Origin of the sequence: Paeniglutamicibacter cryotolerans (assembly GCF_014190875.1) — a bacterium.
GTDB lineage: Bacteria > Actinomycetota > Actinomycetes > Actinomycetales > Micrococcaceae > Paeniglutamicibacter > Paeniglutamicibacter cryotolerans.
The window spans coordinates 1,259,801-1,371,728 of the sequence record NZ_JACHVS010000001.1; the positions used below are offsets into that span (position 1 = coordinate 1,259,801).

General features: G+C 65.9%; 111 protein-coding genes, 4 tRNA genes and 1 riboswitch (2 of these 116 cut by a window edge). Of the genes, 70 read left to right on the top strand and 45 right to left on the bottom strand.

Annotated features, from left to right (window positions below; translation table 11 throughout):
• From pstS to pstB, 4 genes are all read left to right on the top strand, one after another.
• Positions 1–389 carry the final stretch of a phosphate ABC transporter substrate-binding protein PstS gene (pstS, locus tag E9229_RS05975; protein ID WP_183510357.1) on the top strand. Its footprint begins 727 nt before the window's first position, so only the last 389 of its 1,116 coding nucleotides appear in the window; the start codon falls outside the window, past its left edge; the stop codon is at positions 387–389.
• 127 nt (positions 390–516) lie between these two features.
• Positions 517–1,452, top strand: a complete 936-nt coding sequence (pstC, locus tag E9229_RS05980) for a phosphate ABC transporter permease subunit PstC (RefSeq protein WP_183510358.1) — start codon at positions 517–519, stop codon at positions 1,450–1,452.
• Between the two features lie 95 nt (positions 1,453–1,547).
• Positions 1,548–2,600 carry a phosphate ABC transporter permease PstA gene (gene pstA, locus E9229_RS05985; protein WP_246380594.1) on the top strand — a complete coding sequence of 351 codons (1,053 nt, stop codon included), beginning with the start codon at positions 1,548–1,550 and terminating at the stop codon, positions 2,598–2,600.
• Positions 2,601–2,650: 50 nt separating this feature from the next.
• Positions 2,651–3,430, top strand: coding sequence for a phosphate ABC transporter ATP-binding protein PstB (gene pstB / locus E9229_RS05990; protein ID WP_183510360.1), 780 nt, complete (start codon positions 2,651–2,653; stop codon positions 3,428–3,430).
• A 541-nt stretch (positions 3,431–3,971) separates the two neighbouring features.
• On the opposite strand, the gene E9229_RS05995 is transcribed toward pstB, so the two are convergent.
• Both E9229_RS05995 and E9229_RS06000 read right to left on the bottom strand, forming a co-directional pair.
• The gene (locus E9229_RS05995) at positions 3,972–5,000 is read right to left on the bottom strand and encodes an inorganic phosphate transporter (protein ID WP_183510361.1); all 1,029 of its coding nucleotides are present in this window, start codon (positions 4,998–5,000) and stop codon (positions 3,972–3,974) included.
• Between the two features lie 7 nt (positions 5,001–5,007).
• Positions 5,008–5,625, bottom strand: a complete 618-nt coding sequence (locus E9229_RS06000) for a DUF47 domain-containing protein (RefSeq protein WP_183510362.1) — start codon at positions 5,623–5,625, stop codon at positions 5,008–5,010.
• Between the two features lie 429 nt (positions 5,626–6,054).
• On the opposite strand from E9229_RS06000, the gene E9229_RS18975 reads away from it, so the two are divergent.
• Together E9229_RS18975 and E9229_RS06005 are read left to right on the top strand one after the other, a co-directional pair.
• The gene (locus E9229_RS18975; RefSeq protein ID WP_221184387.1) at positions 6,055–6,273 is read left to right on the top strand and encodes a hypothetical protein; all 219 of its coding nucleotides are present in this window, start codon (positions 6,055–6,057) and stop codon (positions 6,271–6,273) included.
• A complete protein-coding gene (locus tag E9229_RS06005) occupies positions 6,267–8,114 on the top strand; it encodes a TIGR04028 family ABC transporter substrate-binding protein (RefSeq protein WP_221184388.1) in 1,848 nt (615 codons plus the stop codon). The genes E9229_RS18975 and E9229_RS06005 overlap by 7 nt, the downstream gene beginning before the upstream one ends.
• Positions 8,115–8,121: 7 nt before the next feature.
• Here E9229_RS06005 and E9229_RS06010 read toward each other — a convergent pair whose 3' ends face one another.
• Entirely contained in the window at positions 8,122–8,784 is a 663-nt protein-coding gene (locus E9229_RS06010; protein WP_183510363.1) for a hypothetical protein, read from the bottom strand.
• Positions 8,785–8,812: 28 nt separating this feature from the next.
• Positions 8,813–9,553, bottom strand: coding sequence for an ABC transporter permease (locus tag E9229_RS06015; RefSeq protein ID WP_183511905.1), 741 nt, complete (start codon positions 9,551–9,553; stop codon positions 8,813–8,815).
• 78 nt (positions 9,554–9,631) lie between these two features.
• On the opposite strand from E9229_RS06015, the gene E9229_RS06020 reads away from it, so the two are divergent.
• The 3 genes from E9229_RS06020 (at position 9,632) to E9229_RS06030 (ending at position 13,119) form a co-directional block, all read left to right on the top strand.
• A tRNA-Lys gene (locus E9229_RS06020) sits at positions 9,632–9,704 on the top strand.
• 242 nt (positions 9,705–9,946) lie between these two features.
• Positions 9,947–11,608, top strand: coding sequence for a thiamine pyrophosphate-binding protein (locus E9229_RS06025; protein ID WP_183510364.1), 1,662 nt, complete (start codon positions 9,947–9,949; stop codon positions 11,606–11,608).
• A gap of 257 nt (positions 11,609–11,865) precedes the next feature.
• Positions 11,866–13,119 (top strand): endonuclease/exonuclease/phosphatase family protein, encoded by a 1,254-nt coding sequence (locus E9229_RS06030; RefSeq protein WP_312855612.1) that lies wholly within the window; start codon positions 11,866–11,868, stop codon positions 13,117–13,119.
• Between the two features lie 75 nt (positions 13,120–13,194).
• On the opposite strand, the gene hisC is transcribed toward E9229_RS06030, so the two are convergent.
• The 3 genes from hisC to E9229_RS19795 all read right to left on the bottom strand — a co-directional run bounded on the left by hisC (position 13,195) and on the right by E9229_RS19795 (position 15,584).
• Entirely contained in the window at positions 13,195–14,280 is a 1,086-nt protein-coding gene (gene hisC / locus E9229_RS06035) for a histidinol-phosphate transaminase (RefSeq protein ID WP_183510365.1), read from the bottom strand.
• Between the two features lie 180 nt (positions 14,281–14,460).
• Positions 14,461–14,931 carry an Lrp/AsnC family transcriptional regulator gene (locus E9229_RS06040; RefSeq protein ID WP_183510366.1) on the bottom strand — a complete coding sequence of 157 codons (471 nt, stop codon included), beginning with the start codon at positions 14,929–14,931 and terminating at the stop codon, positions 14,461–14,463.
• A 50-nt stretch (positions 14,932–14,981) separates the two neighbouring features.
• Positions 14,982–15,584 carry a D-arabinono-1,4-lactone oxidase gene (locus E9229_RS19795; RefSeq protein WP_312855613.1) on the bottom strand — a complete coding sequence of 201 codons (603 nt, stop codon included), beginning with the start codon at positions 15,582–15,584 and terminating at the stop codon, positions 14,982–14,984.
• Between E9229_RS19795 and E9229_RS06050 the strand changes: the two genes are divergently transcribed.
• From E9229_RS06050 to E9229_RS06060, 3 genes are all read left to right on the top strand, one after another.
• Positions 15,492–16,118, top strand: a complete 627-nt coding sequence (locus E9229_RS06050; protein WP_183510370.1) for an alpha/beta hydrolase — start codon at positions 15,492–15,494, stop codon at positions 16,116–16,118. The genes E9229_RS19795 and E9229_RS06050 overlap by 93 nt on opposite strands.
• Before the next feature lie 144 nt (positions 16,119–16,262).
• The gene (locus E9229_RS06055) at positions 16,263–16,706 is read left to right on the top strand and encodes a DUF2871 domain-containing protein (protein WP_183510371.1); all 444 of its coding nucleotides are present in this window, start codon (positions 16,263–16,265) and stop codon (positions 16,704–16,706) included.
• A gap of 84 nt (positions 16,707–16,790) precedes the next feature.
• Complete coding sequence (locus tag E9229_RS06060) at positions 16,791–17,642, top strand: hypothetical protein (RefSeq protein ID WP_183510372.1); 852 nt, start codon at positions 16,791–16,793, stop codon at positions 17,640–17,642.
• Here E9229_RS06060 and E9229_RS06065 read toward each other — a convergent pair.
• Positions 17,639–18,910: a DUF445 domain-containing protein gene (locus tag E9229_RS06065; protein WP_183510373.1), complete on the bottom strand. Its 1,272-nt coding sequence runs from the start codon at positions 18,908–18,910 to the stop codon at positions 17,639–17,641. The genes E9229_RS06060 and E9229_RS06065 overlap by 4 nt on opposite strands.
• 108 nt (positions 18,911–19,018) lie before the next feature.
• On the opposite strand from E9229_RS06065, the gene E9229_RS06070 reads away from it, so the two are divergent.
• From E9229_RS06070 to E9229_RS06095, 6 genes are all read left to right on the top strand, one after another.
• Positions 19,019–19,891: a glycerophosphodiester phosphodiesterase gene (locus E9229_RS06070; protein WP_183510374.1), complete on the top strand. Its 873-nt coding sequence runs from the start codon at positions 19,019–19,021 to the stop codon at positions 19,889–19,891.
• 80 nt (positions 19,892–19,971) lie between these two features.
• Positions 19,972–20,715, top strand: a complete 744-nt coding sequence (locus E9229_RS06075; RefSeq protein WP_312855614.1) for an AzlC family ABC transporter permease — start codon at positions 19,972–19,974, stop codon at positions 20,713–20,715.
• Entirely contained in the window at positions 20,712–21,023 is a 312-nt protein-coding gene (locus E9229_RS06080; RefSeq protein WP_183510376.1) for an AzlD domain-containing protein, read from the top strand. Before E9229_RS06075 ends, E9229_RS06080 begins: the two co-directional genes overlap by 4 nt.
• Positions 21,024–21,239: 216 nt before the next feature.
• Positions 21,240–22,949 (top strand): ABC transporter substrate-binding protein, encoded by a 1,710-nt coding sequence (locus E9229_RS06085; protein WP_183510377.1) that lies wholly within the window; start codon positions 21,240–21,242, stop codon positions 22,947–22,949.
• Positions 22,950–23,020: 71 nt separating this feature from the next.
• Entirely contained in the window at positions 23,021–24,025 is a 1,005-nt protein-coding gene (locus tag E9229_RS06090) for an ABC transporter permease (RefSeq protein WP_183510378.1), read from the top strand.
• Positions 24,022–24,954, top strand: coding sequence for an ABC transporter permease (locus E9229_RS06095; protein ID WP_183510379.1), 933 nt, complete (start codon positions 24,022–24,024; stop codon positions 24,952–24,954). The genes E9229_RS06090 and E9229_RS06095 overlap by 4 nt, the downstream gene beginning before the upstream one ends.
• A gap of 57 nt (positions 24,955–25,011) precedes the next feature.
• Here the strand turns inward: E9229_RS06095 and E9229_RS06100 are convergent, their stop codons facing one another.
• The 3 genes from E9229_RS06100 to E9229_RS06110 form a co-directional block, all read right to left on the bottom strand.
• Entirely contained in the window at positions 25,012–25,299 is a 288-nt protein-coding gene (locus tag E9229_RS06100; protein ID WP_183510380.1) for a hypothetical protein, read from the bottom strand.
• Entirely contained in the window at positions 25,296–27,029 is a 1,734-nt protein-coding gene (locus E9229_RS06105; protein WP_183510381.1) for a dipeptide ABC transporter ATP-binding protein, read from the bottom strand. Before E9229_RS06105 ends, E9229_RS06100 begins: the two co-directional genes overlap by 4 nt.
• Before the next feature lie 623 nt (positions 27,030–27,652).
• On the bottom strand, positions 27,653–28,213 hold the full coding sequence (locus E9229_RS06110) for an HdeD family acid-resistance protein (RefSeq protein ID WP_183510382.1): 561 nt from the start codon (positions 28,211–28,213) through the stop codon (positions 27,653–27,655).
• Positions 28,214–28,591: 378 nt separating this feature from the next.
• On the opposite strand from E9229_RS06110, the gene E9229_RS06115 reads away from it, so the two are divergent.
• On the top strand, positions 28,592–29,302 hold the full coding sequence (locus E9229_RS06115; RefSeq protein ID WP_183510383.1) for a phosphonatase-like hydrolase: 711 nt from the start codon (positions 28,592–28,594) through the stop codon (positions 29,300–29,302).
• 186 nt (positions 29,303–29,488) lie between these two features.
• Here the strand turns inward: E9229_RS06115 and E9229_RS06120 are convergent, their stop codons facing one another.
• Both E9229_RS06120 and E9229_RS06125 read right to left on the bottom strand, forming a co-directional pair.
• Positions 29,489–29,836, bottom strand: a complete 348-nt coding sequence (locus E9229_RS06120; RefSeq protein WP_183510384.1) for a hypothetical protein — start codon at positions 29,834–29,836, stop codon at positions 29,489–29,491.
• 21 nt (positions 29,837–29,857) lie between these two features.
• Positions 29,858–30,079 (bottom strand): hypothetical protein, encoded by a 222-nt coding sequence (locus tag E9229_RS06125; protein ID WP_183510385.1) that lies wholly within the window; start codon positions 30,077–30,079, stop codon positions 29,858–29,860.
• Between the two features lie 270 nt (positions 30,080–30,349).
• On the opposite strand from E9229_RS06125, the gene E9229_RS06130 reads away from it, so the two are divergent.
• Positions 30,350–31,333, top strand: a complete 984-nt coding sequence (locus E9229_RS06130; protein ID WP_183510386.1) for an endonuclease/exonuclease/phosphatase family protein — start codon at positions 30,350–30,352, stop codon at positions 31,331–31,333.
• A gap of 136 nt (positions 31,334–31,469) precedes the next feature.
• Here the strand turns inward: E9229_RS06130 and E9229_RS06135 are convergent, their stop codons facing one another.
• On the bottom strand, positions 31,470–32,927 hold the full coding sequence (locus E9229_RS06135; RefSeq protein WP_183510387.1) for an amino acid permease: 1,458 nt from the start codon (positions 32,925–32,927) through the stop codon (positions 31,470–31,472).
• A 159-nt stretch (positions 32,928–33,086) separates the two neighbouring features.
• On the opposite strand from E9229_RS06135, the gene E9229_RS06140 reads away from it, so the two are divergent.
• The 4 genes from E9229_RS06140 to E9229_RS06155 are packed head-to-tail and all read left to right on the top strand — an operon-like array spanning position 33,087 to position 35,554.
• Positions 33,087–33,395, top strand: a complete 309-nt coding sequence (locus E9229_RS06140) for a thiamine-binding protein (RefSeq protein ID WP_183510388.1) — start codon at positions 33,087–33,089, stop codon at positions 33,393–33,395.
• A gap of 21 nt (positions 33,396–33,416) precedes the next feature.
• Positions 33,417–34,100, top strand: coding sequence for an O-methyltransferase (locus E9229_RS06145; RefSeq protein WP_183510390.1), 684 nt, complete (start codon positions 33,417–33,419; stop codon positions 34,098–34,100).
• A 52-nt stretch (positions 34,101–34,152) separates the two neighbouring features.
• Entirely contained in the window at positions 34,153–34,671 is a 519-nt protein-coding gene (locus E9229_RS06150; RefSeq protein WP_183510391.1) for a GNAT family N-acetyltransferase, read from the top strand.
• Positions 34,664–35,554, top strand: a complete 891-nt coding sequence (locus E9229_RS06155) for a spermidine synthase (RefSeq protein ID WP_312855615.1) — start codon at positions 34,664–34,666, stop codon at positions 35,552–35,554. The genes E9229_RS06150 and E9229_RS06155 overlap by 8 nt, the downstream gene beginning before the upstream one ends.
• An 87-nt stretch (positions 35,555–35,641) precedes the next feature.
• On the opposite strand, the gene E9229_RS06160 is transcribed toward E9229_RS06155, so the two are convergent.
• The gene (locus E9229_RS06160; protein WP_246380378.1) at positions 35,642–37,108 is read right to left on the bottom strand and encodes an NCS2 family permease; all 1,467 of its coding nucleotides are present in this window, start codon (positions 37,106–37,108) and stop codon (positions 35,642–35,644) included.
• 156 nt (positions 37,109–37,264) lie between these two features.
• Here E9229_RS06160 and E9229_RS06165 point away from each other — a divergent pair, with 156 nt between their 5' ends.
• Positions 37,265–38,236: a universal stress protein gene (locus tag E9229_RS06165; protein ID WP_183510392.1), complete on the top strand. Its 972-nt coding sequence runs from the start codon at positions 37,265–37,267 to the stop codon at positions 38,234–38,236.
• Between the two features lie 83 nt (positions 38,237–38,319).
• On the opposite strand, the gene E9229_RS06170 is transcribed toward E9229_RS06165, so the two are convergent.
• From E9229_RS06170 to E9229_RS06180, 3 genes are all read right to left on the bottom strand, one after another.
• Positions 38,320–40,029 carry an NlpC/P60 family protein gene (locus tag E9229_RS06170; RefSeq protein WP_183510393.1) on the bottom strand — a complete coding sequence of 570 codons (1,710 nt, stop codon included), beginning with the start codon at positions 40,027–40,029 and terminating at the stop codon, positions 38,320–38,322.
• 268 nt (positions 40,030–40,297) lie between these two features.
• Positions 40,298–41,440: a C40 family peptidase gene (locus E9229_RS06175; RefSeq protein ID WP_183510395.1), complete on the bottom strand. Its 1,143-nt coding sequence runs from the start codon at positions 41,438–41,440 to the stop codon at positions 40,298–40,300.
• A 377-nt stretch (positions 41,441–41,817) separates the two neighbouring features.
• Positions 41,818–42,177, bottom strand: coding sequence for a metallopeptidase family protein (locus E9229_RS06180; protein WP_246380380.1), 360 nt, complete (start codon positions 42,175–42,177; stop codon positions 41,818–41,820).
• Positions 42,178–42,309: 132 nt separating this feature from the next.
• Between E9229_RS06180 and E9229_RS06185 the strand changes: the two genes are divergently transcribed.
• From E9229_RS06185 to E9229_RS06220, 8 genes are all read left to right on the top strand, one after another.
• A tRNA-Glu gene (locus tag E9229_RS06185) sits at positions 42,310–42,382 on the top strand.
• 83 nt (positions 42,383–42,465) lie between these two features.
• Positions 42,466–42,539 (top strand) — tRNA-Asp (locus E9229_RS06190).
• Positions 42,540–42,595: 56 nt separating this feature from the next.
• Positions 42,596–42,671, top strand: a tRNA-Phe gene (locus tag E9229_RS06195).
• A gap of 159 nt (positions 42,672–42,830) precedes the next feature.
• Positions 42,831–43,277: an Asp23/Gls24 family envelope stress response protein gene (locus tag E9229_RS06200; RefSeq protein WP_183511911.1), complete on the top strand. Its 447-nt coding sequence runs from the start codon at positions 42,831–42,833 to the stop codon at positions 43,275–43,277.
• Positions 43,274–43,465 (top strand): DUF2273 domain-containing protein, encoded by a 192-nt coding sequence (locus E9229_RS06205; protein WP_183510397.1) that lies wholly within the window; start codon positions 43,274–43,276, stop codon positions 43,463–43,465. Before E9229_RS06200 ends, E9229_RS06205 begins: the two co-directional genes overlap by 4 nt.
• Before the next feature lie 128 nt (positions 43,466–43,593).
• Positions 43,594–43,845 (top strand): hypothetical protein, encoded by a 252-nt coding sequence (locus E9229_RS06210; protein ID WP_183510398.1) that lies wholly within the window; start codon positions 43,594–43,596, stop codon positions 43,843–43,845.
• Positions 43,842–44,420, top strand: coding sequence for a hypothetical protein (locus E9229_RS06215; protein WP_221184391.1), 579 nt, complete (start codon positions 43,842–43,844; stop codon positions 44,418–44,420). The genes E9229_RS06210 and E9229_RS06215 overlap by 4 nt, the downstream gene beginning before the upstream one ends.
• A complete protein-coding gene (locus E9229_RS06220) occupies positions 44,417–45,028 on the top strand; it encodes a hypothetical protein (RefSeq protein ID WP_183510399.1) in 612 nt (203 codons plus the stop codon). The genes E9229_RS06215 and E9229_RS06220 overlap by 4 nt, the downstream gene beginning before the upstream one ends.
• A gap of 154 nt (positions 45,029–45,182) precedes the next feature.
• Here E9229_RS06220 and E9229_RS06225 read toward each other — a convergent pair whose 3' ends face one another.
• From E9229_RS06225 to E9229_RS06235, 3 genes are all read right to left on the bottom strand, one after another.
• Positions 45,183–46,877 (bottom strand): glycoside hydrolase family 13 protein, encoded by a 1,695-nt coding sequence (locus E9229_RS06225; RefSeq protein WP_183510400.1) that lies wholly within the window; start codon positions 46,875–46,877, stop codon positions 45,183–45,185.
• Between the two features lie 114 nt (positions 46,878–46,991).
• Positions 46,992–47,843 (bottom strand): hypothetical protein, encoded by an 852-nt coding sequence (locus E9229_RS06230; RefSeq protein WP_183510401.1) that lies wholly within the window; start codon positions 47,841–47,843, stop codon positions 46,992–46,994.
• Between the two features lie 7 nt (positions 47,844–47,850).
• Positions 47,851–48,654 carry an exodeoxyribonuclease III gene (locus E9229_RS06235; protein WP_183510402.1) on the bottom strand — a complete coding sequence of 268 codons (804 nt, stop codon included), beginning with the start codon at positions 48,652–48,654 and terminating at the stop codon, positions 47,851–47,853.
• Positions 48,655–48,849: 195 nt separating this feature from the next.
• On the opposite strand from E9229_RS06235, the gene E9229_RS06240 reads away from it, so the two are divergent.
• The 6 genes from E9229_RS06240 (at position 48,850) to E9229_RS06265 (ending at position 55,716) form a co-directional block, all read left to right on the top strand.
• Entirely contained in the window at positions 48,850–50,349 is a 1,500-nt protein-coding gene (locus E9229_RS06240; protein ID WP_183510403.1) for a CoA-acylating methylmalonate-semialdehyde dehydrogenase, read from the top strand.
• Positions 50,350–51,420, top strand: a complete 1,071-nt coding sequence (locus tag E9229_RS06245; protein ID WP_183510404.1) for an enoyl-CoA hydratase/isomerase family protein — start codon at positions 50,350–50,352, stop codon at positions 51,418–51,420.
• A gap of 16 nt (positions 51,421–51,436) precedes the next feature.
• Complete coding sequence (gene mmsB, locus E9229_RS06250; protein WP_183510405.1) at positions 51,437–52,354, top strand: 3-hydroxyisobutyrate dehydrogenase; 918 nt, start codon at positions 51,437–51,439, stop codon at positions 52,352–52,354.
• A gap of 74 nt (positions 52,355–52,428) precedes the next feature.
• Complete coding sequence (locus tag E9229_RS06255) at positions 52,429–53,619, top strand: FAD-dependent oxidoreductase (RefSeq protein ID WP_183510406.1); 1,191 nt, start codon at positions 52,429–52,431, stop codon at positions 53,617–53,619.
• 176 nt (positions 53,620–53,795) lie between these two features.
• Positions 53,796–54,920, top strand: coding sequence for an ABC transporter permease (locus E9229_RS06260; RefSeq protein WP_183510408.1), 1,125 nt, complete (start codon positions 53,796–53,798; stop codon positions 54,918–54,920).
• 70 nt (positions 54,921–54,990) lie between these two features.
• A complete protein-coding gene (locus E9229_RS06265; protein WP_246380382.1) occupies positions 54,991–55,716 on the top strand; it encodes an ABC transporter ATP-binding protein in 726 nt (241 codons plus the stop codon).
• Positions 55,717–55,734: 18 nt separating this feature from the next.
• Here E9229_RS06265 and E9229_RS06270 read toward each other — a convergent pair whose 3' ends face one another.
• Positions 55,735–56,241, bottom strand: coding sequence for a MarR family winged helix-turn-helix transcriptional regulator (locus E9229_RS06270; protein ID WP_183510409.1), 507 nt, complete (start codon positions 56,239–56,241; stop codon positions 55,735–55,737).
• A 261-nt stretch (positions 56,242–56,502) separates the two neighbouring features.
• Between E9229_RS06270 and E9229_RS06275 the strand changes: the two genes are divergently transcribed.
• Positions 56,503–57,666 carry a GmrSD restriction endonuclease domain-containing protein gene (locus E9229_RS06275; RefSeq protein WP_183510410.1) on the top strand — a complete coding sequence of 388 codons (1,164 nt, stop codon included), beginning with the start codon at positions 56,503–56,505 and terminating at the stop codon, positions 57,664–57,666.
• A gap of 19 nt (positions 57,667–57,685) precedes the next feature.
• On the opposite strand, the gene nadE is transcribed toward E9229_RS06275, so the two are convergent.
• Positions 57,686–58,507, bottom strand: coding sequence for an ammonia-dependent NAD(+) synthetase (nadE, locus tag E9229_RS06280; RefSeq protein WP_183510411.1), 822 nt, complete (start codon positions 58,505–58,507; stop codon positions 57,686–57,688).
• A gap of 56 nt (positions 58,508–58,563) precedes the next feature.
• Positions 58,564–59,007 (bottom strand): MarR family winged helix-turn-helix transcriptional regulator, encoded by a 444-nt coding sequence (locus tag E9229_RS06285; protein ID WP_183510412.1) that lies wholly within the window; start codon positions 59,005–59,007, stop codon positions 58,564–58,566.
• A 149-nt stretch (positions 59,008–59,156) separates the two neighbouring features.
• On the opposite strand from E9229_RS06285, the gene pyrE reads away from it, so the two are divergent.
• The gene (gene pyrE, locus E9229_RS06290) at positions 59,157–59,717 is read left to right on the top strand and encodes an orotate phosphoribosyltransferase (RefSeq protein ID WP_183510413.1); all 561 of its coding nucleotides are present in this window, start codon (positions 59,157–59,159) and stop codon (positions 59,715–59,717) included.
• A 487-nt stretch (positions 59,718–60,204) separates the two neighbouring features.
• On the opposite strand, the gene E9229_RS06295 is transcribed toward pyrE, so the two are convergent.
• Positions 60,205–61,410, bottom strand: a complete 1,206-nt coding sequence (locus tag E9229_RS06295; protein ID WP_312855616.1) for an IS110 family RNA-guided transposase — start codon at positions 61,408–61,410, stop codon at positions 60,205–60,207.
• Positions 61,411–61,813: 403 nt separating this feature from the next.
• Here E9229_RS06295 and E9229_RS06300 point away from each other — a divergent pair, with 403 nt between their 5' ends.
• Both E9229_RS06300 and E9229_RS06305 read left to right on the top strand, forming a co-directional pair.
• Positions 61,814–62,152 carry a hypothetical protein gene (locus E9229_RS06300; protein WP_183510415.1) on the top strand — a complete coding sequence of 113 codons (339 nt, stop codon included), beginning with the start codon at positions 61,814–61,816 and terminating at the stop codon, positions 62,150–62,152.
• Positions 62,153–62,157: 5 nt separating this feature from the next.
• The gene (locus tag E9229_RS06305; RefSeq protein WP_183510416.1) at positions 62,158–63,408 is read left to right on the top strand and encodes an MFS transporter; all 1,251 of its coding nucleotides are present in this window, start codon (positions 62,158–62,160) and stop codon (positions 63,406–63,408) included.
• A 724-nt stretch (positions 63,409–64,132) separates the two neighbouring features.
• Here the strand turns inward: E9229_RS06305 and E9229_RS06310 are convergent.
• A complete protein-coding gene (locus E9229_RS06310; RefSeq protein WP_183510417.1) occupies positions 64,133–65,611 on the bottom strand; it encodes a chlorohydrolase family protein in 1,479 nt (492 codons plus the stop codon).
• 263 nt (positions 65,612–65,874) lie between these two features.
• Here E9229_RS06310 and E9229_RS06315 point away from each other — a divergent pair, with 263 nt between their 5' ends.
• Positions 65,875–67,269: a DUF3100 domain-containing protein gene (locus E9229_RS06315; RefSeq protein WP_183510418.1), complete on the top strand. Its 1,395-nt coding sequence runs from the start codon at positions 65,875–65,877 to the stop codon at positions 67,267–67,269.
• Positions 67,270–67,324: 55 nt separating this feature from the next.
• On the opposite strand, the gene E9229_RS06320 is transcribed toward E9229_RS06315, so the two are convergent.
• Complete coding sequence (locus tag E9229_RS06320) at positions 67,325–68,029, bottom strand: GntR family transcriptional regulator (protein WP_183510419.1); 705 nt, start codon at positions 68,027–68,029, stop codon at positions 67,325–67,327.
• A 229-nt stretch (positions 68,030–68,258) separates the two neighbouring features.
• Between E9229_RS06320 and E9229_RS06325 the strand changes: the two genes are divergently transcribed.
• On the top strand, positions 68,259–69,467 hold the full coding sequence (locus tag E9229_RS06325) for an amidohydrolase family protein (protein WP_183510420.1): 1,209 nt from the start codon (positions 68,259–68,261) through the stop codon (positions 69,465–69,467).
• Positions 69,460–70,758: an MFS transporter gene (locus tag E9229_RS06330; protein ID WP_183510421.1), complete on the top strand. Its 1,299-nt coding sequence runs from the start codon at positions 69,460–69,462 to the stop codon at positions 70,756–70,758. The genes E9229_RS06325 and E9229_RS06330 overlap by 8 nt, the downstream gene beginning before the upstream one ends.
• Before the next feature lie 49 nt (positions 70,759–70,807).
• Here E9229_RS06330 and E9229_RS06335 read toward each other — a convergent pair whose 3' ends face one another.
• Both E9229_RS06335 and E9229_RS06340 read right to left on the bottom strand, forming a co-directional pair.
• A complete protein-coding gene (locus E9229_RS06335) occupies positions 70,808–71,593 on the bottom strand; it encodes an HAD-IIA family hydrolase (RefSeq protein ID WP_183511915.1) in 786 nt (261 codons plus the stop codon).
• Positions 71,594–71,721: 128 nt separating this feature from the next.
• Positions 71,722–72,729, bottom strand: a complete 1,008-nt coding sequence (locus tag E9229_RS06340) for a magnesium and cobalt transport protein CorA (protein WP_183510422.1) — start codon at positions 72,727–72,729, stop codon at positions 71,722–71,724.
• Positions 72,730–72,974: 245 nt separating this feature from the next.
• Between E9229_RS06340 and E9229_RS06345 the strand changes: the two genes are divergently transcribed.
• From E9229_RS06345 to E9229_RS06360, 4 genes are all read left to right on the top strand, one after another.
• Entirely contained in the window at positions 72,975–73,556 is a 582-nt protein-coding gene (locus E9229_RS06345) for a TrmH family RNA methyltransferase (RefSeq protein ID WP_183511916.1), read from the top strand.
• 238 nt (positions 73,557–73,794) lie between these two features.
• Positions 73,795–75,411, top strand: coding sequence for a M23 family metallopeptidase (locus tag E9229_RS06350; RefSeq protein WP_183510423.1), 1,617 nt, complete (start codon positions 73,795–73,797; stop codon positions 75,409–75,411).
• A gap of 143 nt (positions 75,412–75,554) precedes the next feature.
• A complete protein-coding gene (gene fbaA / locus E9229_RS06355) occupies positions 75,555–76,577 on the top strand; it encodes a class II fructose-bisphosphate aldolase (protein WP_183510424.1) in 1,023 nt (340 codons plus the stop codon).
• A gap of 2 nt (positions 76,578–76,579) precedes the next feature.
• On the top strand, positions 76,580–77,005 hold the full coding sequence (locus tag E9229_RS06360; protein ID WP_183510425.1) for a DUF3151 domain-containing protein: 426 nt from the start codon (positions 76,580–76,582) through the stop codon (positions 77,003–77,005).
• A gap of 270 nt (positions 77,006–77,275) precedes the next feature.
• Here E9229_RS06360 and E9229_RS06365 read toward each other — a convergent pair whose 3' ends face one another.
• Positions 77,276–77,515 carry a hypothetical protein gene (locus tag E9229_RS06365; protein WP_183510426.1) on the bottom strand — a complete coding sequence of 80 codons (240 nt, stop codon included), beginning with the start codon at positions 77,513–77,515 and terminating at the stop codon, positions 77,276–77,278.
• Positions 77,516–77,637: 122 nt separating this feature from the next.
• Here E9229_RS06365 and E9229_RS06370 point away from each other — a divergent pair, with 122 nt between their 5' ends.
• The 6 genes from E9229_RS06370 (at position 77,638) to E9229_RS06395 (ending at position 82,445) form a co-directional block, all read left to right on the top strand.
• Positions 77,638–77,991, top strand: coding sequence for a DUF6507 family protein (locus tag E9229_RS06370; RefSeq protein WP_183510427.1), 354 nt, complete (start codon positions 77,638–77,640; stop codon positions 77,989–77,991).
• Positions 77,992–78,002: 11 nt separating this feature from the next.
• Positions 78,003–79,403, top strand: coding sequence for a hypothetical protein (locus E9229_RS06375; RefSeq protein WP_183510428.1), 1,401 nt, complete (start codon positions 78,003–78,005; stop codon positions 79,401–79,403).
• A 15-nt stretch (positions 79,404–79,418) separates the two neighbouring features.
• Entirely contained in the window at positions 79,419–79,844 is a 426-nt protein-coding gene (locus E9229_RS06380; protein WP_183510429.1) for a hypothetical protein, read from the top strand.
• On the top strand, positions 79,844–81,244 hold the full coding sequence (locus E9229_RS06385) for a hypothetical protein (protein ID WP_183510430.1): 1,401 nt from the start codon (positions 79,844–79,846) through the stop codon (positions 81,242–81,244). Before E9229_RS06380 ends, E9229_RS06385 begins: the two co-directional genes overlap by 1 nt.
• A gap of 104 nt (positions 81,245–81,348) precedes the next feature.
• Positions 81,349–81,774, top strand: a complete 426-nt coding sequence (locus E9229_RS06390) for an SRPBCC family protein (RefSeq protein WP_183510431.1) — start codon at positions 81,349–81,351, stop codon at positions 81,772–81,774.
• 44 nt (positions 81,775–81,818) lie between these two features.
• The gene (locus tag E9229_RS06395) at positions 81,819–82,445 is read left to right on the top strand and encodes a thymidine kinase (RefSeq protein ID WP_183510432.1); all 627 of its coding nucleotides are present in this window, start codon (positions 81,819–81,821) and stop codon (positions 82,443–82,445) included.
• Between the two features lie 34 nt (positions 82,446–82,479).
• On the opposite strand, the gene E9229_RS06400 is transcribed toward E9229_RS06395, so the two are convergent.
• Entirely contained in the window at positions 82,480–83,376 is an 897-nt protein-coding gene (locus tag E9229_RS06400; RefSeq protein WP_183510433.1) for a LysR family transcriptional regulator, read from the bottom strand.
• A 127-nt stretch (positions 83,377–83,503) separates the two neighbouring features.
• Between E9229_RS06400 and E9229_RS06405 the strand changes: the two genes are divergently transcribed.
• Genes E9229_RS06405 through E9229_RS06420 form a run of 4 tightly spaced genes read left to right on the top strand, consistent with a single transcriptional unit; the run spans position 83,504 to position 87,944 of the window.
• Positions 83,504–85,123: an amidohydrolase gene (locus E9229_RS06405; RefSeq protein ID WP_183510435.1), complete on the top strand. Its 1,620-nt coding sequence runs from the start codon at positions 83,504–83,506 to the stop codon at positions 85,121–85,123.
• 53 nt (positions 85,124–85,176) lie between these two features.
• Positions 85,177–86,151, top strand: a complete 975-nt coding sequence (locus E9229_RS06410; protein ID WP_246380384.1) for an ABC transporter substrate-binding protein — start codon at positions 85,177–85,179, stop codon at positions 86,149–86,151.
• A 9-nt stretch (positions 86,152–86,160) separates the two neighbouring features.
• The gene (locus E9229_RS06415) at positions 86,161–87,171 is read left to right on the top strand and encodes an amino acid ABC transporter permease (RefSeq protein ID WP_183510436.1); all 1,011 of its coding nucleotides are present in this window, start codon (positions 86,161–86,163) and stop codon (positions 87,169–87,171) included.
• Positions 87,168–87,944, top strand: a complete 777-nt coding sequence (locus E9229_RS06420) for an amino acid ABC transporter ATP-binding protein (RefSeq protein WP_183510437.1) — start codon at positions 87,168–87,170, stop codon at positions 87,942–87,944. Before E9229_RS06415 ends, E9229_RS06420 begins: the two co-directional genes overlap by 4 nt.
• On the opposite strand, the gene E9229_RS06425 is transcribed toward E9229_RS06420, so the two are convergent.
• On the bottom strand, positions 87,941–88,546 hold the full coding sequence (locus tag E9229_RS06425) for a TetR/AcrR family transcriptional regulator (RefSeq protein ID WP_183510438.1): 606 nt from the start codon (positions 88,544–88,546) through the stop codon (positions 87,941–87,943). The genes E9229_RS06420 and E9229_RS06425 overlap by 4 nt on opposite strands.
• Before the next feature lie 68 nt (positions 88,547–88,614).
• On the opposite strand from E9229_RS06425, the gene E9229_RS06430 reads away from it, so the two are divergent.
• The gene (locus E9229_RS06430) at positions 88,615–88,947 is read left to right on the top strand and encodes a hypothetical protein (protein ID WP_221184392.1); all 333 of its coding nucleotides are present in this window, start codon (positions 88,615–88,617) and stop codon (positions 88,945–88,947) included.
• A 197-nt stretch (positions 88,948–89,144) separates the two neighbouring features.
• A complete protein-coding gene (locus tag E9229_RS06435; RefSeq protein ID WP_183510439.1) occupies positions 89,145–90,434 on the top strand; it encodes an adenylosuccinate synthase in 1,290 nt (429 codons plus the stop codon).
• Positions 90,435–90,566: 132 nt separating this feature from the next.
• Here E9229_RS06435 and E9229_RS06440 read toward each other — a convergent pair whose 3' ends face one another.
• Positions 90,567–92,222, bottom strand: coding sequence for a DHA2 family efflux MFS transporter permease subunit (locus E9229_RS06440; RefSeq protein WP_183510440.1), 1,656 nt, complete (start codon positions 92,220–92,222; stop codon positions 90,567–90,569).
• Between the two features lie 99 nt (positions 92,223–92,321).
• Here E9229_RS06440 and E9229_RS06445 point away from each other — a divergent pair, with 99 nt between their 5' ends.
• Entirely contained in the window at positions 92,322–93,101 is a 780-nt protein-coding gene (locus E9229_RS06445; protein WP_183510441.1) for a carbon-nitrogen hydrolase family protein, read from the top strand.
• On the opposite strand, the gene E9229_RS20015 is transcribed toward E9229_RS06445, so the two are convergent.
• From E9229_RS20015 to E9229_RS06460, 3 genes are all read right to left on the bottom strand, one after another.
• Positions 93,025–93,429 carry a DUF2804 family protein gene (locus E9229_RS20015; protein ID WP_407671354.1) on the bottom strand — a complete coding sequence of 135 codons (405 nt, stop codon included), beginning with the start codon at positions 93,427–93,429 and terminating at the stop codon, positions 93,025–93,027. The genes E9229_RS06445 and E9229_RS20015 overlap by 77 nt on opposite strands.
• 33 nt (positions 93,430–93,462) lie before the next feature.
• Positions 93,463–94,392, bottom strand: a complete 930-nt coding sequence (locus E9229_RS06455) for an IS982 family transposase (protein WP_183509723.1) — start codon at positions 94,390–94,392, stop codon at positions 93,463–93,465.
• Positions 94,393–94,694: 302 nt separating this feature from the next.
• Positions 94,695–96,047, bottom strand: coding sequence for an MFS transporter (locus E9229_RS06460; RefSeq protein WP_183510443.1), 1,353 nt, complete (start codon positions 96,045–96,047; stop codon positions 94,695–94,697).
• A 79-nt stretch (positions 96,048–96,126) separates the two neighbouring features.
• Between E9229_RS06460 and E9229_RS06465 the strand changes: the two genes are divergently transcribed.
• Together E9229_RS06465 and E9229_RS06470 are read left to right on the top strand one after the other, a co-directional pair.
• Complete coding sequence (locus tag E9229_RS06465; protein WP_183510444.1) at positions 96,127–96,813, top strand: ArsR/SmtB family transcription factor; 687 nt, start codon at positions 96,127–96,129, stop codon at positions 96,811–96,813.
• 172 nt (positions 96,814–96,985) lie between these two features.
• Positions 96,986–97,504 (top strand): GNAT family N-acetyltransferase, encoded by a 519-nt coding sequence (locus tag E9229_RS06470; protein WP_183510445.1) that lies wholly within the window; start codon positions 96,986–96,988, stop codon positions 97,502–97,504.
• Between the two features lie 153 nt (positions 97,505–97,657).
• Here the strand turns inward: E9229_RS06470 and E9229_RS06475 are convergent, their stop codons facing one another.
• The 5 genes from E9229_RS06475 to E9229_RS06495 all read right to left on the bottom strand — a co-directional run bounded on the left by E9229_RS06475 (position 97,658) and on the right by E9229_RS06495 (position 102,210).
• Positions 97,658–98,314 carry a nucleoside/nucleotide kinase family protein gene (locus E9229_RS06475; protein WP_183510446.1) on the bottom strand — a complete coding sequence of 219 codons (657 nt, stop codon included), beginning with the start codon at positions 98,312–98,314 and terminating at the stop codon, positions 97,658–97,660.
• 19 nt (positions 98,315–98,333) lie between these two features.
• Entirely contained in the window at positions 98,334–99,293 is a 960-nt protein-coding gene (locus E9229_RS06480; protein WP_183510447.1) for a PfkB family carbohydrate kinase, read from the bottom strand.
• Positions 99,290–100,090 (bottom strand): ATP-binding cassette domain-containing protein, encoded by an 801-nt coding sequence (locus E9229_RS06485; protein ID WP_183510448.1) that lies wholly within the window; start codon positions 100,088–100,090, stop codon positions 99,290–99,292. The genes E9229_RS06480 and E9229_RS06485 overlap by 4 nt, the downstream gene beginning before the upstream one ends.
• Positions 100,087–101,082 carry an ABC transporter permease gene (locus E9229_RS06490; RefSeq protein WP_183510449.1) on the bottom strand — a complete coding sequence of 332 codons (996 nt, stop codon included), beginning with the start codon at positions 101,080–101,082 and terminating at the stop codon, positions 100,087–100,089. Before E9229_RS06490 ends, E9229_RS06485 begins: the two co-directional genes overlap by 4 nt.
• Before the next feature lie 72 nt (positions 101,083–101,154).
• Positions 101,155–102,210 (bottom strand): substrate-binding domain-containing protein, encoded by a 1,056-nt coding sequence (locus E9229_RS06495; protein ID WP_183510450.1) that lies wholly within the window; start codon positions 102,208–102,210, stop codon positions 101,155–101,157.
• A 183-nt stretch (positions 102,211–102,393) separates the two neighbouring features.
• Between E9229_RS06495 and E9229_RS06500 the strand changes: the two genes are divergently transcribed.
• The 3 genes from E9229_RS06500 to E9229_RS06510 all read left to right on the top strand — a co-directional run bounded on the left by E9229_RS06500 (position 102,394) and on the right by E9229_RS06510 (position 105,097).
• Positions 102,394–103,392 carry a LacI family DNA-binding transcriptional regulator gene (locus E9229_RS06500; RefSeq protein ID WP_246380608.1) on the top strand — a complete coding sequence of 333 codons (999 nt, stop codon included), beginning with the start codon at positions 102,394–102,396 and terminating at the stop codon, positions 103,390–103,392.
• A gap of 33 nt (positions 103,393–103,425) precedes the next feature.
• Positions 103,426–104,448, top strand: a complete 1,023-nt coding sequence (gene fbaA, locus E9229_RS06505; protein WP_183510452.1) for a class II fructose-bisphosphate aldolase — start codon at positions 103,426–103,428, stop codon at positions 104,446–104,448.
• 337 nt (positions 104,449–104,785) lie between these two features.
• A complete protein-coding gene (locus E9229_RS06510) occupies positions 104,786–105,097 on the top strand; it encodes a VOC family protein (RefSeq protein WP_183510453.1) in 312 nt (103 codons plus the stop codon).
• Between the two features lie 615 nt (positions 105,098–105,712).
• On the opposite strand, the gene E9229_RS06515 is transcribed toward E9229_RS06510, so the two are convergent.
• From E9229_RS06515 to sfnG, 3 genes are read right to left on the bottom strand one after another with little or no spacing between them, the layout of a single operon-like run.
• A complete protein-coding gene (locus E9229_RS06515; protein ID WP_183510454.1) occupies positions 105,713–106,213 on the bottom strand; it encodes a CoA-binding protein in 501 nt (166 codons plus the stop codon).
• Positions 106,214–107,548 (bottom strand): O-acetylhomoserine aminocarboxypropyltransferase/cysteine synthase family protein, encoded by a 1,335-nt coding sequence (locus E9229_RS06520; protein ID WP_183510455.1) that lies wholly within the window; start codon positions 107,546–107,548, stop codon positions 106,214–106,216.
• Positions 107,548–108,741: a dimethylsulfone monooxygenase SfnG gene (gene sfnG / locus E9229_RS06525; protein WP_183510456.1), complete on the bottom strand. Its 1,194-nt coding sequence runs from the start codon at positions 108,739–108,741 to the stop codon at positions 107,548–107,550. Before sfnG ends, E9229_RS06520 begins: the two co-directional genes overlap by 1 nt.
• A 119-nt stretch (positions 108,742–108,860) precedes the next feature.
• A riboswitch (SAM riboswitch) is annotated at positions 108,861–108,956 on the bottom strand.
• Positions 108,957–109,071: 115 nt separating this feature from the next.
• Between sfnG and E9229_RS06530 the strand changes: the two genes are divergently transcribed.
• Positions 109,072–109,611, top strand: a complete 540-nt coding sequence (locus tag E9229_RS06530) for a histidine phosphatase family protein (protein WP_183510457.1) — start codon at positions 109,072–109,074, stop codon at positions 109,609–109,611.
• Positions 109,612–109,804: 193 nt separating this feature from the next.
• On the opposite strand, the gene E9229_RS06535 is transcribed toward E9229_RS06530, so the two are convergent.
• Entirely contained in the window at positions 109,805–111,154 is a 1,350-nt protein-coding gene (locus E9229_RS06535) for an integrase core domain-containing protein (protein WP_183510458.1), read from the bottom strand.
• A gap of 203 nt (positions 111,155–111,357) precedes the next feature.
• Here E9229_RS06535 and E9229_RS06540 point away from each other — a divergent pair, with 203 nt between their 5' ends.
• Positions 111,358–111,928 carry the 5' portion of an IS5 family transposase gene (locus E9229_RS06540; RefSeq protein ID WP_183510459.1) on the top strand. It continues 269 nt past the right edge of the window, so 571 of the gene's 840 nt are visible here — the first part of the coding sequence; it begins with the start codon at positions 111,358–111,360; its stop codon lies off the right edge, out of view.

Sequence of the window (111,928 nt, forward strand, 5' to 3'; positions counted from 1 at the left end):
CCTACGCCGACCACTCGGCCGTCGGCGCCCTGGGCGTAGCGAACGTGAAGGTCGGCTCCGAGTACACGAAGATCACCTCCGAGGCGGCTGCCAAGGCCGTCGAGGCGGCCACCCCGGTGACCGGCCGCGGCCCGCTGGACATGTCCCTGGACCTGAAGCGCGATTCGACCGAATCCGGAACCTACCCGATCATCTTGGTGTCGTACCACGTGTACTGCGCCTCCTATAAGGACCAGGCGACGGTCGACCTGGTGAAATCGTTCGGCGAGTACGTGGTCAGCGCCGCCGGCCAGGCAGAGGCGGCCAAATCGGCCGGCAACGCCCCGCTCTCGCAGAAGCTGACCGAGGCGGCCACCAAATCCATCGAGTCGATCAAGGTCGGCTCCTAACCAACCACCGGCCGGGCACCGGATCCCTCGCAGGGGCTCCGGTGCCCGGCACGCCCGTTCCCCTCCATGCCACGCGCGCGCCGACCCGATCCCCGTACGGCGCACGCACCCAGACCAAAGGGTCACCATGACAACCAGTGCGCTCACACGACAAGGATCCAAGGGAAAAAACGGAGACAAGATCTTCTCCGGCACCGCGCTCGCCGCGGGCGTCCTGATCCTCGTGACGCTTTTCGCCGTCGCTGCGTTCCTGTTCATCCAGGCGCTGCCGACGTTCCGGGCCGATCCGGCCCAACTCTCCGGCGGTGAGGGGTTCCTCCCCTACATCTTCCCCATCGTCATCGGCACCGTCATCGCGGCCGGCATAGCCCTGCTGCTCGCCACCCCGGTGGGCATCGCCGTGGCGCTGTTCATCTCGCATTTCGCCCCGCGCCGCTTCGCCTCCGCACTGGGCTACCTGATCGACCTGCTCGCCGCCATCCCGTCGGTCATCTACGGCGCCTGGGGCTACCTGGTGCTGGCCCCGGCCCTGGTGCCGGGATACGACTGGCTGGCAGCGCACCTGGGCTTCATTCCGATCTTCGCAGGCCCGGCCTCGCAGACCGGCAAGACCATGCTGACCGCCGGCATCGTGCTGGCCGTCATGGTGCTGCCGATCATCACCTCACTGAGCCGGGAGATCTTCCTGCAGACGCCTAAGCTGCATGAGGAGGCCTCGCTGGCCCTCGGCGCGACCCGCTGGGAAATGATCCGGATGTCGGTGCTGCCCTTCGCCCGCGCAGGTATCATCTCCGCGGTGATGCTCGGCCTGGGCCGCGCGCTGGGCGAGACGATGGCAGTGGCGCTGGTGCTCTCCACCGGCAACCTGATCCCGTCGCTCATCAAATCCGGGAACCAGACCATCGCCGCCGAGATAGCACTGAACTTCCCGGAGGCCTACGGGCTGCGCCTCTCCGAGCTGATAGCCGCCGGCCTGGTGCTCTTCCTGATCACCCTGATCGTGAACATGATCGCCCGCTGGATCATTTCCAGGCACAAGGAATTCTCGGGAGCCAACGCATGAGCAACCTGACCGCGGTCGGCAAGGACAAGAACCACGGCAACGACCAACTCCCCGCAAAGGGCGCCCGCCGGCGCAATACGCTCTCCCGCGGCCGGATGCCGCGCTGGGCCGTCCCGGCCACGGCCGCCGGTTCGCTGGTGCTCGGCGCCGCGGGCTCAACACTGGGCGGCTTCTCCGCCGCCACGCTGGCGATCTACACCGCCGTGATCTTCGTGGTGGCCGCGACCCTGGCCACCCGCTTTGTCGAGGGTGCGCGCAAGGCCGCCAATGCGCTGGCCACCTACCTGGTCTACGGCGCATTCATCCTTGCCCTGATCCCGCTGGCATCGGTCATCTACACGGTGCTGGAAAAGGGCCTGCCGGGCATGAGCATGCACTTCCTGTTCAACTCGATGAACGGGATCACTGGCGCGGTCGACAACGCGTCGGTTCAAAACGGTACGCCGGTGCTCGGCGGTGCCTACCACGCGGTGCTCGGCACCCTGCTGATTACGCTGTGGGCCACCGTCATCTCGGTGCCCGTGGGCATGCTGACGGCCGTCTACCTGGTCGAATATGGCAAGGACGGGCCGCTGGCCAAGGCCATCACGTTCTTCGTGGACGTCATGACAGGCATCCCCTCGATCGTCGCCGGCCTGTTCGCCGCCGCGCTCTTCGGGGTCCTGTTCGGGCCCAGCACCCGCATGGGCATCGTCGCGGCGGTTGCGCTGAGCGTGCTGATGATCCCCACGGTGGTCCGCTCCACCGAGGAAATGCTCAAGATCGTGCCGAACGAGCTTCGCGAGGCCGCCTACGCCCTGGGCGTGCGCAAATGGCGCACCATCACCAAGGTGGTCATCCCCACGGCGATCTCCGGGATCGCCTCCGGCGTCACTCTGGCGATCGCCCGGGTCATCGGCGAGACGGCCCCGATCCTGGTGACCGCAGGACTGGCCAGCAACATCAACGCGAACGTGTTCGCGAACTGGATGGCCTCGCTGCCGACCTTCATCTACTATCAGATCCTCACCCCGACCTCCCCGACGAACACCGACCCCTCGGTGCAGCGTGCGTGGGCTGCGGCGCTGCTGCTGATCATCATGGTGATGGTGCTGAACCTCGGCGCACGCCTGATCGCCAGCCTGTTCGCCCCCAAGAAGGGCCGTTGAGCCTCGAGCTCCGGACCCGCTCCCAGCTACTTCCCAAGGAACCAGAAACCATGTCAAAGCGCATCGACGTCAAAGACCTCAACGTCTACTACTCCAGCTTCCTCGCGGTCGAGGACATATCCATCAACATCGAAGCCAAGTCGGTCACCGCGTTCATCGGCCCCTCGGGTTGCGGCAAGTCCACCTTCCTGCGCACGCTGAACCGCATGCACGAGGTCATCCCCGGCGGACGCGTCGAGGGCGAGGTCCTGCTCGACGGGGACAACCTCTACGAGGCCGGGGTCGACCCGGTGAACGTGCGCAGCCAGATCGGCATGGTCTTCCAGCGCCCGAACCCGTTCCCGACGATGTCGATCAAGGACAACGTGCTGGCCGGGGTGAAGCTGAACAACAGACGGATCCCGCGCTCGGACGCCGAGGAGCTGGTGGAGAAGTCGCTGCGCGGCGCCAACCTCTGGAACGAGGTCAAGGACCGCCTGGACAAGCCCGGGTCCGGGCTCTCCGGCGGGCAGCAGCAGCGCCTGTGCATCGCGAGAACCATCGCCGTGAAGCCCGATGTGATCCTCATGGACGAGCCCTGCTCGGCGTTGGACCCGATCTCCACGCTGGCCATCGAGGACCTGATCAACGAGCTGAAGAGCGACTACACGGTGGTCATCGTGACTCACAACATGCAGCAGGCCGCCCGCGTCTCGGACAAGACGGCGTTTTTCAACATCGCCGGCACCGGCAAGCCGGGCAAGCTCATCGAATATGCGGAGACGGCGACGATCTTCTCCAACCCGTCGGTCAAGGCCACCGAGGACTACGTCTCGGGCCGCTTCGGATAATGCTGCACTAGTTTTCGCCCCCTCGCGTCCGCGCGGGGGAGGCGGTCCCGGAGGGGGATCTCCGGGGATCCTGGAGGGGATCATGGCGGCGGGGCCGACACCATCATGGTGTCGGCCCCGCCGTCCTTAAGCGCTCGGCGGCGGCACTGCACGCTACCGTTCTCGGCACACTATTGCGCAGAACATCGCGGTGTGCGGTGTGGAGCAGGGAGAGCAGGTGGACATCGCTCAATTGCTCATGGACGTGCTGGACGTGGCGGTACTGGCCGCGGGCGGTGACGCGCCTGTTTACGGCACGCTGCGCCGGCTCCATGCGCCCGGTGTGCTGTCCGCCTACGTGGTGCCCTGGGACGGCGGACCGAATCGCAAGTGCTACGCCATCAATCCCGAGAGCCGAGCCATGCTTGATGTCCAGTGGGGGATCCGGAACGGCTTCGCCCAGGCCTTTTGCGAACTCATCAACCAAGACTCCGCAGCCGCAGCCGCAGCCGCAGCCGGCCCCGAGCCGGGTGCCTCTGCTCGTACACCGCGAAGCAGTGACTCAGGCCAGGTTCAGCAGCGGGTAGAAGGCAAGGTAGAACACCCCGGCGAGCAGTGCGCAGACGGCCGGGGCGGCGATCCAGTGCGTGATGACCCGGTAGACGTGGCCCCACATCACCGATTCGAACCGCTGGTTCGCGCCGGCTCCCACGATGGCGCTGGTTGCCGCCTGCGTCGTCGAAAGTGGCAGGTGCAGCGCCTGGGCGCCGACGAACAGCAAGGTGGCCGAAACGCCCTGGGCGATCATGCCGCGCAACGGATCGATGCTGACCATGCGGTATGCGATGGTGTGGGAGATCCTCCAGCCTCCGAACAGGACGCCGACAGCCAGGAACAGGGCACCGGTGAGCTGCGCGCCAAAGGGGATGGAGCCGGGTTCGGTCAGGTGGCCGGCCACGAGGACCAGGGTCAGCATCGCCCCGGTGCGCTGTCCGTCCTGCAGCCCGTGGCCCAGCGACACGGCGCAGGATGCCACCGCCTGACCGGCCCGGGAGAACCCGTTGACATCGGAGGCGCTGGAATAGCGCACCAGCCAGGTCGCCGGGGCGACCATGAAGAAGGAGACTCCGAAGGCCACCAGCGGCGTCACCAACAGTGGCAGCAGCACCCCGCCGAGCAGCATCTGGAAGGCCTGGTGCACACCGTCGCCGCCGAGCAGTGCACTGGCTCCGCTTGCCCCGGCCAAGCCGGAGATCAACGCGTGGGTGGAGGAGACCGGAACTCCGCGCCACCAGCACAGCAGGCCCCAGCCTCCGGCGGCGAGCAAGGCCGCCAGCAGCAGGGTGAGTCCCGGGGCCCCCTCCGGGACGGTGAGTTCGACGGCCGAGATCAGGTACACGCCCAGCGTGGTGCTGAGCATGGTTCCGGCAAAGGCGAATAGGGAGGCGGTCAGCACGGCGATCGTCGGGGTCAGCGCCCGGGTCCGGACCGCGGCCGCCACCGAGTTCGACGCATCCCTGAACCCGTTGAGGAATGCGAAAGCGCAGGTGACGGCAAAGACAAGGATGGTCAGCAGGACTTCGGCGCCCATGCCCCGCTCAGGATTCCTTCACCAGGACGCGGCCCAGATGGTCGGCGACGGCGCGCAGCGACTGCACCGAGGCCAGGAACTGCTCGGCCACCGAACGGTGCTTGATGATGGTGGAGGTCTTATGCAATTCGCCGAGCTCCCCGATCCAGGCGCGGTGCGTGCGGTGGGCGCGTTTGGAAATGCGCACCAGTTCCAGCCAGTTGTCCTCCAAGTCATCGAGCCGCTGCAGCTGGGACAGTGCTTCGGCCGTGAGCTCCGCCTGGCGGCCAATCAGTTCAAGCTGTTCGGCGGCGCGCGGCGACAGCGGGGCTGAACCGGTGTGGCCGATCAGGTCCCCGGCGCCGTTGAGCTGTTCCACCGCCTCGTGCAGCAGGCGGGAGAAGGTGTAGATGTCCTCGCGCGGGAGCGGGTTCACGTAGCTGGTGCGCAGGTGGGTGAGCACCGCGTAGTGCAGGTCGGTGGCGCGAACCTCGGCCTCGGCCAGATCCTCGATCAGCGGAGGGCGGTCGTTTGCCGTGGCGCCGAGCATCTGCGCGAGCAGGTGAACCGCCGCCTGGACCTCGGCTGCCAGCTCGCGCAGCAGCTCGAGGCCGCGCGTTTCCGAGGGGAAGAAACTGAATTTCACGCAAATACCGCCGGTGGAGGGTGGAGAGGGATGGATCAGGTCGGAACCCAGTCTAGCGAGCCGAGGTTAACTGGCATCGGGCGGGTCCGAAGACCCGCCCGAAGCCGAAAACGATGGTGCCGAACCGGGAGCGCCTCTCGGCGGAAGGCCGCTCGAAGCGGCTGAAAGTTGGAGCCCGGGGCTGCCGCAATCCGGCACCACCTACAGTTTTTCGCGCTTGGGTGTCCGCTGTCAACACGAGGTGCGTGTCGCCGGATGAAACCCGTCAGATGGAGTGATGGAGGCACGGGTCCGTTTGTTACCCGGCATGGCGCCATGTTTCCCAGCGTGGCCTGTGGTGACTCAGGGTGAAGGGGCGTTGGCGGGTGCTGGTGGCCAGTTGGAAGCATTGGTGCATCAACCAGTTGGCCTTTTCGGAAGGACATAGCCGTGTCTCCATCATCCAAGAGCCTGCGCGCCATCGGTGCGCTCGCCTCGGCAGCAACCCTGCTCCTGCTTACCGCCTGCTCTCCGGGTGCCCAGGCCAACCCGGGAGCCGTCGCCGATTACGGAACACCGGTCTCCGGCGGGACCCTGACCTACCTGGAATACCAGGCGCCCACCTGCCTCTACCTGCCGGCGGCTTCTACCCCAACAGCGGCGTGCTGAACCAGATCACCGACAAGCTCACGTACCAGAACCCGAAAACGCTGAAAATCGAACCGTGGATCGCCTCCTCGTGGAAGGTCAACAAGGAAGCGAGCAAGTACGTGTTCACGCTGCGCGAGGGCGTCACCTTCTCCGACGGGACACCACTGGACGCGGCCGCAGTGGCGAAGAACTTCGACGCCTACGGGTTGGGCAGCGAGAAGCTGAAGCTCACCGTCGCCGAGGCCATCAACAACTACCAGGCCTCCAAGGTCATCGACAAGAACACCGTCGAATTCACCTTCTCCAAGCCATCGCCCGGGTTCCTGCAGGCCACCTCCGTGATCGGCTCCGGCCTGGTCTCGCCCAAGACCCTGGTGCTGCCTTACGAGGAGCAATGCCAGCTGAAGAACCTCGTCGGCTCGGGCCCGTTCACCGTCGCCAACCAGGTCATCGACAAGGAAATCGACCTCAAGGCCCGCGAGGACTACGCCTGGGGCCCGGCCTCCGCCGCCCACACCGGACGCGCCTACCTCGATGGCATCAAGATCATCGTCACCCCGGAGGATTCGGTGCGCATCGGCTCGCTGACCAGCGGGCAGGCGGACGCGGTGCGCTACGTGCAGGCATTCGACGAGAACGCCGTCGAAGCGGCCAGCTACCAGCTCTACGCCCCGGCCACCCGCGGGGTGAACAACTCGCTCTCGCTGCACCCGGACAACCCGCTGCTGACGGACATCGACGTCCGCCGCGCGCTGCTGCACGGAGTGGACACCCAAGAGCTGGTGGACACCGTCTTCAGCGCCAACTATCCCCAAGCCACGGCGGTGCTTTCCTCCCAGGCGCTGGGCTACCAGGACCAGAGCGCCAAGCTGGCCTACGACCCGGAGCTCTCCAACAAGCTGCTCGACGGGGCCGGATGGGTAACGGGAGCCGATGGCATCCGCACCAAGGACGCTAAGGCGCTGGCGCTGGACGTATACGTCTCGAACGCGCAGCCGCAGTCCAAGGAAACCCTGGAGCTGATCTCGCAGCAGCTGGGAAGGATCGGCGCGAAGTTGAACATCAAGCCGCAGGATGCCGGTAGCTACGCCACCGATATCAAGGACGCGGACAAGACGGCGATCTTCCACTCGATGGTGGGCCGGGCTGACCAGGACGTGATCAAGAGCCAACACCACACGAAGAACCGCAACACGCTGGTCTCCAGCGACAAGAAGCTCGACGGGCTGCTCGAGGCCATCGCCTCCGAACCGGATGCGGCCAAGCGCAACGCGGCGGTCGCCACGGCACGGGACTACCTGATCGATAACGCCTACGTCATACCGCTCTTCGAGGAGCCGCAGGTCTTCGGTACGGCCGACTACGTGCGCGGGTTCGGCTTCGAGGCTGTGGGCCGCCCGAGCTTCTATGACACCTGGCTGCTGGCCCGGGACCCGGAGATCCTGCGCACCCGCACGCTGAGGGACAAGGACATCATCCACAACACGCGTGAGGGCATGCCGCGTGCCGAGCGTGAATTGGCGGCCACCGCCACGTCGCGCTCCAACGGGTGCATCTTCTGCGCCTCGGTGCACTCGCGCTTCGCCTCGCACCAGGCCAAGGCCCCGGCGCATGTGCAGCGGCTGTTGGACGCCGGAACGGATGCCGACCAGGGACCGCGCTGGCGCGCGATCATCGACGCCTCCGTCGCGTTGACGGCCACGCCGAGCCGGCTCGATGCCGGGCATGTCGACGCACTGCGCGAAGCGGGGCTGGATGAGCTGGAAATCAGCGACGTGGTGCACGGTGCCGCGTTCTTCAACTGGGCCAACCGGCTGATGCTCTCCCTGGGGGAGCCGACCCCGCCCGCGGCGGGTTAGCGGAAGGCTAGTCGAGTTCGCTGCGGCGCCATGCGCCAGCGGCGAACTCCAGGTCCTCGGCCGTCTTGATCAGGTTCGCCGCATTGCGGGTCATTTTCGCCGCGCGGTTTTCGTGGGCCAGTGCCGCCGCATCGGCGTGCTCGGCCTGGCCCAAGGCCACCACGCGGCAGTAGGCGGCTGTACGGTTCAGGGCCACGTCGAATTCGCCGTCGAAGGCACCGGAGAGGATTGAATCGGCCATGTCGAGCAGCTCCGCGGCGCCCGGAGGCTCGGCGGCGCCGGCCACCACGCGTTCAACCTGGGCGCGTACCTGGCCGGCGGCAAACCAGACGGCCATGGCCTCGGCATTGGCGACGGTGGCGGCACGGATTGCGTAGAGCCTCCACAGGGCGCCCGGCAGCGAGTGCGCCGGGCTCTTGGCCCACAGCTCGGCGAGGGCCTCGAGGCCTTCCTCATCGGCCAACTTCACCAGCCGCGCCGTGACCCGCGGATCGTCCGATTCCCGGCCGCTGCGCACCAGCGCCTGGGCCGAGAGGTGTGCGGCTTCCGCAATGCGCGCAGGATCGGCGCCTCCCTGGAAAGGATCGAAATCAAGGGGGGCGAAGGGCTTGGGCTTGTGGTGCCGCCTTGGTGCGGAGGACGCGGAACCGGTGGAAAGATGGCCGTTCATGGCCTCGACGATACTCTGATTGGCCGGCTCATGCCGGGTCGGCGGGCAGCACGGACGAGCGTGAGGCGATCCGTGTGGTCAGCAGCGCGGTGATGGTTCCTCCGAATGCAAGCCCGGCCAGGACGATGAGTTGGAACTGTGCCGCCTCAAGCGCGGTGGCACCGCCGAACAGTGCCCCGACGAAGGCCCCGGGCAATGTCACCAGGCCGGTGGACTTGGTCTGGTCAAGGTTCGGAATCAACGCCTCGCGCACGGCCTCGCGCCGCGGAAGATCCACTGCTTCCCAGGGGTGGGCTCCGAGCGAAAGCCAGGCCTCTACCTCGTCGCGGCGGGCCCGCACCCCGGCCAGGTAGTGCCGGGAGGAGAGGGTGGCAACGGTCATGCAGCCGCCGATGACTATCCCTGCCACGGCGATCACCGATTGCGGGATAAGCCCGACCAAGCCGGTACCGAGGATCACCGTGATCGCCGTCCCGGCTCCGACGATCGTTCCGGCCACCGTGGCGAGCCTGCCGCGCGGTAGTTCGCGGGCTCGTCGGGCCGTGGTCAGCGAGGCCGTGGAGAACATCAACACCACAAACAGCACTGCCGTCCAGGGCGCAGTGGCGACGCCGCCCAGCAGCAAGGAGACGGCTCCGAGCTGGACCGCGGCACGAAGCAGCGCGACCAGCGGGAGCCAGCCCATCCCTATGGAGGAGCTGCGCAGCAGCACCGAGGCGGCGATGATCATCGCCGAAACGACTATCGCAAACCTGATCCATTCGAGCATAGGCACGAATCTAGCAATGAAGTGTGCAAAATCAGCACCCGGAATCGGTTAGCATGGTTGTTGGCAATCTAATTGCTCGGGCCTTTAGCTCAGCTGGTAGAGCACTGGACTTTTAATCCATTGGTCACGGGTTCGATCCCCGTAGGGCCCACAGTGCGATCCCCGTCCTCCTTGTGAGGGCGGGGATTTCCTGTTTGCCGGACCGCGTGGGCTGCTTGATGGGAGGCGGTGGAGGAGCCGGCTTCGGTGTCCGTGTTGCGTGCGACACGTCGTTCGACCTATCGTTGTATAGTCAGGCGTTTCTTCGCCGTCGCTCTAAAAATGGGCGAACCCGGGCACTCCACCCGCAGACGAATATGGCCACAACTTTGTTCGCTACACCGGAGCTATCTCATGTCTTCAGTTTCATCCGCGGTTTCCCGCGCCCTTTTAAACAACAACGTCACCGAAATCTTCGGCGTCATGGGCAACGGAAACGCCCACTTCCTTGATGCCGTCGTCCGTGACGGGCTGAACTTCACCGCGGTGCGCCATGAGGGCGCCTCCGTCGCCGCGGCCGACGCCTACTTCCGGATCACCGGCAAGCTGGCCGTCGCCACCACGACCTATGGTGCCGGCTTCACCAATGCCATCACCGGACTGGCCGAATCCGTCATGGCGCAGATTCCCACGTTGCTGGTCGTCGGCGAGGCCCCTTCCACCGGCATGCGCCCTTGGGACATCGACCAGAGCGCTATCAATGCCGCGCTCGGCGCCACCACGTTCGTGCTCGACGCCGAACGGCCGGCCGCCATCACCGGCGAGGCCATGGCCTACGCGCTGCGCGAGCGCACGGCCGTGGTGCTGGCCATTCCGTACGACATCGCGGCGGCCGAGGCGCCCGAGGAGCCGGCGGTCGTGCTGGCCGATCTCCAGACCTCCACCCAGCACCCCGCTCCGGCGCCCGAGCTGCTGACCCAGTACGCGAATGCACTGTCCGCCGCTCGGCGTCCGGTCATCCTCTATGGCCGCGGCGCCCGCCTCTCCGGCGCGGCCGAGGCCATTACGCTGCTGGCCGACAAGCTCGGTGCGTTGAGCGCCAGCACGGTGCTGGCCCCCAACCTGCTCGGTTCGCGAGCGGGAGACCTGGGCATTGCTGGGGGTTTCTCCACCGAAGAGACGGCCGAATTGATTGCCCAGGCGGATGTCGTACTCGTGGTCGGCGCGCGGTTGAACCAGTTCACGATGCGCTTCGGTGACTTGATTGCCTCAGGTGCTCAGGTGCTGCAGGTCGACATCGCCGAAACTGCAACCCATGCCCGGGTCGACGCCTTCCTGCGGGGGGACGCAGCCGGTGCCTTGATCGCGCTGGAGGCATTGGTTTCCGAACGCCCCGAGGCGCAGAAGTGGTCCAGTGCCGCGGCCGATCGCCTGGTCCGGATCAAGGACCGCGACAACGGCTCCGGCCAGGCGCCCGACGGGCTGCTGGACCCGCGCTCCGTCGCTTCCGCGCTGAACACGATCCTGCCCAAGGACCGGATCGTGGTCCAGGACGGCGGGCACTTCATCGGCTGGGGCCCGATGTACTGGGACGTTACCGGGCCGCACGCGCTGACGCTGGTCGGCACCGCCTATCAGACCATCGGCCTGGGCCTTGCCTCGGCCGTGGGCGCCGGCGCTGCGGCGGGGGACTCGACGGTGGTGCTGGCCACCGGCGACGGCGGCCTGCTGATGGGTCTGGCCGACATGGAATCAGTCATCCGCTCCGTGAAGAGCGGCGTCATCGTGGTCTACAACGACGCCGCCTACGGCGCCGAGGTGCACCAGTATGGATCCATCGGCCTGCACGAGGGCCCGATGCTGATCCCCGAGGTCGATTTCGCCGCCATCGCGCGCGGCTTGGGGGCCCGGGCCACCAAGGTCCTCACCCTGGATGACCTCGCAGAGTTGAGCGAATGGGTCGCCGCCGGAGCCCAGGGCGTCTTCGTCGTCGACTGCCGGATCTCCCCGGACGTCCGAGCTCCCTACATGGAGGAAGTGCTGGAGGCCAACCGCAAGGCCAGCCTCGCCCGCTAGTCGCGGCGGTGCGGGGAACCGGCTGTGAGGTCCCGTCCGGACGATGCCCGTTTGGGGGCGCCCGGATGGTGCCTGCCGCCGGTTTTCCGTTTTAACACCGGGGTTGGAAGCGCCGACCCCAGTGTTTTCTTCTTTCGAATGACGAAAGACGGACCGGGAAACTGCGAAGCACGTGCTTCCGTCCGCTGCGCGGGAAAATGACAAAAGCGGTGTTGACAAGCCTGTTGTCCGAGGCGGATTGGGCCTAGGCTGGCCAAGTGCGTGTGATTATCCGTGCGGTCCTTACCGCCTCAGTAGCCGCCATTCTGGCGGGCTCCTCCATCGCGCCCGCCTCCGCCTTCACCCGACTCACCGAGGGGCAGTCGCACCTGCGCACGGATATGACATCGACATCGAACCCCGCTGGAACCCCGGCTTTTGCCGCCGCATCGAAACTGCGCATCGCCACGTTCAACACCTCGCTGAACCGTGAATACGCCGGGGCTCTGGCGAGCGACCTGTCGACCCCCCAGAACGCCCAGGGGCGTGCGGTGGCGGAAATCGTCCAGCGCTCGGCGCCGGACATCCTGCTGGTCAACGAATTCGACTACGACGCCAAGGGTGAGTCGGCGGGCTACTTCAGGACCAACTACCTGGCCGTCGGACAGAACGGGCAGGACGGAATCGACTACCCCTACGTCTATGCTGCGCCGTCAAACACCGGGGTGCCCAGCGGGGCGGATCTCGACCGGGACGGAACAGTCGGCGGACCGGCAGACGCGCTGGGCTATGGGGACTTCGAGGGCCAGTACGGCATGGTCCTGTACTCCCGCTATCCGATCCTGACCGGGCAGGTCCGCACGCTGCAGAACTTCCTCTGGGCAGACATGCCTGATTCGCGGCTCCCCACAGATTTCTACAGCCCGCTCAAACGCAAGGTCCTGCGCCTGCCGAGCAAGTCGCAATGGGACGTCCCGGTGCAGGTCGGTGACGCAGTCATCCACGTAATAGCCGCCCACCCGACGCCACCGGTGTTCGACGGTCCGGAAAAGCGGAACCAGCGCCGCAACCACGACGAGATCCGGCTGATCAACGACTACGTCACCGGCGGCAAGGCCGCCAAATACATCTACGACGACGCCGGCAAGCGCGGCGGGCTGGCCAAGGGCGAGAAGTTCGTGGTCCTCGGAGACCTGAACTCCGATCCGGCCCGGGGCGACTCCGATCCGGTGGCGATCACCTCGCTTCTGGGCAACAAGCTGCTGCGCGACGTGAAGCCCGCATCGCCGTCGGTTACCGGGGATCCCATACCGGGCCAACCGGTCACCGAAAACGTGAACACCGCGGACTTCGGCCGCGGGGCCTTGGGCATGCTGCGCGTCGACTACGTCCTGCCCTCCAGGAACCTGCTCCCGGAGGCGGCTGGTGTCTTCTGGCCCGGCCCCGGCAGCCCCGGAAACCTGCTCGTCAGCGGTTGGCCGTCTGCCAGCAGCGACCACAGGCTGGTCTGGGTGGACGTGAAGGCGCCGTAAGGAAGCGGCCTGGAAAACAGTGGCGGTCCACCGGGAATCCGGTGGACCGCCACTGGCGTGTGCGCGAAGCGGAGGCTAGCCGAGTTGGACGCGCACGCCCGGTACTGCGGCCGTCACGGCCGCCAGGATCGCTTCGTTGGCTTCCGGGTTGCCGATGGAGATGCGGATGCCCTCGCCGGCGAAGGCGCGGCCCCAGATTCCGCGCTCCCGCAGGATTGCATCCACGGCGCCGGTGTCCTCGCCGGTGGGCAGCCAAATGAAGTTGGCATAGGAGGGTGGGAACTCGATTCCAGCCGCCGTGAATCGGGCGCTGAGCTCGGCGCGGGCCTGGATCAGGGCGTCGATGCGGACCTGCAGTTCATCCTCGGCATCCAGCGACGCGACGGCGGCATGTTGGGCCAGCGTGGTCACGGCGAAGGGAATGGCCGTCTTGCGGAGGTTCGCCGCCACCTCGGCGGGGGCGATCGCGTAGCCGACCCGCAGCCCGGCCAAGCCGTAGGCCTTGGAAAAGGTATGCAGCACGGCGACGTTGGGGTAGCTGCGGAAGAATTCGATGCCCTGAGCCGAGCCGGGCTCCCGGTTGAAATGCAGGTATGCCTCGTCGATGACCACCAGCACGGTGGACGGTACCTCCCGCATGAAGGCCTCCACCTCGGCGGTGGTCACGATGGTGCCGGTGGGATTGTTGGGGTTGCAGATGAAGACCAGCCGGGTGCGGTCGGTGATCGCCGCTGCCATGGCGGGAAGGTCGTGGCGGCCCTCGGCATCGAGCGGGACCTCGAGGGGGACGGCCCCGGCCACGCGGGCCAGCATCGGGTAGGCCTCGAAGGAGCGCCAGGCGAACATGACCTCGTCGCCGGGATCGGTGGTGGCGTGGATCAGCTGTGCGGCAACCTCGACCGACCCGGCACCCAGGCAGATGTTTTCGGCTGACACGGAGAACTGCTCGGCCAGTCGGGCCGTGAGTTCCGGTGCCCCGCCGTTGGGGTATTCGTTGATGCCGCCGAGGCATTCCGCGACGGCCGCGGTGACCGAGGCCAGCGGAGGGTAGGGGTTTTCGTTGGAAGAGAGCTTGTGGGAGGCGGCAGCGCCGGCAGCGGGGCCCTGGCCCTGCTTGTAGGGCGGGATGTGGTCAAGCGAGGAACGGTGCGGCAGCGTCATGCGGGATCCTTCGGAGGCTTTCGTGACAACGTGTTTCGTCAACGATGGTGCAACTCACAGTAAGTTACGTAGCTCCGGCTGCATGGTCAAACGGACGCCAAAGGTGCGTACAACATGTACAGGAAGAGTGGTGTTCAGGTGGTTTTGCCGGACAAGTTGTCCACCTATGATCCGGGTGGGCTACTCTCTGCCGGCGTCGCGGACAAGCGGCAGGGTCCGGTTTTCGAAGTGGGTGACCAGCACGATCGAGCTGGAGGTCCGGTCCACCCCCGCGGTCTGCGAAACGGCGTCCAGAACCCGCTGCAGATCCACGGTGGACCGGGCCACGATCTTCACAAGCATGTCGCTGGAGCCCGAAACGGTGTGCATTTCCAGGATTTCGGGGATCCTGGCCAGCAGCGGTGCCACCTCTTCGTGGCCGTGTTCCTGGTGGATCTCCAGGGAGCAATACGTGATGATCGGGTAGCCCATGGCGCCCGGGTTGATCTGCAGAGCGATGCGCGCAACCACCCCGGCCTCCTGCAGCCGGTTTAGCCTGTTCTGCACCGTTCCACGGGCCACTCCCAGGCGCCTGGAGGATTCGAGCACACCGATGCCGGGCTCGTCGGTCATCAGCTCGATGATCGAGGCGTCCAGCGGATCAAGTTTCATCTGCCCATCATCGTGCCTGGGACCGGGCCCACGCCAATCCGCATCGTGGCCTAGAGCCCCAGCATCTCGCGCAGGTGCCCGTAGAGGAGGATGCCGTCCGGGTCGACCGCCTTGCGCTGGGCCAGGAAGCCGCCGAAATGCGGGTACTGCTCCCGCAGGTAGGAAGCGTCGCGGGTAGGCATCTTGCCCCAGTGCGGGCACCCGCCATGGGCGATGAAGACCTCTTCCACTTGCCCGAAGAACTCCCCGGCGGCTTCCCCCGCATAGCGGTGGACGGCGATGTAGAAGCTTTCGTGCCCAGCCGATCCAGATCCAGCAGGCCGACGGGGCGGGAGGCGAGGCCGGCCGCGTCCAGCGCCGCAAGGTAGCTGGGGAAGTCGTCGACGGCGGGCATCGTCTGCTGAAAATACGTGTCGGAATGTCTCACGTGAACTGCTCCAAGCGCCGGTGAGCGGAGGGGGCCGTGGTGCCGGCGCCGGGCACCGGTTCGGGAGTGCGCCCGATCTACAACATCGGGTGACCCGGGCACCTGAGCACCGGCGTGTGGTTTGATGGGGCGCATGCTCCACGCCATCTATTCGCGCCCGGAGGCCGAGCGGACTGGAACGCACCTGGTGATCCTGTTCCACGGCTACGGTTCCCGCGAGGAACACATGATCCCGTGGTTCTCCGCGTTGCCCGGGGATGCCACCGGGGTCGCCCTGCGCGGCGGGCTGGACATGGACGGTGAATACGGATGGTTCCTGCTCGACTACTTCCTGGCCAACGACTTCGCCGAGGTGCTCTCCGGCGCCGGGAGGGTGTTCGACTGGCAGGACGCAAACGCGACCGGGTACGCCTCGATCAGCCTGCTGGGCCATTCCCAGGGCATGGCGATGGCCTCGACGTTGCAGCGCCTGCGGCCCGGCTCTTACCGGGCCGTGGTGGGGCTGAGCGGGTTCGTGCTGGATAACGAGCTGCTGAACCTCACCGACACCGTGCCGGGGGATCGGGCCGAGGCGATCCCGTTCTTCTGGGGCCGGGACCCGATGGACCCGGTCATCAACGCCGACGCGCTCGAACACACGGCGGACTGGCTGTCGGCAAACTCGCGGCTCACGGCACGGAGCTACCCGGGCATGGGCCATGGGTTCGGTCCCGAGGAGCAGCGCGACGTGGCGGCCTTCCTGAACCATTACCTGCGTTGAACCCGAAGTGGCGTGCGGGAATCCACCGTTCGGTTGATGGACGAGCGAAAACCGGATGGCAGGGTGGGCGATGGAGGGTCAAGGGTTTGCCCGGCCGGACCCCCCCGTCTTGCTTTCCCGGGCCGTTTGAAAGGCAAGCGCACCGTGCTCCGATTGTTCTACACCTCCTTCAGCTTCGGCATCGTCGGCATTCTCTCCGGGCTGTACTACCGTGAGCTGACCAAGGCCCACCACTTCACCGACCGCTCGGCCTCGCAACTGGGCCTGGTCCACTCGCACTTCCTGGTGCTCGGCTTCGTCATCCTGCTGCTTGTCCTGGCACTGGAGAAGCTCTTCTCCCTCTCCGGCGTTGCACCGAAGCTCTTCAACTGGTTCTTCTGGACCTGGACGATCGGCGTCGCCATCACCGGCGGCATGATGGCGGTTAAGGGCTCACTGGTGGTGGTGGGTGCCGACGCCGGATCGGCGGCACTCTCGGGTATCGCCGGACTCGGCCATATCTGCCTGACCGCCGGATTCGTGCTGCTCTTCCTCGCGGTGCGTCGGGCCTTGGTGGCCGGCAACGTCCGGTCCGCGCCCCGTGCCTGAGGCGGCGGCCCGGGCCGCCCGGGCTCCACGCCGGGCGCGAAAAAGTCAGCCAACGCCCGGGCGGTGGTCCTACAGTTGGTCGTTATGAAGAACAACGCGATCACCTCGGTCATCATCGGACCCGACGGCAAACCCGTCCAGGGCATCCAGGGTGCGATCCTGCGTGCCATCACCCTGCAGCGCCCGCTAGTGCTGGCCTACCTGCGCCGGATGCGCCGACGACACCCGGGTGCCACGGCGGCGGAACTGGCCCGGATCGTCGAACGCGACTACCTGATCGCCGTCACCGGCGGCGGGGCCGCCGTTGGTGCCACCGCAGCCGTGCCCGCCGTGGGCACGGCGCTCGCGCTGGGCCTCTCGGCCACGGCGACCGTCGGATTCCTCGAGGCCAGTGCCCTCTACGGGCAGTCCCTGGCCGAGCTGCACGGTATCGCCACCGACGACCCGGATAAGACCCGCCTGCTGGTCATGGCCATCCTGCTCGGGGACGAGGGGTCCATGATGATCGCCTCGCTGACCCACCAGGCGGCCGGGCAGGGCGCCGGCCCCATCAAGGGCTGGGCGGCTGTGCTGGGTGCCGGAAACCGCAGCAGCCTGTGGCGCACGGCGGCGGCCAGCATCCAGAAGAAGTTCATGCGCAAGATCATGGCCACCCAGGGCGCCTCCATGGTCGGGCGCGTCATCCCCTTCGGCGTGGGAGCGGCAATCGGCGGTGCCGGCAACCATTTCCTGGGCCGGCGCGTGGTCCAGTCGGCGGGGCTGGCCTTCGGAGCCCTGCCGGTCACCGTGCCCGGGGCAGTGCTCGAGGCCGAGCTTCGGGGCACCGGGACTGTTTTCCGAACCACTGCCGAGCAGGACGTCGAACGGGAGATCGAGGACGAACGCAGGCGTCGGGCCGAGGCCTTGGGGCCCACCGGGAAGCCGTTGGACTCCTAGCCCAACAGGGCGTTGGCCACGGTGAAGATGAGAAGACCTGCCAGCGAGCCGACCACCGTGCCGTTGATCCTGATGAACTGCAGGTCCCGGCCGACTTGGAGCTCGATCTTCTGACTGGTTTCATTGCCGTCCCAGCGGGCGACGGTGTCCTTGATCAGCATGGCGATCTCCCCGCCATAGGTGGCCAGCAGATACCCGGCGGCTCCCACGACCCAGCCGTCGACCTTCGCGGAGAGCGCCGCGTCTGTACGCAGGCGGTTTCCCAGGTCGATCAGACCCCGGACGAAGGAGCGCCGAAGCTCGGATTCCGGATGCGACACGGCATCGATGAGCGCCTGCTTGATGCTTGACCAGCTGGTGGCCGCCAGTTCGCGCAGCTGCGGATCGCCCAGCAGCGAGTGCTTCAGCTCCTCCACCTTGGCGATCATCTCCGGCGAGCCCTGCATGTCAGTGGCGAAATCCGCCAGCCAGGCATCGATGCTCAGGCGCAGCGGGTGGTTAGGATTGGCGCGCACGGCGGCCGTGAGCTTGAGCAGTTCACGGTGGATCTTCTCGCCCAGCAGCTGATCGACCATGTTCGGGATCCAGGAGGGCGAGTGGGTGGCCACCAGCCCCACCACCGTGGAGCGGTTGGACCCCACCCATTCCTGGGCGCGTTCGACGAGAAGGTCCACGAGCGGGCGGTGATGCCCATCGGCGACCAGCCGCTGCACGATGCGCCCCAGCGTGGAGGACCATTCGGGGGCAAGCATGTGCTTCTTGGCCAGGGACTCGATCAGCCGGAGCACGTCCTCGTCGTCCAGCACCTCGAGGATCGCGCCGATCGCCACCGATGCCTCCTTGGCCACCCGCTCCGCCGAGGCTGGCTTCCGTAGCCAGGTTCCAACGGTGGCGGCAAAGTGGAGCTGCCTCAGTTTCTCCGACACGACCTCCTCGGAGAGGAAGTTCTCCTGCACGAACTCGCCCAGGGATTCCCCGATCTGGTCCTTCTTGCGCGGGATGATCGCCGTGTGGGGGATTTTCAGGCCCATCGGGTGCTTGAACAGTGCCGTGACCGCGAACCAGTCGGCCAACGCGCCGACCATGCCGCCTTCCGCCGCCGCACGCACGTATTGAAGCCACGGGTAGCGCTCCTGAAGCGCGAAGGCCACGGCAAACACCACCGCCATCATCACCAGGAGCGAGGTGGCCAGGCGTTTCATGCGACGCAGCGCCAAGGCCCGGTCGAGGTCGGTGAGCGGGGCAGCTACGGGCGACAGGTCGGACATGATCGTGGAACTCCTACTGATTGGCGGCACCCTAGAATTCCACGATAGTTCACCCCGTAGGCGCCCCACGACCTGCGCCGGCGGGGCCCGGCCGGTAGCGTGGAATCCATGAGCATCTTTGTCTTTGCGCACCGTGGTTCCAGTGAACGCTTCGCCGAGAACACCAGGGCCGCCTATCTGCAGGCGCTCGTCGAGGGCGCCGACGGCATCGAATGCGATGTCCATCTGAGCGCCGATGGCCAGGTCGTCTGCCACCACGACCCGACGGTGAACCGGACCTCGAACGCCACCGGCAGGGTCGCGGAGCTGACCCTTGCCCAACTGCGCGCCTTGGATTTCTGTTCGTGGAAGGGCGCCGAACTGCCCTCCGGTTATGGGGGCCCGCATGAGCAGCTGCTGACCCTCGGTGAGCTGGTGGGACTGATGCTCGCCGATGGATCGGAGGTCGGGCTGGCTGTGGAGATCAAACATCCGAGCCCGTTTGGCCGGAAGCTCGAGGAGCGGGTGTTGGAGGAGCTGCGCGCACTGGGCTGGGGTGCGCGGGATTCGCAGATCGGCAATATCACCGTTTCATTCATGAGCTTCGACCCGGGCTCGGTGGATTGGCTACTCGGGCACGTTCCGGCCGAATACGTATGCCAGCTGGTGACGTCAGTCGATGCGGAATGGATCGATGAACTGGCACGCGACGGGATGGTCGACAAGGCCGCGGTGGCAGGCGTTCTGGCCGAGTCGATGGAAGCGGGCGTGCAGTTGCTGGATCGCGGGCTCCCGGGCATCGCCGGTCCCGGCGTGTCTTACCTGCGCGCGCACCCCGATGCGCTGAAGCGCTGGTTGGATAACGGGAGGACCTTCCGGGTCTGGACCGTGGACCGGGAGAAGGACGCTGATTACCTCGTGGCGGCGGGCGTCACCCAGCTGACCAGCAACCGCCCGGCGCTGCTCAAGGAATACCTGGGTCTTGCCGCGGGGCGCGGCTGAGCAACGGCCCGAGGGCGGTAGAAGTCGCCGCACCGGACCATGTGACGGGCCGCCCCGGCGTGCATCGTTAGACTTGGTGGGTGAAAATCCAGCTGACGCCCGCCTCCAAGATCGCCCTGTCGATCTCCCTGGCGACCGGGCTCTACGGGATTTCCTTCGGCGCCCTGGGTGTTGCCGCCGGGTTGTCGGTCTGGCAGGCGGTGGCACTGAGCCTGCTGATGTTCACCGGAGGTTCGCAGTTCGCGTTCATCGGTGTTCTGGCCGGCGGTGGTTCGGGCGGGGCGGCCTTCGGCGCCGCATCGCTGCTAGGCATCAGAAATGCCGTGTATGGAATGCAAATGAATTCGATGTTGCGTCCGACCGGCTGGCTGCGGCCTGCGGCCGCCCACGTGACCATCGACGAATCGGTTGCCACGGCTTCCGGACAAAGCGATCCGGACGAGCAGCGACGTGGATTCTGGATCGCCGGGGTCGGCGTATTCGTCTTATGGAATATCTTTACCGCGCTCGGCGCACTCCTGGGCGACGCCCTGGGGGACCCGAAAGCCTGGGGGCTGGATGGTGCAGCGGTGGCCGCGTTCCTGGGCCTGCTCTGGCCACGGCTGCGCTCGCGTGAGCCAGTGGCCATTGCGGTCGTCTGCGCACTGGCAACCGTGCTGGTGATTCCGCTGGTCCCGCCCGGGATTCCGATTCTTGTCGCGGCGGCCATCGCCGCGGTCTGGGGCTGGTGGGGGAAGGGCCCCGCCCGCGAGGGGCTGGAGCCCGACCTTGACCCGTACGCGCATGAGCGCCGCGGTGAGACATCCGAGGGAGGAAAGCCATGAGCACTTGGACCTGGATCCTGCTGGCAGCCGCCGTGGCGTACCTGACGAAATTGTTGGGCTACCTCGTGCCAGCCCGGGTGCTGGAGAATGAGCGGGCCCTACGTGCAGCGGGAACCGTCACCATCGGGTTGCTCGCCTCGCTGACCATGGTCAATACGGTCTCCGCAGGCACCTCGGTGATCATTGACGCCCGGGCGGGTGCCTTGGTGGCCGCGCTGGTGGCGCTGCTGCTGCGGGCGCCGTTCCTGGCCGTGGTGATTGCGGGCGCCGCGGCAGCTGCCGTCTTGCGCCTCCTCGGCGCTCGCTGAACCGCGGGAATCCGTTCTTGGAAACATCCCAAGGCCTCGCGGTCCAATGACTGCCGTAATCAAATTGTGACGCGTGTTGAAATACTCGCGGGTAGAAATGTCAGCATCAACAAGTTTTTGTGACTAGGCTCACACCCATGTGGTTCTGGTTCCTACGGGAACCAGCGGCGACTTCCACTGACGGAAGACGTCCATGCCTTCAACCTGGGAGTAGACATGAACGAACGCGTTACATCCGCCCGACCCCTGCGCAAACGATTCCTTGCCGCCGGCGCCAGCATGGCCGTCGGGGCTCTGATGCTCAGCGGTTGCGCCCAAAGCCAGCGCGAGGAAAAGCCATCGGCCGGAACCAGCCAGGACGTTGGCGCCGGAGCGGAGGCGGTTGATCCGACTTTCATCTTCGCCGCATCTTCCGACCCGAAGTCCCTTGACCCTGCTTTCGCCTCTGATGGTGAATCATTCCGTGTCAGCCGTCAGATCTTCGAGGGGCTGGTCGGGACAGTGCCAGGCACCGCCGATCCGGCTCCCATGCTCGCTGAATCCTGGACGAACTCGGACGACGGCCTGAGCTACGATTTCAAGCTCAAGTCCGGTGTGACGTTCCAGGACGGAACCCCGTTCAATGCCGAGGCAGTCTGCGCTAACTTCGATCGCTGGTATAACTTCACCGGCATCCAGCAGGCCGACTCGGTGGCCTACTACTACAGCAGCCTCTTCAAGGGCTTCAAGGACAAGCCCGAAGGTGCCGTCTACAAGTCCTGCGAGGCCGTCTCCGATACCGAAGCGAAGATCGACCTCGCCGAACCGTTTGCCGGATTCGTTGCCGCGCTATCGCTTCCGGCCTTCGCCATGCAGTCGCCCACGGCCATGAAGGAATTCAAGGCCGACGAGATCTCTGGCAGCGCCGAATCACCGGTCCTTTCCGAATATGCCAAGGGTCACCCGGTTGGCACCGGACCGTTCAAGTTCGATAAGTGGAGCCCGGGCGATAACGTCGAACTCTCCGCCTATGACAACTACTGGGGCGATCAGGGCCAAGTCCAGAAGATCGTCTTCCGTATGATCGACGATCCGGTAGCCCGCCGCCAGTCCCTGGAAGCCGGCGACATTGACGGCTACGACCTGGTCGCACCGGCAGACACCAAAGCGCTGAAGGACGCCGGCTACAACGTGCTGTCCCGCGAACCCTTCACGATCCTTTACCTGGGACTGAACCAGAAGGTCAAGGAGCTCCAGGACGTCAAGGTCCGCCAGGCTATCTCCTACGCCATCGACAAGGACGCGCTGATCAAGCAGACCCTGCCCGAGGGCACCAAGAAGGCCATCGAGTTCATCCCGGATGTCGTGAATGGCTACAACTCGGACGTGGAGGCCTATGACTTCAACCCGGAGAAGGCCAAGGAACTGCTGAAGGAAGCCGGATACCCGGACGGATTCACCATCAAGTTCAACTACCCCACAGGTGTTTCCCGCCCGTACATGCCCACCCCCGAGCAGGTGTTCACCAATATCAGTGCCCAGCTCAAGGACGTTGGCATCAAGGTCGACCCGCAGCCGAACAAGTGGGCCCCCGACTACCTGGACCGCGTGCAGGCAACGGCCGATCACGGCATCCACCTGCTGGGCTGGACCGGGGACTACAACGACACGGATAACTTCGTCGGCGTGTTCTTCGGCCAGGAGAAGCCCGAGTTCGGCTTCGAGAACAAGGCCCTGTTCGACAAGCTGACCAAGGCCCGCGGCATTGCCGTCCTCGCCGAGCAGACCCCGCTGTACGAGGAGATCAACGCCGACGTGGCGAAGTTCGTCCCGGCCGTGCCGCTGGCGCACCCGGCCCCGTCGTTGGCCTTCGATTCACGGGTGGAGTCCTACCCCACCAGCCCGGTCAATGACGAGGTCTTCAACGAGATCAAGCTCACGAAGTAATCCCGAGGTTTCAGGCGGTGGGCCCATGGCCCACCGCCTGTTCCTTTTATCCTGCTTCCCGAAAGGACATAGTGCTTCGAGTCATCGGCCAACGTCTGGCCCTGCTGATCCCGACGCTCCTCGGGCTGTCCATCCTGCTCTTCCTCTGGGTCCGCAACTTGCCCGGAGGCCCGGCAACGGCCCTGCTGGGCGACAAGGCGACCCCGGAAGCCGTGGCCCGCATCAACGAGGCCTACGGTTTCAACAAGCCGATCATCGAGCAGTACCTCTCCTATATGGGCAAGCTGTTGCGCGGGGACTTCGGGGTGAGCCTCCAGACCGGCCGACCGGTGCTGGAGGAATTCGCCACCCGCTTTCCCGCCACGGTGGAACTGACCATCGTTGCCGTCGTCTTCGCCGTGGGCGTCGCCATCCCGTTGGGCTACTGGGCGGCATCGCACGTGGGTCGCTGGCAGGACCATGCCTCGGTGGGAATTTCACTGGTTGGCATCGTGGTCCCGGTCTTTTTCCTCGCATTCATCCTCAAATGGCTCTTCGCCATCAAGCTCCCGATCTTCCCGACCGATGGGCGGCAAAGTCCGCGCATAGATGCAACCCACATCACTGACTTCTATGTGCTGGACGGACTGCTGACCCGGGAATGGGATGCGTCCTGGGATGCCTTCGTGCACCTGATACTTCCGGGGGTGGCCCTCGGAACCATTACGCTGGCCATCGTCGCGCGCATCACCCGGGCCTCGGTGCTCGAGGTCCAGAACGCCGACTACGTCCGCACTGCGCGCGCCAAGGGGCTGAACCAGAAGCTGATCCGCAACCGGTTCGTGCTGCGCAATGCGATGCTGCCGGTGGCCACCACGATCGGCCTGCAACTTGGCCTGCTGATCTCGGGCGCCGTGCTCACCGAGACGGTGTTCGCCTTCAACGGCATCGGACGCTTCCTGCGCGATGCGATCTTCAGCCTGGACTATCCGGTGCTGCAGGGCTTCATCATCTTCATCGCCATCATTTATTCGCTGATCAACCTGGTCGTTGACGTCTCCTACGGCATCATCGACCCGAGAGTGCGTGTGCAATGAGCATCGATCTTCCGGAGGCGGCAATCCCCGACAAGGTGCCCGAAGCGCCGCCAGAAAAAGGAACCAGCATCTGGCGCGATGCCTTCATCAGGCTGCGCCGCAATCCCTCGGCCGTGGCCGGAGCGGTCATTGTGGTGCTTTTCCTGCTGGTGGCGTTGTTCGCGCCGTTCCTGGCGCCATATGGAGGCGAGGACCTGCCCGGACGCAAGGAGATCACCCCGACCCATATTCCCGGCCCGGGGGAGCTGCCGCAATTCCTGTTGGGGTTGGACCGATTCGGTGGCGACGTGCTCTCCAAATTGATCTGGGGTGCCCGCTCCTCGCTGATGATCGGCGTGGTGTCCACGGCGTTCGGCCTGATTGGCGGCATGCTGCTGGGTGTGTTGGCCGGCGGGCTCGGAGGTTGGGTCGATAACGTGATCATGCGCTTCGTGGACCTGCTGTTGTCAGTGCCGAACCTCTTGCTCGCTGTTTCCATTGCGGCGATCCTCGGGCAGGGGGCCTATGCGATCATGATAGCCATCGGTGTTTCTCAGGTACCCATTTTTGCCCGGCTGCTGCGCTCCTCAATGCTCTCCCAGCGCGGGGCCGACTATGTGCTGGCGGCGCAGACCCTGGGTTTGAGTAAACGGACCATCACCATGAGCCACCTGCTGCCCAATTCCTTGGGCCCGGTGATCGTGCAGGCGACACTGACCCTGGCCACAGCAGTCATCGACGCCGCTGCGCTGAGCTTCCTGGGACTGGGTGGCGGGCGGCCGGAAACCGCCGAATGGGGGCGCATGCTCACCTACGCGCAGGCCGAACTGGGTATCGCCCCGCAGCTCGCGTTCCTGCCCGGCATCTGCATCGCCATCACGGCGCTCGGCTTCACGCTGCTGGGAGAGTCCCTGCGCGAGGCCTTGGACCCCCGCTCGCGGCGGCGCTGACGGGGTCGGGGATCCAGCTCCCGCACCCGAACGGGGAGGAGGCCGGCAAGCGGAAGGCTATCGTTTGCCGGCCTCCCGCATGAGCAGGATGAAGCAGGCAATGAAGGCCAGCTCAAGGACGGCAAGCAGGGTGACTCCGACCGGGTTCCCGGCCCGGGCGAGCAGGATCCCGCCGAGCACCAGCAGCGTGGTCCCCATCAGTAACAGCCATGCGGCCATGAACACCCGCACGCCGCGGCTGCGGCGCCCGGTGAGGGGGCCGAATGGGTCGGGTGCTGGCCGGGGCTCATCCTGCGGCGCATCCCCTTCGTGGCCGTCCCCATCCTCGGGTCGCGGAGGGATCATGCCACGTCGGAATCCAGCTCGATCAGCAGTTCGTTGCCCGGGATCGAGGCGAGCAGCTTGCGCGTGTAGGGATGGCGCGGGTTGGTGAAGATCTCCTCGGAGGAGGCGGCCTCCACCAGCTCCCCATCCTTCATCACGCAGACATAATCAGAGATCAGCCGGACGACCGCCAGATCGTGGGAGATGAACAGGTAGCTCAGGCCCATTTCCGCCTGCAGGTCCCCGAGCAGCTTCAGGATCTGTGCCTGGACCAGCACGTCGAGGGCCGAGACCGGTTCGTCGCAGATCAGCAGTTCGGGCTTCAGGGCCAGGGCGCGGGCAATGGCAACGCGCTGGCGTTGGCCACCGGAGAGCTCGGCCGGGTAGCGCCGCAGCATCGAAGCCGGAAGGGCGACCTGTTCCATGAGCTCGCGGACCCGGACCGCGCGTTCGCGGGCATTGCCGCGCTTGTAGGCACTGAGCGGTTCCTCGATGATGCGCCCGACGGTGAACATCGGGTTCAGCGAGGAATAGGGATCCTGGAAGACCGGTTGGACACGTTGGCGGAAGTTGCTCAGTCGCTCGCCCTTGAGAGTTGAGACGTCCTGCCCGTCGAAGATCATGGTGCCACTGGTAGGTTCGATGAGCTTGAGTAGCATTCGGGCTGTGGTCGTCTTGCCCGACCCCGATTCGCCCACGATCGCCACGGTGGTTCCGCGCGGCACTTCCAAAGTGACGTTCCTGGCCGCGTAGAAATCCTCTTTCTTGCGGCCCCGGCCCGGGTACACCTTGGTCAGGTCCCTGAGCTCGACGATGTTCTCGACCGCGGCCATGGGTTCCACGGAAGACTCGGCGCGCTGAGTCAGGTCCTTGGCGTAAGCGCCCGGACGCAGCCGCACGGCGGCGACGGAGGGCGCGGCGGCGACCAGCGACCGGGTGTAGGGGTGTTGCGGATCCTCGAGCAGCTGCCGGGCCGGCCCTGCTTCCACCACCAGGCCACGGTGCATCACCACCAGGTCCGAGGCGCGTTCGGCGGCGAGGCCCAGGTCGTGGGTGATCAGCAGGACGGAGGTTCCTAGCTCGGCCGTCATCTGCTCGATCTGGTCCAGGATGGTCTGCTGCACCGTCACGTCCAGGGCCGAGGTGGGTTCATCGGCGATCAGCAGCCGCGGCCGGCAGGCCAGCCCGATGGCGATGAGCGCGCGTTGGCGCATGCCGCCGGAGAATTCGTGCGGGTACTGCTTGGCCCGCTCCTTGGCGTCGGGCAGCCCGGCAGCCTGAAGCGTTTCGATGACCTTCCGGTCCACGTCCTTGGAGGTGGCCATGCCGTGGGCCAGCAGGGTTTCAGCGACCTGCTGCCCGATCTTCGTGACCGGATTCAGGTTGGACATCGGATCCTGGGGGACCATGCCGATATGCCGGCCGCGGATGGAGCGCAACCGGTTCTCCGGCATCCCGACCAGTTCCTTGCCGTCGAAGCGGATCGAGCCGCTGGTGACTTTCCCGTTGCCCGGGAGCAGGCCGATGATGGCCATGGCGGTGGTTGACTTGCCGGATCCCGATTCGCCCACGATGGCCAGGGTGCGTCCGGCCTCCAGGGTCAGCGAGGCGTTATTCACTGCCTGGATGCCGCCGGAGAGGGTGTCGAAGGAAATGCCCAGGTTCGAGACCTCGAGCAGTGGGCTCACCGCAGTGGGCCCGGCGGACTCGGTGCGGTGCAGTGCGCCGGTGGCGTCGGAGTATTCGGTCATTGAACCATCCTGCCCCACCGACGAGTTAAAAAGTGACTTTCATCACCCTTGGTTTGCTCGGTGTCAGTCGGCTGACCGGGCGCGAAAGGGGGCTGCTGGCCTCCGGCACGTCCACCCTCCAATGCGTGTGCGCCGGGACGCGGATCTGGGTGGTCAGATCGGTGCCCTCGGCCACATGCCCCAGCTGCTAGATGAATGGGGCATCGATGCCGCAGTCCAGGGGGAAACGAGGCTGCGTTATGGGATGTCCACGAGCAGCTCGCCCGAGGCGCCATGCAGTCGACCTGCACCAGCAGGCCGCCCTTTTTCAGCGTCGCGGTGAACGATGTCGATTGCTCGTGCTCCGTCACCCGTTCCGGGAGCCCGTGGAGATCAGCGGGCGCTGCCCGGGCCGGAGGGCCAGGAAATCCAGTGCCCGCCGCCCGGACAGCGTGGGTGTAGTAAACCTTTCCCGGGACGGCTTTGCACGCGGTGCCGATGCGGACCCGGAACCTTCGGCTCAGGGGCCGGGTCCAGCGTCCCGTCGGCCTCCACCGTGGCGGTGCAGCCGCTCAGCAGCGAAGCGGCGACAAGTGACGAACCGAGAAGTGCCGTGAATCCGGCCGGATCCCTGCCGCGGTGCCTCACATCGCGAGTTTGCGGGTGTTGACTCCGTCGGTGACCAGCACCACGCCGAAAAGTGCGACGAACACGGCCAGCAGGATCAGGAAGCCCATGATGCCGGCGCCCGGGAAGATCACCAGAACCAGGCCCAAGATGATGCTGACGCCACCGCTGAGCAGCCCGAGCCACCACAGGGAGAAGGCCTTTTTCAGGAACAGGGCGGCCACTACCTGCAGGACGCCGATGGCCAAAGCCCACCAGCCGATGATCAGGGTCAGGATCACGGCAGTCACGTTGGGCCAGATGATCGCCAGGATGCCGCCGAGGACCGAGACGATGCCGGCCACCAACACCCAGCTGGAGTAGCGCCGGGCCCCGGGCAGGCGGCGGTTCGTGGACCACTGGATGATTTCGGTGATGCCGTCGAGCACGATGAATATCGCAAACAGGATCACCAGGGTTGCCACGCTCAGCTTCGGCCAGGCCAGTACCAGCACGGCGAAGATGATGGCCAGCACCCCGCGGATGATCAATGCGTTTCCCGCGGCCTTGGTCGGCTTGATGGTTACCAGCTCAATCATTGTCTGCCCCCGTTGATTCCCGTGTTATGAGACCACTCTAGGGCTCGGGGATGGGATTCCACAGGGCTGGCGACCAGTGCCGTGCCGATGCCCGCCGGGTGTTCACCAGCCGGTGGCATTGGCCTGCTGTTCCGGCCCCGCGGCCCGTTCCCGGATGCCACTACGCGTGCGCTGAACACGCCGCCCGGCCCGGGGAGCGCCGGCCCTTGCCCATATCCCCGCCCGGCCGCCTCTGCCGGCGGTGGCGCCGAAGTTTCCTGTCCCGTTCACCGGGGGTTTGCACGCCGGCCGCCGCCCGGTCCCCCCGGCTTCATAGCCTTGAACTGCGGCTCGGATTCCTCCGGACCGCGGACCCACCGAAGAAAGTCACTACATCCCATGGTTCAGCTGATTACCCTTGACGTCGCCGGCACTACAGTCAACGAGGGCGGTGCCGTTTACGCCTCGCTGAAGGCGGTCATCGAAGAGGCGCTCTCGGTCACGATCTCCGAGGAGCAGCTACGCCCGGCGCTCGGCGCCAACAAGCGCGAGGCCATCGCCGGCTTCCTTACCGCGTTCACCGGCGAAGCGGACCCGGAAGAGGTCGAGCGCCTCTACGAACTGTTCCGCCTCCGGCTAACCCGCAGCTACGCCGAAAACCCGCCGGTCGAATTGCCCGGTGTTGGCGAGGCCATCGACCGGATGCGGGCCGCGGGCATGATCGTGGCACTGACCACCGGCTTCAGCCGATCGATCAGCATGATGGTGCTGGACTCCCTGGGCTGGAGCGTCGGCCCGAGCGCCGAGGATCGGGTGGACTTCCTTATCACCTCCGACGACGTGGACGCCGGACGCCCCGCACCGGACATGATCCGGTACGCCATGCGCCTGGCCGGCGTCTCCGACCCGGCCCAGGTCCTCGCCGCCGGCGACACCGAACGCGACCTGGCGGCAGGCATGAACGCCGGCGCGAAGTACGTGGTGGCGGTAGCCACCGGTGCGCAGAGCGGCGAACACCTGTCCACGTTCCCGCACACTCATCTTTGCGACGTGCGCGACCTGCCCGAGCTGCTGGGCGTCTCCGAGCGCGAGAAAACCGCGGCACCGTGACACCGGCGCGACCCGATCCCTTCGCCCTCACCGGTGCGGACGTCATCGGGTTCGCCCACGCCTCGCTTTCCGTGGAGCGGTGGGCCGGGCGTTTGGGTCATCGAACGCGCTGACCGTGCCATCGGCGCCGCGATCCGCAATTCCAGACACCGCGGCCCCACCACCCAGGACGGGTCAGGGGCCCGGCTACGCCCTGGCCGGCCTCACTGGCTTCGCCCAGGAAGGGAAGCCGGGTTCCGGATCAGCGGGCACCGGATGCTGATAGCGGCCCGTGCCGAGGACGAGCGGGAGCTGTTGGTTCGTTTCGCCGGCCGTGCCCGGACCGACGGCGAGGACTGGCCGGTGGTGGTCGCCAGCTACCCTGGCCACCAGCTCGGTCGTGGCCGGGGTGATGGCCGCCTCGGCGACGGACGTGCCCCCAGCGTTCACCACTGCGACAACATGGCGGCCCCGGTGGTTGGCCAGGCGGGTGTTGAGGCCGAATTCCACGGCGAAGTCGTGCCCGGTCGGATTGGTGCCCTCGACCAGGTCCACGTCGATCTGCGCGGCGATCTTTTAGTGGGCTGCAACGTCGCGGGAGTAGATGTCTGCGGTGCGCCCGGCGATGACCAGCTCGCGGGCCTCGGCGCGGGTCATGCCAGCTGCGGCGCGTGAATCATCGAATTCAAACAGGTCCCGCACCAGCCCGGTGACGGCGTCCGTTGCCGGGCCCTCCGACTCGACGATAGGGCGGAAGCATCCGACCCTATCGGCGTGGCAGTGGATTATCTCAGCCAATCCGAGGGTGGCCAGCGGTTTCCTGCTCAAGGGGGTGGAAGCGCTGACAGATGGCCCGCGGGCCATGGTCTTCTGGGGACTAGAGTTCCGTTGCTAGTCATCCCTTATCGTCCCAGGGGCGCCGGTGTGCCGCTCCGGCCCGGGGGCCGGGTGTGGACCCGGCATCGGGCAGGCTTACCCGGCGGCGAGCGGTCGGATCGGGCCAACTCCCGGCCAACACCCGGGCGGCGTTGATGCGCCGGGCGGCTGGGTGTGAAACGCTGGAGAACGATGCCTACCACCGATGCCCCTGACACGCAGCGCCGGCGCCGCCGACCATCGCGCGCGCGCCGCCTGCTGCGCACCTTGGTGTTGCTTGGCTCCCTGCTGACCGCAGCCCTGATTTCCTTCCATTCCAGCGTCCCCGACGTGGCGGGCCTGGGCCTGCTGGTGGACAGCGCCGCCCCCTGGCTCGGGCTGGCCATGGTTCCGCTGTTGGCGCTGGCGCTTCTCACCCGCAGTGCCATGGCCCCCGCTTTCGTGCTGATCCCTGCGCTGGCCTGGGCTGCCGCCTTTGGGTCGGCCGTGATTCCGCTGTCCTGGAGCGCCCCGGAGCCGACAGCCGGAGCCCTGGGCATCGCCAGCCAAAACGTGAAGTCGGGTTCCGGGACGGCGCTCGAATCGGCCCGCACGCTCTCCGCCACCGGGGCCGATCTGATTGCCTTGCAGGAACTGGATCCCGGTGCCGACGGCCCGGTCACGGCCGGGCTGTCGGCCGACTACCCGTACCACTTCGTGGTCGGTACCGTCGGCCTGTGGAGCCGGTATCCGCTGCATTCCCCGGTGGCACTCGACCTGGGCCTGGGCTGGAAACGGGCCCTGTCCGCGCGCGTCACCACCGATGCCGGGGAGGTGAAGATATACGTGGTGCATGCCGCATCGGCCCGTCCGAACGACCATGCCGACCGCGATGAGATGCTCTTCCAGCTCTCGACGGCCATTAAAGCCGATGCCGCATCGCGGGTCATCGCCGTCGGCGACTTCAACGCCACCGCCTACGACCGGGCCTTCGCCCCGCTGCTGCGCACCCTTGATGAACCACGGCAGAATGCCGGCGGACTGGGCTTCACCTGGCGGGCCGATCCGCTTCCCGTGATGCGCCTTGACCATTTCCTCTCGCGGGGGCTGCCGGTCACCTCCAACACTGTGCTTCCGGCGGGCAAGAGCGACCACCTGGCGGTCCGCACCAACGTGAACCTCCTGGCCGGAAGCTAACCCGGTCCCCGGAAACGCACAAGGACCTCCGCAGGGGCGGGGCCGGTCTACCCGAAGGGTTCGATCCGGCACCTTCCCAGCGGAGGTCCTTTCCGTCTTCTCCGCACGGCGCCACCGGCGCGGTGCGGTCATGCGGCTAGCTGGTGGCGTCCGCCGCGGCGGTTTCCGCTGCCGGCGTGTAGTTCTCCAGCGCGGGCCGGATCCGGCCGCTGGCGGGAACCAGGAACTGGTAGGCGGCCAGCAGCAGCACGATCCACACGCCACCGACGATCAGTGCCGTGCGTCCGGCGGTGCTGAAGCCCAGGATCACGACGACCAGTGCCATGAACGCGAAGCCCAGGTAGGTCGGCAGCGGCCACAGAGGCAGCGCGAAGATGCCCTTGGGCGCGTTCTCGCGGGCCAGCTCGCGGCGCATCAGGTGGTGCGAGAGCAGGATCGAGGTCCAGACGAACAGCGTCGCGAAGGTTGCGATGGAGGCGACCACCAGGAAGAGCTGGTCCGGGATCCAGAAGTACAGGCCCAGGCCGACCAGCAGGCAGACGCTCACGAGGGCCACCGGCACTGTCGGGATGCCGTGGCGGTTGACCTTGGCGAAGGACTTCGGTGCGTGGCCCTGGGCGGCCAGGCCGAACATGGCCCGGACCGCCGCGTAGACGATCGAGTTCATGGCGGACAGCGCTGCCGTGAGTACCACGGCGTTGATGACGTGCACGGCGCCGGGGATGCCGATGCCGGCGAAGACCTGGACGAACGGGCTGATGTCGGGATCCATGGTGTGCCAGGGGATCAGGCACATCAGCACGCCTAGGGACAGCACGTAGAAGAGCAGGACGCGGACTGGAACCGTGTTGACGGCCTGCGGGATGGACGTTGCCGGGTCGTCGGCCTCGCCCGCGGTCATGCCCAGGGTTTCGATGCCGCCGAAGGAGAAGACGACGATGCCCAGGCTCATGATGATGCCCCAGACGCCGAACGGGGCGAATCCGCCGAAATCGACCAGGTTGTGCACGCCGGGTTCGTAGCCGCCGGTGCTGATGCCGAAGACGATCAGGTACAGCCCGGTGCCGATCAACGCGATGATCGTGGTGACTTTGATCAGCGAGAACCAGAATTCCATCTCGCCGAAGATGCCGACGCGCATGGTGTTCAGGCCGGCGATCAGCAGCAGTGCCGCGAGCATCCAGATCCAGCCCGGGGTGTCCGGGAACCACATGCGCATGTACGTGCCCACCGCGGTCATGTCGGCGATGGCCACGACGATCATTTCGAACACGAAGGTCCAGCCGGTCAGGAAGCCCATGCGCGGGCTGATGTAGCGCCCGGCGTACTGGGCGAACGATCCGGCGATCGGGTGGCGCACTGCCATCTCGCCGAGCGAGCGCATGACCGCGAAGACCAGCAGTCCGGCGATGACGTAGGCGATCAACACGGCGGGACCGGCGGTCTGGATGGTCTTGGCAGAGCCGTAGAACAGGCCCGTGCCGATGGCCGAGCCCAATGCAATGAAGCGGACGTGGCGCGGGGTCAATCCACGCTGCAGGGTCCGCTTCGAGTCCGATTCGGGGGGGGTGGTCTGAGTCAGAACTGTGGTCATGATCCTAGCCGGGGGTGAGGGGAAGAAAATGTTTAGCTGACCGGCCGTTCGGCCGGTTTTGTGTTAATAGCTTGTCACAATGTGGCGCGGATCGCACTTCCTGCAGGTCCGGGGCCAGTGACCAGTGCCATATGCGATGAATGGTGGGACAGTTAAGGCATGATTGTTGCCTTTTCAGTAGCCCCCACGTCAGCCGATGCCGACGGATCGGTACACGATGCCGTCGCAGCGGCCGTGCGGGTCGTCCGCGACTCCGGCCTGCCCAATTCCACCTCCTCGATGTTCACTGAGCTGGAGGGCGAGTGGGACGAGGTCATGGACGTGGTCAAGCGTGCCACGGAGGCCGTCGCCGCATACGGTTCACGGGTCTCGCTGGTGCTGAAAGCCGATATTCGACCCGGACACACCGGGGAACTGGAGGGCAAGGTCCAGCGGCTCGAGGCCGCTTTGGAGCGCCGCCAGGACTGAGCAGGCCAAGGAGTGCCACCCATGGACGAGCAGCCGGCAACACCGAGCCAGGTCGAAGACTTCCTGGTCTCGATGTTGCATGAAACCGATCAGCAGCTCGACGCCGGCCGGCGCAGGGCCCTGGACGCCGGGCTGCCGCCCATCGAGGTCGGCCCCGGCCAGGGCAAGTTGCTGATGCTGCTGGCCCGCATCCAAGGAGCCAGGCGCGTGCTGGAGATCGGCACCCTCGGCGGCTATTCCACCACTTGGCTGGCCCGCGGAGTAGGGCCCGACGGGGTGGTGGTCACCTGCGAGTTCGAACCGCTGCATGCCCGCATCGCCCGCTCCAACCTCGACGAGGCAGGCGTCGGGGACCGGGTGCAGATCCGGCTCGGTGCGGCCCGGGACACGCTGCGCCAGCTGCTCGAGGAGGGCGTCGAGCCCTTCGACTTGGTGTTCGTCGACGCGGACAAGGAAAACAACGCGCACTACCTGGAGGCCGCCATCGCCCTGGGCCGCCCGGGAACGGTGATAGTGCTCGACAACGTGGTCCGCGGCGGCGCGGTGACCGAACCCGGGGACCCGGCGACACAAGCCGGGCGGATGCTTGAGGGAATACGGGCCGGACTCGAATTCCTCGGTGCGGACCCCCGCGTTGATGCCACGGCACTGCAGACAACCGGCCCCAAGGGTTGGGACGGATTCGCACTCGCGCTCATCAGGTAGCCGGAACCGCGGCCCGGCAGTGGTTCCCAGCCGAACCCCCTACCCTTGAAGGGTGACTACCGAGCCCTACGTGATCCGACTGGCCCTGCCAGAAGACATCCCCGCCGCATTGAGCATGAAGTCCGCCTGCTGGCGTGAGACCTATGCCTCGCAGCGCCCCGAATCATTCTTCGCCGACCACGAGTCCCGACTCGACAAGGAGGCGGACTGGTGGCGCAGCGGCCTGGAGGCCGGGGCCGAACTCTGGATCGCCACCGTCGCCGACGGGACGGTCGTCGGCGTCGCCGGAGGAGCCCCCGTGCTGCCCGACGACTCGGACGCCGGTGTGGGCATCGAACTACAGATGCTCTACGTGCTGGCCGCCCATCACGGGACCGGTCTGGGCCTGGCGCTGATGCGCCGCGTGATCGGCGATGCCCCGGCCCTGCTCTGGGTCCTGGAGGACAACCCGCGGGCCCAGGCGTTCTACGCCAAGCACGGCTTCGTCCGTGATGGCCGCTCCGAGCAGCTCATCGGCGACTGGGCTGGACTGGCCGAGGTCCGCATGGTCCGGGGTGCCGACCGTGGCTAAGGGCCGCGGCAAGGCCGCCGGGAAGAAGTCGAAGTCCCATGCCAAGGCGGGCGCAACGGAGTCGGCAGCGCCCGCTGCCGGCCCGGCCGAAGGCGACTACCCGATCGATACCGGCACGGCGACCCTGGAACGAGACCACTATTCACCCGAGGGCTGGATCCTGAAGGTCAACGGGGTCCCCTCCTCGCATGTCGACCTGGCAGACCCCGGGCGGCTCGATTTCGAGTACATGCGCTGGATCGCTGCGCTGATCCGGTCCCGTTTTCCCCCCGGGGACTACGACGGCACCGTATCGAAGCTGCGCGCACTGCACCTGGGCGGTGGCGCCTGCTCGATGGCTCGCTGGATCCATTCGGCCTACCCCAACGCCCGCCAGGTGGTCGTGGAGCTGGACGGCCGGCTCGCCGAACTGGTCCGCGACTGGTTCGACCTGCCCCGGGCCCCGCTGCTGCGCCTGCGCGTCGGCGAGGCCGGGGCGGTGCTCGCCGGCCTCGCCGATGCCAGCCGGGATCTGCTGATCCGCGATGTCTTCGCCGGGGACAAGACACCGGAGGCACTGACCAACCTGGAATTCACCGAGCAGGCGGCGCGCGTGCTGGATGCCGGCGGATTCTATGTGGTCAACTGCGGGGACTCCCCGAACCTGGAGACGGCCAAGCGCGAGGCGGCGACCATCGGCACGGTGTTCACCTACGTCGCCATCGTCGCCGACCCTCCGATGCTCAAGGGCAGGCGCTACGGCAACGTGATCATCGCCGGCTCCAACGCCCCGATCCCGGCTGGTCCGGGCTTTTTGCGCGAACTGCTCGGCGGTGGCGTCCCCGCCGCGCACTGGGACGACGAAGCGGTGCGCAAGTTCTCCCGTTACGCCATCGCCTACTGACGGCGTAGCGGGAGGGCCCCCATTAACGCCGAAGCGGCACCCGGTCCACGTGGACCGGGTGCCGCTTCGGCGTTAATGGGGTGCGGACTACAAGCCGAGGGCCTGTTCGATGACGCCGATGCTGAAGAACAATGCGAACGCAGATGCGACAACCCACATCAACGGGTGGATCTCGCGGGCACGGCCCTGGATGGTGCGAATGAACACGAAGGCGATGAAGCCGGCCCCGATGCCGTTGGCGATCGAGTAGGTGAACGGCATCAACACGAACGTCAGGAAGGCGGGCAGTGCCACGCCCCAGTCCTGCCAGTCGATCTTGGAGACCTGGGTGATCATCATGAAGCCCACGATGACCAATGCCGGAGCAACGGCCTCGAACGGTACCAGGTGGATCAGGGGAGTCAGGAACATGGCCGCCAGCAGCAGTACGCCGGTGACGATGGAGGCCAGTCCGGTGCGGGCACCCTCGCCGATGCCGGCACCGGATTCCACGTAGACCTGGGCGGAGGAGGTCGAGGCGCCGCCGCCGGCGATGGCGCCGAACGCGTCAATGAGGAGCACCTTGTCGACATCCGGGATGTTCCCGTCCTTGTCGATCGAGCCGGCCTCGCCGGCCAGCCCGACGATGGTGCCCATGGCATCGAAGAAGATCGAGAGCAGGATGACGAAGGCAAGCAGCAGCGCCGCCGTAGTGCCCAGCTTCGCGAAGGCGCCAAAGACGTTGACCTGGCCCAGCAGGGACAGGTCGGGGGTGCTCCACATCGGCATCGACGGAACGACCAGTGACCAGCCCTGCGGGTTGGCAGTCTTTCCATCCCAGGACGGACCGATCTTGAAGACCGCTTCGAGGATGTTGGCGAGCACGGCGGAGGCGATGATGCCGATGAGAATCGCGCCCTTGACCTTGCGGACGACCAGGGCGATGGTCAGCAGCAGGCCGAAGACGAAGACCAGGATCGGCCAGCCGGTGAGGTTTCCACCAAAGCCCAGGCCCACCGGCACCGTGGTGCCGGCCGCGTCCGGGATGCGGCGAACGAACCCGGCATTGACCAGTCCGATCAGTGCGATGAACATGCCGATACCGACCACGATGGCGATCTTCAGGGACTCGGGAACGGCGTTGAACACTGCGGTGCGGAAGCCGGTGAGCACCAGGATGAACATAGTGGCACCGGACAGCACTACCAGGCCCATGACGTCGGGCCAGGTCAGGCCTGGGTTGGTGGCGACGGTGACGGCAATGAACGCGTTGACGCCCAGGCCGGTGGCCAGGGCGAACGGGTGCCGGGCCCAGGCGCCCATGATGATGGTCAGGATGCCGGCGACCAAGGCCGTGGCAGCTGCAACGCGGGGAGCGCCGAGCGTTGCGCCGGTTGAATCGGCGCCGATGAGGATCAGCGGGTTGAGCACGATGATGTAGCTCATCGCAAAGAACGTGGCGAACCCGCCGCGGATCTCGCGGGAGTAGTTCGACCCGCGTTCGGTGATCTTGAAATATCGGTCTAGACGGGAAACGGCCGTCATGGTATCGGGGGAGTGGTCCTGTGTGGGCATGGGGGGAATACTAGTACCAGAGGGTGCCTCGGCGCCATGTCAGGTCATGCTTTTCGACTCAAGTAGACCCACATCACACAGTGGTGAACAATGGAAGTAACGGACCCGAGCGCGGTCCACGGCGGCACAAGCCGTAGCGCCGAAGGAGTGGAAACGATGAGCGATCAGCAGCAGCACCATGAGAGTTCCGAACACATTGAGGGCATCGTTGTCGGCGTCGATGGATCGGATCAGGGCCTGTGCGCCTTGAAATGGGCGGCCCGGGAGGCGAAGCGCCGAGGAAGCGTACTAAACATCGTGACCGCCTACACGATCCCCGTTTTCGCGGCCTCCAGCATGGACGCCGGGTACGCGACCCTTGACGACCAGTTGATCCGGGACGGAGCGGAGGCCGTCGTGCGCGAGGCCCGCGCCACCGTCACCGACGACTCGCTGACGGTGCGCACCTACATCGAGTCGGGGGACCCCACGGGCGTCCTGCTTGATCTGAGCCGCGAGGCCGAACTGATCGTTGTCGGCACCCGCGGCCGCGGCGGTTTCGTGGGACGGTTGCTGGGCTCGGTCTCCAGCGCGCTGCCCGCCCACGCCAAGTGCCCGACCGTCGTCGTGCCGGTGTGCATGGACAAGCGTTCCGAGAACGCGCCCGAGATCGCCGACGTCGTGGTGGTCGGCGTCGACGGTTCGGACCGGGCCCGTCGCGCCGTGCTGCTGGCCGCCGAACAGGCCAACGTCCGTGGTTTCAAGCTGCGCGTGGTCTGCGCACTTGCCCCGGTCAGCGGCGCGCTAGCCTGGATGCCGGCCACCGTCGACCAGGAAGCCGTCATGGTCGATGTCCGCCACCAGATGGAGATCGGGGCCCGCTGGATACTCAGCCACTTCCCCGGTCTGCAGGTCGAAACGGACGTGATCGAGGGGGCTCCGGTCGAGGTTCTGATCCGCGAATCCGCCAAGGCACACCTGCTGGTCACCGGTTCGCGAGGGCGCGGTGGGTTCGCCGGAATGCTGTTGGGATCCACCAGCCAGGGTGTGCTGCACCACTCGAAGGGCCCGGTCATGGTCGTTCCCGACGGTGATGATCCGCGGCTTGCCGACCGCTCGAAGTTCGAGAATGAGGCCGGCCTGGCCTGACCCGGTAGCCAAGAGTAATAAGGAAGGACCCGCACCGGGTTTTCAGGTGCGGGTCCTTCCTTTGTCCGGGGATTCCCGTTCGTTTAGTACCGTCCGGCGAACGGGAACAGGTTGTTGACGTAGCTCAGCGGCGTCACCGAAATCCCGACGCTCGGGTTCCGCGCGTGGATCACCATGCCATCACCGAGGTAGATCGCCACGTGGTAGAACGAACTTCCGCCGTTGCTGGAGGAGAAGACCAGGTCACCGCGCCGCAGCTGGCTCAGCGGCACCTTGACCGGTGCTGCCGCGTACTGCTGTGACGAGGTGCGCGGAAGGCTGATCCCGGATTTGGCGAAGGCCGCTCCCGTGTAGCTCGAGCAGTCGTAGAAGTCGGGCCCGTTGGCACCATAGCGGTACCTCTTGGAATCGTCGTTGGCGATGGCATGCGCCCAGGCGATGGCCGCTGCGTAGCTGTTGCCCGATGGCGGGGCAACCGGAGGCTTGCTCGGCGTCGGCGTCGGCGTCGGCGTCGGCGTTGGAGTTGGCAGCGGCTTCGGCGGCTTCGGGGCCTCGGGTGTGGGAGTAGCGGTGGGGGTTTCCCGGGGCGGCTTGGGTGCTTCCGGCGAAGGTGACGGGGCCTCGGGTGCCGGTGTCCCGGGTTTCGGAGTAGCCGTGGGGGTTTCCCGGGGCGGCTTGGGTGCTTCCGGCGAAGGTGACGGGGCCTCGGGTGTCGGCTTCGGGGCCTCGGTCGTTGGTGCGGGCCGCGACGGCTCCGGTGTGTCGGGGACCTCGGGCTCTGGCGCCGGAGCAACAACGATGGGTGCGGGCTTCTTCGACGGTTTCACGGAAGCCACCGGAACGAAACTGTTGCCGGGTGATGCCATGCCGCTCGGTGCCTTTTCCGGGGGCGCCAGGGCTAGTGGAGGCTCCGACTGGGGGCTTTCGATGACGGGCGGTTCAACGGGGGTGCTGGCGATCAGTTCAGCCAACCGCTTATCCTCGTCCGCCGCTTCCTGGGCTTCGATGCGCTTGTGCTCCGCCTTGGTGCTGGTGCCGCGCACATCCGCCAGATCGGAGATGAGTTGGTCGCGAAGCTTCTGGCGCGGTGCCAGGAGGGCCTCGTAGGCCTGGAGGCTGGCTTGCGCCGATGATGCGGTAGCCGTGTGGGTGTCCGCGGCTTCCTGTGCGGAGGCCTCGGCCGCAGCCGCGTAGTCCTGCCAGGCCTGGGAGAGGATGGACGCCTGTTCTGCGGTATCAACCATGCGGACGCGGTTCGCCGCCAGCGCGCCCATGGTAGAGGCCTTGTAGAGCAGATCGTTGTTCTCGCCCTGGTTCAGCAGGGAACTGACGCCCGGGTTTACCCCGCCGGTGCGGTACAGGTCCGAGACCAGGGCTCCCATCTGCTTCTTGCTGGAGGCCAGGTAAGTGGCCGCGCGGTCTGCTTCGGTCCGGGCCTCCTTGGCGGTTTGCCGACGCAGGGACAGGATTTCGTTCGAGGTCAGCAGTGAGTCCTGGTCGACCAGTGCCGTGGCTTCGGCGTCCCTGACTTGGGCACGGGCGGTTGCGATGCTTGCCTCTAGCCGGGCGACCATGGCCTTGAGTGCTTCCGGGTCGTCCTTTGCCGCATTGATCTCTGCCTTGGAAGGTAGAGCTTCAGGAGCGGCGGCGGGGGAGGAGGGCGACCAGGTGGTGGCGGGTGCCATCGGGGCGGGGCCAGGTGCTGCCTGTGCCGCGGGGACGCTGGAGGCCAGGCAACCTGCCGCCAATGCGAGAGAGCACGTGGCAACGCTCAAGGTGTGCCGTAGGGACATGCTGGGTTTTCCTCACCGTCGCGAGCCGAGGCGTGGACACGGAAAATCACGTGCACCCATGGGCCGCATTGATTCAGCCCGTTCGCCGCTTCTTCCAGCCACCCTATGCGACAGGTGTTCACACTGGCAACACCAGTAACAGGAGCCACTCTAATTACATTTATGTCATTTGCCGTTGAAATCCCGGGGTTTTCGAGTTTAAGCAGACCGGGTGGCGAAGGGAGCCAAGGTTCCCTTCGCCACCCGGTCTGGGTGGTTCCGTCCGTTTTTAGTAGCGTCCACCGTACTTGTAGATGTTGCGCATGCCGGCGTAGTTGAGCTTGGTCACCGAGATGCCCGCGGAGGGGTTGCGAGCGTGGGCAATCTTTCCCCCACCGATGTAGAGGGCGACATGGTAGAACGAGCGTCCGCCATTGGAGGACCAGAAGACCAGATCGCCCTTCGTGAGCTTGGAGAGCTTCACCTTGGCCGGAGCTGCCTTGTACTGCTGGCTCGAGGTGCGCTGGAGCTTCTTTCCGGCGCTGGCGAATGCTTTGCCGGTGTAGCCGGAGCAGTCGAAGTATGTCGGCCCGGTGGAGCCGTACCGGTACTTGTACTTGTTGTTGGAGGCGACCTTCTTAGCCCAGGCCACGGACTTGTTGATGCGCACGGCGCGGGAAGGCGCCTTGGTCGAAATGCTGATGGCGGAGGGTACTGCCATGGCCGCCGTACCGGCGCCGGTTGTGGTCATTCCGGCCGCAAGCGTCGCTGTTGTGTCCTCAAGTGCAGTGCCGGGAGTGGTGGCGGGCGCCAGGTCGGGGACCGAGGTTTCGGAATACCTCAGCGTTTTCCGCATGGCGGCAGCGTTGGCAGTCGCACGGGCCTTGTCGATCCGTTTGGTTTCCGCGGCCACCGAGGTATTGCGCAATTTAGCGGATTCCTTGATCAGCTCGGTGCGCTTCTTGCCCAAGGCCGCTTGAGCGGCTTCTGAGGCGGTGCGGATGTCTGCGACGGCCGCGGCGGCCTGCTTCAGGTCGACGCTCGGAGCGGCGGAGCTCAGGGATGCGAGGCTGGTTCCGGCAATGGCTGCAAGCTGCGGGGCCGGGCCGGAGGCAGTGTCCTCGGCGAGGGCAAAGTCTTCAGAAACCTGCATGGAGGCGATGTCGGCATCTTCGAGTGCGGTGCCGATGCGGGCGATCTGGGAGTCGATTTCACCTGTGGTGGTTCCGACGGTGACGGTGGCCGCTGTCCGGGCCTTGGTGATGCTGGACAGGGCCTGGTCAACCGAGAAAGTCGGGACCTCCTGCTGTCCGCCCACAGCCACAATGGGGGAGGGAATCGGGGGCGGGGCAGCGTTGGTGCCGCCAGCGAGTGTTCCGGTCAGTACGAGGGCCGTGCTGGTGGCAATCACCAAGTGTCGAAGGCTGAACATGGGGGATTTTCCTAACTGCCGCGCAGCCAGACGGATTGTTCGCGTTCATGCGGGATGGGCTCAGGATGGGCCTGACCCTTCTCGCTTCCGGGTGGATAAAGAATCGCGTTCCGACGGTGCATCCCCAAGATGTAGGAGTGGTGGGGCGGCATGTGCAACGAATGCATAACGATAATAAGCAGATGCCGTGTCTAAATGGTAACGAAATGGACTCGAAGGATGTATTTTTCGTCCAAAAAATGCTGAGAATCGAAAACGTCGCGAGTCTCAATGTCAACCTGACTGGCGGGTATTGATCCTCAGTCCTCACTGTGATGCAGGTCACAATCGAATAAGTCTCACTTTATGCTTTCGATGCCGGCTGGTGCCTGGTTGCCCTATCCCCAGCCGAGGTCGTGGAGTTTCTTGTCGCCGACTCCGAAGTGATGGGCGATCTCGTGGACCATGGTGATACCCACCTCTTCGATGACCTGCTTTTCGTTTTCGCAGATCTCAAGGATTGAGTCCTTGTAGATGGTGATGCGGTCCGGCAGGGCGCCAGCGCCCCATCCTCCGTCGCGTTCAGTGAGGGCCACTCCTTCGTAGAGCCCCAGGAGTGCCGTGGCAGGATCCTCGTGGGGCAGCGGCTGATAGCGATCCTCGATGAAGATGGCGACGTTGTCCATCAAGCGCAGAAAGCTTTTCGGTATCTGGTCCAGCGCGTCTTCGACCAGGAGCTCAAATGCGTCGTCACTCATTTCGAAAGCCATGCCACTGACTCTATCCAGTGCCGGCAATGCGCGAACCCGCCCCCGTTTTGCACATCGGCGCAGAACCCTTTATAGTTTATGAAGTCCACTGCGGGGGAGAAATTCACCGCGGCGTTCCTGGCCCCCATCGTCTAGCGGCCTAGGACACTGCCCTTTCACGGCGGCGGCACGGGTTCGAATCCCGTTGGGGGTACGAACGAGATAGGGATTTTGCAAGAGCTAAAAAGTTCTGGTACAGTTCTTGTCTTGTGAGCGAGGGAAGCTTCGCTTAAGTAAGGCCCTGTAGCGCAGTTGGTTAGCGCGCCGCCCTGTCACGGCGGAGGTCGCGGGTTCAAGTCCCGTCAGGGTCGCTCTGGTTTTCTGGTTCGCTGGAAGATCTCTGTGATCATCATGCCTGATGATGCCAGGCTCTGTAGCTCAGTTGGTAGAGCGTTCGACTGAAAATCGAAAGGTCACCGGATCGACGCCGGTCGGAGCCACCAGCTAGACCCCCTTGGAAACAAGGGGGTTTTTGCGTTAACGGGCAGAATGGAGCCTCCAGCCGGGGGCCAGGTTGAAATGTGCCGCATATCTCATGGTCCGCTTTCCCGGGCGCGACGATAGGCTGGGTGGACATTGATTCTCAAGTGGGGGACGCGTTCATGAATGCAGGAGAACAGGACACCGCAGGCGAGCCTGAGACTTCCGTGCTGGCTACCGGTGTCACCACGGTGACTGAACTGGCCGTTTCGAAGGTCGCCGCTGCAGCGGCCCGCGCCGTTCCGGGTGTCCACACCTTGGGCCTCGGAGCCAACCGGGCATTGGGGGCCATCCGCGGCGCCGTTTCCGGAACCTCCGGTCCGGTTCATGGTGTCAGCTCTGAGATCGGAGCCACCCAGGCTGCTGTGGATATCGTGCTGACCGCAGACTACGGGCCAGCGTTGCATGAACTGGCCGCGTCCGTCCGGGCCGCCGTCTATGTGGCGGTTGAACAGCTCACCTCGTTCCGCGTGATCGAGGTCAATATCGAAATCGGCGACGTCTACGTCCCCGAACCCAGCGACGAGGGGCCAAGGGCCGTCGAGGCCGGCTCCGGAGGGACGCCATGAAAAACACCATGATTGGAGCCTTGGTCGGCATAGTGCTGGCATGGGCCGCACTGAACCACGGCATCGGAGGATTCCTGCTGATGGCCCTATTCATGGGTGTCGGGGCCCTGATCGGCCGCCTCCTTGACGGTCGCATCGATGTACGCAGCCTGCGCGATGCCTTCACCGGGCGCCGTTCCTCGTCGTGACCACGCCCGGAACCCCGCTCCCTGCCCCGCCCCGTCTCACCGCACCCGAAGAATATGCCGGACACACTCGTATTAGAACCCAAGCGCTGAATACCATCGCCCGGGTTGTGGCGGCGGAGGTTTTTAACGTGCCGGTCAATCGGATCAAGGTGGAGCTGCGCGATGAATTCGGGTCGCTGGCCTTTACCCTGAGCCTGCCGCTGCCCATGCGAAAGCTGGGCCAAGGCACTGTCCCTATGCGGGCCAGCCTCTGGGAGACGGCCAGGGATTCGCGCGCCGACGTCCGCGACCGGTTTACCAGCCTCACCGGATCCCAGGTGAGTCGCGTGGACGTCAGGGTCACCGGGGTGCTGTTGAAGGAAGGAAGGAGCGGATCGTGATCGAGAAGGAACGAAATCGACTACGGGAACGCGAACTCACCAGTTCACGAGCCCCGGCCTCCGTCGTGGCCGCGGTGCTGGTGGTCTGCGTCTGCCTGTATGCCCTCTTTGAAGTGGCGCTGAAGGCGCTGGGGCAGCCGGCCTTGCTGGCTGCGCCCGAAACCTGGTGGGCTGCCATAGAAAACCTCCCTAAGACTGGAGATCCGACGCTATTGCTGACTGGCGGTGTGCTGCTGCTGCTGCTGGGCATCGTCTTCCTGCTGCAGGGGCTGCTGCGCGGACGCAGGGCACGCCATGCAATAGCACTAGGTGAAAGCGTCCTCATCGTGGATGACCAGGTTATTGCCGCTTCACTCGCGCGCCGCGCCCGCACCGAGGCGGGTGTCGCCCGCGAACAAGTGCTCGTGGTGGTCAGCCACGCGCGGGTGGAGGTCCAGCTGCGTCCCACTTCCGGAATGCCGGTGGATGCCGACCAGATTCGCGCGGCGGTCGAGGACGAACTGCGCACGAACCTGATCACTCCCGTGCCCTCGGTGAGCGTACGGGTTGCCGAGACCGGGGTGATCGGACAATGAATGGAACTCCCAGGGCAGTCAACAGGGTCCTGCTCGTCGTCATCGGACTGATTTTCATCGGGGCGGGTCTTCACCTCGTGCTCGTCGAGACGGTTTCCCCGTACTCGGCCGCTGCCCACCGCGCAACCGGAGCCATCGGTGCATCGGTACGGGGATTACTTGACTCCACCACATTGCCCGGCCAGAAGGATTCCTGGCTGTGGATCGGGGCCACGGCGCTGATGATCGTGTTGGTGTTGTTGATGCTTTGGTGGATTTCGGTCCAGGGCAAGGGCAAGACGGGGATTTTTGCCCGTGAATATCAGGAAGCGGGAATGCGCGGAATCGTCGAATTGACCGGCATGGTTCCCGAACAGGCGATCAAGGCGGCCCTGGCGTCACGGACCGACATCGTGGGGGTCTCGGTGAGCACCTGGACTGCCCGGGGCGACGCCGGGCTGAGGATCAAGGTCATGCCGCGGCAGGGAGCGGCGCCCCTGCGGATTGCCGAGGACCTGGATCTGCTGGCCACGGAATTGCAGCAGGCGCTCGGCCGCGGCGGAGCTGTCGTGATCCATCTTGCCGGCGGGGCCCGTTCGAAGATGTCGCGCTCCGAACGAGCCCGATAGCCGGGGCTTAGGAGCCTCGAATGATCCCCCTTTAAGTAGGTAGCGGAAACGCATCCTTTTAATAAGGGACAGCTAGGCGAATGCCAGGCAGGAGGACCCGGTCTGTGTGGACCGGGTCCTCCTGCCTTTCGCTGAGTGTGGTCCCGAACCCCGGCTAGTTCCCCTCGGGGAGGAGCCAGAGCGCCGAATTCGGGACCAGGGCACCGTCTTGGACGGCCTCGGTCTGGCTCTGTGCCACCACGCGATATCCAGTGGGCAGCTCGATCGGGGTGTCGCCCAAGTTGGCCAACACCAGCATGTCGCGGTTGGAGAAGGCCAGCACGCCGCGATCGGCGTCGTTCGACTCGCTCCAGCTCAGGTTTCCACGGCCCAACTCGTGCTCGGCACGCAGTCTGAGCACGCCGCGGTAGAGCTCGTACGTCGATCCGTCCACGCCCACCTGGCAGTCAGCTGCGTAATGCGCATAGCTTTCGGGCTGGGGCAGCCACGGATCGGCAGCCGGAGTCACCAGGGAAAACCCATTGCCCGGGGCACCGGCAACCCACGGCATCGGCACGCGGCAGCCATCGCGGCCGCGCTCGGCGCCGTTGGTGCGGAAGAAGCTCGGGTCCTGACGCAGTTCGTTGGGCAGAGTGGTGTGTTCGGGCAGTGAAAGCTCGTCGCCCTGGTAGATGTAGGAGGAGCCTGGCAGACCGAACATGAGCATTGCCGCGGCGCGGCCGCGGGCCCAGCCCAACGCCTCGTCGGGCTGCTCGTCGGTGGCTGCGATGCCCTTGGGAAAGGCGGTCGGATCCGACAGCCCGTAGCGCGTGGAATGGCGTACCGTGTCGTGGTTGGAGAGCACCCAAGTCGGTGGCGCCGAGACGACTGCGGCCTCGGCGAGGGTCTCCACGACGTTGTCCATCATCCGCTGGGCGTCCCAGCCGGCCAGGAGGAAGCCGAAGTTGAAGGCCTGCTGCATTTCGCCGGCTCGCACGTAGCGGAAGATCCGGCTCATCGGCTCAACCCAGGCCTCGGCGACCAGCATGCGATCACCGTCGTAGGCGGCCAGGATCTTGTTCCAGCTCTCATAGATCTCATGTACGCCCTCCTGGTCGAGGTAGGGTGGGCCGGCGCTACCGGAGGGGGCCATGTTGCCCTCAGTGGTTTCGCCGCCCGCGACGGGGGCCTCCCAGTCGGGAAGGCCGGCTGCCTTGACCAGGCCGTGGGCGACGTCGACGCGGAAGCCGTCGACTCCACGGTCCAGCCAGAAGCGCAGCACGTCTTCCATTTCCTCGCGGACCACGGGGTTTTCCCAGTTCAGGTCCGGTTGTTTGGTGTCAAAGAGGTGCAGGTACCACTGGCCGGGGGTGCCATCGGCTTCGGTGATGCGGGTCCAGGCGTGGCCTCCGAAGAGCGATTTCCAGTTATTCGGTGCGATCTCGCCGTGTTCGCCCTTGCCGTCGCGGAACAGGTAACGTGCGCGCTCGGGGGATCCGGGGGGCGAGGCCAGAGCCTGGACAAACCATTCATGCTCATCGGAGCTGTGGTTCGGGACCAGATCGACGATGATGCGCATATCCAGCGCATGGGCCCGGGCCAGCATGTCGTCGAAGTCGGACAGGTCCCCGAACATCGGGTCCACGGTACGGTAGTCGGCCACGTCGTAGCCGGCGTCGGCCTGCGGGGAGGTGTAGAACGGGGAGAGCCAAACCGCGCCGACGCCCAGGTCCTTGAGGTACGGCAGCTTCGAAGCGACACCCCGCAAATCGCCCATACCATCGCCGTTGGCATCGGCGAATGAGCGGGGATAGACCTGATAGATCACTGCGTCCTGCCACCAGGGGGCAGGCTGGGCGTGCTTGGGCATCGGGGCTCCTTGTGGCTGTGGGGCATGGCCTAGCTGGTGGACCGGGCGGTCATCCAACCATAGTGCGCACGCTTCCGCCCGGTCCACGGCAAGCAAGTCCCGGTCCGGAGCCGGCTAGGAGGCGCGGGCGAGCTGCCGGACCCGTAGCCAACGGCTAGCCAGCCGCCGGTAGGCAGCCGCTGCACCGAGCATGTCCGAATCGGCCAGGGACTCGAGCCCCATGCGCAGGTCGTGCGGCGAATCGTCGGGCCAGACCAACGGGGCAATGCGCCCGTAGTCGAGCTCGATGATGGAGTCCTCGCTGAACAGGCCCAGCCATTCGCACAGTGCGGTGAGCTCGTCGAGCAGGTCCATCTGCGGGGCGTGGATGGCCAGGGTCGCCGCCGCATAACGGGCGCGATCCAGCGCCTGGCCAAGGGGTGCGCTGATGCGCACCCCCAGCAGGTCCGAGTCGTCCTCGACCAGTTCCCGATGGTCCTCCTCGTGCAGCAGCACGAACCATCCGAAGGGGATGCCCCAGGTGGCGCCGCGCGTATGCAGGTGTGCCACATCCTCGGCGAACCGGGAGGAATCTACCCTCGCCGCGTTGGCCTCCCGGGCAGCTTCGGGAAGCAACAGGTCCAGCACCTGCCGGCGCATGCTGCCATCGAGCTGTTCGGCTGCCAGCACGGACCTGGTCGACAGCTGCGAGGGGCAATAGTAGGCAGTGGTCAAGCCGTCGGCCCGCGGATAATGCAGCACCCGGAACGACTCGTGCGTCGAATGCGGGAACGGATCGCTCAGGGTGCGGGTGAGCCGGGCCAGCGACTCGTAGGCCTCGGCACCCTCCAGCTGTTCACGGGAGACATCCTTCTGGCCGCCGATCAGCAGCTGGTCCTCATCGGAGAAGGCGCGCAGCGGCTCGAAGACACGCAGGTGCGCGGTGGGAGGGGTTGCCCGGCGTCTCGTGTCCGATGAATACTCCATGTCCGTCCTAGCCGAGCTCCACGATCACCGGGGCGTGGTCCGAGGCGCCCTTGCCCTTGCGTTCCTCGCGGTCGATGCTTGCACCGGTGACGCGTGCCGCCAGCGCGGGGGACGCCAGGGTGAAATCGATGCGCATTCCCTCGCCCTTGGGGAACCGCAGCTGGGTGTAGTCCCAATAGGTGTAGGTCTTCGGGCCCGGGGTGTACGGACGAACCACATCGGTGAACCTGGTTTCCAGGAACGCATTGAAGGCGTCCCGTTCCGGGGCGCTGACGTGGGTCATCCCGTTGTCGCGGAAGAAGTCGATGTCCCAGACGTCCTCGTCCAGCGGGGCGATGTTCCAGTCGCCCATCAGTGCGATCTGTGCCTCTGGGTTCTCGGTGATCCATTGGCCAGCCAGCTTGTTCAGGGTGTCGAGCCAGGAGAGCTTGTAGGGCATGTGCTCGTCGGCCAAGGCCCTGCCGTTGGGCACGTAGAGGCTCCAGATGCGGACCCCTCCACAGGTAGCGGCGATGGCACGGGCCTCCTGGACCGGGTCCTTGCCGCCCTTGCCGAAGGCGGGTTGGCCTTCGAAGGTGCGCTCGACATCGTCCAGGCCCACGCGGGAGGCAATGGCCACGCCATTCCACTGGCTGAAGCCGAAGTGGGCCACCTCGTAGTCGTTGTTCTCGAACAATTCCCAGGGGAAGTTCTCATCCTTGCACTTGGTTTCCTGGATCGCCAGGACATCGACGTCGGAGCGGCGTAGCCAGTCTTCGACGCGGTCGGCACGGGCCCGGAGGGAGTTCACATTCCACGTAGCAATCTTCACCACTCCAACCTATCAACTGGGAGGGTGCCGCGCGCCCTCCGTGACCGAATGCACGCGGTCGGCAAACACCCGTGACCAGGCCCGGCGGACCCCTATAAATTACTAGGAAGTCCGAGTAGATTCGGAAGTAGGCGGTGCCCAGCGCCCCACCCAGGGCCCGTTGCCGCCGGAGTCTTGCAAAGGAGTACACATTCCATGAGCCGCGAACTCACCCACTATGTCGGTGGAAAACACGTGAAGGGCACCTCCGGGCGCTTCGGCGACGTCTACAATCCAAGCACCGGCGAGATCCAATCCACCGTTCCGCTGGCCGGAGCCACCGAGGTCGAAGCGGCCATCGCCACGGCCCAGGCGGCCCACCCGGATTGGGCCGCCACCAATCCCCAACGCCGGGCCCGAATCCTGCATAGGTTCGTGGACCTGGTCAACAAAAACATGGACGAGCTGGCCGCCCTGCTCACCAGCGAGCACGGCAAGACCTTCGCCGACTCCAAGGGGGACTTCGCCCGCGGGCTCGAAGTCGTCGAATACTGCGCCGGAGCCCCGCAACTGCTCAAGGGAGAATTCTCCGACGGCGTCGGTGCGGGCATCGACGTGCATTCCATGCGCCAATCCCTGGGCGTGGTCGCCGGCATCACCCCCTTCAACTTCCCGGCAATGATTCCGTTGTGGAAGGCCGGCCCGGCCCTAGCCGCCGGCAACACCTACATCCTCAAACCCTCCGAACGCGACCCCTCGGTCCCCTTGCGCCTGGCTGAACTCTTCACCGAAGCCGGGCTGCCCGACGGGGTGTTCAACGTGGTCAACGGGGACAAGGAAGCTGTGGACGCGCTCACCGCCGACCCGCGCATCCAGGCCATCGGTTTCGTCGGGTCCACCCCGATTGCCAAGTCGCTGTATGCGGCCGCGGCCGCCGAGGGCAAACGCGCCCAATGCTTCGGCGGAGCCAAGAACCACCTGGTCATCATGCCCGATGCCGACATGGACATGGTGGCCGATGCATTGATCGGTTCCGGTTACGGATCGGCCGGGGAACGCTGCATGGCCATCTCGGTGGCCATCCCGGTCGGGGAAGCCACCGCCGATGCGCTGGTAGCCAAGCTCAAGGAACGGATCGCAGGTCTGCGGGTCGGGGATGGCATGGACCCCGACTCGGATTTCGGGCCGGTGGTTGCCGCCAGCGCCAAGGCCCGCATCGAGGACTATATCCAGCTCGGAACCGACGAGGGTGCCGAGCTGGTGATCGATGGCCGCGGGTTGAGCATCCCGGGGCACGAAAACGGATTCTGGATCGGTCCCACGCTTTTTGACCACGTCACCGAGACCATGCGCATCTACCGGGAAGAGATCTTCGGGCCGGTCCTGTGCGTGGTGCGGGCCCAGGACTACGAGGAAGCCCTGCGGCTGCCCAGCGAACACCAATACGGCAATGGAGTCTCCATCTTCACCCGGGACGGGGATACCGCCCGGGACTTCAGCTCCCGGGTGCAGGTGGGCATGGTCGGGGTCAACATCCCGATCCCGGTTCCCGTCTCGTATTACTCCTTCGGAGGGTGGAAGGCCTCCGGCTTCGGGGACCTGAACCAGCACGGGGCCGACGCGTTCCGCTTTTACACCAAGACCAAGACGGTCACCACCCGCTGGCCCTCGGGCATCCGCGAAGGCGCCAGCTTCACCATGCCGGAAGGAAGCTAAATGACCAGAACCGAGGTCCTCTTCGAGGTCCGGGGCAGGCTCGGGCTGATCACGCTCAACCGCCCGGACGTGGTGAACGCGCTGACGGCCGGCATGGCCCGGGCGATGCTGGATACGCTGAGGGCCTGGGCCGCCGATGACTCCATCACCCAGGTGCTGGTCACCGGCGCGGGAAACCGGGGACTGTGCGCCGGCGGGGACATCGTGGCCATCTATTCCGACCTGGCGGACGGCGGGGGAGCAACAGCTGAATTCTGGGCCATGGAATACCGGCTCAACGCACTGATCAACAACTACCCCAAGCCCTACATCGCTTTCATGGACGGGCTGGTGCTCGGTGGCGGGGTCGGCATCTCCGCCCACGGCAGCCACCGCATCGTCACCGAACGCACCCGCACCGGCATGCCCGAAACAACCATCGGCTTCGTCCCCGACGTCGGCGGCACCCACCTGCTCTCCCGCTCCCCGGGACAAACGGGAATCCATGCGGCGCTGACCGGAGCCCATCTGGGAGGCGCCGAGGCCCTCTACCTGGGCCTGGCCGACTTCCACGTCCATTCGGACCGGCTCGGTGAGCTGGCCTGGCTGCTGGAAAGCGAACCCGTCGGCGGCATCATGGGACGCTTCGCCTCGCCGGCGCCCGAATCCTTCCTTTTCGCTCAACGGGCCTGGATCGATGAGGCCTATGCGCAGGAGGACCTCGAGCGGATCCTGGCCCGGCTCGCCGACTTCGGGGCACGCGGGATCGCGGCAGCCGCGGAGGCGGGGGAAACCATCGGCGGAAAATCACCCACGGCACTGAAGGTCACCCTCGAATCGCTTCGCCGGGCTCGGGGCCTCTCCTCACTGGAGGCGACCCTCGAGCAGGAATACCGGGTGGGCCTGCGCTTCCTGGATACCCCGGACTTCCGCGAGGGGATCCGGGCGCAGGTCATCGACAAGGACCGGCAACCCGTATGGAATCCCAGCACGCTGCATGCTGTCGGCCGGGACACCGTAGATGGCTACTTTGCGCCGTTGGGCGCCCGGGAACTGGACCTGAGCGACATCAGCACGGCAACACACGAATAACGAGGAGGGACGGGCCATGTCCGAAACAACAAACACCACCACCCGCATCGCATTTCTGGGCCTGGGCCACATGGGGGAGCCCATGGCGGAGAACCTGGTCAAAGCCGGATACGACGTGATCGGCTTCGACGTGGTCCCGACAGCCCTGGAAGCAGCCCGGGCCGCGGGGATCCCCTGTGCCGACAGCGCGCTCGAGGCGGTGGCCGGGGCCGACGTGGTGCTGACCATGTTCCCCAGTGGCCGGCACCTGCTCGAGGCTTACCGGGGAAGTACCGGGCTGCTCGCCGCTGCGGCATCGGACACGATGTTCCTTGATTGCTCTACCATCGACGTGGCCCAGGCCCGGGAAGCGGCCGAACTGGCGCTCTCCGCCGGGCACCGCAGCGCGGATGCGCCGGTATCCGGCGGGGTCGTCGGCGCCGAGGCCGGAACGTTGACCTTTATGATCGGTGCCGAGGAAAAGGACATGGACCAGCTCAACGAACTGCTCGGAGCCATGGGCAAGAGGCTGGTGCACTGCGGATCGCATGGTTCCGGCCAGGCGGCGAAGATCTGCAACAACATGCTGCTGGGCATCTCCATGATCGGCGCCGCCGAGGCCTTCGTGCTCGGAGAAAAGCTCGGGCTCACCCACCAGGCCCTCTACGACGTCATTTCCACGGCGTCGGGCCAATGCTGGTCGGTGACCACCAACTGCCCCGTCCCGGGCCCGGTGCCCGCCTCCCCGGCCAACCGAGACTACGTACCGGGATTCGCCGGGGCGCTCATGGCCAAGGACCTGGGCCTGGCCCTGAACGCCTTGCGGGACTCCGGGGTTGCCGCCGAGCTCGGCCCGCTCGCCGAGCGTATCTACCGGGACTTCGCGGCGGGAGAGGGAGCAGGCAGGGACTTTTCCGGGATCATCACCGAGATCCGCAACAGGTCGGCGGGCTGAACCGCGTCATCGCCGCCGCTCTTCACACCGCATGCGCCTAGGCTGATGGGCAGGAATCCGACGAAGACAGGTGCATGATGACGAGACTCGACACTGTGGTGATCGGCGGCGGGGCGATGGGATCGGCTGCCGCCTGGGCGCTGGCCAACCGGGGTCGGGAGGTCACACTGCTCGAGCAGTTCACCCCCGGGCACAAGCTCGGCGCATCCCACGGGAGCACCCGGAACCTGAACCTCGGATACAAGGACCCGACCTACGTCGGGATGCTCGTCGAAGCCCTGGAGCTGTGGAAACTGCTTGGTGAGCAGTCTGGCACCGCCCCGATCGTCCGCACCGGCACGGTCAACCACGGAAACCCGGACCAACAGGCCCAAACCATCGCGGCGCTCGCCGGCACCACAATCCGCACCGAGGAACTGACGGCGCAAGAAGCCGGTGAGCGCTGGCGCGGAATCAGGTTCCGGGGCCCGGTACTGCACCTGCCCGACGGCGGACAGCTGAACCCCGACGCTGCGCTGCCGGCCTTCCAATCGGTGGCGGCGGCCTCCGGGGCCCACGTCAGGCACCACGTCAAGGTCACCGGATTGCGGATCCTAGGTGACGCGGAGGCCGAACTCACGCTGGAGACCGCATCCGGAACCGAGGTGGTCAGGGCCCGGACGGTCGTCACCACTGCCGGTGCCTGGACCCGGGGGCTGCTGGATCCGGCGTTTGCGGGCCGCGCCGAGCTGCCCACGCTCACCGTCACCCAGGAACAGCCGCTGCACTTCGCGGTGGCGGATCCGGGAGCCGTCTGGCCGGGGTTCAACCATTCATTGCTGTCAGGATCACCCGGTTTCGAATACGCCTATTCGCCGGTCTATGGGATGTCTACCCCGGGAGAGGGAGTGAAGGCCGGCTGGCATGGGACGGGCGCGATTACCGACCCGGACCACCGGAGCTTTGCCGCGGAGCCGGCCCAGCAGCTCGCGCTGCGCGAGTATGCCAGGACCTGGCTGCCGGGTGTCGACCCCGACGCCTTCACCGAAATCAGCTGCACCTACACCAGCACGCAGGACGAGGCATTCATCCTGGATCGGATCGGCCCCGTGGTCATCGGAGCCGGATTCTCCGGGCAGGGCTTCAAGTTCACCCCGGTGATCGGGCGCATCCTGGCCGACCTGGTTGATGGTTCCGGGCCGGCTCCCGCCGCGTTTGCCGCGGGGCGCCGGATCGCCGATCCGTCCTTCGCGCTCGCCCGTTCGCGCATGCCCTTGAAACGGTAGCCGGGCCGGCCGGGGCCAGGGAAAAGGGCTGTTGTGCGCAGGCTCACCTGCAGTCCAGGCCCTTCCGGGCGACGATCGACCAAACGGTTGATGCCGGGGCCAGGGGGCGGAGCCGAGGATGGAAGGAGAGGGGGCGTCCGCCGCCCGCGCCTCGTTCATCCGACGGAAGAGTACCCGTGTTTCTTGCACTTCGCGACATCCGCTTCGCCAAGGGCCGCTTTGCCCTGATGGGCATCGTCGTCGCCCTGATTACCCTGCTGCTGGTCATGCTCTCCGGGCTGACCGCCGGACTGGGCAACCAATCGACCTCCGCCCTGAAGGACCTGGGCACCACCGATGCGGTGACCGGCACCATCACCCCGGTCGACCGGATCGCCTTCGGGGCGGCCAGCGGCAACGAGGCGAAGGCCTCCTTCACCGAAAGCCAGGTCACCGCCGTGCAGGCCGATGCCTGGCGCACCACCGCCGGAGTCACGTCGGTCGAACCGCTGGGCATCAGCCAGACCCGATTCCAGGGCGGCGCCGCGGGATCCGGAACCAGCACCGGCACCACCAACGTTGCGGTCTTCGGTGTTCCCGAGGGCAGCGGCCTGGCTCCCGTCGCGGTGCACCCCGGTGAGGCGGTCATCGGCGTCTCGGTTGCCGATGACCTGTCGCTGAAGGTCGGCGACACAGTCAATGCGGGCGGCCGTGACCTGGTTTTGCGGGCCATCGTCTCGGACCAGTGGTATTCACACACCTCGGTGGTCTACACCTCGCTGAAGGACTGGAAGGAGCTCGCCCACCTGAGCGATCCCACCCAGATCGGAACAGTCTTGGCCATCACCGGCACCCCTGCTGACGTCGACGCCGCCGACGCTGCTGCCGGCACGGTGAGTAGCACCCGCACCGGGTCTTTTGCGGCGTTGGGTTCCTACAAGAGCGAGAACGGCTCGCTGATGATGATGCAGGGGTTCCTGTATGGGATTTCCGCACTGGTCATCGTCGCCTTCCTGACGGTATGGACGGTCCAGCGCACCCGCGACATCGCGGTGCTCAAGGCCATGGGCGCCTCCGACAAGTACGTGGTGCGCGATGCCATCACCCAGGCGGCGATCGTGCTGCTGGCCGGCGCGGGCATCGGCGGCACCATCGGCTTGGCCGGTGGGCTGCTCGCCGAGAAGTTCGCGCCGTTCATGGTCACCCCGGCCACCACCCTCGTGCCGATCGCCGGGATTCTGATTCTGGGCCTGGCCGGGGCCGTGCTTGCGGTCTCCCGGGTGACGAAGGTCGACGCGCTGATTGCACTCGGCGGCAACTGACCCGCCGCTTCGCCCCGGCATCCTCCCCTCCACACCCCCCATCGTCCTTTCGATCAGGAAGCGCCACACCATGAACAATTCAGCCAATACCCTGATGCCCGACCGCACCATGCCGCTGCAGCTGGTGGGCCTGACCCTTGAGTACCCCGACGGCGACGGCGTCATCAGGGCACTGGACAACGTGAACCTCGGTGTCGAGGCCGGGCAGATCCTGTCCCTGATCGGGACCTCCGGCTCCGGCAAGTCCAGCTTGCTGGCGGCCGCCGCGACGCTGGTCCGCCCCACCCGAGGGCTGGTCGTCATCGACGGGACTACCGCCAACGACCTGAACAACAAGCAGCTCGCGGCGCTGCGCCGTGAAAAGGTCGGCATCATCTTCCAGCAGCCCAACCTGCTGGCGTCGCTGACCGCGATCGAGCAGCTGGTGATCGGCGAGCATCTGCGCGGCAAGCCGGTGAAGGCGGCCCGCGTCCGCGCGGCCGACCTGCTTGAGGTGGTCGGGCTGGGCGATGGGGCGAACAAGCGCCCGCACCAGCTCTCCGGCGGCCAGCGCCAGCGCGTGAACATAGCCAGGGCCCTGATGGGCAGCCCCAAGGTGCTGCTGGTCGACGAGCCTACGGCGGCCCTTGACCACGAACGTTCCGAGTCCATCGTGAGGCTGTTGTGCGAGGTGACCCGCGAGTTCTCCGTGGCAACGGTGATGGTCACCCACGACACCGAGTTCGTGCCGCTGACCGACGCCGTCGCCGTGATGCGCGACGGGGTGCTGACCGCCCCGGTGCCCGCCACCGCCTGACCGGGTGCCCAGCCGGGATCAGCCGGAGAAGTCACCGGCGTCGGCCCTGAACTTCGCCAGGATCCGGATCAGCGTGCTCACGTCCCTGTCGCTGAATCCCGAGGCGCTGAACACCCCTTCGTTCAGCGCCACGGTGGCCTCATGGGCCAGCGAACGGCCCGGGGCAGTGAGCCCGATCAGCGTGGTGCGGCCGTCCGTCGGGTGCGCCGAGCGGTGTACCAGGCCCGCGTTCTCCAGCCGGTCCACCGCGTTGGTTACCGAGGTCGGGTGCACCTGCAACAGGGCGCTGGCCCGGTTCATGGGCAGTTCGCCGCGCTTGGAGAAGCTCAGCAGCGTCAGCAGCTCGTACCGGGCAAACGTCAGCCCGAACGGCTTGAGCACGGTTTCGGCGCGGTGAAGCAGGATCTGCTGGGTGCGCATCACGGCCGTGATGGCCGCCATGGGTGCCGCGACGTCTTCCCAGCCGTGGCGTTCCCAATTGCGTTGTGCCTCGGCAATCGGATCGCGCTGTAGCGGTTGGCTCACTTCTTCCTCCGAACGCCCGGCTCCCTTTTCTCCCGGGATGCCGGCCCAGTTAGTAGGAAGTCCTAGTGGTTCTCTCTGGTGCCCAATCTACGTTGGGTTCAACGGCTTGGAAAGGGGCGGACGGGAGCGTGGGGATCGCCGCTGCCGCCTGAGCGGATTCCGAAGAGTCGGCGAGATGGGCTATAGGTTATGGGAGGTAAACGGCGCAGGCGCCGGAACCGGAGAGACTGCCCCAGGGCCCAGACGAGTTTGGAAATACAGATGCAAGAGAAGTATCCCGACGCCACGTTGCGCTCGGGCACGGCCCAGAAGAAGGCCTGCAACAGGGCCAAACTGAAGATGGCCGGAGCCATGGTGGCGGCCATCCTCGTGGGAAGCACACTGGTGTCCTGCGGAACTCAGACGGTCGCGGCCACCAACGGCACCACCGAGGCATCCGCCACCGGTGCCCCGGCAACCGGTGCCCCAAAGGCACCTGCAACCCAGGTCCCCGTCACGAAGGCACCTGCAACCCAGGTCCCCGTCACGAAGGCACCTGCAACCCAGGCCCCCGTCACGAAGGCACCTGCAACCCAGGCCCCCGCCAGCAAGACGCCGGGTGCCACGCCGGCAGCCGCCGGGACGGCGCTGGCCATGCTCGCCGGGCTGGAGGTCAAGGGCCGCGCCCCGAAGACCGGGTACACCCGCCAAGCCTTTGGCCCTGCCTGGAAGGATGTCGACCACAACGGCTGCGATACACGCAACGACGTGCTTGCCTCCCAGCTGAGCCACATCACCTACACCGGCTCCGTGCCGTGCCAGATCAAGTCCGGCACGCTGATGGACCCGTTCTCAGGGAAGGCCATTGGGTTCCTGCGTGGGCAGGCCACCAGCGGACTGGTCCAGATCGACCATGTCGTGCCGCTCTCGGATGCCTGGCAGAAGGGTGCCCAGAAGCTGACCGCTGAACGCCGCGAGGCGGTTGCCAACGACCCGATGAATTTGGTTGCCACGGATGGCCGGCTCAATGCGCAGAAGGGCGATTCGGATGCCGCGTCCTGGCTGCCGCCGCTCAAGTCGGCGCGTTGCGACTACGTGGCCCGGCAGATCGCCGTCAAGGTCCGGTACGACCTTTGGGTGACCACCGGCGAACATGCTGCGATGTCCACGATCCTGGCCACCTGCCCGAAGCAGCCGGCTGTGACATCGGCGCTGAAGACCAAAAAGGCAACCTCTGCAGTGGGCGTCACGACGCCGGAGATCGTTCCGGCTCCCGCTACGAAGCGCGCCGTCCCGGCACCGCCGAAGACCACGGCGCCAGCCGGAGCCGTGTACTACCAGAACTGCACGGCTGTGCGGGCCGCCGGAGCGGATCCGATCCGCACCGGTGATCCCGGTTATTCGCGCAAACTTGACCGCGACGGCGACGGGGTCGGCTGCGAGTAGGCGGTTCCCTGTGCCCCGGTCAGCGCCACCAGGTGTCGGCCGGGGCCACCGGGGTGGTGCGCTTGTGCCTGCTGCGCAGGTACATCGACTCGAGTCTCGCCGCCGCCTCGTCGGGGACGTGGCGCCCCTCGAGGTAGTTGTCGATGTGCTCGTAGCTGATGCCGAGCTCGTCCTCGTCGGTGCGTAGCGGTGCGCCGTCGAGCAGGTCGGCCGTGGGGACCTTCGCCCAGATCGGCTCGGGCGCCCCGAGGTATTGCAGCAGCGCGCGATTCTGCCGCTTGTTCAGCCCGTACAGCGGGAGCACGTCGGCCCCGCCGTCACCGAACTTGGTGAAGAAACCAACCACCGATTCGGCCCCGTGGTCGGTCCCGATGACCAGCATGTTGTTGTCGCCAGCCAGCGCGTACTGGGCGATCATGCGCATCCGGGCCTTCACGTTGCCCTTGTTGAAGTCGGTCACGGCGACGCCGGCGGCCTGCGCGTAGGCGGCCTCCAGCCCGTCCACTGCGTCGCGGATGTTCAGCATCCGCTCGACGTCGGCGCCGATGAACTCCATCGCGGCCTGCGCATCGTCCTCGTCCTGCTGCGTCCCGTAGGGGAGCCGGACGGCGATGAAACTGACCGGATGGCCCTCGGCAACCAGCTCCTCAGAGGCCATCTGGGCCAGGCGGCCCGCGAGTGATGAATCAAGGCCCCCGGAGATCCCCAACACGAATCCCTGGGTGCCGGTGGCGCGCAGGTAGTCCTTGAGGAACCCCACGCGGGCGAGGACCTCCGCTGCCGGATCGATCTCGGGCTTGACGCCCATTTCCTTGACGATGATTTGCTGGAGTTCTCGCATGGGATCAGCCTAACCGGTGCCGCATTAACACCGTATTACGGGGGCGGCGCCGGAGATCAGGGGGCCGCGTCGTCCCGCCAGCCCAGGTTCTCCGCCATCCTGCGCAGCGAGCCGATGGTCGCCGCATAGTCGGCCTCGGAGACCCCTGCGCTGGATTCCTCGCGCATCGTGTCAACGATCTCGCTGAGCTTATCCAGGCTCGTGGCGCCGCGTTCGGTCAGCGAGAAGGTATGCCCCTCCTCGTTGACCCAGCCGGATTCGACCAGTTCGGCCAGGTGCTCGGATGGGCTGGATGGCTCATCGGTGGCCGGGGGATCCCCGAAGAACGGAGCCAGTGCCGCCGTGAGCTCACCGCCGGTGGCCGGTCCGCGCGCGAGCACATTGAGCAACTGCCACTGCTTGCGGGTCACACCGTGCTCTTCGAGAGATTCGGTGAACTGCTCGGTGATGAGCGAGTCCACCAGTTTGAGCCAATATCCCAAGGGGCGTTTTTCGTTCATGGCCCCAGCCTAGACCCGGACCAGCGCGCCTGTCTGTAGCTTGCCCAGCGCCCCATCGTTCCCAGTGGAGGGGATGTTGGGCCCGGAAGCGCGCGAATCGTGCGTGGTGCTGGCCCACCCCGGGGCGTGGCCAAACTAGAATTATGCGCATGACCAAGAATTCTGCCGCTCGCGCCCGCCTGCTCGAACTCATCAAGGAGCTTGCCGTCGTCCACGGCAAGGTCATCCTCTCTTCCGGCAAGGAGGCCGACTACTACATCGACCTGCGCCGCATCACCCTGCACCACGAGGCCGCACCCCTGGTCGGAGCTGTCATGCTCGAGCTACTCGACGAGGCCGGCATCGAATTCACCAACGCCGGCGGCCTGACCATGGGTGCCGACCCGGTAGGCACGGCACTGATGCACGCCGCTGGCACAGCCGGGCGTGCGATCGACGCGTTCGTGGTGCGCAAGGCACAGAAGTCCTACGGCATGGGCCGCCAGGTCGAGGGCCCCGAGGTGAAGGGCCGTAACGTGGTGGTCCTCGAGGACACCTCCACCACCGGCGGTTCGGCACTGACCGCCGTCGAGGGAGTGCGCGCCGCCGGCGGCAACGTCGTAGCGGTTGCGGTGATCGTTGACCGTGACACCGGCTCGAAGGAACGCATCGAAGCCGAGGCCGGGGTTCCGTACCTCTTCGCCTTCGGCAAGGACGAGCTGGGCCTGTAGGAGGAAACTCCACCAAGGCATCGGACGACGCGCCCGTCGTTGAAGCGGTGCGCCGAGGGGACCGCGGGGCGGTGCTCGGACGCATCGAGTCCGACCGCCCCGCGGTCCTTGCCGCGAAGCGCCCGATCCGATGTTGTACCGGGAAACCGCGGCGGCACCGCACGGCGGCCGCTCGCCCGAGGGCCACTGGACCGGGGCGAACAGCGGGCACTATGAAGCGGTCGTCTACGCGCGCGGCCTGCCTTGGAGCCCTGCGAGCTGCGGAACTGATCGCGATTTCCTGGGGCGTGCTGAAGAACGACCACCCCGGGATCTTTCCCGCCGAACTGCCGCAGGTCGCCGACGGCTGGGGGGGTGCCCCTATCTTTTTCGCAAGGCCTTTTTCGGAAATTTCCCGAAGAATCCTTGCTTCAAGGTCCGGGCATGACAAGGTCCCCCGGCTCGAATGGTTTCGAGCCGGAGTGAACGCCTGTGCGGGGGCGGGTGTTTAGGCGGCAGTGGCCTCCGGGACCTGATAGAGGACCCCGTCACGCAGCATCGCGAACAGCACGTTGCAGCGCCGCCGGGCCAACGCGATCAGCGCCTGGTTGTGCTTCTTACCCTCGGAACGTTTCCTGTCGTAGTAGATCCGCGAGCTCGGGTCCTTGCATTTGAGCGACGCGAACGCGGAAAGGAACAGCGCCCGTTTCAGGATCTTGTTGCCCTTGCGCGAGGCATGGTCACCACGGATCGAGGTTCCGGAGCGCCAGGTCACCGGTGCCAGCCCGGCATAGGAGGCCAGATGCCCGGGACTGGCGAAATCCTTGCCCACCACCTCGGTGAGGATCCTCGCCTGGGTACGGATCCCGACCCCGGGCATCGAATCCAGCAACAGGTGCAGCGGGTGGGCCACCACCAGTTCCTCGATGCGCACCAGCACCGCTGCCCGGGCGGCCCGGGTGTGGATGAGCATGCGGGCCAGCTCGGGCAGGACGATGCCGGCCGCTTCGGTGCCCGAGACGACGACGGTCTGGGCGGCCAGGGCAGCGGTGATGTCCTTGGCCCAGCGGTTCCAGGCCCGCGGTGCGTGCTTGCGCATCAAGGCGCCGATGCGGACTTCACCGGCCCGGCGCAGCGCCGCGGGGGTCGGGTATTTGACCAGGAGTTCGGCCATGGCCGCATGCTCCAGGTGTGCGCCGATGACCCGTTCCAGGGCCGGGTGGATCTGGGTGAGCAGGCCGCGGATCCGGTTCGAGGTCGCCGTTGCCTGTTTGGCCAGGTCGTCATCGAAACCGCAGAGCATGGACAGCTCGGCGACCTGCTCCTCGGGGATGGCGATGGGCCGCAGGGTCTGGGGCAGGGTGCGGGCGGCGGTGGCGATGATGTAGGCGTCCCGGGCGTCGGTCTTGGCCTCGCCCGGGTGCAGGTCCGCGGCGCGGCGCATGGCCAGCCCGGGCAGGTAGGCCACGGCGATGCCCTGGGCCTGGGCGACGGCGACCGGCAGCGCGCCGATGGTGGCCGGCTGGTCCACCACGAAGAGTAGTTTCCCGTGTTTGGCCAGGGACCGGATCAGGGTCTTGAGTTTGGCTTCGTCCTGGGGCAGGGCCTTGTCCAGGAGTTTCTTTCCGGCCCGGTTCAGGGCCACGGCGTGGTGGTTGGACTTGCCGACATCGACGCCGATGAACACGTCGATGGTTTCGTGCTCTGTGATCACTGCGCACCTCATTCGTGGGGCCACCCTTGGTGGCATCGGATGAAACGGTGCTGGCGTTGTCTTGGCGGCTCCACGGCTCGGCATCCACGTTACGACCGACCTTGGACGGGTTATTGGCTTGTCCTGGTCTGGCCCCTATGAGCGATATCCCTGGTGCCTCTCGGCCCCGGTGACAGCACCCCCCGGATCATGGATAACAGGGGGAGGAGATCATGCCGGGGTCCGACAGGCCAGCAACCCCTATCCTTCCTCGGGGAGTCTGGATCAGGGGCCTATGAAAAAGGTAACGGGGGGAGAACTACCAGCGCTCACCGAAGAACCGGGCCAAAATCTCAACCTACGGGGCGATGTTCGACTGGGTTGCCCGCGGTGTGGCCCCTGTCCCCCCGTTGGAGACGGAGCGGTGAACAACCTGCATGACGTCCTGCACCACGCCGGACCGAAGGAGCGTAAGACGCTGCTGGCAACCGCCCCGGACCTGTTCACCATCACGCGGCCGAGGCTCTTTGGCGCCGGGGTGCGGCCATCGCCCGGTGCCGTCTCCAAGAATTGCCAGTTGGATCCGGACAACGAATCCCGCATCGACTGGCTGGTCCTGGCCCTGGTGGAATCCGGGGCCTGGAGCCCGGAGCTGGTTCTCGAAGGAATCGCCAGCTTCCGGGTCCGCCACTCCAGCGCCTTCCAATTGCGGTGGATTGCCGGGCTGGAAACGCTGCTGCGGGAAACGTTGCCGGTACGCTGAAACCCATGAGCAAAAAGCCGACGTCGGGGTCCCTTCCGGTGCCCTTCCGCTGGTTATGGGCCGGAGCGAGCGCCAGCAACCTGGGTGACGGGATGCTGCTCGCCGCCGGCCCGCTGCTGGTGCTGACAATGACCCGCGAACCGCTGGCCGTAGCGCTGGCACCCTTCGTACAGCAGGTCCCGTGGGTGCTGTTCGGCCTGCTGGCTGGTGCCGTGGTGGACCGGGTGGACCGGCGTGCATTGATGATCGGGGTGAACCTGCTGCGCATGGTGGTCATGGCCGCCCTGGCGCTGGTCATCTTCACCGGGGCGCTGACCCTTCCCCTGCTCTACGCCGGGCTTTTCCTACTAGGCACGGCCGAGGCCTTCGCCGATAACGCCGCTACCTCGCTGATCCCCACACTGGTGCCCAAGAAACAGCTGGGGCTGGCCAACTCCCGGCTCTTTGGCACCATCACCATTACCAACCAGCTCTCCGGTCCACCGTTGGGCGCCATGCTCTTCGCCATCGGCTACGCGCTGCCCTATGCCGGGTACGCGCTCATGCTTGGCGTGGCCGTGGTGCTCTACTCCAGGGTGCGGATCCCGCTGCCGGAACCGACAGGCGATGCAGTGCCAGAGACGAAGTCCCCGTCGCTGGTCAACGAGGTCCGCGAGGGGCTGGGCTGGCTACGCCGGCACTTCGCCGTGCGCACCCTGGCCATCCTGATCACCTGCTTCAACGTCACCTTCGGCGCCACATTCTCGATGCTGGTGCTTTACGCCACCGGCCAGCTCGGGCTCTCGGACATCGGCTACGGCCTGCTGATGAGTGCCAGCGCAATCGGTGGCATCCTCGGCGCGCTGGTTTTCCCGGCGCTGGAGCGCCGCTTCAGCTACACGACGCTGCTGCGCGCCGGGCTGATCCTGGAGACCGTCACCCACCTGGCCCTGGTGCTCACCCACCAGGCGTGGCTGGCGATGTGCATCCTGTTCCTCTTCGGCGTGCACGCATTGGTCTGGGGTTCGGTCTCCTCCACTGTCCGCCAGCGTGCGGTACCGCACAGGCTGATGGGCCGGGTGAACTCCGTCTACATGCTCGGCAGCGTCGGCGGCATCGCCCTGGGCTCGCTGCTTGGCGGTGTACTCGGGCAGATTTTCAGCTACCGGGCGCCGTTCTGGTTCGGGTTCGTCGGTTCGTTCATCATCCTGTTGCTGGTCTGGAAGCCGATGAAGCACATCGCCCTGGCCGGGGCCGATGCCACAGAGGGCACGTGAACACGCTGTCCTGCCGGCCCGATGCCTCCGGCGGCTACGACTTCGTGATCGACGGGATGTTCCTGAACGAGTAAATCTTCGGCCTTCACCGCCGGGACGGTCGGTTCATCACGCTGCTGCGGCCCCGGCGAGCAGAGGCGACCGGCGATTTCATGGCGGACCGGGTCTGGCTCTACTTCTGCCCGAGGTGCTTCGGCGAAGATTGCGGCGGGGTGAGCGCGCGCATCAGGTTCACCGGGACACGGCGCACTGGTCCGATTTCCTGCACGAATCGTCCTATGAGCCAGGCCACACCGAAAGCGTCGAACCACCACTGGATTTCTTGTTCGGCAAGGCGGCGTATCCGACGGAGCTGGAGCGGGTCGAGTCGGCGCCGTTCTCCGGACCCGGGCGCCCACCAATCGGAACCCCGGATCACCGCAGGCTCGGGCTCGAGTGGCTCGCCACCAGGCGCTGGCAGCGCAGGAAGGCCAAGCACCGCGGGCCGGCAACTGCCCGGACGTGTTCCGCTGCTCGTCGGGCCATGCCTGCACCGGGCATGTGGACGGGGCACGACCCGGCTGAGCCGTACCGCAACGGGCGTCCTCCGGGACGATTTCCGGCTGGGCGGTTCCGGAGAAGCCAGACCGGGCAGGGAGTTGGGCCAGGCCGTTGACCCGTGCTTCGCCGCCGGGCAGTATCACGGCGTGGTCGGCACTCTGCTCCACCTCGAGATGTGCGGGGCCTAGGAAGCCACGGTGGCCGTCCCCGACACGGGGTAGGGCGGTGGGAAAAGCACATCGGCATCCCGGTGTTGCGCATCGCGCTCGGAATACGCGGTGCGCAGCTTGGTGAAGATCCCCTGGGCCCGGGACCGCAGCGCATCCAGGTCAAGGCCCGGGAGTGTTGAATCCACGATGACCGGCCGACCGGCGACCACCGAGTGGGTGACCTGGCGGGCTGTGCCGTTGAGGACCAGGGTTCGTAGCGGGTCCTCGATTACCCCGTCGCGGAAATCCCCCAGCGAGAAGGCGACGAAGTCGGCCTGGGCACCGGGGGTCAAACGGCCCAGGTCCGGGCGCTTCAGTGCCGTGGCGCCGCCGAGCGTTGCCGCATCGAAGTAGTCGTTCAGCGACCCTGCATCGGCCCGCCCCTCGACGAGCCTGGCCAAGTGCATGCCGACGTCGATGCCGCGGATCAGGTCCGGCGGGAAGGAGTCGGTACCCAGTGCGAGGTTAATGCCTGCCGCGCGGAAGCGGTCGAAGGAGTTCAGCGCCTTGCCGTAGCGGAAGGTGGTCAGTGGGCAGTGGATGATGCTGACCCCGTGTTCGGCCAGCAGGGTGAGGGCCCCCTCCGGTGCGTGGTGGCCCGGGTCGGTCGCATCGATCATCACGCCGTGCGGGACCAGCAGATCGCAGTTGAGCAGCCCGGTGCGCCGGAGCACCTCGATCGGGGTGTCCCCGGCCTCGGCGAGCAGCTTCACTTCGAGTTCACCCTGTAGCGAGTGCAGTCGGACCGGGACGTTGCGCTCGGTGGCCAAGGCTGCGGTGCGGGCCAGCAGGTCCTCGGTCATCGTTTCGATACGGCACGGCAACAGGACGCCGTTGACCAGGGGATCGGCAAGGTCCCGGGCGTAGTCCAGGAATCGGAGGGCATCGTCCAAGCCCTCAAGGCCCTTGTCTTCGGCAAAGGCGACGCGGCGTTCGCCTTCGGCTGTGACGACGTGGACGCCGGAGCGGTAGGCAGGACCCAGGTAGCCACGCAGGCCGATCCTGCGGCTGGTTTCACTCATGCCCACCAGCTCGTCGTAGGTCTCCGCCCAGGAGCTATGGATTTCCGAGGCGATCGGCATGTACGTGGTGATACCGTGCAGGGCCAGCTGCACCAGCGCGAATTCACGCAGCGTCTGGCGTTCCCCGGGGGTGCAGACGTCATGCCGGCCGCCATCGAAGTACTCCTGTGACCAGATGTGCGCGTCGGCCACGTCCGGGGCCGCCCAGGAATCCAGGATCAGGTGGTCGATGTCGGTCAGGGCATCGAGGTCGATCAGTCCGGGAGTCAGCAGGCTTTGCTCCAACTCGACCGACTCATCGACGTTGCCGGAGTAGTCCTGGCCGACGTGGACGATGATGTCGTCCTCGACGACGATTTGTCCACGGGGGATCAGGGTATGGCCCGACCCGTCGTATCCGAGGACGTAATCTGCGCTGTATTTTGTCCGCACGGTGACTTCCTTTCGCCTCCGGCACCGGTTGCCGGGCCATGCGCCCACTCTAATTCATTGGTATGCCAAAAATGCAAAGTTCAAAATACCACTGTCTAACACGGGGGTAATCTCTTGCAAATACTGGCATGTAAAAATTGCGACATGTGAGATACATTTCACCGAACGCCGGTTATCGTAATTGGTATACCACCCTGAGGGATTTAGTCGGATGCACCCGGGACGAGCCTGAGCCCCCGGTGCACCAACCGGAACGAGGACCAATGAATCAGAAACCAGCAGCAGTGCGGCGTGTCGAAACCGGGCGGACCAATGCTCCGGCGCAGGCGCCCAACGTGCGCAACTGGACCGGCATCATCGCCGTTTCCACGTTGATTTCCATCGCCGCCATCGCGATCGGAACACACAAGTTCCAGCTCGGCCCTGCCGCGCTTGTCCTCTTCCCGATCATCTGGGCCGTGGTCATCGGCGGTATCGTCGGCGTACAGAAGGTCCGTCCAATCACCCCGTCGGGCCGTTCCGTGGCGACGGTCCTGCTCGAGGTCGGCATCGTGATGTTCCTGGCCGGCCTCGGAGCCCAGATCGGCCCGTCGCTGAGCAAGTTCGCCGAGATTGGCCCGGCCATCGCGCTGCAGGAAATCGGGCACATCGTCGGAACGGTCATCATCGCGCTGCCGGTGGCGGTCGGCCTGGGACTGGGGCGCGCCTCCATTGGGGCCACTTGGTCCATCGACCGCGAGTCCTTCCTGGCCTATGCCATCCAGAAATTCGGCGTCCGTTCTGCCGAGTACCGCGGCGTCTTTTCGGTGTGGCTGCTCGGCAGCCTTTTCGGCGCCGTCTTCATCTCCTTGCTGGCGGGCCTGCTCGGCGGCTTGGAGATCTTCGATCCCCGAGCCCTGGCACTGGGCCTCGGGCTGGGATCCGCATCCATGATGCTCGGCGGCGTCGGCGCGCTGTCCCTGCTCTACCCGGAGATGGCCGGGGAGATCCTAGCGCTTGCCGCGTTGTCCAACCTCGTCACCAACATCGTTGGGTTCTATGCAGGAGTGTTCATTGCCCTGCCGATGTGCAAGTCGCTCTACAACTTCTGGAAGCGCGTTTTCGGCAAGGACGACGAGGGCCGTTCTACCCGGCGTCTGGCGGCCGACGCCTCGGAGTCGAGCGCGGCGGGGAGGAAGCCGAAGCGGGAAGTGAAGCTGGAGGTCGAGGCGGACCCGGTGATCAAACGAACCCCTAAGGTGATGCTGCTGGCGCTGCTCGTGGCCGGACTCACTGGTGCACTGATGAATGCCCTGGGCACCAAGTCGTTCGAGCCCAAGGACCTTCTCGGCATCGGCCTCTTCATGGTTCTGACACTGGTGGCCTTCACCGTGGCCAAGTACGTACCCTCGGTCCCCTCGAGTGTGTGGGTTCTTGCGTTGGGAACGCTGCTCTCGGCCCCGTTCATGCCGACGGCTTCCTTCGTTGCCGATGTGATCGGCAACCTCGACGTCATCATGATCGGGTTGGCCTCGCTGACACTGATCGGACTCACGCTGGGACGCGACATCGCAGCGATCAGGACGCTGGGCTGGCGCATCGTAGTCGTTGCCTTGCTGACCTACTCGGCCAGCTTCATCGCCGCGGCCGCCATCGCGCAGTTCACCCTGCACCTCTAGGAAACCGGCAGCCGGCCCCGGGCATTGTTGAACCGGTGCTCGGGGCCGGCTGCCGCTAGCCGAGGGTCTTGCTCAGGTCGGCGAGGATGGGTTCGCGGCCCAATTCGAGGTGGGTATAGGCCAGGGCCGAAGCGAGTTCGGGGTTACCGGAGGCAATGGCCTGCACCAGGTCGCGGTGCTCGTGGCGTTGTTCATGGTGCCGGGTGCCCGGGGTCTGGTTGAACAACCATTCCATGCGGCCCAACAAAGGGCGGAACAGCCCAATCAGGATCGAATTCCCGCCCAGATTCACCAACTCGGTGTGAAAGGCCAGGTTGGCGCTGACCGTTTCGTCCGGGATCGGACCGGACTCGTCGGCCGCGTGCTCGCCGATGGCGGCACGCAGCGCCGCAACGTCGGCCTCGCCGGTGCGGACCCGGCGGGCGGCCGCCCTTGCTGCGTGCGGTTCGATGCAGATGCGTGCGTCGTAGAGCTCTTGTGCATCGTCGATTGTCAGTTCGCGCACGACGGCACCGCGGCGCGGGGAGGTCACCACGAAGCCCTCCTGTTCCAGGCGCTGGATGGCCTCGCGCACGGGAACGCGGGAAACGTTGTGATCCTCCGAGAGGGCGCGTTCGCGCAGTCTGGTTCCGGGAGCTGATTCACCGGTGATGATGGCCCGGAGCATGCGTGCGTAGACTTGGTCAGCGAGGGCGCCGAAGCCCCTGGATTCCTCGTTTTCGGCTAATGCCGAGGCGGCGACTGCTGGCTGTTTGACCATGGGGTTGGCTCCTACGCTGCGGGGCCACAGACGTGGCACAGTACTCGTAGCCTACCGCTGAAGCCACAGGAATTTCGGTATCCCAAAATTTTGGAACTTGAGGAATAGACGCTCGCATGCTGTGAACTTACCCCTATTTTAAGGAATTCGACTGGTACGCCTTGGTGCTTGGCATTATTTGGTATACAAAAGTAAATAGGAAAAATTCGCCCGACCAAAGGAATCCATCGTGCTGGTTACCAATATCCGTCCCTGGGGCCGCCCCGCCGTTGACCTTGAATTCACCCAGGGCGCCATCACCTCGGTCGCCCCGCACACCGGGGCCCGGCCAGGACCCGGCGACGTCGACGGGCGCGGTCGCCTGGCGTTGCCATCCTTCAGCGACGTGCACGTGCACCTGGACTCCACGCGCATCGGACTGCCGTTCCGCGAACACACCGGCGCTCCAGGTGTGTGGGCCATGATGCTCAACGACCGGCAGAACTGGCGCAACACCGACATCGGCATCGGGGAACTGGTGGTCGGAACGCTTGAGCGCATGATCGCCCACGGCACCACCCGGGTGCGCAGCTACGCGCAGATCGATGTCGACTGCAAGCTCGAGCGCTTCGAGGCAGTGCTGGCCGCCAAGGAGAAGTTCGCCCACGCCGCCGACGTGGACATCATGGCCTTCCCCCAGGCCGGGCTGCTGCTCGAGCCGGGAACCACGGAGTACCTCGAGGAGGCGCTGAAGCTCGGGGCCACGGTCATGGGCGGCATAGACCCATGCCAGTTGGACCGCGACCCGGTCCGGCACCTCGACATCGTTTTCGGCCTTGCCGAAAAATACCAGGTGGACGTCGACATCCACCTGCACGAACCCGGCCACCTGGGCATCTACAGTGCCGACCTGATCATGGAGCGCACCCGGGCGCTGGGCATGCAGGGCAGGGTCACCCTTTCCCACGCCTACGATCTCGGTAACGTCTCGGAAGCGGCCACGGCCAAACTGATCGAGGAAATGGCCGAGCTGGACGTTTCCTGGGCCACCGTCGCCCCATCGACCGCCGGCAAGCAGTTCACCCTCGCCGCGATGGCCGAGGCCGGGGTGCGCGTGGGCCTGGGCGAGGACGGCCAGCGCGACTACTGGAGCCCGTACGGAAACTGCGACATGCTCTCGCGCACCTGGCAGCTGGCCTTCACGCACGGGCTGCGCCAGGACGAGATGATCGAGCACTGCGCGGCCATCGCCACCATGGGCGGGGCCTCCATCATGAACCGCAGCGTGCGGCGCCTGAACGGCACCGGCGACCGTCCGGGGCTGGAGATCGGTGATCGCGCCGACGTCGTGCTCGTTGACGGGGATACGATCACCAGCGCCGTGATGGACAAGGGAACGGACCGCACGGTCTTTCACGACGGAAGACTTGTTGCCGACGGGCTAGAACTCTGTGGCTGAGCGGTCACCGGTCCCGACTGCCCTCCACCAGGCGCCCACCGGGAAGCCGGCCGCGACCTCGCCGGTGAAACGGGCTGTACCGCTGCTCGGCCTACTGGCGGCCTTCGCCGTCGGCCTGAACCTGCGCCCGGCCATTACCTCGGTGGCGGCCATCCTTCAGGAGCTGACCGCAACGGCCGGGCTCGCACCGGCGGACGTGGTGTTGCTTTCTTCGCTGCCCGTGGCCGCCTTCGGGCTGAGCGCGCCACTGATCCCGTTGTTGACCCGTCGGCTCGGCACGGAGCTGGTGCTCCTTGCCTCGATGTTGCTGCTCGCCGGCAGCCTCGGAATGAGGGCGCTGGTTCCGGGACTGCTGCTTCTCTGTACGTTTACCGCCGGGGTGGCGATCATGGGCGGCAGCATCCTCATGCCGCAGTATCTCAAGGAGTTGCGAGCCTCGCCGCGGGCTGTCGGCATCGCCACGACGACCTTCGGGGTCGGTGCCGCGGCGGGAGCTTCGCTGACCCGGCCGGTCGTGGCAGCGGCCGGTGGGAACCTTTCTGCCGGGCTGGGGATTTGGACCGTGCTGGCCATCGCGGCCGCTGTCCTCGTCTGGGTCCGAGCGGCTAGCGCTGGCGGTGCGGTCCCGGTTCGGGAACCCGGGGGAGGCCTCCCGGCGCCGGCGGCCGCCGCAGCCCGAGGTGCGGCCAGAGTCTTCGGCCCGGAGGGGCGGCGCACGGCGGCGCTGATTGGGGCGGTCTTCGGCCTCCAAGCGATCCTCTACTTTGCCGTGTCCAGCTGGCTTCCGACCATCCAGGACGAGGCGGGAATTGACCGCGGCACGGCGGCGAACATGCTTGCCTGGTTCAGTGCCGTGGGGTTCATCTCCACGCTGCTGACCCCGATGCTGATGGCGCATCTTCGTTTGCTGCGCCTCGCTGCGGCGCTGATCGGCGCGTGCGTTGCGTTCGGGTTCGGATGGTTGGCGCTCGGGGGAGCGGCAGGCTCCTTCGGTGCCATTACGCTGCTGGGATTCTCCCAGAGCGCAGCCTTCGGCCTCTCCATGGCGCTGATCGTTGCCAAGACGGCAAACGGCGCGATAGCCGGGAAGCTCTCGGCGGTCAGCCAAGGCTTCGGTTATGTGGCGGCAGCGCTGGGTTCGGCGCTCATCGGTGGGCTGCGGACCTGGACCGGCTCCTGGAATGCCTCACTAGCCCTGATGTCGCTGCTGGCGCTGGCGATGGGTGTGGTGGCGGTGCTGGCCGTCGGCCGGGAAGCTATTTCCGGGGCGGAGCACGGCCGGGAAGAGTGAGCTGTGGCAACAGCCCGATGCCCCGGTGAGTCGCGGAGCCTGGGGTCGTTTATTCCCCGCTGTCCTCGGTGGTGAATCCGCTGGTGGTGGGCTCGGTAAGTTCGGCGAGAAGCTCGGCCACCGACGGGTAGGCCTCGTCCGGGCGGAACGGGAAACGGGCCACATCGGACGGCTGGGTGATCCCGGTGTAGACCAGCACCGTGTGCAGGCCGGCCTCCATGCCGGCGATGATATCGGTGTCCATCCGGTCCCCGATCATCGCCGTGGTTTCCGAGTGCGCGGCGATGCGGTTCAGGGCCGAACGGAACATCATCGGATTCGGCTTGCCCACCACGTAGGGCTGGCGGTTGGTGGCCTGGGTGATCAGTGCCGCCACGGCGCCGGTGGCGGGCACAAGGCCCTCGGTCGAGGGACCCGTCGCATCCGGGTTTGTCGAAATGAAGCGAGCCCCCGAGGTGATCAGCCGGATGGCCTTGGTGATCGCCTCGAACGAATACGTGCGGGTCTCGCCCAGGACCACATAGTCGGGATCCTGGTCGGTGAGGATGAAGCCGGCCTTATGCAGCGCCGTGGTCAAACCGGCCTCGCCGATCACGAAGGCCCGGCCTCCGGGCTGCTGGCGCTTGAGGAACTCGGCGGTGGCCATGGCCGAGGTCCAGAGGTTCTCCTCGGGGATGTCCAGGCCCGAGGCCCGCAGCCGGGCGCAGAGGTCCCGCGGGGTGTAGATCGAGTTGTTGGTCAGCACCAGGAAGCGCTTCCCCGTGGACACCCAGTGCGAAATGAGTTCCGCTGCGCCGGGAACGGCCTGGTTCTCGTGGACCAGGACCCCGTCCATGTCGGTGAGCCAGCATTCGATGTCTGCCGGAGTGCGGTCAAGCTTGGTTGCCACGGTGGAGTCCTTTCGCGAAAATGCTGGTCAAGACCAGTCTCTCAGCTGGCAGCCGGCCGTGCGGTTGATCCTGGTCACAACCACTTGTTCTTTTTGAAAATCACATACAACCCGACGCTCAGGGAAGCCATCAGCACCAGGGCCGCCGGGTAGCCCCATGCGAAGGACAACTCCGGCATGTCGTGGAAGTTCATCCCGTAGATGCTGCCGATCAGGCTCGGCGCAAACAGGATCGCGGCCCAGGAGGAAATCTTCTTCATCTGCTCGTTCTGGGCCACGCCAGCCTCCGTGGCCTGTTGCGATGCCAGCGTGGAGCTGAGCGAAAGCAGGTTGGTGAGCAGGGCACGGAAGGAGGTTATGCGTTCGGCGATCCTGATGGCGTGGTCCTGGACGTCGATGAGCTTGCGGTCCAGCTCGATCGCCTCGTGGCGGTTGGTTGTGATGGCCGCGACGTCTTTGCGCAGCTGTTCGAGCACGGCCTCCAACGGCGCAACAGCCCGCTGGAATTCGATGACCTCGCGGGAGAGTTCGTAGATGCGCCGCGAAACGACGCTCTCACCGGAGAACAGCTGATCCTCGATTTCGTCGATATCGTTGCCCAGCCCCGCCGCCACCGGCTCGTATTCGTCGATGACCTGGTCCAGCACCGCATAGAGGACGGCAGGCGGGCCGAGCGACAGCAGGTCCGGTTCGTCCTCCAACCGCTTGCGCACGATGGATAACTGCGGGGATTCGGCATGCCGGACGGTGACCACGAAGTCCGACCCGGCGTAGACGTGCAATTCGCCGAACTCGACCTTCTCGATGTCGTCGATGTAGCGGGCCGGGCGCAGCACGACGAACAGGTGTTCGCCGTAGTGATCCAGCTTCGGCCGCTGGTGCCCGGCCAGGGTATCTTCCACCGCCAGTGCGTGCAGCTCCAGCTCCGCCGCGACCTCCTCCATTTCGCCTGCGTCCGGCCGGTAGAGCCCCAGCCAACACATGCCGCCGGTGGCTTTCAGGTCTTCAAACGTTTCGCTGAGCGACTCCGGCTTTAACACCCGCTTGCCTTCGACGTAGATCGCGTTTTCAACTATTGGCATGGGCGACTCCTGGAATCAGCCGGACCCGGTCGGGTCCGTGGCCGCGCCGTTGCGCGGACACCTTCAGTCTTTCACCCCGGGCCGCTCCGGCCCGGCTACCGCGCGTCGGGCCCCGCCGAAGCCACTACCCTTGAAGGGTGACTTCAGCCCCTGAACCCGTTGCGAAAGAGCCCGGCTCCGTCGAGCCCGCTGCCGAACCGATCCACGATGAACGCCCGGAAGTGGGCCTCGGCCCGTGGGAGGGCATGTGGCCGCAAGAGGAGCACTACGACCCGGAGCTGCTGGCAGAGGGCGACCGCCGCAACGTGCTGGACAAATACCGGTACTGGAAGATGGACGCGATCATCGCCGAGCTCGATACGCGGCGCCACGAGTTCCACATCGCCATCGAAAACTGGCAGCATGACATGAACATCGGCACCGTGGTGCGCACCGCCAACGCCTTCCTCGCCAAAGAGGTGCACATCATCGGCCGACGCCGCTGGAATCGCCGCGGGGCCATGGTCACCGACCGCTACCAGCACGTACGCCACCACGCCACGGTAGAGGAGTTCACCGCCTGGGCGCATGCGGAAGGGCTGGCGATCATCGGCATCGACATCTTCCCGGATTCCCAGCAACTGGAAACCTATGAACTACCGCGCAAATGCGTGCTGGTTTTCGGCCAGGAGGGGCCCGGGCTCAGCGCAGAGGTCCATGCGGCGGCCGAGGCGACGTTGTCCATTGAACAATTCGGCTCCACGCGGTCCATTAATGCGGCATCGGCGGCGGGTATTGCCATGCACGCATGGATCCGCCGCCATGTCTTCAACCAGCGGGTCAGGTAGTCGACGCCATTTTCAAGTAGCCCGAACCCCTATCTCAGGGCAGATGCGTAAGCTACCGTGAGGCGTGAGCGCGCGGTTCTTGGGGAGCCGCCTACCGATCCTGACGACTATGGTCCGGCCGGTTGCTTGGGATCCCTTTCTTGCGGGAGGGATGGCGAGAGGAGTCGGGCACATGTCTTTACATCGGGTGAATCACCGGCCCACCTCCCGAAGCGCTGGGGCGCATCCGGTACGCACCATGGGAGTTGCCTTAGCGGTGGCGGCGGTCTTTGCCTCGACCGGCACCACCTTCTCCCCGCTGTTGGAAGCCCCGGTCTTGGCCAACGCCCTGGGAACAGCCGCCGCGGCCGTCCCGGCTGTCTATGTTTCACCGATGGCCGACGTGGACGCGGTGACCTGGGAAGGCGCCCAATTGCGCAGCAACCCGGCGGCCGTCGAAGATGTCGAGGGCATGCCCGGAGGCCTCTCGGGACAGAACCTGCCCCAGGGAATCTCCAATGACACCGGCTATCTGCCCGCGGCGACGGCATTGCCCGGGGGGCTCTCCTTCATCCATCCCGTCACTTCCCGGTACATCACCAGCCCCTACGGTTGGCGCCATAACCCCACCGGTCCAGGCATGCAGATCCATATCGGACAGGATTACGCTCAGGTCTGCGGGGCGCCGGTGCGGGCGGCTGCTGATGGCGTGGTTATCCAGTCTGCCTGGGCCGGGCACTCCGGCCAACGGGTGACCATCGACCACGGCAACGGAATCCGCACCGGCTATAGCCACAACTCGCAGCTCATCGCCCGAGTAGGCGAGCAGGTCAAGCAGGGCCAGATCATTTCGCTGGTCGGGACCACCGGCAACTCCACCGGCTGCCACCTTCACCTTGAAGTCATCATCAACGGCCGCTGGGTCGACCCGAGGAACTACCTCCCGATCATCCCGGGCCAACCCCGGCCCCTGGTGGACTCGAGCAACACCACGGTTGCAGCCGAACCGATCACCAACACCGGAGCGCCACGGGTTCAGGCTCAGGAGACTGGTGACCAGAGCCCGTATTTGCCTGCCATCGCCCGTCCGCCGGCAGCATCGGCCCCGGCCATGCACAAGGAGCCGAAGCAGCCCGCCAAACCGACTGCGCCCACCGAAGCGCCCAAGCCAAAGCCGATGCCTGAACCGACGAAGGCGCCGTCGAGCCCGCACCCCGACAAGACGCCATCGCCCCCCAAGAAACCACTCAAACCATCGCCGACTCCCTCGAAGATCCCCCCGCCCGTGAGCGCTCCGAAGCCGAGCATGACGCCTTCTGATCCGACCGCGGCGCCAAGCGCCACTCAGGCCACGGCTCCGACGCCAGCGATGCCGACTCCGGCTCCGACCGCGGCTCCGACCGCGGCTCCGACGCCAGCGATGCCGACTGGGGCTCCGACCGCGGCTCCGACGCCATCGACTTCGGCGGCACCACCCACCTCGTCAGCCCCGACCCCAACGATGCCGGCTCCGACGCCAAGTGCCACTGCGACTCCTCCTGCTTCATCGACGCCATCGACTTCGGCGGCACCACCCACCTCGTCAGCCCCGGCGCCAACAGCTGAACCCTCGAATTCGCCGTCGACCCCGCCGCCGGGAGAACCGGAACCCGAGGTGGCTCCTGCGCAGAAGTCGGATCTGCCCGTGGGATCCATTTGCGAGTTGGAGCCTGTCGTGGTGCCGACCGAAGGGAAGATACAGGCGCAGGCGCAGGCGAAGGAGAAGGGCGACCCCGAAACGGGCATCGTGTCGGAGGACGGCTACTGCCTTCCCCCGGCCAAGCCCGGGCAGGCGTCCCAGGTGATTGAAACGCCACCAGCCAGGAAGGATTCCTGATCCCCGGAGAAGCAAAGGGGATGCCATCAACGGTGGAAGGCCGGCCGCGTCATGCGACCGGCCTTCCACACGCCATGTCGCTAAGATGGTGTTGAGCCAACGAGGTCTACTCCCAACCGCCCTTTTCCATCACAGGAGTCAGCATGCCCATCGCAAGCCCGGATCGTTACAACGCCATGATCGACGCCGCCAAGTCCGGCGGATACGCCTTCCCGGCGGTCAACGTGACCTCTTCGCAGACCCTGAACGCCGCCATCCGTGGCTTTGCCGAGGCGGAGTCCGATGGCATCATCCAGGTTTCCACCGGTGGTGCGGCCTACTGGTCCGGATCCTCGATCAAGAACATGGTCACCGGCTCGCTGGCCTTCGCTGCCTTCGCCCGCGAAGTGGCGAAGAGCTATGGCGTGAATATCGCGCTGCACACCGATCACTGCCCGGCCGACAAGCTTGATGAATTCGTGCTGCCGCTGCTTGCCGCCTCCGAGGCCGAGGTCGCCGCTGGCCGAGACCCGTTCTTCAACTCTCACATGTGGGACGGTTCGGCCGAAACACTCGAGGAGAACCTTCGTATCGCGGCACAGCTGCTTCCGCGTACCCATGCAGCCAAACAGATCCTCGAGGTCGAGATCGGGGCCGTTGGTGGCGAGGAAGACGGCGTTGAAAATGCTATCAACGACAAGCTGTACTCCACCGTTGAAGACGCGCTGGCCACGGTCGCCGCCCTCGGCTCCGGCGAGAACGGCCGCTACATCACAGCCCTGACCTTCGGTAACGTGCACGGCATCTACAAGCCGGGCAACGTGAAGCTACGCCCGGAGCTGCTCAAGGACATTCAGGAGCAGGTCGGCGCCAAGCTGGGCAAGGCCAATCCGTTCGACCTGGTCTTCCACGGCGGTTCGGGCTCCTCCTCCCAGGAAATCGCCGACGCGGTCTCCTACGGCGTGATCAAGATGAACATCGACACCGACACCCAGTACGCGTTCACCCGCCCGGTGGCCGGCCACATGTTCAGCAACTACGACGGCGTGCTGAAGGTAGATGGCGAGGTCGGCAACAAGAAGACCTACGACCCGCGCGTCTGGGGTGCCGCAGCCGAGGCCTCGATGGCGGCCCGCGTGGTGGAAGCCGCACAGCAGCTGGGCTCCGCCGGAAAGGCGCTGAAGTAGACATGAGCGACATTATGGGACGCAACCTGCTCGGCATTCCCGAGACCCTCCTGCCGGTGGAGGAAGAAGTCATCGCGCGCCTGGCAGCCGGCGACGAGCCCGTCGACGTGGTGGCCAGTTTCCCGGCATCATCGCTTGGCTGGGCACTGTTGGCCAACGAGGCCTACGAGGAGGGCCGCACCGTCGAGTCCTACGCTTATGCCCGGGTCGGCTACCACCGAGGCCTCGACGCGCTGCGCAAGGCCGGATGGCGCGGACAGGGACCGGTGCCGTGGCGCCACGAGGCCAACCGCGGTTTCCTGCGCGCACTCTACGCACTGCAGCGTGCCGCTGCAGTGCTCGGCGAGAGTGAGGAAGTCGAGCGCATCGGCAAGTTCCTCAACGAATCCGATCCGTTGGCTGCCGCTGCCATAGCCGCAGGAGAGTAGATTCCACGCACCAGCGACCAGCAGCTGGGCTGACCTGGGGAAAATCCTCTAGGGCAGCCCCGCGGCCTGTGGTCAGAAAACCGGTTTCGCGGCCGTGCCATCCGAGGCGGGTTCGGGACCCCCGGGTAGCGCAGGCCGTGGCCGAACGGGAACAGCGGATCGATAACCGTATCGAATGGCATGGCCGGCCCATTCGCCAGCACCGCGTCCATTGATCTCGGCCGGCCCATTGGCAGCTTGCCCCGCGGGGTCGCCACGCCAAAGAGCTCTTCAAGCCGGGCTGGGGTTTCCGGCGCCGGAGATGGCCGTGATGGCCGCCGCTTTATCGGCGAACGGGCTCAGGATGGCCGGCCGGTCCATGAACACCTCCAGAACCGTCGGAATCCTGCTGCGCAGCTCGATCAGCTCCCCGAGCTGTGCGGACGCGTAGTCGAGGGTACCCGCGTGGAAGAAGTCCTCGAGTACCGTCTCGTGCTCTTCATCCGGTGCCCGCTGGCACACAATGGCCACGTCGGCTTTCTCTGTACCGCTGCGATGGGGACTTCTCCCCATCGCAGCCCCACCGAAAGTGCACTAGGTTCGAATGGTGTCGTGGGCAGTTCCGCGATCGGATACCCGGAGGCAAATAACGCATGGCGCTGGATCATTGGGAAGTCTCGGTTAGTGAGGCCCAGAAGATCGTGGGATACGCGGCGGATGACATAGAGCGCCTCAAACGCCAGTCAGACTCGTTGGTCAGCTCGTTCAGCGCGTCTGCAACTGCATGCAATCATCTGGACATCGGAGATGCCTTGGACTCCCTGCTGCATGACTTTGCTGGTCCACTACTTGAGGCTGCACTCGGTGCGGGGCGTTCCATCACTGGGCAGACAGGCAAGGCCATCCAAGCGTATGAAGATGCCGATGCGACGATGGCTGCGGCCGCAGAAAACGCCGTGGACCTGATTCCCGACATGTCGAAGGACGATCAGGCGGGAGCCGAGTAATGGCCGTGTACATGACGGGACTTCCCGAGGCCCTTCCAAACCCTGCCGCCATCGATGATGCGGCCTGGGACGTCCGTTCGGTCGGTGTCTACTCCGACTCCATCAGGGATGAGGTCCAGGGCGAGTGGAAAAACCTGGGCGCTGTTTTCAAGTCCCCGCATCAGGACCGGGTATATTCCGCCGTCACCAAGGTCATGGGTCCATACATCGACGCGACCATGGCACTCACCGATGACGCGGCCAAGGCACTTGAAGCTTTCGCCGATGACATGACCGCCCTGCGGTCGCGTTTTGAGAACATCCGCTCCCGGGCAGCCACCCATAATGCCGTTCCCTTCGTCGACCAGGACACTGAATACTGGCAGGACAACACGGAGGTGCAAAACGAAGTGGATGCGGTGGCCGGCCTATATGACGCCGCCGTAGACCGCTGTGCGAGTGCCCTGAGAAAGCTCAATCCATCCATGCCAGGTGGGCTCGAGACAGCCGCGACGGTGGCCGGGAAGATGGGCGACGGCAAAGAACTGCTCAAGGCTGCCGGACTCGGTGCCTCGCACTTCACCTTCAGGGACGGAAAACTCTTCTTCAGCTTCACCCAAACCTCGACGCCGGGCCAACCGGTTAACCCGAACCGATTCAGGATTAATGCCTTCGTGCTGGAACGGCTGGGGGTGCCGTCGAGCTATCTCGAGCGCCTTCACGCCAGTCAAGGACCGGACCTCGTTCGAGTGTCGAACAACGCCACACGGGCCATGCTCGGAGACGTGTATAGGACTTCCACGAGCGGAGACCTCCCTCCGACCTCCATGCTCGGGAAGCTGGTGGCCCGGTACCCCTGGCTGAGGAACACCAAACTCAACACCACAGGAAACGACCTCTCATTTAGCACCCAACTAACCCGTGGACCCGGCGCTCCTCCGGGAACCAGCGGACTGGCGAACGGTTCGCCCGGTATCCTCAGGCCGTTGGAGAAGGCCGAAGCATTCCTGAAGGGACCCGCTGGCAAGGTCTTGGCTGTTGCCGGTCCAGCGCTGACGTTTGCTGGCTCCTATTCCGAGGGGTACAACTCCAGTGTGCTGCGCAACCCGGAAATGTCCGAGGCCGAGCACCATGGCAATGCGGTTGTGGATGCGGGCACCGTCGCGGTGGCCTCGGAGATCGGTTCCGTAGTCGGAACTGGTGTGGGTAGGCTCGCGGGTGGCGCGATCGGCCAGGCGCTGATTCCCATTCCGGGCGTCGGCGCGGCCGTGGGCGGTTTCGTGGGCGGCCTCGTGGGCGGTTGGGTCGGCGGTAACGTGGGAGGGGCAGTGGGCGGCTTGGTCAACGACATGCGCCACGGGGATAAATCCTTCGGCGCCGCGGTAGGGGATGCCGGCATGAACCTGCTCAAATCATTTAATCCATTTGGCTAACAGGAGATCGGAAACATGACGGTACAAGAACTACTGATCTTCCTGGTGGTCATCGCCCTGGCCGCGCTGGCCCTCGCCATACCGTTTTTCCGGGCGTGGACCGGCGCCTGGCGCTCATGGGCACGGCAGGGACCGGGGCCGCTGGTCTTTACCAAAAGGAACTACGCACCACTGCAATTCGGCGTGGCTGCCCTGGCGATAGTGTGCCTCGCCCCGGCGATCTATGCCTCGGCGGAACGGCTCGAATCCGCGGGTCTCATCTGGAACGTCTTGCTGGTTGTTTTCATCCCGGTGGGACTGGGCATGCGCTGGTGGTGGCCCGCCGCGCTGACCCCGCGCTGGCACAAGGACTGGGTCGGTCGCGGTGGACTGCCAGAGACCCCGTTGTGGGGCCCGAACGAAGAAGTACCGGAAGCTCAAGCACGAAAGGGATGGCGCTGATGTCCGAGCAGAACACGCAGACCACAGTGGGGCATCGACGAGTGCTCGCCTTTGAAACCGCCGGCACGTGGATTCCGGAGATACTGCGCGAAGAGGTGGAGCTCTTCGCTGCCATGCCGCCGGCCGAAAACGAGTTCACCCCGAACATCGTCGTGACGGTGAACGCCTATGCGGGAACGCTGCAGGACTTCTCCCGGTTGGCGCTTGCCGGATTGGAATCCAGTCTGTCGGAAACCCGCATCGTTGATGTGGGAAGCTGGGCCTATCGCTTCCAAAACCCGGATGCCGGGGGCAACGTGCCCACCGATGCACTGGGAGAACCGCTGGCCTCCCATGAAGGGCGGGCGATCGAGTACACCCACCGGGCCCCGAACGGCCGCACCGTCAGCGGCGTCGACTACCTGGTGCTCCTTTCCGGCTGGGCCATTCAGATCAGCACCACCACGGCCATCCAAACCCGTTTCATCTTCGATGGCGATTTCGAGCGCATGGCCCGTTCCACCGTCGCCTTGCGCGCCGCTGGACCGGCCGATGCCGCTGATCACGTGCCGGCGCCCGCGATGCACGGAATCGACCCCATTGCCACGGATGTGCTGGGTGAGGAGGCCGAAGACCTGAGTCTGCAGTTGACCTCCGGCGCCGATGTCGGCGCGGGCAATTGGATCTCCGGTGAAGCGCTGGCCAGGATCCCCGAACTCCAGGATGCAGTTGTCGGCCGGCTGGGCGCCATGACCGCGGACCCCGTCCTGGACGAACTCCGCGGGCTGGGCCTGATGGAAAATGGCCGGCTGGGAGGCGTCGGACAATTCATGGCGGCGGCTCTCAGCGATGCCTCGGCACGGCTCAGGCTGACAGGTCGATTCCTGGACCATGAAAGCCTCTTCCAGGCATTTGCCTATGGAGACCAGGCCCTGGTCATCGCCGGACCGGGTTATGGCCCCCTGATCCTCAACCAGGCGTGGGATTCACCAGCGCAGGGTGCGCTGAAGGTCCAGATCCTTCCGCTCTCCGAACTGACATCGTCGGTCTCGCGCTGGGCCGGGGCAGGACCGGCCTGGAACCTCCATGTGGCACCGTTCATGTTCGAACAAGAGCTCATCGAGGAACGGTTCGGAGGCGAGGCGCCGCTCCCAGAAGGCGCAGGCCAGGTACTGGAGCAGGTCTGGAACCAGCCTTGGTTCATCTGGCAGCTCGAGGTGGAGGGACCGCGCGGCGCCGTGCCGGCATGTACCTATGTCAACGCCGGACCGCGGGGCAACTACCGGATCGGGACCGTCGAGGAACCGGGGTCCGGAGACGTGAAAACGGCAATGTGGGCCACCGAGAGTGCTCTGATCTTCCGCCAGGTCGAAGACGCCCTGCAGGCCGCCTATTTCGGGCGCGATGCCCGGTTGGCGTAACCGAGGCAAATCCCGGTGCGACGGTGGACGAAGGACAATGGATTCCAGGCTCCTCCGCCTGCCAGCCCCTTCCGCCGGCTCCGGATCGGGGGCATGATGCGCCTATGGAAGATTTCACGGCGCTGAGGCTCACTGAGCTGGTCTATCTACCTCCCGCCCGGGTCTGGGACCTGCTTACTGATTGGGCTGCGGCCCCGGCCTGGATGCCCGGAATCGCCGAGATGCATGCCGAGGAACCGCTGCGTGTCGGGGCGGTGCTCGACTACCATTCCGGTGGCCATGAACGGCAGCTGACCGTCATCGACCTGGACCTCGGAAGGGCGATCACGCTGTCTACCGGTCCCGGGGACGGGCGCACCGACTACTCCTACTCGCTGAGCGAGGACGGTTCCGACACCCGGATGGAGTTGGTGGTCTCCGTTCCTCCGGCGGGCCCGGGCGGCAGCCCGGCGGAGCTGCGGCACGCCGTGGCCGCGGCGGAGGCGGGGCATTTGGCTGCCTTCAAGAACTTCGCGGAAATGGCGCCCTGAGGCCGCCACTAGACTTGACTGCCGGGACCCTTGAAAGGATTGTCTTGGCCAAGCTCTATTTCCGTTACGGTGCGATGAACTCCGGCAAATCCACCGGCCTGCTGCAGGCTGCGTTCAACTACGAGGAACGTGGCCAGCGTGTGGTGCTGGCCAAGCCCGGCATCGACACCAAGGGCGAGGCGGACATCGTCTCGCGTCTGGGCATGACCCGGGGTGTCGACTTCCTGATTCCCGCCGACGCATCGCTGCGCGCCCTGTTTGCGCTCCAGGCGGCGGGCGATGACCCCGACGCGCTGCTCGAACACGTCGACATCAAGCCCGTGGCCTGCCTGCTCGTCGACGAGGCCCAGTTCCTCACCCCAGAGCAGGTCGATGACCTGTTCCGGATCGCCGTGCTCGACAGGGTCCCGGTGCTCGCGTATGGAATCCGTTCCGACTTCCAGACCCATGCCTTCCCCGGCTCGCGCCGGCTGCTGGAGATCGCCCACACCATCGAGGAGCTCAAGACCATCTGCCGCTGCGGGCGAAAGGCGTTGTTCAACACCCGGCGAATCGGAGACGCTGTCGTGTTCGACGGGGACCAGGTAGCCATCGATGGGGCGGACGTCTGGTACGAATCCCTGTGCGGGTCCTGTTACCTCGAGGCCTCCGGCGGGGCGCTGGGGTCCTGACCCGCCCGAAGCAGTGGCGTGGAGCTCGTTCCGCCTACTGGGCCAGGCTCCCGGCCATGCGGAGGAATTCCCGGGCAGCCTCGACCGGGGCTGCCTCAGCGCGCAGCGCAATGAGCTTTCGCGACAGGGCCAGCTCCGGAACATGGACCACTGTCAGGCCCGGTGGGCGGGTGGCCAGGGTCAGGCGCGGGACCAATGCCATGCCATGTCCGGCTGCAATCAGGCGCAGCGTCGCGGTGAAATCATCGCTGGTTGCCACCACCCTGGGGTGCAGTTCGGCGTTCGCCAGGGTGGACTCGATGATTGTTGCATCGCTTGACCCGCGGTGGTGCAGCAGCCACGGCCTATTGGCCAGCTCCTCGGTCGATATCCGGGAGCCTTCACGCATGCCCCACGCGGTGGGGACAACCACGCAATACGGATCGTCGCCGATCCAGTGCCGGGTGACGCCCTGGGGCAGCACCAGGCCGGATTCCCCCACCTGGTAAATGATCGCCATGTCCAGTTCGCCGCCCGAGCGGAGCCGTGGGACGGTGGTGCTGGGCTCGCCGATGGTGATCTTCAGCTGGATGCCCAGATCCTTCCAATCCGGGGATTCGAGCACATCGGCAAGGATGAACATCGCGGCGGACGGGAACACCCCGATGCGCAGCTCCCGCGCCGATCCATGAACCGTCGCCGAAGCGGCGGCCAACAGTTCATCGGCGTCACGCAGCAGCTTCAGGGCATGCTGGCCCACGACGTGCGCGGAGTCTGTCGGGTGGGCGGAGCGTGCGCTGCGCACGAAAAGCTGGATGCCCGTCTCGCGTTCCAGGGCCGACATCTGCTGTGAGACGGCGGAGGCCGTGTATCCGAGTCTGTTGCCGGCTCCCGTGAACGAACCCAAGCGCAGGACTTCAACAAGCGTTCTCAGGTGAACGAGGTTAAGCATCAGTTTTCCTTGCAGTGAGGGAGTCTAAGTAGCGGGTGTCCTACATCATAGCTTCACTGGGATCCTTCTAGACTGGAGAATTCCGGCCGATGGCATCCGAAACGTGAACAGGGAATAAGAACCAGTAATGCTTGAGCAACATCTGTACCTCAACGCCACATTCCATACTCAGTGGTCCACCACCCCGAGAGCCACAGCGATGCTCACCCGCGGCGAACGGATCCTCGCCATCGGTACGCCGGAAGAACTGCGCGCACACGCGACCGGGATTACCTCGACGGTTGACCTCGGCGGGGCACACGTGGTTCCCGGCCTGACCGACTCCCACATCCACACCGGCAACTATGCCCGCGAGATCGCCGCGCTGGACCTTCGTGGCACCCGTTCGCTGGAGGAATCCCTGGAGCGGGTCCGGGCCTATGCCGCGACGCTTCCGGAAGGTGCCTGGATCTTCGGGGGCCGCTGGGACTACAACGCCTGGGACCGCCCGGTCCAGCCGGACCGCCAGGCCCTGGACTCGGTCACCGGTGGCCGCCCGGCGGCCCTGCCCAGCATCGACGGCCACACCCTCTGGGCCAACACGGCTGCACTTGAGGCGGTCGGCATCGACGCGGGGACACCGTGTCCCGTCGGTGGGGAGATCGTGCGCGACGCCGACGGCAACCCCACGGGCATCCTGCGTGAAACCGCGCAGGACCCGTTGTCCGAAATCCGTCAGAGCCCGGCAGCCGGTGACCTGGGCGCCCAACTCGCCGAGGGACAACGCCGGCTCCTCGCCGTCGGGTTGACCGGCGTCCACGACTTCGACGGAGAGGATGCGCTCGAGGGATACCAGCAACTCCGGGCCGCCGGCGAGCTGCACCTGCGCGTGCACAAGGCCATCCCGATGACCGCTCTGGATCACGCCATCGCCATGGGACGGGCCACCGGAGACGGGGATGCCTGGTTGCGCACCGGGCCGGTCAAGCTGTTCTCCGACGGCGCCCTCGGCTCCCACACCTGCCACATGACCGAGGCCTTCCCCGGTGATGACGGCAACACCGGCATCGAGGTCATTCCCTACCTGGAGCTGCTCGCACTGGTGCGGCAGGCAGCCGGTGCCGGAATCGCCGTGGCCACCCACGCGATCGGCGACCGCGCCAACCAACTGGTGCTCGACGCCTACGAGGACCTGGCCCGGAACCCGCTCGATGCCCCAGCCGGCGCCCGGCCCGGGCTTCCCCGCCTGCGCCACCGCATCGAACACACCCAGCATCTGCGCCCGGACGACGTCCAGCGGCTGGCCGAGCTCGGCGTCATTCCCTCGATGCAGCCGACACACTGCACCACCGACATCCCCTTGGCCTCGACCCTCCTGGCCGGGCGCGACATCGCCTCGTATGCCTGGCGCTCGCTGCTCGACGCCGGCGCGCACCCGGCCTTCGGATCCGATGCACCGGTTGAGCTGCCGGATCCGTTGCACGGGATCCATGCGGCAGTCACCCGCCAGGACCAGCAGGACCAGCCGGCCGGCGGTTGGCAGCCGGGCGAGCGGATCACCGTCGCCGAAGCCATTGCCGCCTACACCGTGGGTGCCGCATACGCCTCCGGAGAGGAATCCCACAAGGGGCGTCTTCGTCCGGGAATGCTCGCCGACTTCACCGCCCTGGGCGCCGATCCCTACACCATCGATCCTTCCGAGTTGCGCGACGTCTCAGTTGTCGCCACGGCCGTCGGCGGCTTGATCCGCCACCGGGCAGCTGGCTAGCGCCAGCTCCCGCACCCCCCCCGAACATCACGCACCTTTAGAAGGAAAAAACCATGACGAACACCACCCTCGGCAAGATGCGCTCCGCGGCACTGGCCTCCGCCGCACTGATCGCATTGCTGGCCACCTCGGCCTGCGGCGGTCAGACCCTGAAGGAAGCGAACAACGGTGCAGCCGCCCCCGCCCAGGCATTCACCGCGGTTCCGGCGCCGGAGGAGGACCTGGCGAAGCCGGTCATCGACGGCATCAAGCCCAATGCGGAGCTCACCGCGATGCTGCCGGAAGGCATCAGGTCCACCGGGCTGAAGATGACCACTTCCGAGGGCTACCCGCCGATGGAGCTCTTTGCCCAGGACGGGAAGACGCTGATCGGCGTCGACCCGTCGGTCGGCCGCGCCATCGCCAACAAGCTCGGCGTACCGATCTCCGTCAACACGGAGGACTTCAACGCGCAGATCCCCGGCATCACCACCGGACGCTATGACATCCTGCTCTCCTCCATGACCGACAATGAGGAGCGCCGCAAGACGGTCACCTTCGTGGACTACGTCGGTGCCGGCAACGGCTGGGTCGTCAAGGCCGGAAACCCGGCGGGGATGGGTGTGCCGGATTCGGCCTGCGGAAAGACCGTCGCCGTGGTCGATAACGGATCGTCATTTGACCTGGTCAAGGGCTTCGACAAGGAATGCAAGGCAGCCAAGAAGGAAGGCGTCGAGATCCTGGCGTTCGCCGGTGACCAGGATGCGATCCTGCAGGTGCGCAACGGCCGCGCCGATGCCGGCATCAATGACTTCCCCGTCGCCGCCTACCGCGCCCAGTCCTCCGAGGGCGAGCTGGAAGCAGTCTCCATCGAAGGCGAAAAGAGCCCCTGGGGCATTGCGATGAACCCGGACAAGAAGGAACTCATCTCGGCGGTGCAGAAGGCGCTGCAGGAGCTGATCGATGACGGTACATACACCAAGGTCCTCGGCGCCTGGAACGTCCAGGACATGGGCATCGAAGTCGCCACGATCAACGACGGCAAGTAGGGCCAGGACATGCGGCAGTCACCTCGAACCAGGAATATCAAGCCAAGGGAACTGAGCGGTCCCGACGGCCGGCCCGTACCCGTCGTCCCGCTCAGGCACCGGGAACGGTGGATCATCGGCGCACTGGCCGTCGCCGCCTTCCTGTGGTTGGCCGTGACCATGGCCACCAACCCCAACATCCGCTGGAACAAGGTAGCCGAGTACCTGTTCTTCCCCAAGATCATCGACGGCATCTGGGTGACCTTGATGATCTCGGTGCTGGCGACGGTGCTCGGACTCGGGCTCGGCGTGATCCTGGCCAACATGAAGCTCTCTGCCAACCCGGTGCTGAACTGGTTGGCGACGTTGTACATATGGTTCTTCCGCGGTACCCCCGTGCTGGTCCAGCTGATCTTCTGGTACAACTTGGCGTTCCTTTTCCCCGCCCTGGTCATCAAGATTCCCTTCACCGACATCGGCTACGTGTGGAACACCAACGACGTCATGACCGGGTTCAACGCGGCACTGCTGGGCCTCGGATTGAACCTGGCGGCCTACTTCGCCGAGACGGTCCGCGCCGGAATACAGGCAGTTGACCAGGGGCAGTCCGAGGCCGCATACGCGCTGGGCATGACACCGGGCAAGCGGATGCTCAAGATCGTGCTGCCGCAGGCACTGCGCATCATCATTCCACCCACCGGCAACGAATTCATCTCGATGCTCAAGACCACGTCACTGGTGTACGTGGTTGCCGGCAACGACCTGATGACCAATGCCAGCCAGATCTACAAGCAGAACAACCTGATCATGGAGCTGCTGATCGTGGCATCGATCTGGTACATGGCGATGACCGCCGTTGCCACCTATTTCCAGGCCAAGCTGGAAAAGCGGTTTGGGGCGGAAGCGGTGCAACTGGTCCGGAAACCCGGATTACTGCAACGGGCGATGGGTGCCAAGACGGCAGCTTCCCTCATCCCCGGCGGGACCGCCGATACAGGGGCCTCCACCAATGTTTCCCAGGCCGGAAAGGTCCTTTCATGATCCCCGAGAACAGTGAACTCCACGTCCAGTCCCGAGGCGTCACCAAGGCCTTCGGCGCGCACCAGGTGCTCAATGGGGTCGACTTCACTGTTGCCCCCGGCGAGGTCAGCTGCATCATCGGCCCGTCCGGTTCGGGGAAATCCACGTTCCTGCGCTGCCTCAACGCGTTGGAAACCTACGATGACGGATCACTGCTGGTCAACGGCAGCCACGTCGGGTACGAGTTCCGGAATGGGCGCTACTACGAATGGAACACCAAGCAGTTCGCCGGTTTCCGCTCACGTATCGGCATGGTGTTCCAGCGCTTCAACCTCTTCGGGCACCTCAGCGCCGAGGAGAACGTGGCCTGTGCCCTGGTGGAGGTCCGCGGCATGCAGAAGGAGCAGGCGCGGGCCCGGGCGTTGCAGGAACTGGCGAAAGTGGGACTGGCCGAGCACTCGCATAAGCGCCCGCACCAGCTCTCGGGCGGCCAGCAGCAGCGGGTGGCCATTGCGCGGGCCTTGGCGATGGACCCGGAGATCATGCTCTTTGACGAGCCGACGTCGGCTCTGGACCCGGAGCTCGTCGACGAGGTCCTGGAAGCGATGAAGGTGCTCGCGTTGGCGGGCATGACGATGGTGGTGGTGACGCATGAGATGGGCTTCGCCCGCGAGGTGGCCGACACAGTGCACTTCTTCGATGCCGGAAGGATCGTCGAGTCCGGAGCGCCGGGCCACGTGCTGGGCAATCCGCAGATGGATCGGACGAAGGCCTTCCTGGCGAAGGTGCTCTAAACCGGAGGCCCGATGCGCGGGCGTTCGGCCGAGGCCCGGCCCGGCCGAACGCCCAGCAGTCCATCCAGCACCACTTCGACGCCCCAGGCGAAGGCGTCGGCATCAAGTGCCGGTGCCCCCGGGGCCTCCGACCCGACGGCCTGGAGCGAGCCGCGGTCCTGATGCACCGTGACCGAGCCGAAGAGGTGGTTTAGCAGCAGGTGCCTGGCCCAGCCGGAGCGCTCCGCTGAGATGCCGGCATCCTCGAGCAGATCGCGTAGCCAGGTCAGAGGTTGGATCGCCGCCGGCTGCATGGTCTGGGCCAGCTGCACCACCTCGGCGCTGTCCGGCACCGGCAACAACACGGTGCGCAGTTCGGTGAGCATCCCTGCGACGGCGGCCCTGGGTTCGGTGTCCGTTCCACGGACCGGGGGATGGATGCTGCCCAGCAGGCGCGCCGCCACATCGACGAGCAGGTCCTGCTTTGACTTCACGTGCCAATACAGCGCGCCGACCTGTACGTCGAGCTCCCTGGCCAGGCGGCGCATCGACAGGTCGGCCAAACCGAACTCGGAAAGAATGCCGACGGCGGCATCGACGAGCTGTTCCCGGGTGAGTGCCATGCAAGCAAGTCTAGGTCGATCGGACACAACCCCTCGACGTTTGCGCCGCGGCGCTGTTTGATGGGTGCATGAGGAACGAATTTCCGACTCCGGAGGCCATGGCCGAATTCAAGCGCCTGTCGCGCCTGCTCCTGGGCGACGGGGTGGTCGCCGGGAACATGTTCGGCGCAGAATCCCTGAAATTCGACGGCCGGGCCATCGCCTGCCTCAGCGGCGACGCCATGGCCTTCAAGCTCGGTCGCGGTGCGCCGGAGCATGAGGCGGCGCTGGCCGTCGACGGAGCCGAGCTCTTCGATCCCTCGGGCATGGGCAGGCCGTTCAAGGACTGGGTATCGGTCCCGGCATCGGCACTCGGGAACTGGGAGGGGCTCGCCAAGGCGGCGTTGCTAGCGGCCGAATGAGCGCCGGAACCCGCCCGATGGGGCGTCGGAAGCCACGTGTCGCGGGCTTTTGCGGTAAACTCGGGACGTAAGAGCCCCTTTCTCTTACGAGCATGCCCGAAACGGGCGGCGCGAAGAACGAGGGGCATTTCTGCGCCCGGCACCGTCGGGACCCGGTGAAAGCCGGCCACGCTGACCGAAGCAAGGGGGAGGATCCCATGCCAGCAATCGTGATCGTCGGAGCCCAGTGGGGCGATGAGGGCAAGGGCAAGGCCACTGATCTACTCGGTGGACTCGTTGACTATGTGGTGAAGCCAAACGGTGGTAACAACGCCGGGCACACCGTTGTTGTCGGCGGTGAAAAATATGAACTCAAACTGCTTCCGGCAGGCATCCTGTCACCGAACGCCATTCCGATCATCGGCAACGGCTGCGTCGTGAACCTCGAGGCGCTGTTCGCCGAGATCGAGGGGCTTGAGGCCCGCGGTGCCGATACCTCGAAGCTGCGTGTCTCGGCTAACGCGCACCTGGTGGCTCCGTACCACCAGACAATGGACAAGGTCACCGAGCGCTTCCTGGGCAAGCGTGCCATCGGCACCACCGGACGCGGCATCGGCCCGGCCTACATCGACAAGGTCGGACGCCTGGGCATCCGCGTCCAGGACGTCTTCGACGAGTCGATCCTGCGCCAGAAGGTCGAGGGCGCATTGCGCCAGAAGAACGAGCTGCTGGTCAAGGTGTACAACCGCCGCGGGGTGGAGGTCGACGAGATCGTCGATTACTTCCTCTCCTACGCCGATCGCCTGCGTCCGCTGATGATCGACGCGACGCTCGAGCTGAACAACGCCTTGGACGCGGGCAAGGTGGTCCTGATGGAGGGAGGCCAGGCCACGTTCCTGGACGTCGACCACGGCACCTACCCGTTTGTCACCTCGTCGAACCCGACGGCGGGCGGCGCCTCCGTGGGCTCGGGCATCGGCCCGACCCGGATCACCCGCTCCGTGGGCATCATCAAGGCCTACACCACCCGTGTCGGTGCCGGGCCGTTCCCGACCGAACTGTTCGACGAGATGGGCGAGTACCTGCAGAAGACCGGCGGCGAATTCGGTGTCAACACCGGCCGTCCCCGGCGCTGCGGCTGGTACGACGCCGTCCTGGCCCGCCACGCCTCGCGCGTGAACGGCTTCACTGACTACTTCGTCACCAAGCTCGACGTGCTCACCAACATCCCGCAGATCCCGGTCTGCGTCGCCTACGACGTGGATGGGGTGCGCTTCGACGAAATGCCGATGACGCAGACCGACTTCCACCACGCGAAGCCGATCTTCGAGTACTTCGACGGATGGACCGAGGACATCACCGGGGCCCGCACCCTGGAAGACCTTCCGGAAAACGCACGCAACTACGTGCTGGCCCTGGAAGGCATGTCGGGTACCCGGTTCTCCGCCATCGGCGTGGGACCGGACCGCGAACAGACGATCGTGCGCCACGACCTGATCAACGACTAGGGTTTCGACCCACGCGAGGGCGTGGCCGGGATCGGATTGAAGACCAAGAACGAACGGTTTCGCTCCGGCCTGTGCCACGCCCTTGGTGCATCTCCTCACGATGGCGCCTTGCGCCGGGAACCCGCTCCGTGGCTAGTTTTCCCGGCCGGTCCCCGGGGACGGCTCCCGGTCGACCGGGTGGGCCGACACCGCGCGGGCGGCACGGCTGACCATCAGCGAGCCGGCCAGCCCGGCGAGCAGGCAGGCGACGGCGCTGAAACTGGCTGCCTGGACCCCGGCGGTGAACGCGTCGGACAGGGCTCTGGCCACCTCCGGTGCCGCAGCGCCGAAAGGGAATCCGGCCGGGCCGTTCAGGATCGAGGGAATGATCCCGCCAGCCGAATCGCTCAGCAGTGCCGCCCACTTCGCGGCGTCGAGTCCCGGCAGGTTCAGCGCGTCAAGCCCCCGTGTTGCGGCGGCGGTCGTGGCGATGGCCAGCACGCTACCGGAAACCGCCGTGCCGAACCCGGCGCCGAGTTGGCGCACCGTGCTCTGCGTGGCCGATCCCTGCCCCGACGCGGCTGCCGGGATGTCACGCAGCACCGTGCTGGTGAGCTGGGCGGAGGCCAGGCCCAGGCCCAGGCCGTAGAGCACCAGGACCAGTACCAGCCACATGACGGGGAACCCGGGGCGGGCGATGAACGCGATGGCCAGAACGCCGATGACCTCCAGGCCCAGGCCCAGCACCACCACCCGGTCCGGGCCGATGCGCGCCGAGAGGTGGCGGGCCGACGCGCCTGAGAAGAAGGCGCCCAGGGCCATGGCGGCGAGGATCAGCCCGGCGCCCATGGTGCCGGTGCCCAGCACGTTGATCAGGTACAGCGGCAGCACCAGCAGCAGGCCGAATTCGCCCATGGCCACCAGGGTTGCCGTGGCATTGCCCCAGGAGAAGGTCCTGTGCCTGAAGAGGCTCAGGTCAAGAATGGCTGAGCGTCCGGCGGAAGCCCGGTGTTTTTCCCAGCCCAGGAACGCGGCGAGCAGCACCATCGAGAACGCCGCGGTAATCGGTATGGCCGAGACGGCGGCTCCGGGTCCCCAGCTGGCGAAGCCCAGCTCCAGTGTCCCCTTCGGCGCCCACCAGCCCAGCGAGGGACCCTCGATGAGCGTGAAGACCAGCAAGCCGAATCCGGAGGCACTGAGCAGCACGCCGGGAACGTCAAGACCGCGTTCTGCGTGGGGCCCGGTGGTTTCGGGCACGAATGCCCAGGTTCCCAGCAGGACCAGCAGCCCCAGTGGGATGTTGACGAGGAAGATCCAGCGCCAGTCCAGGTAGGTGGTGAACACCCCGCCCAGCAGCGGGCCCAGTGCCGCGGCTCCGGACATCACGGCGCCCCATATTCCGAATGCGGCGGCGCGGTCCTTGCCGGTGAACGTCGCGTTGACGGTGGAGAGGGTGGAGGGCAGGACGGCCGCGCCGCCGATACCCTGGATGGCCCGGCCCCAGATCAGCATGTCGGCGCCCGAGGCCATCGCCGCGACCAGGCTGCCGGCCATGAACAACACGACGCCGATCACGAAGAGCCGGCGCCGTCCCACCCGGTCCCCGAGTCGACCGCTGGTCAGCAGCAGGGCGGCCAGGATGACCGAGTAAAGGCTGTTGATCCACTGGGCCTGGGTGAGATCGAGGTGAAGCGCGTCGATGATGCTGGGAATGGAAACGCCGACGATGGTCCCGTCCAGGACGATCATCGACAGCCCGGCCGCCAAGACCGCCAACGCCGCCCACTTGTTCTCCCGTTTGTTCGTCATATTCCACAGGGTAGCCACGGAGTTCGGCCCGGCACATCCACCGGTCGGTGGATAGTGGCTAGGGTTGGTCGTAGAGCAGGAACGAAGAAGGGAATAGTCGTGAAGGTCAGTGTCGGACAATTTGCCCCCACCGGGTCGGTGGAGGAAAACCTCGAAACCATGGATCATTGGGCCGAGCAGGCAAGCATCGACGGTTCGTCGCTGGTGCTCTTTCCCGAGGAGGCCATGCTCGCCGTGGGCAAGGTCCAGGGGCCGCTGGCGGCGGCGGTGGAGCATGAGTGGAGCGGTTTCGTCCAAGGGCTCTCGTTCATCGCAGCCAAGCATTCGATTGCCATCGTCGCCGGCGGCTACGAGGGCAGCGGAGAATCCCGCCCCTACAACACGCTGGTCGTCATCGACGCGACTGGCCGGATCCTGGGCACCTACCGCAAGATCCACCTCTACGATGCGTTCTCCTACCAGGAGTCGACCCGGATCATGCCCGGCGATCCGGAGGCAGTGGCGGTCTTCGAGATTGACGGCCTGAAATTCGGTGTGCAGACCTGTTATGACCTGCGCTTCCCGGAGCTGTCCCGGCGCCTGGCCCTGGCCGACGCCGACGTGCTGCTGGTCTCAGCCGCCTGGTTCAAGGGCGAGCACAAGATCGAGCACTGGGAGACCCTGCTCAAGGCCCGCGCCATGGAAAACACGGTCTGGGTCGCCGCCGCGGGCACCAGCTCCACACATACGATCGGCCACTCGGCGATCCTGGATCCGATGGGCGTGCCGGTCGGATTCCTCGGCGACGAGCGCTCGGGCATGGTCAGCGCCGAGGTGTCGCGCCGCCGCATCGAGGAGGTCCGCGAGTTCCTCCCGGTGTTGGCCAACCGCCGGCTCTAGCCCGAGAATCCGACGGGGGGACCCGGGCTCCTGCCAGCGTGCCGGATGCCGCGTGGCCCGGCTCCTGCACCGTGTACTGGACGCGGTTTTCGGCCCAGGGGACCACCACGCCCAGTGATTCGTCACCGGGGGCCACCTCGAGCACCACCTGCAGCCGCGGGGCCTGGAGCCAGATGACCAACCGGCCGTCGGGCAGGTCCTCGAAGCGCATCCGCATGTCCCTGATGGTGGCCGAGGCCTTGAACGGCGGCTGGACATCGGGCAGGGCCACCATGCCGGGCCGCGGCAGCACGGCCAAGTTCTCGTGGGAGAGTTCCTGGCCGGTGATCCTGTCGCAGTAGCAGGCCTGGAGGGTGCCCGCCTAGATGATTGATTCCAAGGGTTCATGGTCATAGGCGGTCAGCGACCGCAGTGGATGGGAACCGGTGTTCAGGTTGTGCCAGATGGCCACGGTCAGCGCGAGGATGCGTTGCAGGACCCGCACGGTGACCCCGGCGATGGTCCTCCCGCCATGGGCCTCCAGGTCCAGCTGGCCCTTGAGGGTGTCGTTGATTGACTCGATGACCTGACGCAGTGGCTTGAGCAGACTCTTTCCGGGACGGGGTTTCTCACCTTGACGGGTCGGACGGACCAGGGTGATCCCGGCCTCGGAGAGGTCCTGCTCGAAGGCCTTCCCGTAGTAGTTCTTGTCCGCGATGATGATCTGTCCCGGCTCCACCGGGGTGGGCAGGTTTTCCAGGATGCCCAGCAGGGTCTCACGCTCATCGGCCTTCGCCCCGGTCAGCGCGTAGCCGACCGGCAGTCCGGTCGGGGTGCACAGCAGGTGCAGGCGCAGCCCCCAGAACCACCGTGAATGCGAGGCGCAGTACCCGTATTCGGCCCAGCCGGCCAGTTCGGAGCGGTGGGCCGTGGTGTGGGAGCGCCCGCATTCCACAGGGGTGGAATCGGCGAGCCACAGCTCATCGGACCAGAGCCCGGTGGTGTGGGCCAGGTGTTCGTTGAGAGCCTGCAGGGTCCCGCCCAGCTTCCGCAGCCGTTTGTTGTATCCGGGTTGTTGGGGCAGGTCCGGGAACCATCGGCGCAGGTCGTTATGGGATTGGCGGAGCCAGCGGCGTTCGGAGGTGAAGCCGAGCAGGGCCTGGAGGACCGCGATGGTGACCAGTTCGGCGTCGCTGATCCGGGGCCCGAAGCCGATGGCCGGACGCCACGGGAGCAGGTGCGGATTGGCCTTCAGAAAGTCGTCCGCGCAGGCGTACAGTGCTGTTGCAAGGGTGTCCAGATCGGGAGCCATCGGAACTCTCCAGGTTCGAATGTTGGGTATTACATCTCGATTCTGGACACCCTTGCCCGCGCTGTCACCCCTTGGAATCAATCATCTAGGCCAAGTGGGCAATGGCCAGCCCGAGCACGAAGCCGTCGGTGCTGATGCCCCAGTACTTCCAGCGCTTGGTCCGCCATCCGTGTCCGATGCCGGCGGGCAGGGGGGGTGCTTGAATGCAGCGGTCGCCGGGTGAAGCCCACGGCCCCGGGATTGAGCCGCCCATTGGCAAGGACGGGGTCCACCGGGGCCGCTATTTCGCGCATCAGGCGAGTCTAAGGCTGGTTGGCCCTCTGGGCGGGTGCTGCCGACCGGGTGGCTTCGCGTGCCGCGCGGTCGGCCCATCCCGTGGGGCCCGGCAGCGAGCGTAGCTGCCGGTTGGTGAGCGCCAGGGCGGTGGCCACGGTAACGATGCCGGCGCAGAGCAGGAGCAGCCCCTGCCAGCCCCAGGCCAGGTACCCGAACCCGGCGATCAGCGGGGCCAGCGGCACGGCACCCATGGAGAGCAGGTCCGCTGCGCTGTTGGCCCGGCCCAGCAGATGGGTGGGAACAGCTGCCATGAAGTAGCCGCCGAGTCCCGCATTGATGGCCGGTGCGCCGAGAATGCCCGCTGCCAACACCACGGCGATCGCCCAGACGTGGGTCACGAACGGCAGCGTGGCGATGGCGGCGGAGATCAAGATTAGTCCGGCGCAGATCAGCGGTCCGGTGGGGAAGCGCTTGATCAAGGTGGGGGCCAGGATGCTGCCCCCGAGCATGCCCACGCCGAGGGCCGCCGAAACCCAGCCGATGGTCACCGGGGCCTCGCCGCGCTGCTGCAGGCCGAAGACCACCGAAGTCACTGCCGCGTTCACGCCGAGGTTCAGGATCGTGGAGATGAACAGTACCCCGCGGAGTTCGGGGCGGTGGAGCAGCCAGCCGAAGCCCTCGCGGGCCTCGTGCAGGAAGTCGCGGACCACCCCGCGTTTCCGGCCGTCGGCGGCCGCCCGCGGTTCGCCGGATTCCCCGTCGGGGGAGGCCTCGGCGCTCGGTCGCAGGTCGGCGTGGATCAGCCGGGCGCTGATGGCGGCCAGGAGGTGCGAACCGCTGATCGCCGCCAGCGGGGCGGCCCGCGAGATGGCGAAGAGCAGGCCGCCGACGGGGCCGCCGCTCAGGGAGATCACGGCGTCCCGGCCCTGGTTGGCGGCCAGCGCCGAGCCGAGGCTGCGCTCGTCGACCACGGATTTCAGGGCTGCGTTGGAGACTGATCCGAAGAGTCCGTTGCGCAGGCACATCAGTAGGTGCAAGGCGGTGAGCGACCAGAATCCCAGCATTCCGGCCAGCTGGAAGCCGGTCAATGCCGTCCCGATGACGGCGCCGGTCAGGCCGCCGATGATCATCAGCCGGCGGCGGTCGTGCCGGTCGGCGAGCACGCCGCCGGGGATGGTGGTCAGGATGCGCCCGATCTGGCCGATGGCCGCGATGACGCCGGCCTGTGCCGGGGAGCCGGTGACGAAGAGGGCGAGCAGGGGGATGGCGAAGGACTGTAGTGCCGCCCCGAGGGCGGAGGAGGTGTCGCTGGTGAGCCACGCAAGATAGGTGCTGTTGCGCCACAGGTGCGGCGGCGGGGTTTCCTGGAGGGGTTCCATGGGTTCAGAATAGATCTACAACTAAACTTGCGCAATAAAAATTGTGCAAGTTTTCCGGTCCACCTCGTACACTGTCGTCATGACAACCGAGCGGACCCCGAAGCCGGTCACCGCCGTGCCGGACCGGAACATGACATCGCCGATGCTCAAAGCCATGGCGAACCCGTTGCGGAGGCAGATCCTGGCCATTCTCGGGGCGGTGGAATCGGCGCGGGCCACCGATCTCGCCCAGCGGCTGGATGTTCCGGCGAACAAGCTCAGCTTCCACCTTCGGGTCCTGGCCGCTGCGGGAATCATCGCCGAGGCGCCGGAGCTGGCCCGCGACAGGCGAGACAGGGTGTGGCAAACGGTGCCGGGAGGGCTGCGCATCGGATCGCCCGACGCCCCGGCCCCGGCCGATGACCGGTTGGCGCTGCTGGCCTATCTTGACCAGGAGGGCCGCGATCAACACCGGCGCCTGGATGCCGTGTTGGGTGCTGCGGCCGCATACGCGAAGGTGCCCGAAACCGACCCGCGGGCCCTGTTGAACACCACGGCGCTGCTGCTCGACGAGGCGGAGTTGGAGGAGTTGGGGGATCGGATCATCGAGGTGATCCGGTCCATGAAGCGCAAGCATGCCGTGCCGGTGGCCGAGTCCGGCGAACGCAAACTCTGGCACTTCACCATGTTCATGGCCCGCGAGGACCTGCCCGGGCTCGAGGCATCCGGTGACGGCCCCGGAACCTCCCCGGGGGGCCGGGACCCGGGCCGTCCGGAAACCGGCTGAGTGCTCGGCATGCGCCGGGTTGGCACGTCCGGGTCGGCATGGTGAACTCCCCATCGGACGAAGCTGCGTTCACTGTAGCTCCCAGCCCAAGGGCGGCAGCGCATCGCTTACCGGTCGGCGCCGCCGCCGGCTCCCCTTCAGGTAGACCGCGCTGATTGGTATGATTCCAACCATGTCCAGCTCGCGAGCTATTTTGCTTCGTTCCCGCTCTGAAGACGATTTCGAGGTCCTGTTCCACATCGCTGCCGATTTGAGCACGTGGGAGGAACGCAACGCGGCCTCCCCCGCTCCGCTGGATCGGGAGTCCTTCAGGGCTCGGCTGGCGCAGGCCGACGCCGCCGGTTCAGGGAAGGGCGTGCGTTTCGTGATCGACGTGGAGGGCGCCGCGGTCGGTAGCGTCATGCTCTTCGGCGTCGACGAGCTCGCCCGCCATGCGGAAGTCGGCATCGCCTTGGTCGCCGAGGCCCGCGGAAAGGGCATCGGGACGGCGGCCATCTCGCAGATCGTCGAATTCGCCTTCGTGCGCTGCAACTTGCGCCGCCTCCACCTCCAAGTGATCGGATCGAACCTCGGCGCCATCCGCGCCTATGAGAAGGCGGGGTTCGTGATCGAGGGTCGGCAACGCCAGCATGCCTGGGTACGCGGAAAGTACGAGGACATCCTCGTGATGGGGATACTCCGCCCGGAGTAGGAAGCAAGAGCCCGGAAACGGGTCTCCGGCCAAGTGCCGACCCCGAAGTCATCGCGCGCGGGTCTTGCCCGTTGTGTGGATCCACAGGCCCGCTCGCCAACGATCGTGATTCCACCGCTTCAGGGGAAGGCCGGGGACGGCATCTGAAGGGAATCAGGCGGCGGGCAGGATGGTGGCCAGATCCAGGATGCGGTCAGCGCGCGGGGCGCTGCGGGCGATGAGCCGGGCATTGACCTCGTCGGAGCCCAGCGCCCAGGCCCGGGCATCCTCGGGGCTCTTGCCGAAGGCAGCATGGCGTTCGATCAGCCGCTCGTGCCGCAGGCCGGTGTCCGGTTCCAGGTACCAGGACGTGTCGAGGCAGGCCGCAGCCCGCCGCCAGGGCCCGCCGTCATGCAGCAGGTAGTTTCCCTCGACGACAATCAGCGGGGTGCTGTAGTGAACCGGCAGGGCGCAGGCTATCGGTTCCTCGATCTCGCGCCGGAACACCGGGGCATAGATCAGTGGATCGTCCCCGGTCTGGGCCTTGACCCGTTCAAGCAGCAACGCGCAGCCCATCGCGTCGAAGGTGTCGATGGCGCCCTTGCGCCCGGATTTCCCCTCGGCGCGCAGCACCTCGTTGGCCAGGTGGAACCCGTCCATCGGCAGCAGGCTGGCCAGCTCCGGGCCCAGTTCGCGCGCGATCGCCGCGGCCAAGGTGGACTTTCCCGAGCCCGGTGCGCCGATGATGCCCAGCACATGGCGGCCCGCCAGGCCCGCAAGGCCGCGGGCATGGGCGACTAGTTCGTCGAACTCGACTCGTTCCAAGGGCATTTCGCTTCGCTCCATGAGTTCAGTATCCGGTCTTCGGTGGGTGGAAGGTGGAATCGCGGAGGTCCTGCTGCCAGCTTCCGCGGCCGATGCCGGACAGGGCCCGGATCCATTCCCGCTGGCCGAGCAGGCCGACCTTCACCGCGGCGATGCCCGCCGCGAATTCCAAGGCCCGCTCGAAACCCAGGTGCCGATGGGAGATGGCGTTGACGTACGCGCCGTGGAAGACGTCGCCGGCACCCAGCGTGTCGACCGCCGCCACGGTTTCCACGGTGATGGTGCCCGATGCCGGTCGTGCCGAACCCGGGCGCCGTTCCATCCAGCTGATCGGGTCGGCGCCGTCAGTCACCGCCACCCGGGTGGCCCCGGATTCCAGGATCGCGTCCATCGACGCCCGGCGTCCGGAGGTTCCGGGGATCCGGAAATCCGCCGAACAGATGACGTCGTCGGCCAGGGGCAGCAGTTCGGCCATGACCGGTTTCCAGCGTCCGGCATCGAGCACGACGCGGACGCCTGCGTCGCGGGCCAGGTCCGCGGCCCAGCGGGCGATCCGGGGATGGTGCCCGTCCAGGAGCAGTGCGGTGCAGTGCTCCAGCGGGGGAGCGGTCTGCGGAGCGCCGAGGTCCATGCCGGTCGCATCGGAGGAGATGATGGCCCGGTCCCCGGTCCCCTCGGTGAGGATGATGCTGGACAGGGCGGGCACCGCCGAATCCGGGGCCCAGTCATCGAGCGGAAGCCCGCCGTCCTCGAGCAGGCCGCGGATGGTGGAACCCACCGCCTGCCGGCCCAGCCCGGTGCCCAGCCGGACGCCTCCGCCCAGGGCGGCGCAGGCCAGTGCCGCATTGGTGGCGGGTCCGCCGGGTGCTGTTTCCTGCCAGCGTGAGGTCACCTTTTCGTTGGGACCGGGGAAGTGCCCGACGCGTTGGATGACATCGAGCGTGGCCAGTCCGACGAACCAGGACCAGCTGTCGGCCCCACTCATGCCGTGCCGGATTTTTCCAGCTCGGTGGGTTCCAGGGCGCCGGTCATCATGGCCACCACCTCGGACATGTTGCGGTTCCGCGGATCGACGACGGCGGCCCGCTTGCCCAGCCGGTGGACGTGGATCCGATCCGCCACCTCGAACACGTTGGGCATGTCGTGGCTGATCAGCACGACCGGGATCCCCTTGTCGCGGATCTTGCGGATCAGCTCGATCACCATGCCCGTTTCACGGACACCGAGCGCGGCCGTGGGTTCGTCCATGACGATCACCCGCTTGCCGAAGGCAGCCGTCCTGACTACTGCGACGCCCTGGCGCTGACCGCCGGAGAGCTTTTCCACCGGCTGGCGCACCGACTTGATGCCGATCTTCAGGTCGGCCAGGTGCATCGCCGCCTCCTCGCGCATCCTTTTCATGTCCAGCTGCCGGAAGACCGAGCCGAGGATGCCGGGTTTGAGCAGTTCGCGGCCCAGGAAGACGTTGGAGGCGATGTCCAGGGCAGGGATCACTGCCAGGTCCTGGTAGACGGTTTCGATGCCCTGGGCCCGGGCGTCGAGGGTGTTCTTGAAATGGATCTCCTTGCCCTCCAGCGTGATGGTGCCGCGGTCGGGGACCAGCGCGCCGGTCAGTGCCCGGATCAGCGATGACTTGCCGGCGCCGTTGTCGCCGATGACGGCAAGCACCTCCCCGTCGTGCAGGTCGAAGTCCGCCCCGTTGATGGCTGTGACGCTGCCGTAGCGCTTGACCAGGCCACGGGCCTGCATGATGACGCGGCGTTCGGCGATCTCCGGGCTCATGAGCTCCTCCTTCGGGCCAGGGTGTCCAAGGCGACGGCGGCGATGACCAGGATGCCGGTGGCGATGTTCTGGTAGAGCGCATCGACCCCCGCTGCCGTGAGTCCGCTGCGCAGCACGCTGACGATCAGCATGCCGAAGAGCGTGCCGAAGATGCTGCCTCGCCCTCCGAACAGGCTGGTTCCGCCGATGACCACGGCGGTGATCGTTTCGAGGTTCGCCTGCTGGAAGGCGTTGGGGTCGGCCACCGGGATCCTGCCCAGGGCGGCCCATGCGGCGACGGCGGCGATGAGGCCGGCCAGACCGTAGACGTAGAACAGCGTCTTCCTGGTGTTGATGCCGACCAGTTTCGCCGCGTCGGGATTGCCTCCCACGGCGTAGATATGCTGGCCGGTGGCCGTCTGTTTGAGCATGTACCAGACCAGCAGGTAGACGGCGAACATCATCAGCACGCCGTAGGTGAGCGTGAACGTCCCGATCTTGAACGATTCGCCCAGGACGGTCTGCACTCCCTCCACGGCCGCATAGGTCTGCGAGCCGGCGTAGAGCTGGGTCGCGGCGAAGAAGATGGTGAACGTTCCCAGCGTGACGATGAACGGCGGGAGGTTGAGCACAGCAACGAGCGTTCCGTTGATCAGCCCGGCCAGCACGCAGACCACGACCGCAGCTGCCAGGCCGATCCAAGGACCCTGGACGGCCCCGATCTTGGCCATGACCAGGGTGCCGAGAATGGCCACGGCGCCGATGGACAGGTCGATTCCGCCGGTGAGGATGATCAGGGTCTGGCCGACGGCGAGGATCCCGATGACCACTGACTGCTGCAGCAGCAGCGACAGGTTGGCGGTGGAGAGGAAGTTGTCGGTGATGGAGCCAAAGACGATGATGGCCAGGACCAGCGCGGCCAGGGGGCCCAGCAGCGGCTGGTGGATGATTTCCAGTAGCCGGCGGCCCCTGATGGGCGATGCCGGAACCGAGTCGGTCAATGGTGAACTCATGCGTATCTCCCAGCGGTAGTGGGGGCCGCGGCCCCCACTACCCGTTGCGGTTCGGTGGTGTCGGTCGGGGGACTAGCCCCAGCAGTTTTCCATGCCCCAGGCGGTGTCCTTGGAATCGACGCCGGAGACCGGCTTGTCGGTGATGATCTCCGTTCCAGTGTCGGTGAATCCGGAGGGCTTGGTGCCGGTCTTGGCGAAGTCGACGACGGCCTTCACTCCGTCGGCAGCCATCTTGCCCGGGAACTGCATGACGGTCGCGCCGATGATGCCCTTCTTGACGTTCTCGACACCGGTGCAGCTGCCGTCGATGGACCCGATGGTGATCTGGTCCTGCTTGCCGGCCGACTTGATGGCTTGGTAGGCGCCGGCGGCCGCAGGCTCGTTGATCGTGTACAGGGCGTTGGCGTCGGGGACGCGCTGGAGCAGGTTTTCCATGGCCGTCTGGGCCTTGGTCTGGTCGCCGTTGGTGTTTTCCATGCCCTTGATCTCGGGTGCGCCTTCCTTCAGGCCCATGCCCTCGAGGAATCCGTCATGGCGGAAGGTGTCCACCGTGCCGCCCGGGGTTCCGTCGAGCATGAGGAGCTGCGGGGTCTTGTCGCCCAGGGTCACCTTGACCCAGGTTCCCTGCAGTACGCCGGCCTTCAGGTTGTCCGTGGCGAACGTGGCGTCCACCGCGTCGGCCGGGTCGGTGGCCGTGTCCAGGGCGATGACGACGACCCCGGCGTCGCGGGCCTTCTTGATGGCCGAGAGGATGCCGGTAGAGGAGTTGGGGGTAATCAGGATGCCCTTGACGCCCTGGGCGACCAGGTTCTCGATGGCGGCGACCTGGCCCTCGTTATCGCCGTCGAATTTTCCGGCCAGTGCCACCACCTCGGCGCCGTTGGCAGCACCGGATTCCTTGGCCGCTTCGCGGAGCTTGACGAAGAACGGGTTGGTGTCGGTCTTGGTGACCAGGCCGACCTTGACCGGCCCCGAGGCATCCCCGCTGGGGCTGGCGCTGGTGGCCGAGGCATCGCCGCTGGGGCTGGTCGAGCCGGCGCCGGCGCCGCCCGATGAACCGCAGGCAGCCAGCGTGACCGCCAGCGTGCCGATCGAAATCGCGCCCAAGAACCTGTTGAGTTTCTTCATGGTGACTCCCTTGTCGCTGTCTGTGTATCCGGGGCGCAGTGCCCTGCGTCACGCCGGCCGTGTTCATGAGAGTAGATTGATACAAGCGCTTGCGCAAGCGCTTGTATGAAATTGGCCACTACGTTCTATAGTTGTTATCAACGAGCATGAAAACGGCTGGCAGGAGGTTGAATCGTGACAACGATGGACGACGTGGCACGGATCGCCGGCGTTTCCGGATCCACGGTTTCGCATGTCCTGAACGGGACCAGGGCGGTCAACGAGCGCACGCGGTTCAGGGTGCTGGAGGCCATCGAAAGCACCGGATACCGGCGCAACGGACTGGCCCGATCCCTGGCCATGCAGCGCACGCAAACGCTGGGGCTGGCCATTTCAGTGCTGAGCAATCCGTACTTCGGTTCCCTGGTGAACACCATCGAAAAGGTCGCCTCGGCCGCCGGATACACCATCGTGCTGGCAGACACCCACGACGATCCCGAGCGCGAGGAACAAACCGTCAACACGCTGCTGGACCGCCAGGTCGACGGGCTGATCCTCGCCCCGGCCAGCAGCTCCGGAGGCAGCAACGAGGTCCTGGACATGGTCAGGGCCTCCCGGACCCCCGTGGTGCTCATCGACCGCTTCCAAGACTTCCCGTGCGACCAGTACGCGCCGGAGAACTTCGAGCCGGTCCGCCTGCTCGCATCCCATTTGCTCGAACTTGGCCACCGGCGGATCGCCGCCATCACGGGCACCCGCGGGCTGAGCACCACGATCGAGCGCACCGCCGGCTTCATCGCAGCCATGGCCGCTGCGGGCATCGATCGTTCAGCCGTCCTGGTGGAAGAGGGCCGGTCGACGGCCGATGGCGGTCACGCCGCGATGGACCGGCTGCTGGGCCTCGAGTCGCCACCCACCGCCGTCGTCAGCCTCAATAACGCCATGACCATCGGCGTCATGAAGTCGCTGCGCCAGGCCGGGTTGAAGGTCCCGAAGGACGTGGCGCTGGTCGGCTTCGACGATTTCGAGTGGGCCGATTCCTTCGAACCGAGGCTCACCACGATGGCGCAGGACATCGAATCGATGGCTACGCAGGCGGTGCAGATGCTTTTGCAGCGGATCCAGGGATCCGATGCGCCGTTTGCCCGCGAAAGCATCGCGCCCTTCATGCGTCACCGTAATTCTTGCGGGTGTCCCGACTAGGACCCCGTTCCGCCCCACCCCTCGAGGAGAGCCATGCCCATTACGACCCCCGAGCAGTACTCGGCTTTAATCGGCAACGCCAAGGAGAAGGGTTATGCCCTTCCTGCCATCAATGTGACATCGTCGCAAACGCTTAATGCAGCGCTCGACGGATTCGCCGAGGCCGAAAGCGACGGCATCATCCAGATTTCGCTCGGTACGGCGCTGTACCTCTCGGGCAACAGGGTGCGGGACCGGGTCGCCGGCACGCTGGCCCTAGCCGCCTACGCGCACGAGGTGGCGGCCCGCTACCCGGTATCGGTGGCGATCCATACCGACCACTGCCCCGAGGAGAACCTCGACGACTGGGTCAGGCCGCTCCTGGCCCACTCGGCGGAGCGGGTGGAGCGGGGCCTGGATCCGCTGGTGCAGTCGCACATGTGGGACGGTTCGGCGGTGGCCTTGGGACGGAACCTGGACATCGCGGCCGAACTGCTGGAGAAGTCGCGGGCCGCGAAGACGATGCTGGAAATCGAGGTGGGCGTCATCGGCGGCGAGGAAGACGGCATCTCCGGGGAGATCGACGAAAAGCTGTACACCACCATCGACGATGCGCGGGCCGTCATCGCCAAACTGGGCTCGGGCGAGGACGGGGAATACCTCACGGCGCTGACCTTCGGCAACGTGCACGGTGTCTACAAGCCCGGCGGGGTGCACCTTCGTCCGGGCCTGTTGGGCGAGATCCAGGCAACCATCGGTGCCGAAACCGGGCTCGACAAGCCCTTCAGCCTGGTCTTCCACGGCGGATCCGGATCTTCCGCCGAAGACATCGCCGCGGCCGTCGCGCACGGGGTGGTGAAGATGAACATCGACACCGATACCCAGTACGCTTTTACCCGTTCCATCGCCGGACACATGTTCGCCCATTACGACTCGGTGCTGAAGATCGACGGGGAAGTCGGAAACAAGAAGCATTACGACCCGCGCAGCTGGGGCAAGCCGGCCGAACTGGCCATGGCGGCCCGGGTCGTGGAAGCGGCCCGGCAGCTCGGTTCGGCCGGCCGCGCGATGCGGTAGGCGGGAAGCGCTTTCGATACCCGCCCACGGGACACGCCCGCTCCCGCAGTGGGAACCCCGACGGGCTCGCTCCTGATGTCCGTCGGGCAGCGAGGTATTGGAAACCGTCGCTGCCCCGCGCACGGGCTGTCCGTGCTCCCCGGATCCCTGACGGTGATCGTCGCGTTGCGAGCGCCCGGCGGAGGTACCTCGATGGAGCTTTCCAGCTTCGCGCGTTCCGATCCCGAGCCGGGATCACCCGCCGCCATGACCAACGGGCTCGGGCTGCGCGCCTGGTCCTTCGAGGTCGATGATATCCAGGGGGCAGGTCGATTGGTTGGCGGTGCAGGGGTACGGTTTGAGCGGCGGCATCGGCCGCCAGGAGGGAACCTGGCGGATGTCCTACGTGCGACGCCCGGAGGGAATCGGCGTTGCCTTGGCCGAGCGAATCTGCCGACCGCGGGATCAGTGGGAGGGCATGGCCGAAGGCCGCGCGCCGAACCACTGTTCGGCACCGGGTTCCTGGAAGCGCGCAACCTCGGAGAACCCGGTCTTTTCCGTGCTGCGCACCGACGGCCCGTTTGCGGACTGGGTACACCGGACCGCCGGTTCATCCGGGGATGCAGTGGCCACCGAGGCAAGCGCAGCCGCGCACGCCTCGGTGATTTAGCACTGCCCCCATGCGTGCGGCAGAAACCTGTAGCCGAGTTCGGCCTCGACACCTGCTGACAGGAGATGGCCCGGGCGATGGGCATCACGCCTATCAACGTGATGATGCCTATCAGGGCGCCTTCGAGGTCTACAACGAAAAGGGCCGGGCCGCCGCCCGGGGGCCTCCGACATGCCCCGTTGGAGCTCGTCACTTGATCGAGCGCCGCGGACGTAGATGCCAACCTCGGGCGACGAGAACGGTTCAATGGTCACTGCGCGATCCTCGGCTTCCGACTGACGCAGCGTCAGCCGCTACGTCCTGATCGACGGAAGCAGCCAAACAACTGTCCCAGTTCTGCCATTTCCATAGACTACGTGTCTTGGGTGTCATGTTGGGGGGGCGTAATTTTTTGGTTTCGGCGCTACAGTCCAGGTTCCAGCCTGCCCGGCGGGAGGCTTCCGATGGCAAAGCAACCTGGTGCGGTCGACCGCGTGAGGTTTTTCAAATCTGCATCGATGGCACCAGCGCCGGCCCCGCTGGTGGCCACGGTTTCATAGCTGTCGTAGCAAAAACGGCCGCCCCGAATCCCTGTGTTGGAGGGTTCCTGGACGGCCGTTCACGTCTTCTGGCTGGTTACGCCAGCAATTGGCGTTTGGAGCTGATGACCCCGGTGTTGAACCCGGCCAGGCGCAGCCCGCCGTGGAAGCGCGCGTGTTCGATCTTCACGCAGCGGTCCATGACGACGTTCAATCCGGCGGCCTCCGCCTCGGCGGCGACCTGCTCGTGCCACGAGCCCAGCTGCAGCCAGAGCGTCTTGGAGCCCACCGCGATGGACTCCGCCAGGACGCCGGGCAGGTCGTCGTGCTTCCTGAAGACCTCGACCAGGTCGGGGACCTCGGGCAGGTCCGCCAGCGAGGCATAGACCGGCTGGCCCAGGATCTCCTTGAGTACAGGGTTCACGAAGTACACCTTGTACTTGGACGAGGAGAGCAGATACGTGGCCACGAAGTAGGACGCCCGGGAGGGCTTGTTCGAGGCGCCGACGATGGCGATCGAGCGGGTGTTGCGCAGGATCTCCAGCCGCTCCGGGGCCGTGGGCCCCACCCAGCTGCGTTCAATGGTGTCAGTGCTCATTTACTTGGCTCCCGTCAGGACGGCTGTGTTGGCTGCATCGGCCCGGATGGCCTGCTGCGAGGCCGTCAGCGCCTGGTCCAGGTCCCAGAGGATGTCTTCGAGGTCCTCTATGCCGACCGACAGCCGGATCAGGTCCTCGGGCACGCCTGCGGCCTGCAGCTGCTCGGCCGTGAGCTGCTGGTGGGTGGTGGAGGCGGGGTGAAGCACCAGGGTGCGTACGTCGCCGATGTTTGCCAGGTGGCTGGCCAGCTGCAGTGCGTCGATGAACGCGGTGCCGGCAGTGCGCCCGCCCGCCACGCCGAAGCTGAAGACAGAGCCCACGCCCAGCGGCAGAAGTTCGCCCGCACGCTCGTAATCCGGGTGTCCCGGGAGCCCTGCGTAGTTCACATAGGAAACGCGCGGGTCGGCATCCAGCCAGGCCGCGACGGCCTTGGCATTGGCCAGGTGCGCATCCATGCGCTGGGGCAGGGTTTCGATGCCTTGCAGCAGCTGGAACGCCGCCTGCGCGGAGAGCGAGGGGCCGATGTCGCGCAGCTGCTCGGAACGCAGCTTGGTCAGGAAGCCGTATTCCCCGAAGTTCTCCCACCAGGAGACGTTGCCGTAGCTGGCGACAGGTTCGGTCATCGTCGGGAAACGGCCGTTGCCCCAATCGAATGTCCCGGCCTCGACGACGACGCCGCCGAGGGTGGTTCCGTGTCCGCCGATGAACTTGGTCGCCGAATGGATCACGATGTCGGCGCCGTGCTCGATCGGGCGCAAGAGGTACGGCGGGGTGAGGGTGGAGTCCACGACCAGCGGGATGCCGGCGGCGCGGGCCACCTTCGAGAGGCCCTTCAGGTCGGCGATGTCGCCCGAGGGATTCGCCACGACCTCGGTGTACAGGGCCTTGGTGTTCTCCTTGATGGCTGCGGCAAACGCTTCCGGGTCGGTGGAATCGACGAACGTCGTCTCCACGCCGAAGCGGCGCAGCGTCACGTCCAGCTGCGTGATGGTGCCGCCGTAGAGCTTGGAAGAGGCCACGATGTGGTCCCCGGCCCCGGCCAGTGCGGCAAAGGTGATGAACTCGGCTGCCATGCCCGAACCGGTAGCCACCGCTCCGATGCCGCCCTCCAGCGAGGCGACGCGTTCCTCGAACGCGGCCACCGTCGGGTTGCCGATGCGCGAGTAGATGTTCCCATACTTCTGCAGCGCGAACAGGTTGGCCGCATCGTCGGAGTCCTTGAAGACGAACGAGGTGGACTGGTAGATCGGCACGGCGCGGGCTCCGTGCTCGGCGTCGGGAGTACCGCCGGCATGCAGGGCGCGGGTGCGGAATCCAAAGTGGTGCTCGGCCATCAGGCGTTTGCTCCTTCGAGGTTGGTGATCGGAAGCAGGTCGGTGTTCAGCTCGGTGCCGTTCTTGCGGGCGAGGTCGGCCTCGAGTTCGCGCACTATCGGCAGCACGTCGCGGCCGAAGGCGGCTACTTCCTCCTGGAAGTGCAGGTAGCAGGTCAGCATGAGATTCACGCCGATCTTCTTGAAGTCGACGATGCGCTCGGCAATCTGCTCGGGGGTGCCGATGAGTCCGGTGCGGAAGCCGTCGTTGTACTGGACCATGTCCTCGAACGTGGAGTCGGCCCACATGCCCTTGCCGTCCTTGGTGGAAGCGCCGGCCTCCTTGACCGCGGAGGCGAAGCCCTCAACGGCCGGCCGGTGCGCCTTGGCGATGATTTCGCGCAGAGTCTCCACCGCTTCCTTCTCCGTATCGCGGGCGATCACGAAGCCGTTGAGTCCGAAGCGCGGCGGTTTCGGCGCTGTGCGGGCGCCGGAGGCTGCCGCGGCGACGACTCCGTTGATGTTCTCGGCGAAGCCCTCCAACGAGCGGCCGTTGGAGAAGTACCAGTCGGCGGTGCGCCCGGCGGTTCCCTGGGCGGCTGTGGAGTTGCCGCCGAAGAAGATCTCCGGGTGCGCGCGTCCGGGGACATCGACCGGCGCGGGGGAGAGCGTGAACCCGTTGATGTCGTAGTACTTGCCCTTGAAGGAGAAATCCTGCTCGGTGAGCAGCCCGCGGAGGACGGTTATGAATTCCTGCGTGCGCACATAGCGTTCGTCGTGATCCAGCCAGTCCAAGCCGAAGTTCACGAATTCGTCCTTGAGCCAGCCCGAGACGATGTTCACCGCGGCGCGGCCATCGGAAATATGGTCGGCGGTGATCAGCCACTTGGCCAGCACCCCGGGGTGCCACATGCCCGGGTGCACGGCGGCGATGACCTTCAACCGCTCGGTGGCGCCCAGTATGCCCAAGGAGATGGCCGTCGCCTCGTGCTGCTTGTCGGCTCCGTAGCTTGCCGCGTAACGGGTCTGCGAGAGCGCGTATTCGAAGCCGGAGTCCTCGGCGATGCGGGCCAGCTTCTTGTTGTAGTCGAAATCCCAGCCGGTGCGCTGCTCGATCGTGGAGACGACGAGCCCTCCAGAGACGTTGGGCACCCAATAGGCGAATTTCAGCGGGGTTTCGAGGTCGGCCACGGGGCTGATGTGTGTGGTGGACATGCTCGGTCCTTACTTTCGATGCTGCGGGTCATAAGGGGACAAGGTGATGGCTTCCCGGGTAATGACGAGGTGATGCGCGGGGAATGGCCCCGTCGAAGCACCAAAGACCGCTGCTGCGTTCTCCATCGTTTCTGGCTGTAGCACCGTGTCCGCCGGAATGCGGAAGGTTGCTGCGGCGTCGTCGAACCAGTTCTCTCGGCCGCTCGGGATGGTCTACCCCATTGTGTCAACAAACGGGTGGTCGATCAAAGAATATTTCGCTCCATTGCTTCCACCTGGCCGCCCGTCGAATGATCTGCGATGCGCTTGGCCGCGGCTACCCTTGAAGGCATGGGTGCGAAATTGGCGTTGGTGCGACACGGTGAAACCGAATGGAATGCGCAGGGGCGCCTGCAGGGGCAGACTGATATCGGGCTTAACGATGTCGGCCGCCAGCAGGCGCGGGCCGCGGGCCGCGAACTGGCCTCCGGCGGGTGGAGCCTGGTGGCCTGCTCCCCGCTGGGCCGGGCCGTCGAGACTGCGGCGCTGATCGCCGCCGGCGTGGGTCTGCCGGCCGGGGGCACCGACCCCGATCTGATGGAGCGCCACTATGGGGAGGGCGAGGGGCGGATGGTGGCGCATCTGCCGCGCCGGGACATCGATGAGCTTCTGCTGACCGCCGAACCCGAGCAGCAGGTCGCTGAGCGGGGGTTGCGTGCGCTCGTCCGCCTGGTGCGCCGGTACCCAGGGGCGAATATCATCGTGGTGGCCCACGGTACATTGATCCGGCTGACCCTCGACGCGCTGGGCGGAAGCGGACACGGATTGCCGGGCAATGGCGAGGTGATTGAGATCGACGCCGGGCTCCTCAGCGACGTGGCTGCGCATTAGAAATCGCGCCAATAGGCGTCGAGTCCTTGACCTCCAACCGACCCCCGCCATGTCATTAACCAACCCGGCGACGTCATTAACGAAAAGCAGGCACGGCTCCGTGTTAAACATGTTTTGTGATGTCTCAAGACACCGGTGACAGTTCTGTACCAACACATCGGTGACACTCGGTGTCTCAAGACATCGGTAACACTCACCCCATTTCTGGTGGGTTCTGGAATTTCGCTGTGGCATGCTTCAAGCTCAGATACGTGACGCCGTCTGGGAATGGATAATCGTATTTCGTGATCAATTCACCGTCCATTGAGATCACCATCAAATCCGCCTGATCCCAGAGGACCTTCACCATGGTGCTGCGGAGCAGTTTGCCCAAATAGAGCTCCACGCCAGCAACCCGCAGGCACCTGTTCTTATTGACCCGCATCAACTGACTGCCCGTTGCCGCCATGTGCTCGGTCCGCAGCGTGGCAGTGAGCTTGGCCGGCTCCGGGGTTGAACCGTTCTGTGGCGTTGGTGATTGCTCTTCACCCGGCGGTACGGCCAGGACAGCCTCGCCGACGCCCGGAGCGGGCTTGGTGCTGAGCTTCACCCATTCCCCAGGCGCGAGATGCTCAGCGACCGGTGTGGCATCCCAAGCCTCCTGCGGTGTCATCCGATCCTCCAAGGACTGATGACCACGCTGCGTGTTGTAGGCCTGGTCAAAGACCTCAACCTGCGCTTGCAATTCAGCGAGGTCCTTGGCGAAAGGCTGCTTCTTCAACCACTTGAACAACGTCGAATGAAACCGCTCATTCTTCCCCTGAGTCGTGGGCTTATACGGCTTGCCGGTCATCGTGGCCACTCCCAGACTGTTGGCGTACGCGACCAATTCGCTGATCACGCCCCGACGGATGGGGTTCAGGGCATCGCCATTGTCGCTGAGCAAGCGCTGTGGCATCCCGCGGGCGGCGACACCCATGCGGAAAACCTTCACCGCATCCGGACCGTTCTCCGTCCTGGCCGCTAAAGAAGCCACGGCCACGCGGGAATGGTCATCCAGCAGCTGGAAGATCACGCATTTGCGACCGCCTTCCAACACGTATTCGGTAGCATCCAGCTGCCAGCAGGCGTTGGGCATCGGATAGCGGAAGGAGCGGTACGAGGAGCGGGGACGCTTCTGCGGGGCCGGGATGACCAGGCCACGTTCGCTGAAGATCCTGGCCAGGGAAGCAATTGAAGGGGTTTGCATGCCCAGCTTGCGCATCTGGTCGTGCACGCTGATCGGTCCATGGTCCCAGCCAGCGGCTTCCATGGACTTGCGCATGGCGACGGCTTGGTCGTTGAGGGTTTCGCTGGTGGAGCTGGGCGAGGTTTTCGGGCGGCGCGAGCGGGGTTCGAGTGCGGCTACCTGTCCTTCGGTGCGGGCTCGTTTGAGGATTTGGTAGAACGTTTTGCGGCTGAGGTGGTGCTCGGTACAGAACGCGGTGACAGCTCCTCTGGGTGCGTCTTGTGGCCATCGGGCGATGGCGAGGCGTATCGTCGGGTCAACTGGATCATTTTTCACACTTTCCAGTTCATCAGCCCGCCTGCTGGCCTTCGTGCCGGCGGCGGGCTGCGTGCTTTACGCGGTTAAAGGTGGGGTGAAGTGTTACCGCTTTAATCGTGGAAGTGTCACCGATGTCGTGAGGCAGAACTGTTACCGATGTCCCGAGAGAAAACAGTGTTAAACATGTTTTCGACCAAGAAAATATGCGATCCAGGAGAACCGTGCCTGCCCTTCCATCATTCCTCATCAAACCCCTCTGGACACAATTCAAGGCACTGATCCCACCCCGGGTTGATGCGCACCCACTGGGCTGCCACAAACCCCGCATCCCGGACCGGCTCGTCTTCGACAAGCTCATCCAGGTCCTCGTCCTGGGTGCCGCCTACGAAAAAATCTCCGACACCACCTGCTTGGCCACCACGATCCGACGACGCCGCGACGAATGGATCCACGCCGGGATCTTTGAACAACTCGAACAGATCGCCCTGGAATCCTACGACCGGATCGTGGGCATCGACTTCGAAGACCTCGCCGTGGACGGGTGCATCGTCAAGGCCCCCTGCGGCGGCGAGGCAGCCGGCCGATCCCCGGTAGATCGCGGCAAACAAGGAACCAAACGCTCCCTCCTGGTCGATGGCAAAGGCATCCCGCTGGGCACCGTGGTGGCCCCGGCGAACCGACACGACTCCCCGCTACTACGCCCCACCTTGGAACGGCTTGGCCGCTTCGGATTCCACCTGCCACAGAACATGACCGTGCACCTGGATGCCGGCTACGACTCCACCAAGACCC

Bases quoted from the DNA above. Each gene is read 5' to 3' on its own strand.
- E9229_RS06475 (WP_183510446.1), bottom strand. From the start codon at position 98,314: ATGCCCTTGGAACGAGTCGAGTTCGACGAACTAGTCGCCCATGCCCGC.
- E9229_RS06065 (WP_183510373.1), bottom strand. From the start codon at position 18,910: ATGTCCGACCTGTCGCCCGTAGCTGCCCCGCTCACCGACCTCGACCGG.
- E9229_RS06500 (WP_246380608.1), top strand. From the start codon at position 102,394: ATGGACGACGTGGCACGGATCGCCGGCGTTTCCGGATCCACGGTTTCG.
- pstB (WP_183510360.1), top strand. From the start codon at position 2,651: ATGTCAAAGCGCATCGACGTCAAAGACCTCAACGTCTACTACTCCAGC.
- E9229_RS06520 (WP_183510455.1), bottom strand. From the start codon at position 107,548: ATGGCCGAGCACCACTTTGGATTCCGCACCCGCGCCCTGCATGCCGGC.
- E9229_RS06315 (WP_183510418.1), top strand. From the start codon at position 65,875: ATGAATCAGAAACCAGCAGCAGTGCGGCGTGTCGAAACCGGGCGGACC.
- E9229_RS06025 (WP_183510364.1), top strand. From the start codon at position 9,947: ATGTCTTCAGTTTCATCCGCGGTTTCCCGCGCCCTTTTAAACAACAAC.
- E9229_RS06240 (WP_183510403.1), top strand. From the start codon at position 48,850: ATGAGCCGCGAACTCACCCACTATGTCGGTGGAAAACACGTGAAGGGC.
- E9229_RS06050 (WP_183510370.1), top strand. From the start codon at position 15,492: ATGCTCCACGCCATCTATTCGCGCCCGGAGGCCGAGCGGACTGGAACG.
- E9229_RS05995 (WP_183510361.1), bottom strand. From the start codon at position 5,000: ATGGGCGCCGAAGTCCTGCTGACCATCCTTGTCTTTGCCGTCACCTGC.
- E9229_RS06470 (WP_183510445.1), top strand. From the start codon at position 96,986: ATGTCCAGCTCGCGAGCTATTTTGCTTCGTTCCCGCTCTGAAGACGAT.
- E9229_RS06345 (WP_183511916.1), top strand. From the start codon at position 72,975: ATGTGGCCGCAAGAGGAGCACTACGACCCGGAGCTGCTGGCAGAGGGC.
- E9229_RS06360 (WP_183510425.1), top strand. From the start codon at position 76,580: ATGAGCGACATTATGGGACGCAACCTGCTCGGCATTCCCGAGACCCTC.
- E9229_RS06040 (WP_183510366.1), bottom strand. From the start codon at position 14,931: ATGAAACTTGATCCGCTGGACGCCTCGATCATCGAGCTGATGACCGAC.
- E9229_RS06285 (WP_183510412.1), bottom strand. From the start codon at position 59,007: ATGAACGAAAAACGCCCCTTGGGATATTGGCTCAAACTGGTGGACTCG.
- E9229_RS06335 (WP_183511915.1), bottom strand. From the start codon at position 71,593: ATGGACGGGGTCCTGGTCCACGAGAACCAGGCCGTTCCCGGCGCAGCG.
- E9229_RS06480 (WP_183510447.1), bottom strand. From the start codon at position 99,293: ATGAGTGGGGCCGACAGCTGGTCCTGGTTCGTCGGACTGGCCACGCTC.
- E9229_RS06130 (WP_183510386.1), top strand. From the start codon at position 30,350: ATGCCTACCACCGATGCCCCTGACACGCAGCGCCGGCGCCGCCGACCA.
- E9229_RS06340 (WP_183510422.1), bottom strand. From the start codon at position 72,729: ATGCCAATAGTTGAAAACGCGATCTACGTCGAAGGCAAGCGGGTGTTA.
- E9229_RS06135 (WP_183510387.1), bottom strand. From the start codon at position 32,927: ATGACCACAGTTCTGACTCAGACCACCCCCCCCGAATCGGACTCGAAG.
- E9229_RS06255 (WP_183510406.1), top strand. From the start codon at position 52,429: ATGATGACGAGACTCGACACTGTGGTGATCGGCGGCGGGGCGATGGGA.
- E9229_RS06145 (WP_183510390.1), top strand. From the start codon at position 33,417: ATGGACGAGCAGCCGGCAACACCGAGCCAGGTCGAAGACTTCCTGGTC.
- E9229_RS06390 (WP_183510431.1), top strand. From the start codon at position 81,349: ATGGAAGATTTCACGGCGCTGAGGCTCACTGAGCTGGTCTATCTACCT.
- pstC (WP_183510358.1), top strand. From the start codon at position 517: ATGACAACCAGTGCGCTCACACGACAAGGATCCAAGGGAAAAAACGGA.
- E9229_RS06220 (WP_183510399.1), top strand. From the start codon at position 44,417: ATGAATGGAACTCCCAGGGCAGTCAACAGGGTCCTGCTCGTCGTCATC.
- E9229_RS06225 (WP_183510400.1), bottom strand. From the start codon at position 46,877: ATGCCCAAGCACGCCCAGCCTGCCCCCTGGTGGCAGGACGCAGTGATC.
- mmsB (WP_183510405.1), top strand. From the start codon at position 51,437: ATGTCCGAAACAACAAACACCACCACCCGCATCGCATTTCTGGGCCTG.
- fbaA (WP_183510424.1), top strand. From the start codon at position 75,555: ATGCCCATCGCAAGCCCGGATCGTTACAACGCCATGATCGACGCCGCC.
- E9229_RS06455 (WP_183509723.1), bottom strand. From the start codon at position 94,392: ATGGCTCCCGATCTGGACACCCTTGCAACAGCACTGTACGCCTGCGCG.
- E9229_RS06495 (WP_183510450.1), bottom strand. From the start codon at position 102,210: ATGAAGAAACTCAACAGGTTCTTGGGCGCGATTTCGATCGGCACGCTG.
- E9229_RS06465 (WP_183510444.1), top strand. From the start codon at position 96,127: ATGACAACCGAGCGGACCCCGAAGCCGGTCACCGCCGTGCCGGACCGG.
- E9229_RS06400 (WP_183510433.1), bottom strand. From the start codon at position 83,376: ATGCTTAACCTCGTTCACCTGAGAACGCTTGTTGAAGTCCTGCGCTTG.
- E9229_RS06460 (WP_183510443.1), bottom strand. From the start codon at position 96,047: ATGGAACCCCTCCAGGAAACCCCGCCGCCGCACCTGTGGCGCAACAGC.
- E9229_RS06485 (WP_183510448.1), bottom strand. From the start codon at position 100,090: ATGAGCCCGGAGATCGCCGAACGCCGCGTCATCATGCAGGCCCGTGGC.
- E9229_RS06085 (WP_183510377.1), top strand. From the start codon at position 21,240: ATGAACGAACGCGTTACATCCGCCCGACCCCTGCGCAAACGATTCCTT.
- sfnG (WP_183510456.1), bottom strand. From the start codon at position 108,741: ATGTCCACCACACACATCAGCCCCGTGGCCGACCTCGAAACCCCGCTG.
- E9229_RS06435 (WP_183510439.1), top strand. From the start codon at position 89,145: ATGCCAGCAATCGTGATCGTCGGAGCCCAGTGGGGCGATGAGGGCAAG.
- E9229_RS06230 (WP_183510401.1), bottom strand. From the start codon at position 47,843: ATGGAGTATTCATCGGACACGAGACGCCGGGCAACCCCTCCCACCGCG.
- E9229_RS06160 (WP_246380378.1), bottom strand. From the start codon at position 37,108: ATGCCCACACAGGACCACTCCCCCGATACCATGACGGCCGTTTCCCGT.
- E9229_RS06440 (WP_183510440.1), bottom strand. From the start codon at position 92,222: ATGACGAACAAACGGGAGAACAAGTGGGCGGCGTTGGCGGTCTTGGCG.
- E9229_RS06530 (WP_183510457.1), top strand. From the start codon at position 109,072: ATGGGTGCGAAATTGGCGTTGGTGCGACACGGTGAAACCGAATGGAAT.
- E9229_RS06430 (WP_221184392.1), top strand. From the start codon at position 88,615: ATGAGGAACGAATTTCCGACTCCGGAGGCCATGGCCGAATTCAAGCGC.
- pstA (WP_246380594.1), top strand. From the start codon at position 1,548: ATGCCGCGCTGGGCCGTCCCGGCCACGGCCGCCGGTTCGCTGGTGCTC.
- E9229_RS06205 (WP_183510397.1), top strand. From the start codon at position 43,274: ATGAAAAACACCATGATTGGAGCCTTGGTCGGCATAGTGCTGGCATGG.
- E9229_RS06425 (WP_183510438.1), bottom strand. From the start codon at position 88,546: ATGGCACTCACCCGGGAACAGCTCGTCGATGCCGCCGTCGGCATTCTT.
- E9229_RS06070 (WP_183510374.1), top strand. From the start codon at position 19,019: ATGAGCATCTTTGTCTTTGCGCACCGTGGTTCCAGTGAACGCTTCGCC.
- E9229_RS06060 (WP_183510372.1), top strand. From the start codon at position 16,791: ATGAAGAACAACGCGATCACCTCGGTCATCATCGGACCCGACGGCAAA.
- E9229_RS06305 (WP_183510416.1), top strand. From the start codon at position 62,158: ATGAGCAAAAAGCCGACGTCGGGGTCCCTTCCGGTGCCCTTCCGCTGG.
- E9229_RS06370 (WP_183510427.1), top strand. From the start codon at position 77,638: ATGGCGCTGGATCATTGGGAAGTCTCGGTTAGTGAGGCCCAGAAGATC.
- E9229_RS06420 (WP_183510437.1), top strand. From the start codon at position 87,168: ATGATCCCCGAGAACAGTGAACTCCACGTCCAGTCCCGAGGCGTCACC.
- pyrE (WP_183510413.1), top strand. From the start codon at position 59,157: ATGACCAAGAATTCTGCCGCTCGCGCCCGCCTGCTCGAACTCATCAAG.
- E9229_RS06100 (WP_183510380.1), bottom strand. From the start codon at position 25,299: ATGATCCCTCCGCGACCCGAGGATGGGGACGGCCACGAAGGGGATGCG.
- fbaA (WP_183510452.1), top strand. From the start codon at position 103,426: ATGCCCATTACGACCCCCGAGCAGTACTCGGCTTTAATCGGCAACGCC.
- E9229_RS06170 (WP_183510393.1), bottom strand. From the start codon at position 40,029: ATGTCCCTACGGCACACCTTGAGCGTTGCCACGTGCTCTCTCGCATTG.
- E9229_RS06265 (WP_246380382.1), top strand. From the start codon at position 54,991: ATGAACAATTCAGCCAATACCCTGATGCCCGACCGCACCATGCCGCTG.
- E9229_RS06140 (WP_183510388.1), top strand. From the start codon at position 33,087: ATGATTGTTGCCTTTTCAGTAGCCCCCACGTCAGCCGATGCCGACGGA.
- E9229_RS06095 (WP_183510379.1), top strand. From the start codon at position 24,022: ATGAGCATCGATCTTCCGGAGGCGGCAATCCCCGACAAGGTGCCCGAA.
- E9229_RS06015 (WP_183511905.1), bottom strand. From the start codon at position 9,553: ATGCTCGAATGGATCAGGTTTGCGATAGTCGTTTCGGCGATGATCATC.
- E9229_RS06165 (WP_183510392.1), top strand. From the start codon at position 37,265: ATGAGCGATCAGCAGCAGCACCATGAGAGTTCCGAACACATTGAGGGC.
- E9229_RS06080 (WP_183510376.1), top strand. From the start codon at position 20,712: ATGAGCACTTGGACCTGGATCCTGCTGGCAGCCGCCGTGGCGTACCTG.
- E9229_RS06385 (WP_183510430.1), top strand. From the start codon at position 79,844: ATGTCCGAGCAGAACACGCAGACCACAGTGGGGCATCGACGAGTGCTC.
- E9229_RS06515 (WP_183510454.1), bottom strand. From the start codon at position 106,213: ATGAGCACTGACACCATTGAACGCAGCTGGGTGGGGCCCACGGCCCCG.
- E9229_RS06010 (WP_183510363.1), bottom strand. From the start codon at position 8,784: ATGAACGGCCATCTTTCCACCGGTTCCGCGTCCTCCGCACCAAGGCGG.
- E9229_RS06415 (WP_183510436.1), top strand. From the start codon at position 86,161: ATGCGGCAGTCACCTCGAACCAGGAATATCAAGCCAAGGGAACTGAGC.
- E9229_RS06115 (WP_183510383.1), top strand. From the start codon at position 28,592: ATGGTTCAGCTGATTACCCTTGACGTCGCCGGCACTACAGTCAACGAG.
- E9229_RS06350 (WP_183510423.1), top strand. From the start codon at position 73,795: ATGGGAGTTGCCTTAGCGGTGGCGGCGGTCTTTGCCTCGACCGGCACC.
- E9229_RS06180 (WP_246380380.1), bottom strand. From the start codon at position 42,177: ATGAGTGACGACGCATTTGAGCTCCTGGTCGAAGACGCGCTGGACCAG.
- E9229_RS06320 (WP_183510419.1), bottom strand. From the start codon at position 68,029: ATGGTCAAACAGCCAGCAGTCGCCGCCTCGGCATTAGCCGAAAACGAG.
- E9229_RS06380 (WP_183510429.1), top strand. From the start codon at position 79,419: ATGACGGTACAAGAACTACTGATCTTCCTGGTGGTCATCGCCCTGGCC.
- E9229_RS06110 (WP_183510382.1), bottom strand. From the start codon at position 28,213: ATGATTGAGCTGGTAACCATCAAGCCGACCAAGGCCGCGGGAAACGCA.
- E9229_RS06105 (WP_183510381.1), bottom strand. From the start codon at position 27,029: ATGACCGAATACTCCGACGCCACCGGCGCACTGCACCGCACCGAGTCC.
- nadE (WP_183510411.1), bottom strand. From the start codon at position 58,507: ATGCGAGAACTCCAGCAAATCATCGTCAAGGAAATGGGCGTCAAGCCC.
- E9229_RS06200 (WP_183511911.1), top strand. From the start codon at position 42,831: ATGAATGCAGGAGAACAGGACACCGCAGGCGAGCCTGAGACTTCCGTG.
- E9229_RS06405 (WP_183510435.1), top strand. From the start codon at position 83,504: ATGCTTGAGCAACATCTGTACCTCAACGCCACATTCCATACTCAGTGG.
- E9229_RS06175 (WP_183510395.1), bottom strand. From the start codon at position 41,440: ATGTTCAGCCTTCGACACTTGGTGATTGCCACCAGCACGGCCCTCGTA.
- E9229_RS06375 (WP_183510428.1), top strand. From the start codon at position 78,003: ATGACGGGACTTCCCGAGGCCCTTCCAAACCCTGCCGCCATCGATGAT.
- E9229_RS06275 (WP_183510410.1), top strand. From the start codon at position 56,503: ATGCAAGAGAAGTATCCCGACGCCACGTTGCGCTCGGGCACGGCCCAG.
- E9229_RS06410 (WP_246380384.1), top strand. From the start codon at position 85,177: ATGACGAACACCACCCTCGGCAAGATGCGCTCCGCGGCACTGGCCTCC.
- E9229_RS06245 (WP_183510404.1), top strand. From the start codon at position 50,350: ATGACCAGAACCGAGGTCCTCTTCGAGGTCCGGGGCAGGCTCGGGCTG.
- hisC (WP_183510365.1), bottom strand. From the start codon at position 14,280: ATGACGCTGCCGCACCGTTCCTCGCTTGACCACATCCCGCCCTACAAG.
- E9229_RS06490 (WP_183510449.1), bottom strand. From the start codon at position 101,082: ATGAGTTCACCATTGACCGACTCGGTTCCGGCATCGCCCATCAGGGGC.